This is a genomic window from Vibrio sp. RC2502 (assembly GCF_054850435.1).
Genome location: NZ_CM141453.1, coordinates 1095759 through 1211101, shown reverse-complemented (window position 1 = coordinate 1211101; position 115343 = coordinate 1095759). Strand labels below are relative to the sequence as shown.

At 45.3% G+C, this 115343-nt stretch carries 99 protein-coding genes (2 of these 99 cut by a window edge); 35 read left to right on the top strand and 64 right to left on the bottom strand.

Features of this window, described 5'->3' with window-relative positions:
• Positions 1-1685 carry the 5' portion of an EAL domain-containing protein gene (locus tag ACYJZR_RS05655; RefSeq protein WP_021453774.1) on the bottom strand. 772 nt of this gene lie to the left of the window's left edge, so the window shows 1685 of its 2457 coding nt (coding positions 1-1685); its start codon is at positions 1683-1685; its stop codon lies beyond the left edge, outside the window.
• 432 nt (positions 1686-2117) lie between these two features.
• Between ACYJZR_RS05655 and ACYJZR_RS05650 the strand changes: the two genes are divergently transcribed.
• The gene (locus ACYJZR_RS05650) at positions 2118-4451 is read left to right on the top strand and encodes a YgiQ family radical SAM protein (RefSeq protein WP_020840987.1); all 2334 of its coding nucleotides are present in this window, start codon (positions 2118-2120) and stop codon (positions 4449-4451) included.
• Between the two features lie 134 nt (positions 4452-4585).
• On the opposite strand, the gene ACYJZR_RS05645 is transcribed toward ACYJZR_RS05650, so the two are convergent.
• Entirely contained in the window at positions 4586-6682 is a 2097-nt protein-coding gene (locus tag ACYJZR_RS05645; RefSeq protein ID WP_140055078.1) for a methyl-accepting chemotaxis protein, read from the bottom strand.
• A 561-nt stretch (positions 6683-7243) separates the two neighbouring features.
• Between ACYJZR_RS05645 and ACYJZR_RS05640 the strand changes: the two genes are divergently transcribed.
• A complete protein-coding gene (locus ACYJZR_RS05640) occupies positions 7244-7921 on the top strand; it encodes a response regulator transcription factor (protein WP_005457963.1) in 678 nt (225 codons plus the stop codon).
• Positions 7918-9222 carry a sensor histidine kinase gene (locus ACYJZR_RS05635; protein ID WP_406965903.1) on the top strand — a complete coding sequence of 435 codons (1305 nt, stop codon included), beginning with the start codon at positions 7918-7920 and terminating at the stop codon, positions 9220-9222. Before ACYJZR_RS05640 ends, ACYJZR_RS05635 begins: the two co-directional genes overlap by 4 nt.
• Positions 9223-9302: 80 nt before the next feature.
• On the opposite strand, the gene ACYJZR_RS05630 is transcribed toward ACYJZR_RS05635, so the two are convergent.
• Positions 9303-10541: a leucine-rich repeat-containing protein kinase family protein gene (locus tag ACYJZR_RS05630; protein ID WP_030000577.1), complete on the bottom strand. Its 1239-nt coding sequence runs from the start codon at positions 10539-10541 to the stop codon at positions 9303-9305.
• A 280-nt stretch (positions 10542-10821) separates the two neighbouring features.
• Here ACYJZR_RS05630 and ACYJZR_RS05625 point away from each other — a divergent pair, with 280 nt between their 5' ends.
• A complete protein-coding gene (locus ACYJZR_RS05625; protein WP_323282303.1) occupies positions 10822-11718 on the top strand; it encodes a 1-aminocyclopropane-1-carboxylate deaminase/D-cysteine desulfhydrase in 897 nt (298 codons plus the stop codon).
• A gap of 39 nt (positions 11719-11757) precedes the next feature.
• Here the strand turns inward: ACYJZR_RS05625 and ACYJZR_RS05620 are convergent, their stop codons facing one another.
• Both ACYJZR_RS05620 and ACYJZR_RS05615 read right to left on the bottom strand, forming a co-directional pair.
• Complete coding sequence (locus ACYJZR_RS05620) at positions 11758-12300, bottom strand: hydrolase (protein ID WP_005457944.1); 543 nt, start codon at positions 12298-12300, stop codon at positions 11758-11760.
• A 150-nt stretch (positions 12301-12450) separates the two neighbouring features.
• A complete protein-coding gene (locus tag ACYJZR_RS05615) occupies positions 12451-13311 on the bottom strand; it encodes a LysR family transcriptional regulator (protein ID WP_005376746.1) in 861 nt (286 codons plus the stop codon).
• 99 nt (positions 13312-13410) lie between these two features.
• Between ACYJZR_RS05615 and ACYJZR_RS05610 the strand changes: the two genes are divergently transcribed.
• Together ACYJZR_RS05610 and ACYJZR_RS05605 are read left to right on the top strand one after the other, a co-directional pair.
• Entirely contained in the window at positions 13411-14475 is a 1065-nt protein-coding gene (locus tag ACYJZR_RS05610; RefSeq protein WP_054574775.1) for an HlyD family secretion protein, read from the top strand.
• Between the two features lie 9 nt (positions 14476-14484).
• On the top strand, positions 14485-15504 hold the full coding sequence (locus ACYJZR_RS05605; RefSeq protein WP_005457934.1) for a DUF2955 domain-containing protein: 1020 nt from the start codon (positions 14485-14487) through the stop codon (positions 15502-15504).
• 92 nt (positions 15505-15596) lie between these two features.
• Here the strand turns inward: ACYJZR_RS05605 and ACYJZR_RS05600 are convergent, their stop codons facing one another.
• From ACYJZR_RS05600 to ACYJZR_RS05590, 3 genes are all read right to left on the bottom strand, one after another.
• Positions 15597-16625, bottom strand: coding sequence for a methionine synthase (locus tag ACYJZR_RS05600; RefSeq protein WP_406965907.1), 1029 nt, complete (start codon positions 16623-16625; stop codon positions 15597-15599).
• Positions 16626-16655: 30 nt separating this feature from the next.
• On the bottom strand, positions 16656-17630 hold the full coding sequence (locus tag ACYJZR_RS05595) for a DUF1852 domain-containing protein (protein ID WP_005457949.1): 975 nt from the start codon (positions 17628-17630) through the stop codon (positions 16656-16658).
• A gap of 329 nt (positions 17631-17959) precedes the next feature.
• Positions 17960-18874 (bottom strand): GlxA family transcriptional regulator, encoded by a 915-nt coding sequence (locus tag ACYJZR_RS05590; protein WP_031429815.1) that lies wholly within the window; start codon positions 18872-18874, stop codon positions 17960-17962.
• A gap of 110 nt (positions 18875-18984) precedes the next feature.
• On the opposite strand from ACYJZR_RS05590, the gene ACYJZR_RS05585 reads away from it, so the two are divergent.
• Entirely contained in the window at positions 18985-19509 is a 525-nt protein-coding gene (locus tag ACYJZR_RS05585; protein ID WP_031429814.1) for a cysteine hydrolase family protein, read from the top strand.
• 120 nt (positions 19510-19629) lie between these two features.
• Here the strand turns inward: ACYJZR_RS05585 and ACYJZR_RS05580 are convergent, their stop codons facing one another.
• The 9 genes from ACYJZR_RS05580 to ACYJZR_RS05540 all read right to left on the bottom strand — a co-directional run bounded on the left by ACYJZR_RS05580 (position 19630) and on the right by ACYJZR_RS05540 (position 27916).
• On the bottom strand, positions 19630-20349 hold the full coding sequence (locus ACYJZR_RS05580; RefSeq protein WP_031429811.1) for an ABC transporter ATP-binding protein: 720 nt from the start codon (positions 20347-20349) through the stop codon (positions 19630-19632).
• Positions 20350-20371: 22 nt separating this feature from the next.
• The gene (locus ACYJZR_RS05575) at positions 20372-21655 is read right to left on the bottom strand and encodes an ABC transporter permease (RefSeq protein WP_025534763.1); all 1284 of its coding nucleotides are present in this window, start codon (positions 21653-21655) and stop codon (positions 20372-20374) included.
• Positions 21656-21657: 2 nt separating this feature from the next.
• Positions 21658-22872: an ABC transporter permease gene (locus ACYJZR_RS05570; RefSeq protein WP_461715845.1), complete on the bottom strand. Its 1215-nt coding sequence runs from the start codon at positions 22870-22872 to the stop codon at positions 21658-21660.
• On the bottom strand, positions 22869-24140 hold the full coding sequence (locus ACYJZR_RS05565; RefSeq protein WP_140338598.1) for a TolC family protein: 1272 nt from the start codon (positions 24138-24140) through the stop codon (positions 22869-22871). The genes ACYJZR_RS05570 and ACYJZR_RS05565 overlap by 4 nt, the downstream gene beginning before the upstream one ends.
• Positions 24133-25266, bottom strand: coding sequence for an efflux RND transporter periplasmic adaptor subunit (locus tag ACYJZR_RS05560; protein ID WP_406965912.1), 1134 nt, complete (start codon positions 25264-25266; stop codon positions 24133-24135). Before ACYJZR_RS05560 ends, ACYJZR_RS05565 begins: the two co-directional genes overlap by 8 nt.
• Before the next feature lie 227 nt (positions 25267-25493).
• Complete coding sequence (locus tag ACYJZR_RS05555) at positions 25494-26054, bottom strand: GNAT family N-acetyltransferase (RefSeq protein WP_140098179.1); 561 nt, start codon at positions 26052-26054, stop codon at positions 25494-25496.
• A 3-nt stretch (positions 26055-26057) separates the two neighbouring features.
• Positions 26058-26483, bottom strand: a complete 426-nt coding sequence (locus ACYJZR_RS05550; protein ID WP_406965915.1) for a GNAT family N-acetyltransferase — start codon at positions 26481-26483, stop codon at positions 26058-26060.
• Between the two features lie 19 nt (positions 26484-26502).
• Positions 26503-27258, bottom strand: a complete 756-nt coding sequence (locus ACYJZR_RS05545) for a class I SAM-dependent methyltransferase (RefSeq protein WP_017448386.1) — start codon at positions 27256-27258, stop codon at positions 26503-26505.
• 25 nt (positions 27259-27283) lie between these two features.
• Positions 27284-27916 carry a class I SAM-dependent DNA methyltransferase gene (locus tag ACYJZR_RS05540; protein ID WP_406965919.1) on the bottom strand — a complete coding sequence of 211 codons (633 nt, stop codon included), beginning with the start codon at positions 27914-27916 and terminating at the stop codon, positions 27284-27286.
• Positions 27917-28308: 392 nt separating this feature from the next.
• On the opposite strand from ACYJZR_RS05540, the gene ACYJZR_RS05535 reads away from it, so the two are divergent.
• A complete protein-coding gene (locus tag ACYJZR_RS05535; protein WP_015297004.1) occupies positions 28309-28842 on the top strand; it encodes a hypothetical protein in 534 nt (177 codons plus the stop codon).
• A gap of 49 nt (positions 28843-28891) precedes the next feature.
• Here the strand turns inward: ACYJZR_RS05535 and ACYJZR_RS05530 are convergent, their stop codons facing one another.
• The 3 genes from ACYJZR_RS05530 to ACYJZR_RS05520 form a co-directional block, all read right to left on the bottom strand.
• Positions 28892-29407 (bottom strand): protein disulfide oxidoreductase, encoded by a 516-nt coding sequence (locus ACYJZR_RS05530; protein ID WP_005486384.1) that lies wholly within the window; start codon positions 29405-29407, stop codon positions 28892-28894.
• Positions 29404-31515, bottom strand: coding sequence for a protein-disulfide reductase DsbD family protein (locus ACYJZR_RS05525; RefSeq protein WP_406965922.1), 2112 nt, complete (start codon positions 31513-31515; stop codon positions 29404-29406). The genes ACYJZR_RS05530 and ACYJZR_RS05525 overlap by 4 nt, the downstream gene beginning before the upstream one ends.
• Positions 31516-31576: 61 nt before the next feature.
• Positions 31577-31975: a hypothetical protein gene (locus tag ACYJZR_RS05520; protein ID WP_005494637.1), complete on the bottom strand. Its 399-nt coding sequence runs from the start codon at positions 31973-31975 to the stop codon at positions 31577-31579.
• 140 nt (positions 31976-32115) lie between these two features.
• Between ACYJZR_RS05520 and ACYJZR_RS05515 the strand changes: the two genes are divergently transcribed.
• Positions 32116-33012, top strand: coding sequence for a LysR family transcriptional regulator (locus ACYJZR_RS05515; protein WP_406965924.1), 897 nt, complete (start codon positions 32116-32118; stop codon positions 33010-33012).
• Positions 33013-33031: 19 nt separating this feature from the next.
• On the opposite strand, the gene ACYJZR_RS05510 is transcribed toward ACYJZR_RS05515, so the two are convergent.
• Both ACYJZR_RS05510 and ACYJZR_RS05505 read right to left on the bottom strand, forming a co-directional pair.
• Positions 33032-33643 (bottom strand): response regulator transcription factor, encoded by a 612-nt coding sequence (locus tag ACYJZR_RS05510; protein WP_005457930.1) that lies wholly within the window; start codon positions 33641-33643, stop codon positions 33032-33034.
• 20 nt (positions 33644-33663) lie between these two features.
• Complete coding sequence (locus ACYJZR_RS05505) at positions 33664-35499, bottom strand: sensor histidine kinase (protein WP_406965927.1); 1836 nt, start codon at positions 35497-35499, stop codon at positions 33664-33666.
• A gap of 178 nt (positions 35500-35677) precedes the next feature.
• Here ACYJZR_RS05505 and dsrO point away from each other — a divergent pair, with 178 nt between their 5' ends.
• From dsrO to ACYJZR_RS05465, 8 genes are all read left to right on the top strand, one after another.
• Positions 35678-36445, top strand: coding sequence for a sulfate reduction electron transfer complex DsrMKJOP subunit DsrO (dsrO, locus tag ACYJZR_RS05500; RefSeq protein WP_129147420.1), 768 nt, complete (start codon positions 35678-35680; stop codon positions 36443-36445).
• Positions 36442-37572, top strand: a complete 1131-nt coding sequence (gene nrfD, locus ACYJZR_RS05495; RefSeq protein WP_193247718.1) for an NrfD/PsrC family molybdoenzyme membrane anchor subunit — start codon at positions 36442-36444, stop codon at positions 37570-37572. The genes dsrO and nrfD overlap by 4 nt, the downstream gene beginning before the upstream one ends.
• A gap of 16 nt (positions 37573-37588) precedes the next feature.
• A complete protein-coding gene (locus ACYJZR_RS05490) occupies positions 37589-40681 on the top strand; it encodes a tetrathionate reductase subunit A (protein ID WP_406965930.1) in 3093 nt (1030 codons plus the stop codon).
• 212 nt (positions 40682-40893) lie between these two features.
• Positions 40894-41457 carry a c-type cytochrome gene (locus ACYJZR_RS05485; protein ID WP_406966088.1) on the top strand — a complete coding sequence of 188 codons (564 nt, stop codon included), beginning with the start codon at positions 40894-40896 and terminating at the stop codon, positions 41455-41457.
• An 8-nt stretch (positions 41458-41465) separates the two neighbouring features.
• On the top strand, positions 41466-42518 hold the full coding sequence (locus tag ACYJZR_RS05480; protein ID WP_406965932.1) for a c-type cytochrome: 1053 nt from the start codon (positions 41466-41468) through the stop codon (positions 42516-42518).
• A gap of 313 nt (positions 42519-42831) precedes the next feature.
• Positions 42832-44163, top strand: a complete 1332-nt coding sequence (locus ACYJZR_RS05475; RefSeq protein WP_017448374.1) for a paraquat-inducible protein A — start codon at positions 42832-42834, stop codon at positions 44161-44163.
• Complete coding sequence (gene pqiB, locus ACYJZR_RS05470) at positions 44156-45802, top strand: intermembrane transport protein PqiB (RefSeq protein ID WP_406965935.1); 1647 nt, start codon at positions 44156-44158, stop codon at positions 45800-45802. Before ACYJZR_RS05475 ends, pqiB begins: the two co-directional genes overlap by 8 nt.
• Complete coding sequence (locus ACYJZR_RS05465; RefSeq protein ID WP_140111553.1) at positions 45802-46380, top strand: PqiC family protein; 579 nt, start codon at positions 45802-45804, stop codon at positions 46378-46380. The genes pqiB and ACYJZR_RS05465 overlap by 1 nt, the downstream gene beginning before the upstream one ends.
• Before the next feature lie 91 nt (positions 46381-46471).
• On the opposite strand, the gene ACYJZR_RS05460 is transcribed toward ACYJZR_RS05465, so the two are convergent.
• From ACYJZR_RS05460 to ACYJZR_RS05445, 4 genes are read right to left on the bottom strand one after another with little or no spacing between them, the layout of a single operon-like run.
• Positions 46472-48196 carry an ArnT family glycosyltransferase gene (locus tag ACYJZR_RS05460; protein WP_406965937.1) on the bottom strand — a complete coding sequence of 575 codons (1725 nt, stop codon included), beginning with the start codon at positions 48194-48196 and terminating at the stop codon, positions 46472-46474.
• Positions 48193-48861 (bottom strand): TVP38/TMEM64 family protein, encoded by a 669-nt coding sequence (locus ACYJZR_RS05455; protein WP_005494615.1) that lies wholly within the window; start codon positions 48859-48861, stop codon positions 48193-48195. Before ACYJZR_RS05455 ends, ACYJZR_RS05460 begins: the two co-directional genes overlap by 4 nt.
• A complete protein-coding gene (locus ACYJZR_RS05450; RefSeq protein ID WP_015297018.1) occupies positions 48858-49607 on the bottom strand; it encodes a glycosyltransferase family 2 protein in 750 nt (249 codons plus the stop codon). Before ACYJZR_RS05450 ends, ACYJZR_RS05455 begins: the two co-directional genes overlap by 4 nt.
• A gap of 53 nt (positions 49608-49660) precedes the next feature.
• Entirely contained in the window at positions 49661-50665 is a 1005-nt protein-coding gene (locus ACYJZR_RS05445) for an NAD-dependent epimerase (protein ID WP_025526218.1), read from the bottom strand.
• A gap of 489 nt (positions 50666-51154) precedes the next feature.
• Between ACYJZR_RS05445 and ACYJZR_RS05440 the strand changes: the two genes are divergently transcribed.
• Entirely contained in the window at positions 51155-51394 is a 240-nt protein-coding gene (locus tag ACYJZR_RS05440) for a hypothetical protein (protein WP_005481665.1), read from the top strand.
• 71 nt (positions 51395-51465) lie between these two features.
• Here the strand turns inward: ACYJZR_RS05440 and ACYJZR_RS05435 are convergent, their stop codons facing one another.
• From ACYJZR_RS05435 to sohB, 8 genes are all read right to left on the bottom strand, one after another.
• Positions 51466-53304: an extracellular solute-binding protein gene (locus ACYJZR_RS05435; RefSeq protein ID WP_062866352.1), complete on the bottom strand. Its 1839-nt coding sequence runs from the start codon at positions 53302-53304 to the stop codon at positions 51466-51468.
• 434 nt (positions 53305-53738) lie between these two features.
• Positions 53739-54440: an orotidine-5'-phosphate decarboxylase gene (pyrF, locus tag ACYJZR_RS05430; protein WP_025502055.1), complete on the bottom strand. Its 702-nt coding sequence runs from the start codon at positions 54438-54440 to the stop codon at positions 53739-53741.
• 90 nt (positions 54441-54530) lie between these two features.
• Positions 54531-55706: a lipopolysaccharide assembly protein LapB gene (gene lapB, locus ACYJZR_RS05425; protein ID WP_005457985.1), complete on the bottom strand. Its 1176-nt coding sequence runs from the start codon at positions 55704-55706 to the stop codon at positions 54531-54533.
• An 18-nt stretch (positions 55707-55724) separates the two neighbouring features.
• A complete protein-coding gene (locus ACYJZR_RS05420; RefSeq protein WP_025794917.1) occupies positions 55725-56018 on the bottom strand; it encodes a lipopolysaccharide assembly protein LapA domain-containing protein in 294 nt (97 codons plus the stop codon).
• A 250-nt stretch (positions 56019-56268) separates the two neighbouring features.
• A complete protein-coding gene (ihfB, locus tag ACYJZR_RS05415; protein WP_005491075.1) occupies positions 56269-56550 on the bottom strand; it encodes an integration host factor subunit beta in 282 nt (93 codons plus the stop codon).
• Positions 56551-56754: 204 nt separating this feature from the next.
• Positions 56755-58425 (bottom strand): 30S ribosomal protein S1, encoded by a 1671-nt coding sequence (gene rpsA, locus ACYJZR_RS05410; RefSeq protein WP_005494602.1) that lies wholly within the window; start codon positions 58423-58425, stop codon positions 56755-56757.
• A gap of 110 nt (positions 58426-58535) precedes the next feature.
• Positions 58536-59216: a (d)CMP kinase gene (gene cmk / locus ACYJZR_RS05405; protein WP_011106010.1), complete on the bottom strand. Its 681-nt coding sequence runs from the start codon at positions 59214-59216 to the stop codon at positions 58536-58538.
• 247 nt (positions 59217-59463) lie between these two features.
• Entirely contained in the window at positions 59464-60525 is a 1062-nt protein-coding gene (sohB, locus tag ACYJZR_RS05400) for a protease SohB (protein WP_005494599.1), read from the bottom strand.
• Positions 60526-60780: 255 nt separating this feature from the next.
• Here sohB and ACYJZR_RS05395 point away from each other — a divergent pair, with 255 nt between their 5' ends.
• The 4 genes from ACYJZR_RS05395 (at position 60781) to ACYJZR_RS05380 (ending at position 66840) form a co-directional block, all read left to right on the top strand.
• Positions 60781-61527, top strand: coding sequence for a YciK family oxidoreductase (locus tag ACYJZR_RS05395; RefSeq protein WP_015297024.1), 747 nt, complete (start codon positions 60781-60783; stop codon positions 61525-61527).
• 131 nt (positions 61528-61658) lie between these two features.
• Positions 61659-62351, top strand: coding sequence for a translesion DNA synthesis-associated protein ImuA (gene imuA / locus ACYJZR_RS05390; RefSeq protein WP_021448897.1), 693 nt, complete (start codon positions 61659-61661; stop codon positions 62349-62351).
• Between the two features lie 4 nt (positions 62352-62355).
• Entirely contained in the window at positions 62356-63759 is a 1404-nt protein-coding gene (locus ACYJZR_RS05385; RefSeq protein ID WP_140082043.1) for a Y-family DNA polymerase, read from the top strand.
• A gap of 6 nt (positions 63760-63765) precedes the next feature.
• Complete coding sequence (locus tag ACYJZR_RS05380; protein WP_406965946.1) at positions 63766-66840, top strand: error-prone DNA polymerase; 3075 nt, start codon at positions 63766-63768, stop codon at positions 66838-66840.
• 58 nt (positions 66841-66898) lie between these two features.
• Here ACYJZR_RS05380 and ACYJZR_RS05375 read toward each other — a convergent pair whose 3' ends face one another.
• Both ACYJZR_RS05375 and mlc read right to left on the bottom strand, forming a co-directional pair.
• Positions 66899-67852, bottom strand: a complete 954-nt coding sequence (locus ACYJZR_RS05375; protein WP_005494587.1) for a chemotaxis protein CheV — start codon at positions 67850-67852, stop codon at positions 66899-66901.
• Between the two features lie 288 nt (positions 67853-68140).
• Complete coding sequence (gene mlc / locus ACYJZR_RS05370; RefSeq protein ID WP_025525283.1) at positions 68141-69358, bottom strand: sugar metabolism global transcriptional regulator Mlc; 1218 nt, start codon at positions 69356-69358, stop codon at positions 68141-68143.
• Between the two features lie 421 nt (positions 69359-69779).
• Between mlc and pyk the strand changes: the two genes are divergently transcribed.
• Entirely contained in the window at positions 69780-71222 is a 1443-nt protein-coding gene (gene pyk, locus ACYJZR_RS05365) for a pyruvate kinase (protein WP_005453949.1), read from the top strand.
• A gap of 68 nt (positions 71223-71290) precedes the next feature.
• Here pyk and ACYJZR_RS05360 read toward each other — a convergent pair whose 3' ends face one another.
• Together ACYJZR_RS05360 and cydH are read right to left on the bottom strand one after the other, a co-directional pair.
• Positions 71291-72442: a patatin-like phospholipase family protein gene (locus ACYJZR_RS05360; RefSeq protein WP_005453952.1), complete on the bottom strand. Its 1152-nt coding sequence runs from the start codon at positions 72440-72442 to the stop codon at positions 71291-71293.
• A 30-nt stretch (positions 72443-72472) separates the two neighbouring features.
• Positions 72473-72565: a cytochrome bd-I oxidase subunit CydH gene (gene cydH, locus ACYJZR_RS05355; RefSeq protein ID WP_005494575.1), complete on the bottom strand. Its 93-nt coding sequence runs from the start codon at positions 72563-72565 to the stop codon at positions 72473-72475.
• 127 nt (positions 72566-72692) lie between these two features.
• Here cydH and ACYJZR_RS05350 point away from each other — a divergent pair, with 127 nt between their 5' ends.
• The 3 genes from ACYJZR_RS05350 to ACYJZR_RS05340 all read left to right on the top strand — a co-directional run bounded on the left by ACYJZR_RS05350 (position 72693) and on the right by ACYJZR_RS05340 (position 75319).
• Entirely contained in the window at positions 72693-73283 is a 591-nt protein-coding gene (locus ACYJZR_RS05350; protein WP_005494573.1) for an outer membrane beta-barrel protein, read from the top strand.
• A 477-nt stretch (positions 73284-73760) separates the two neighbouring features.
• Positions 73761-75227: a sodium-dependent transporter gene (locus tag ACYJZR_RS05345; RefSeq protein ID WP_005453956.1), complete on the top strand. Its 1467-nt coding sequence runs from the start codon at positions 73761-73763 to the stop codon at positions 75225-75227.
• The gene (locus tag ACYJZR_RS05340) at positions 75224-75319 is read left to right on the top strand and encodes a MetS family NSS transporter small subunit (RefSeq protein ID WP_005494570.1); all 96 of its coding nucleotides are present in this window, start codon (positions 75224-75226) and stop codon (positions 75317-75319) included. Before ACYJZR_RS05345 ends, ACYJZR_RS05340 begins: the two co-directional genes overlap by 4 nt.
• Before the next feature lie 66 nt (positions 75320-75385).
• Here the strand turns inward: ACYJZR_RS05340 and ACYJZR_RS05335 are convergent, their stop codons facing one another.
• From ACYJZR_RS05335 to yceD, 15 genes are all read right to left on the bottom strand, one after another.
• Positions 75386-75787 (bottom strand): hypothetical protein, encoded by a 402-nt coding sequence (locus tag ACYJZR_RS05335; protein WP_005453959.1) that lies wholly within the window; start codon positions 75785-75787, stop codon positions 75386-75388.
• Between the two features lie 281 nt (positions 75788-76068).
• A complete protein-coding gene (gene ptsG / locus ACYJZR_RS05330) occupies positions 76069-77499 on the bottom strand; it encodes a PTS glucose transporter subunit IIBC (protein ID WP_005453963.1) in 1431 nt (476 codons plus the stop codon).
• Between the two features lie 445 nt (positions 77500-77944).
• Positions 77945-78712: a TatD family hydrolase gene (locus ACYJZR_RS05325; RefSeq protein WP_005483719.1), complete on the bottom strand. Its 768-nt coding sequence runs from the start codon at positions 78710-78712 to the stop codon at positions 77945-77947.
• On the bottom strand, positions 78703-79665 hold the full coding sequence (locus ACYJZR_RS05320) for a DNA polymerase III subunit delta' (RefSeq protein ID WP_140144143.1): 963 nt from the start codon (positions 79663-79665) through the stop codon (positions 78703-78705). The genes ACYJZR_RS05325 and ACYJZR_RS05320 overlap by 10 nt, the downstream gene beginning before the upstream one ends.
• A gap of 24 nt (positions 79666-79689) precedes the next feature.
• Positions 79690-80322 carry a dTMP kinase gene (gene tmk, locus ACYJZR_RS05315; RefSeq protein WP_005490472.1) on the bottom strand — a complete coding sequence of 211 codons (633 nt, stop codon included), beginning with the start codon at positions 80320-80322 and terminating at the stop codon, positions 79690-79692.
• Complete coding sequence (gene mltG, locus ACYJZR_RS05310; protein WP_406965955.1) at positions 80319-81335, bottom strand: endolytic transglycosylase MltG; 1017 nt, start codon at positions 81333-81335, stop codon at positions 80319-80321. The genes tmk and mltG overlap by 4 nt, the downstream gene beginning before the upstream one ends.
• Positions 81332-82150, bottom strand: coding sequence for an aminodeoxychorismate lyase (pabC, locus tag ACYJZR_RS05305; RefSeq protein ID WP_047733301.1), 819 nt, complete (start codon positions 82148-82150; stop codon positions 81332-81334). Before pabC ends, mltG begins: the two co-directional genes overlap by 4 nt.
• Positions 82151-82257: 107 nt before the next feature.
• Entirely contained in the window at positions 82258-83508 is a 1251-nt protein-coding gene (gene fabF / locus ACYJZR_RS05300; RefSeq protein ID WP_406965957.1) for a beta-ketoacyl-ACP synthase II, read from the bottom strand.
• Positions 83509-83601: 93 nt separating this feature from the next.
• Positions 83602-83835 (bottom strand): acyl carrier protein, encoded by a 234-nt coding sequence (acpP, locus tag ACYJZR_RS05295; RefSeq protein ID WP_004406112.1) that lies wholly within the window; start codon positions 83833-83835, stop codon positions 83602-83604.
• 245 nt (positions 83836-84080) lie between these two features.
• The gene (fabG, locus tag ACYJZR_RS05290; RefSeq protein ID WP_021449845.1) at positions 84081-84815 is read right to left on the bottom strand and encodes a 3-oxoacyl-ACP reductase FabG; all 735 of its coding nucleotides are present in this window, start codon (positions 84813-84815) and stop codon (positions 84081-84083) included.
• A 34-nt stretch (positions 84816-84849) separates the two neighbouring features.
• Positions 84850-85773 (bottom strand): ACP S-malonyltransferase, encoded by a 924-nt coding sequence (gene fabD / locus ACYJZR_RS05285; RefSeq protein ID WP_015297035.1) that lies wholly within the window; start codon positions 85771-85773, stop codon positions 84850-84852.
• Positions 85774-85849: 76 nt separating this feature from the next.
• Positions 85850-86800: a beta-ketoacyl-ACP synthase III gene (locus ACYJZR_RS05280; protein WP_005490641.1), complete on the bottom strand. Its 951-nt coding sequence runs from the start codon at positions 86798-86800 to the stop codon at positions 85850-85852.
• Between the two features lie 5 nt (positions 86801-86805).
• Complete coding sequence (gene plsX, locus ACYJZR_RS05275) at positions 86806-87831, bottom strand: phosphate acyltransferase PlsX (RefSeq protein WP_025500397.1); 1026 nt, start codon at positions 87829-87831, stop codon at positions 86806-86808.
• Between the two features lie 10 nt (positions 87832-87841).
• Positions 87842-88012, bottom strand: coding sequence for a 50S ribosomal protein L32 (gene rpmF, locus ACYJZR_RS05270; protein ID WP_005396978.1), 171 nt, complete (start codon positions 88010-88012; stop codon positions 87842-87844).
• 59 nt (positions 88013-88071) lie between these two features.
• Positions 88072-88596: a 23S rRNA accumulation protein YceD gene (gene yceD, locus ACYJZR_RS05265; RefSeq protein ID WP_005461584.1), complete on the bottom strand. Its 525-nt coding sequence runs from the start codon at positions 88594-88596 to the stop codon at positions 88072-88074.
• A gap of 149 nt (positions 88597-88745) precedes the next feature.
• On the opposite strand from yceD, the gene ACYJZR_RS05260 reads away from it, so the two are divergent.
• Positions 88746-89327, top strand: coding sequence for a Maf family protein (locus tag ACYJZR_RS05260; RefSeq protein ID WP_023623831.1), 582 nt, complete (start codon positions 88746-88748; stop codon positions 89325-89327).
• A gap of 96 nt (positions 89328-89423) precedes the next feature.
• Here ACYJZR_RS05260 and rluC read toward each other — a convergent pair whose 3' ends face one another.
• Positions 89424-90371 (bottom strand): 23S rRNA pseudouridine(955/2504/2580) synthase RluC, encoded by a 948-nt coding sequence (gene rluC, locus ACYJZR_RS05255; RefSeq protein ID WP_005461586.1) that lies wholly within the window; start codon positions 90369-90371, stop codon positions 89424-89426.
• Between the two features lie 639 nt (positions 90372-91010).
• Between rluC and rne the strand changes: the two genes are divergently transcribed.
• Positions 91011-94082 (top strand): ribonuclease E, encoded by a 3072-nt coding sequence (gene rne / locus ACYJZR_RS05250; protein WP_406965963.1) that lies wholly within the window; start codon positions 91011-91013, stop codon positions 94080-94082.
• Between the two features lie 327 nt (positions 94083-94409).
• The gene (locus tag ACYJZR_RS05245) at positions 94410-95969 is read left to right on the top strand and encodes a SulP family inorganic anion transporter (RefSeq protein WP_017448358.1); all 1560 of its coding nucleotides are present in this window, start codon (positions 94410-94412) and stop codon (positions 95967-95969) included.
• Between the two features lie 61 nt (positions 95970-96030).
• Here ACYJZR_RS05245 and ACYJZR_RS05240 read toward each other — a convergent pair whose 3' ends face one another.
• On the bottom strand, positions 96031-96480 hold the full coding sequence (locus ACYJZR_RS05240) for a low molecular weight protein-tyrosine-phosphatase (RefSeq protein ID WP_005462468.1): 450 nt from the start codon (positions 96478-96480) through the stop codon (positions 96031-96033).
• A gap of 117 nt (positions 96481-96597) precedes the next feature.
• Between ACYJZR_RS05240 and cobO the strand changes: the two genes are divergently transcribed.
• Positions 96598-97203 (top strand): cob(I)yrinic acid a,c-diamide adenosyltransferase, encoded by a 606-nt coding sequence (cobO, locus tag ACYJZR_RS05235; RefSeq protein WP_140170149.1) that lies wholly within the window; start codon positions 96598-96600, stop codon positions 97201-97203.
• A 62-nt stretch (positions 97204-97265) separates the two neighbouring features.
• On the opposite strand, the gene ACYJZR_RS05230 is transcribed toward cobO, so the two are convergent.
• The 3 genes from ACYJZR_RS05230 to apbC all read right to left on the bottom strand — a co-directional run bounded on the left by ACYJZR_RS05230 (position 97266) and on the right by apbC (position 101431).
• A complete protein-coding gene (locus ACYJZR_RS05230) occupies positions 97266-99353 on the bottom strand; it encodes an AsmA family protein (protein ID WP_406965966.1) in 2088 nt (695 codons plus the stop codon).
• Between the two features lie 188 nt (positions 99354-99541).
• Positions 99542-100183, bottom strand: coding sequence for a uridine kinase (gene udk, locus ACYJZR_RS05225; protein WP_005461598.1), 642 nt, complete (start codon positions 100181-100183; stop codon positions 99542-99544).
• 171 nt (positions 100184-100354) lie between these two features.
• Entirely contained in the window at positions 100355-101431 is a 1077-nt protein-coding gene (gene apbC, locus ACYJZR_RS05220; protein ID WP_406965969.1) for an iron-sulfur cluster carrier protein ApbC, read from the bottom strand.
• A gap of 162 nt (positions 101432-101593) precedes the next feature.
• Between apbC and metG the strand changes: the two genes are divergently transcribed.
• Positions 101594-103660: a methionine--tRNA ligase gene (metG, locus tag ACYJZR_RS05215; protein ID WP_031821214.1), complete on the top strand. Its 2067-nt coding sequence runs from the start codon at positions 101594-101596 to the stop codon at positions 103658-103660.
• A gap of 213 nt (positions 103661-103873) precedes the next feature.
• A complete protein-coding gene (locus tag ACYJZR_RS05210) occupies positions 103874-104680 on the top strand; it encodes a hypothetical protein (protein ID WP_005494538.1) in 807 nt (268 codons plus the stop codon).
• Between the two features lie 115 nt (positions 104681-104795).
• On the opposite strand, the gene fadR is transcribed toward ACYJZR_RS05210, so the two are convergent.
• Positions 104796-105635 (bottom strand): fatty acid metabolism transcriptional regulator FadR, encoded by an 840-nt coding sequence (fadR, locus tag ACYJZR_RS05205; RefSeq protein WP_005461531.1) that lies wholly within the window; start codon positions 105633-105635, stop codon positions 104796-104798.
• A 641-nt stretch (positions 105636-106276) separates the two neighbouring features.
• On the opposite strand from fadR, the gene nhaB reads away from it, so the two are divergent.
• Positions 106277-107863: a Na(+)/H(+) antiporter NhaB gene (gene nhaB, locus ACYJZR_RS05200; protein WP_005461506.1), complete on the top strand. Its 1587-nt coding sequence runs from the start codon at positions 106277-106279 to the stop codon at positions 107861-107863.
• 84 nt (positions 107864-107947) lie between these two features.
• Positions 107948-108484 (top strand): disulfide bond formation protein DsbB, encoded by a 537-nt coding sequence (dsbB, locus tag ACYJZR_RS05195; RefSeq protein WP_017448352.1) that lies wholly within the window; start codon positions 107948-107950, stop codon positions 108482-108484.
• A gap of 71 nt (positions 108485-108555) precedes the next feature.
• On the opposite strand, the gene ACYJZR_RS05190 is transcribed toward dsbB, so the two are convergent.
• The gene (locus ACYJZR_RS05190; protein ID WP_406965973.1) at positions 108556-109164 is read right to left on the bottom strand and encodes an SEC-C metal-binding domain-containing protein; all 609 of its coding nucleotides are present in this window, start codon (positions 109162-109164) and stop codon (positions 108556-108558) included.
• A 149-nt stretch (positions 109165-109313) separates the two neighbouring features.
• Here ACYJZR_RS05190 and dusC point away from each other — a divergent pair, with 149 nt between their 5' ends.
• Complete coding sequence (dusC, locus tag ACYJZR_RS05185) at positions 109314-110282, top strand: tRNA dihydrouridine(16) synthase DusC (protein ID WP_406965975.1); 969 nt, start codon at positions 109314-109316, stop codon at positions 110280-110282.
• A gap of 113 nt (positions 110283-110395) precedes the next feature.
• On the opposite strand, the gene ACYJZR_RS05180 is transcribed toward dusC, so the two are convergent.
• From ACYJZR_RS05180 to ACYJZR_RS05165, 4 genes are all read right to left on the bottom strand, one after another.
• Positions 110396-111856 (bottom strand): sensor domain-containing diguanylate cyclase, encoded by a 1461-nt coding sequence (locus tag ACYJZR_RS05180; protein ID WP_406965977.1) that lies wholly within the window; start codon positions 111854-111856, stop codon positions 110396-110398.
• Positions 111857-111964: 108 nt separating this feature from the next.
• Positions 111965-113791: a maltodextrin glucosidase gene (gene malZ / locus ACYJZR_RS05175; protein ID WP_461715844.1), complete on the bottom strand. Its 1827-nt coding sequence runs from the start codon at positions 113789-113791 to the stop codon at positions 111965-111967.
• Between the two features lie 174 nt (positions 113792-113965).
• Complete coding sequence (locus ACYJZR_RS05170; RefSeq protein ID WP_005482418.1) at positions 113966-114760, bottom strand: ABC transporter ATP-binding protein; 795 nt, start codon at positions 114758-114760, stop codon at positions 113966-113968.
• Positions 114757-115343, bottom strand: partial view of an ABC transporter permease gene (locus ACYJZR_RS05165; RefSeq protein ID WP_005461508.1) — the 3' portion only. The gene runs 349 nt beyond the window's last position; 587 of the gene's 936 nt are visible here — the last part of the coding sequence; the start codon falls outside the window, past its right edge — the gene reads right to left on this strand; the stop codon is at positions 114757-114759. The genes ACYJZR_RS05170 and ACYJZR_RS05165 overlap by 4 nt, the downstream gene beginning before the upstream one ends.

Sequence of the window (115343 nt, the reverse complement as noted above, 5' to 3'; positions counted from 1 at the left end):
TCTAACGCAAACGCGTGTTCTTCATCTTGCTCGAAATACGCGGTTTCTGTTAACTCAATAGTCACCAGTTTTGGGTTTACATCGCTGGCTTTAATCAAATCGAGCGATCGCTGGAGAACTTGCAATGAATCCAGCTTGGTATTCAACGAGCGATTAATGGAAAGTCCGATATTTTCGCCATAGATTTTTTGCAAATGTGGCCACTGCTTCAGCGCGGTTTGGCAAACAACGTCATCCAGCGCAGCGATCAACTCCAGGTCTTCAATGATGGAAATCATCTCTTGCGTGCTGTACTCGCTGTTTTCGTGATAGAAGCGCGCTAATGCCTCGAACTTCACCACATTGCCGGTTCGCGTTTCAATAATTGGCTGAAAATACACATCCACCAGCTCACTTTCAATTTGGGTTTTCAGGAACGTTTCCAAATGCTGACGTTTCACCAACTCGGCGTGAAGTTCACTGTTGTAAAAGTTGAAGTAGCCGTTTTCTCCGGCTTTCGAAGACACCATCGCTTGCGCCGCATGAGCAAGTGCCTGTTTGGGATTGTTGGTGTCATACCCAAGAACAGAAACCCCGGTTTGCCCTTCCACAATCGTAGCGTGCATTTTGTTCCCCATTTCACTTCTCAGCTCAGAAAAGAAGCCTTTCATGGCTATTTGAATCAAGCGCAAGGGGCTCAACCACTGACAATGTGGCGTTTGTAAACAGACCACAAAGACGTCTCGCGATAACTGCCCCGCAATGCTGGTGTAGCGACTGCGCATGATAAAGTCCGCAAAACCTAGCTGTTGTTCCAACATGCATTTCTGGGCAAAGTTCGGTCTTAGCGTCATCACGATATTGAGATCTTTGTGACCACTTTCGTTTGCGAGGTTATCCAATTGAAGTTCGAATTCATCTCTGGTTGGCAAAAATGCCGACCAGTCTTGCACTTGCTCACAACGATTTTTCATCCACAAAAGGGAAGCCGAGATATCCGTTGAAAAACCGAGAAAAAGCACACGCCCTGAATTGAATGTGAGGCGATAGATACACAAATGATGCGCTTGGTTGCTGCCATTGGCTGTGCGGCTAAGAAGATTGCCGCTCCAATACCCTTCTTCATCAATGTGTTTCCAAAGCTGATCGTAGAACGCTTGGCTATGGTGAGAAGTGCTGAAGATGTAGGTTTTTAACCCAACGAGATCGCGATTTTGATACCCCATCTGAAGCTCAAAGGCGCGATTGCAACCAAGAATACGCGTGTCTTCATCGGCAACGAGTACGCCGACGTTTGGCAAATCGAAGATGGTTTCAAGAATCTTCGCCAGCTCTTCACACCCAGTGATGGTCAGCTGAGGAATGATTGTGCCTTGAACAATCCGCTCGTTGAGCTTTTCAAAACTCATGGTGACATGAATGAGCTTGGCGTCATTAGGCATTAAGCAGCAAGAAAAATGCCCTTGCCCACCCATAAATTCGACGTCCGCAATGCGTTGACGACAAGCCTCTTGCTGCCCCATCAACATATATTGAAGCAGCTCATCTAAACTGTTAATCGGACGTTTAAAGCCAAAAGCATTGGCCATGCTTGGTTGGTCGCATTCAAACTCACGAGTATAGATGTCATAAGACCATTCCACGACCTGAGTATGATTGGCTGCGTGTTGCACTTGTCCTTGTGCAATCGTTAGTGATTCGCTCATTTCCTAGCCCCCTTATTTTGGTCGGCCTTTTTGCTCTCCATTCAAAACCCAATGTCACAGTCGATGTTTGAGGAACCTTTAGGTTCTCTGTTATGACTCGAAAGTTAACAGGTTAAGCCTTGCGGTTTTGAATGTTGCTTCGAGCATGCTCGGCACATGCACTTTTAACTATGCACTAATTTGATTATAGGCGAGTTTCAAATAAGCATTCCATTGCTTATCAAATGTATTAAAATTGCGACAAACAAATCTAAGCAGGCTAATAACCATAAGGCTTCAAAGGGGATATCAGATAAAAAATCGTCGATATAACAATGATATTTCTGCAAACCAAATAAAACTCGCTGAACTGAGCTTGAATAGATGAGTTTGTTATAGATACCTGATCATCAAATCGCTATAATTCGCGCTCCCTGGAACAGAGAGCAAAATATGACCAATAACATCACTCCTATTCATGAGTACAAAAAATACTGGGCAGAGTGTTTTGGTACGGCACCTTTCTTGCCGACCAGTCGCAAAGAAATGGATGCCCTAGGATGGGATAGCTGTGACATTATCATCGTAACCGGTGACGCTTACGTAGATCACCCAAGCTTTGGTATGGCTATCATTGGCCGCCTGCTAGAAGCGCAGGGTTTCCGTGTCGGTATCATTGCTCAACCAGAATGGCAAAACAAAGATGCGTTCATGCAGCTTGGTAAGCCAAATCTGTTCTTCGGGATCACTGCGGGTAACATGGACTCCATGATCAACCGTTACACCGCGGATAAAAAACTTCGTCACGATGACGCGTACACACCAAATAACGAAGGTGGCAAACGCCCAGACCGCGCGACTTTGGTTTACTCTCAGCGTTGTCGTGAAGCTTACAAAGAAGTACCTATTGTTTTAGGTGGTATCGAAGCCAGCCTACGCCGTGTTGCGCACTACGATTACTGGTCAGATAAAGTTCGCCGTTCGGTACTATTTGATGCAAAAGCAGACATCCTACTTTTCGGTAACGCAGAACGTGCACTTGTAGAAGTAGCGCATCGCATTGCAAATGGCGAAGACATCAGCACCATGACCAATATTCGTGGTACCGCCGTGAACTTGCCAGCCGCGCCAGAAGGCTACACGGTTATCGATTCTTCTCGCATTGAAAAACCTCGTAAGGAAGCGTTCGTACCAAAGAACCCATACGAAGTAGAAACTCAGTGTGAAACTAAAAAAGATGAGCCAGTTGCACAACCAATCACGATTCGCCCATCACGCCACGATGCTGCGACAACTGCGGTTCGCCTGCCTTCGTTTGAAAAGCTAAGAAACGATCGCATTCTTTATGCTCATGCAAGTCGTGTATTGCATTTAGAAACGAACCCGTACTCAGGTCGAGCGTTACTTCAAAGCCATGGTGATCGTGAACTTTGGGTAAACCAAGCCCCAATCCCATTGACGACCGAAGAGATGGACTTTGTGTTTGGCCTGCCTTACGCGCGTGTTCCTCATCCTATGTACGGCAAAGCAAAAATTCCAGCGTATGACATGATCAAAACGTCTGTGAACATCATGCGTGGTTGTTTTGGTGGCTGTTCTTTCTGTTCAATTACCGAGCATGAAGGTCGAATCATTCAAAACCGCTCGAAAGAATCGATCATCAACGAGATTGAAGAAATTCGCGACAAAGTTCCGGGCTTTACCGGCACAATTTCCGATCTTGGTGGCCCGACTGCAAACATGTACCGCCTAGGTTGTAAAGATCCAAAAGCAGAAGCGAACTGTCGTCGTCCTTCTTGTGTATTCCCGGGCATCTGTAACAAGCTAAATACAGACCACAAACACACCATCGATCTATACCGCGAAGCGCGTAAAGTTGAAGGCGTGAAGAAAGTGATGGTCGCATCTGGCGTACGTTACGACCTTGCGATTGAATCACCAGAATACGTAAAAGAGCTCGTAACTCACCACGTAGGTGGTTACTTGAAGATTGCACCGGAACATACAGAGAAAGGCCCTCTTGATCTGATGATGAAACCGGGCATGGGCACGTACGATCGCTTTAAAGAAATGTTCGAGAAGTACAGTGCTGAAGCAGGCAAAAAGCAGTACTTAATCCCTTACTTTATCTCTGCGCACCCAGGCACAGAAGATGAAGACATGCTGAACCTTGCTTTGTGGCTGAAGAAAAACAACTTCGAGTGTGACCAAGTACAAAACTTCTACCCATCACCGATGTGTAACGCAACGTCAATGTACTACTCAGAGACTAACCCTCTGAAACGCGTGAAGTACAAACAGCGCGAAGACATTCCAGTCGCGAAAGGTGAACGTCAACGTCGTTTGCATAAAGCACTACTGCGTTACCACGATCCTGCTAACTGGCCATTAATTCGTGAAGCACTGATCAACATGGGTAAGAAGCATTTGATTGGTGACAAACCAACGTGTTTGGTTCCTGCAGAAGATATTGATGCTCAAACTCCAGCGCAACGTCGTAAGTCTGGCCGTCACGGTGCAAACCGTTTTGCAACCAAGCACACCAAAAACCAACCGGGTTTCGGTGGCCACTTGAACAAACGCGCCGAAGGCGGTTCAAAAGATGGTAAACCATCTGGCAACCGTAACGGTTCTGGTAAAGTACAAGGTGGTCAACGCCCTGCTAGCAACGGCCAGCGCCCTAGCGGCAACGGTGCAAACCGCCCAGCAGGTAGCAAGCCGCAAGGCCAAGGTCGTCCACAAGGCCAAGGCAAACCAGCCGGTCAACGTAAGCCAAAACGTCGTTAGTTCATTAGAACTTGAATACTAAAAAGGGCTCCAGAGGTAACTCTGGAGCCCTTTTGTTTTGTTCGATATTTCTCGCCAATTGTTTTGCCGGAAATGAACCGAGTGAGTCGGCTTGAACCTTCTCACTCGCTTGATTAAGACAACTTGAACTTACTCAACTCACCGTGAAGATCACTGGCTTTTGCCGTCAGTTCATTGCTGATCGCTACCGAAGATGACATGGTATCCATCACTTCCATCGCCGTATCATTAATCACAACCACATTACGGTTGATCTCTTCTGATACCGAGCTTTGCTCTTCTGCCGCTGAAGCGATCTGATTATTCATATCATTAATCACTTCAATAGCTTGGTTGATTTCGGCCAACGCCAACTGCGCTGCTTGTGTTTCTTCTTTGGTATCCACCGCTTGCTTCTGGCTTTGCTCCATCAACACGACGATTGATTGCGTTTCTTGCTCCAAACGAGCCAACATTGCACGAATTTCTTCTGTCGAGCCTTGTGTGCGCGTTGCAAGGTTGCGGACTTCATCGGCTACCACAGCAAAACCACGACCCGCTTCACCAGCACGCGCAGCCTCAATCGCAGCGTTTAGAGCCAACAAGTTGGTTTGATCCGCAATGCCACCAATCTCACTCAGAATACCCTGAATAGCCGTGCTTGAAGCCACCAAATTCTGCGTCTGGTGCTGTGCATCATTCACTTGCGAAGCGAGGTTATCCACCGCGCTTGCAGCATTGTCCATACGCGACATGCCATTCGCACTATTGCTTTGAACTTGGCTTGCCGCCGCTGCTGCTTGTACCGCAGAATTTGCCACTTCTTGTGCGGTTGCGCTCATCTCATTAATCGCCGTTGCTAGCGAGTTGACTTCGTTCACTTGAACGTTCAGTTGATCTCTCGAAGCCGCCGCGCGAGCTTGGCCTTCACTTGCGTTTTTATCAACTTGGTCTGCCGTCGCCATTACGGTTAAAAGCATTTCCTGAATACGAGCGAGGAAGGTATTAAACCAGTGCGCCAGTTGGGCGGTTTCGTCCTTACCTTTCACCTCAATGCGGTAAGTTAGGTCGCCCTCGCCTTGTGCTGCGTCTTTAAAACGCTCCACTAAGTTAGTTAACACTTTGCCCAACGAGGTCGCGATCATCGTCATCGCAACAATACCAATCAGAGCCGCAATAATCCCTGCCCACACTCCCTTTTCAAGAGCTTCTGCACTTTGTTCTTCACTCCATCGCTCGTAGTCATCCACGTTCTTTTTAAGGAAGCTACTGGGAACCGACACCATAACGATCCAAGGCGCATCGCTGGTTTCAATTGCAGTAATCGCATACTCATCCCCGCCAAACGTCACAAGGCCTGCGCCTTTTTGTTTCGCAATGGATTGAATACGAGCCCATTGAGACGCCAACTCATGAGAAACTTTCTTGCCCACTTGATCCGCTTGGCTGCTGTTCGCCAGTGTGATGCCTTTCCACGAAGAAATCAGAATACGGCCTTGTCCATCAAACAAGTCGCTCGCGTAATCTTCACTTTGGCTTTGTAACTCGTTCAATGACAAATCAAAACCGAGAGAGCCGATGATCTCGCCACGTAACTTGATTGGTTGGCTGATGGTCGTGATCAGTTCTTGTTTGCCGCGAACCGGATACATGTACGGTTCCATCACGAACGTTTTGCCCGTTTCGAAAGGCATCAAGTGCCAATCGTCTTTACGCTCACCGTTGTTGTTTAATTCAGTATTGCTAAAGCTATCCATCGCCACGACATCAAAACTGTTGTGCGAATTTGGCGAAAAGAATGGCGCTAAGTAGCCTTCGCTATTAAAGCCAAGGCTTTTGTCTTGAATAGTTGGCTCAACCCACGATGGCTTTTCCCACACCATGTAACCAGCAAACACAGCTTTGTTCTGAGCTTCTAGCGACGCAATAAACTGTTTAACAATAATGTCTGGCGTTGCGGTCGTCTCTGCGCTTAATTCGATAATTGAACGCGCTTGCTTTAGGTTCGCCAACACTGGCTCTAACTGGTTGGAAATATTCAGCCCTTGCTGAATCGCCGTATTGCTCAGGTCGGTCGTGGTGGCTTCGTTCAGTTGAGATTTTACTTTTGTAGTGATTTGTTCATTCACTTGCGTGAACGCATTGGTTGTCATACCCATTGCAATCAATAGAGTGAAGGCCATTGCCCCACCCGCACTGACAGCAATTCGAGTGCGTATACTGTTAAACATGATAGCCTCACAAATTGATTTTTATCTGGCATTAAGCATTGGAAGGATCATGGATTTTAAACAAGTAAAGTTAATAGGAGACTTTCGCTTATGAACAGATCAAGAACAGAAAATGTAGTTTTATTAATAAAAATAAAATAATGCAGCGTTTCGCTTATGCATGAAACCATTGATTTGATTGAATTATCTCAAAAAAGAGAATCTAAGCGTTTGTATTTAAACGCAATAACCATATCTAAAAAATGGTTTTATAAAAAGTAAGAACCTTTCCTATCGAGTGCACTTGTGAAGATTGGCAATTATTAATAATGTGCTCAGTGTCACATAAATAATTTAGTATCTTCATGTTTTATATGGAGTTAACAGAACCAACCAATCTATACCATTTATATTTCAATCAGTATTGATAGATATAAATAAACAGGTACCACTGTATTTAAGGTTAGACATTGAAAACCGACACAAAGGTGAGAAAATCATTGTCGACAACTTTTTCACACCTATAGTGAATAATGTTCGTTAAGATCAACATTCGAATTTATCGAGATTGGATAAGAATAAATGAAACGTGTACTTTTGGTAGAAGATAATCGTGAAATAGCGGGAATGTTGTTCGATTATTTTGAGTGTGCTGGCATGCAGCTGGATTACGCCGACAACGGTGAGCTAGGCTTAAAGCTGGCGATGGATAATGCGTTTGACATCATTTTGCTCGACCTCATGCTGCCGCGCATGGATGGCCTAACACTGTGCAACAAGCTGCGCGATGCGGGTAATAACACTCCGGTGTTGATGTTGACAGCACTTGATAGCCGAGACGACATGCTCAAAGGCTTCCAACACGGCGCCGACGACTACCTCACCAAACCGTTTGATCTCGATATTCTTGAAGCACGCATGACTGCATTGATTAAACGCTACCGCGGTACGGTTGCATCAACCAAACTCCAGTATGGCGAAGTGTCTATCGATCAAAAAACGCATCAAGCCTACCGTCAAGATAAGCTGTTGGCGTTGAATCCAACCACGTACACGATTTTAGAAATGCTGGTCAAAAATGCCCCCGAAGTTGTGACGCGTGAAGAAATCGCATTCCGCCTATGGCAAGAAAATGAGCCAAACAATGACGTTTTGCGCAGCCACATTTATCAACTGCGCGGTCAACTCGATAAACCCTTTGAAGAACATTTATTGAAAACCATCCCTAAAGTCGGCTTCCGCTTGGAGCCGGGTGCATGATTCGCCGCTTATTTAACAACACACAAAGCTTAACTGGACGCCTCGAACTCTTCTTCCTATTGGTGTCGATTGTGATTGGTCTGCTGTGCTTCGCACTTGTTAGTGGCGCGTTGTTGTGGTCGGAAGATCGCGTCGGTGAACGACGTATTATGATCGACAAGAAAGAAGCGATTGAGTACTTTAGGCGTCATCCTGGCGACGGAATGATCAAGCTTGATTTGCTGACAACGGCGTACAACGACATCAATCTGATCCCGCCTATCTACAAGCCTTTTTTGCAAGACAAGCAGTACTTTCTCGGTGAAGTCGGTCAAGAGCCGAACACCAGAATGATTTACATGAGCACTTTTAACCAAAATGGCGAAGAGCACCCTATCATTCTGATTTCACTCATTGATGAAATCGAAATCACCTCAACCGAGTTTGTTTATGTCATCGTAATGGTACTGGCGGTGGTAACGGCGCTTATCCTAATTTTTGGCAGCCTTTTACTGCGCCTATCGCAACGTTTGATTGAGCCAGTCAGCGCACTCAAGGTGCAACTAGACCAACACCAAGGCGATACATCCCAAAAATTCATCGTGCCTGAAGGTTCGGCTAAAGAGTTCCAAACGTTAGCCTCTCAGCTCAATGAATATCGCAGCCAAATCAATCAGGTGATCAAACGTGAGCAAGCTTTTGCGCGATATGCCAGTCATGAACTGAGAACGCCACTAACGGTAATGAAAGGCTCGAGCAGCCTGCTAGCCAGAAGCCCAAGCACGCCGTTTCAAGAGCGCCAGATTGGCCGTATTCAAGATGCTACTCAGCAGATGTCGACCATGGTTGATGCTTTGTTGGGTTTGGTGCGATATGAACGCAACACAGACGACAGCCCCGTTCGAACCATCTCAGAGCAAGAGCTTCACAACATCGTTGCTCTTAGCCAAGCACAAGCCGATGAAAAGTCGTTGGAATTTAATGTACAGATATTGGGCCATCCGCAAACCAAAGCGACCACTGCAGTGCTTAACATTACGTTGAGTAACTTAATTCGCAACGGTATTGCAGCCACGTCAGCGGGAACGATTCATATCACCATGACCGATACCACACTGTCGGTGAGAGATGAAGGCGAAGGCTTCTCTTCCGTGCCAGATGCCGAAGGCCATGGTTTGGGACTCATGATTGTGGACGACTTATGCCGACGCTATGGCTGGCAATTCACTATTGATACACATTCTGAGGGTGGATGTGAGGCAGTGATTGACCTCTCGTCAGAGCATCATGAGGCTTGCTCAGAGCAACTTCCTCAGCACTAGATTCAATCAAGAGGTATCTCATTTGCTCAGTATCAAAACGGGCAGTTCGATACCTCTTTCTGATTCGATTGAATGAAATCTTATGCCGCAAGCGCAACTAGTCGTTCGAATGCTTGCGATGCCGATTCCGACGCTTCGCACACAGAAAACACATCTTCGATAAAGTACTTCAACGCTCTGGATTCAATGGCTCTGATTGCAGCTTGCTGCTCGTCCGATAAATAGCCGTAAATGCTCGCCGCGCCAAAGTCACCAAAGATCATCTCGCCTTGTTCGTTCACCAACGTATTGTGCGCATACAAATCACCATGACACACCTTGTTGTCGTGTAGGTGATTAAATACGTCCACCATCTGCTCAACAATAGAATTCACTTGCTCGACTGTCAGCGTAAACCCTTGTGGGAACGTATCTCGGGTGCAGGTTTCCAACGTTGGTGGCAAACCTAAGTTGTAGTAACTGTTTGGAATCAGCTCCATCACCAAAGCAAGCTCTTTACCGTCATTCACTTGCGCGATGGATTTCACTAGGTTGTTGTGATGCCCAGCTTGCAAACACGCTTCAAGTTCATCATGAGGATAGCCGTCACTGGTGACCTCGCCCTTGAACACTTTTACCGCAACTTCACTCGGGAAGTCGTATTGAGCATCAGTCCAGTTAGCATGAGAAATCACGCCACTTGCCCCTTGGCCGAGAACATGGTTAAGCGAGTAACTGTTTGTGGTCACTTTCGGCACACTGTCTAGCGAAGATGGGTGTTTGCAGAATGGATTACCTGCAAAAGCAAACCATGCCAATTTAGGTAGCTTCATCAGCACATCCGGAAAGTGCTCTAGCTGGTTCGCAGAGAGACGAACCAATTCCAAATTAACTAAGTTTTCCATGCTACTTGGCAGTCGTTTGATGCGATTCCCCGCCAGTGCAAGCTTTCTTAAGCGCGGTCTTTCACCCAGACTGTTTGGCAGCGTTTCAATCTCGTTGTCGGTCAGGATCAGCCAACGCAACTGACTTGGTAGTGAGGCTTCACTCACCACTTTGATCTTGTTGGTTTTAAATCCAACCATCTCAAGGTTTGGCAGCTTGCCCAATACCTCTGGTAAATGGGTGAACTGATTATTGGAAGCAAAAATGATTTTTAGTTTGATCAGCTGTTCCAGTTCTTGTGGCAAATCTGACAATGCGTTGCCGGATAAATCTAACACTTCAAGCGAGTCTGCAAGCTCTAAAATTTCCATAGGGAACTCAGTTAGCCCTTCCGCCAACTTCAGTTGTTTTATTCCTACTAATTGTCCTGTTTTTAATTGTTCTAGAGTCTGCAAAACCAAGCCTTCTGATTGAATGGAAATAAGCGGCGTAGTGTACGTGGCTTGAGGCAGAAAGGCGAGTCATGGGATGGAATACCATGGAATCAAAGCAACCAAAGGATAGAAGTGAAACCATTGCAATGGTATTACAGCACCGGTGAGTGCGAGTCAAAACATCAGGAATAACAGAAATGGTTGTACTGAAACACAGACTTTTTATCTGGGTTTAATGGCGTTACACTACGCGCCCTTTTTAAATGGCAAAGGTGACACGGTTTATTCCGTCAGCATCGACATGAAACTCTCAGAAAGTCCTATCACCCAACATAGCTTTAATGGGCGCAAATTTTTCCTTAAACGTGACGACATGCTCCACTCCCACTTTTCTGGGAACAAAGCACGTAAGTTTATGGCGTTAATGGAAGAGCAAAATCCCGACATCACCACGTTAATAAGCTTTGGCTCCGCTCAATCTAATGCCATGTACTCGCTAGCGGCTCTCGCCCAGATTAAAGGTTGGGCATTTGAGTTTTATGTTCATCACATTCCATCTTGGCTAAAAAACTCCCCCATCGGAAACTATCGCGGCGCTCTCGATTTGGGTATGAAAATCACCGCCATGCAAGACATCGGTAGCGAACTCCACCCTAATGAATACATCCACCAGGTACGAAGATTAGATGAGTCGACATTGCTTATTCCTGAGGGTGGACGTTCCCACCTCGCTGAAGCTGGCATCAAACAGTTAGCACGAGAAATTCTTGATTGGACGCGATTGAGAGGTAAAGAACAGTTTACCGCCGCCCTGCCATCAGGCACTGGCACGACCGCTTTATATCTTCATAAACATTTAAGCCCACACGGCATAGAAGTGCTAACTTGCCCTTGCGTAGGCAATGCAGATTACTTAACTGAGCAGTTCAACCAGCTCGGTGAAAACAGCCACCCAACCATTTTAACCGTGCGCAACAAACACCATTTTGGTCGCTTGTACGAAGAAGATTACATCACATGGAAAGCGCTCTTTGAGCAAACCGACCTCGAATTTGACCTGTTATACGACCCGTATATGTGGCAATGCCTCATCCCTTGGTTGGAAGAGAACACAGATAAAACGGTGATTTACATTCACCAAGGCGGTTTACTTGGCAACGAGTCGATGTTGCCAAGATATCAACGAGAATTTGAATAGCGTGTTCAGATAAAGTTGTTGTTGATTCCAGTGATTGCACTATTTGATGAGCGCCAGAATTTCTTTGAATTCAGGTGCTCGGCAATCTTCGACCATTTCATACAAACACATTTCTAGCCCAGTGAGCACCACACCGTTAGCGGTTAACTTCGCAAGAGCGAGCGCTTTATTGGCAGCGGTTCGGGAAGATACACAATCCGTGACTAATTCAACGCGATAACCGGACTGGCGCAGAGAAACCGCGGTTTGATAGACGCAAATGTGGGATTCAATACCGCAAACCAACCAGGTATCAACTTTCGCGTTCTCCACCGCGACCTTAAACGTCGCCTCTTTGCAACCATCAAACGTGTACTTGGTAATAGGTAAATGCGTGCTTTCAAGCACTTCACGAATCGGCTCCGCGGTTGGGCCCAACCTTTCTGGATTCTGTTCTAGCCACAGAATAGGCAAATCTAGTGCTTTGGCACCCTTTACCAGTTTCGTGATATTTTCAATCAGTGCGTCGCTTTCATGCATTAATGTAGCGAGTTTGCCCTGAACATCCACCACAATCAGGCCCGTGTTTCCTTTCGATAACATTTCCATCTCCTATCTTGTGCGACCACAAACCATACTCAACAAGTTGAGCAACAGTTAATGTATCAGAACCCTTTCATGTTAGAGCAATAAAACCTAGAAAGATGACCTTCGCTCACACATTTGCCCTTAGGTAAGGGTGGTTTGAACTGACTATTTAAATTTCTCTCGAATTAGTTCAATCAAGGCTTTGACTTTATTGGGCAGAAATAAGGCCGAGGGATAAATCAGAGTAAGATGCTGCTTCGGATGCGCGAATTGAGGCAGCACCTCGACCAACAAACCGTCTCTCAGTGCAGGCTTGGAATGAATTTGAGGAATAAACGCGATGCCGTTTCCTGCTATCGCCATCGAGCGCAGCAAGTTGAGGTCGTCCGAGCGCAACGCCACATGCAGATCTGAATCGAGCAAATCGGCATTGTAACGATTAGTTAAAAGGCGATGCTGCTTAAGATCTTCCACCGTTTTTACTGGCGGATGCGATTCTAGATAGGCTTTTGACGCAACAAAGTGACTACGATAAGGCAAAAGACTGAACTGCACATAGCTGTCATCGGTGACTTTGACCACGCTCGGAAGAAGCTGTAAATCAAACGATTGACGCTTAAGATCAACACTCTCTTGATGGTTTTCAATCTCGACCGAAATCTCCGGATACCGCGTTGTGTACTCGGTGATGATCGCGTTAAACGCGGCAGAGCTCATCAATGCGGAAGGAATGGCTAAACGCACCTTGCCCGTCAGCTCTTGTTGATATTCGTGCATGGCATTTAAACCTTGCTGAATATGGTCAATAGGCTGCCCCACCAACTCAAACAAGCGTTTCCCGTGCTCCGTCAACTCAATGCTGCGTGTTGTGCGGATCAAAAGCTGTACCCCGAGCGATTTCTCTAATTCTTGCAGGCGACGACTCACTTTTGAGCGTTGTAGTTGATTCGCCTCTGCCGCTGCACTTATACCGCCGTGAACCACCGTCTGAGTGAATAGGTAAATATCATCAAAACTAACGTTCATTGTCCTATTTTTAGGTCATTTATGTTCGTATTATCATTCTACTGAATTGTGAGTGACTTCTCTATAATCCGCTATCCAATATGTTTAACGGAACTTGTAATGACGGCTGACCAAAAATTCAAACACTGGATGCGAACTTTGATTGTCCTGTTCATCGTACTATTTTTGTACATTATCATTGCTGACCGCCACGCCCCCTTAACGACCGAAGGACGAGTGCAAGGATACGTTGTCCAAGTCGCACCCGAGGTATCTGGCAAAGTGAACGACGTTCTCATCGAAAATAACCAGTCCGTTCAAAAAGGCGATGTGTTGTTTACGATTGATGATCGTAAATACAAGATAGCGCTTGACCAGGCGGAGCTGTCTCTGCAATCCGCTTATGAAAAAGAAGCAACGCTGTATTCTCAACGCGAAGCCGCTCTTGCCAATATTGCCCGCGCACAAGCAACATTTGATAATGCACACCGCGAATACAACCGCTTACTGACGTTATCGAAGCAGAAAGTCATCTCTCAATCGACACTCGATAATGCCTTTGCCCAAAATCAGGTATCACGCGCAGCGCTTAAAGCGGAACGACAAAACTTAAAAGTCATTGAGGCGCAATTAGGCGATCAAAAAGGTCAAAGCACCGCCGTTCGAATTGCCAAAAACGGGATCGAAAAGGCGCAACTTGATTTGGCAAATACCGCAGTACTCGCTCCCAGTGATGGTGTCGTGACCAACCTGCAACTAGAAGTTGGCACGATGGCAAACACCAACATGCCATTGCTGACATTTGTACCAACAGGATCACTCTGGGTAGCCGCTGATTTTCGTGAAAAGTCCGTCGCGAACGTAGACAAGACTTTCCACGCCTTGGTCACATTTGATGCCAACCCAGGTTCGGTGTACGACTTTGATTTAGCTAGCCGCGATTACGGTGTAGCAGCCGCACAACAAACGCCTAATGGCGCACTAACCAAAGTGGAAGTGAACAACCGCTGGGTACGTGATGCGCAGCGTACACGAGTGAACCTAACCAGCAGCGAAGAGTTACCACCAGCACTGTTTGTCGGCTCTCGCGCTACCATTGTTTTGTACCCAGACAACAGCATTTTCTGGCAGTTGATGGCGCAAGCACAGATTCACCTCGCAAGCTGGTTCCACTTCATTTACTAGGCGGCGACAATGAAAACCTTACGAATTTGGTTCGGCTGCTCTTTAGGGCTCGCGCTAAGCATGATCTTCGGTTGGTCTTACGGATTTTTTGCCATCATGATGCCGCTGTTTATATTGGGCAGAATGGACCACTTTAACCTAGCGGCTTTATTGATCGTGTTTTTCTCTGCGGTGTGGACAACCATACAAGCCACATTTTTACTGGAATACTTGCAGTTTCATCCAACATTAATGACCGTAGCCGTTGGAATTATGATGCTGTTTAAGTGCATTGCAATGATGAACCAGAAAACCTATTTGTTTGGTTACATGGGGTTGTTGGTGGGTTCAATTGTGTTGAACTTTGCCAGCTATAACTTCATGGATATTGAAGAGTTCAACGTCAACATGTGGGTGATGGCGTTCAGCAATATTTTTGTTTGCGCATTCGCGTATTGGTTGTTCCCGGAGCCAAAATCCCCCGCCGAGCACATTAAGATGTCGACCCCAGTAAAAAGCGATATTGACTACATCAGCCAAGTTGCTATGGGTTGGGTAGTGGCGATGGCGGCGTTTATCGTATTCCAAGTAGCGGACTTATATGACTCGCTATCCGCACAAGCTTCCATTTTGATCATCCTAACCCCAATGACTTTAGCGGGCTCGCTCGCCATGGCAAAAATTCGCATCATCGGCACCGCACTAGGCTGCATCGCAGGGATGGCTGTTCAGCTCATATTGGGCAGTTGGTATGGGCATGGGCTACTCTTTTGGCTCGCCTTTACCATTGCGATGGGGCCATTCTGCTTGTGGCTCACCAAGGGGCAAATTAAAGCGGCTATCGCGTTTTCTGCCATGTCTGCCCTATCGGTTCCGCTGACGACCTCGTTGGTGCCAGAACAAAAAGACGCGTTCTTTTCGATCTTGTACCGTTTCAGCTCGATTTTCGTTGCGGTTCTGCTCACCGCGATGGTGATGTGGGTGGTGCATCACTGGATTCGTGTGATGTTGCTAAAGCATCCTGAAGTTCGACAGCTAGAAATGAACTAGCGCGAAGTTACAACCTCTGTTTTAAGAAAAAAACCAAGAACCGAGCTCTTGGTTTTTTTTTGTTTATCTGAGGGGAAAATATTTTGAATAACTTAAGCAGACAGCTCTCTACGAACAATCTCCGCTCCCGCACTTAGCGCATTAAGCTTAGCGGTTGATACTTCACGAGACAAAGGCGCCATACCACAGTTGGTACATGGGTAAAGCTTGTCGGCATCAACGTATTTCAATGCCTCTCGCAGTGTATTCGCCACTTCTTCTGGCGTTTCAATTTCGTTGGTTGCAACGTCAATCGCACCAACCATCACTTTCTTACCGCGAATCAACTCAAGTAACTCAATAGGCACTCGTGAGTTATGACATTCGAGCGAGATAATATCGATATTCGACTGCTGCAATTTAGGAAATACTTCTTCGTATTGTCGCCATTCAGTGCCTAACGTTTGCTTCCAATCCGTGTTCGCTTTGATGCCGTAGCCATAGCAGATATGCACCGCCGTTTCACATTTCAGCCCTTCAATCGCACGCTCTAAACATGCAATGCCCCACTCGTTCACATCATCTAAGAACACATTGAATGCAGGCTCATCAAACTGAATGATGTCGACACCTGCCGCTTCAAGCTCTTTCGCTTCTTGATTGAGGATCTTTGCAAATTCCCAAGCCAGCTTTTCACGGCTACCGTAATGATCATCATAAAGCGTATCGATCATCGTCATAGGGCCTGGCAGCGCCCACTTGATAGGTTGCTTAGTTTGCTGACGCAAGAACTTGGCATCTTCAACAAACACGGGCTTTGTGCGGCTTACTGGGCCAACCACTGTCGGAACACTTGCTTCATAACGGTTGCGAATGGTCACCGTTTTACGGTTTTCAAAATCTACGCCGCTTAAATGCTCAATAAAGGTCGTCACAAAATGTTGCCGAGTTTGCTCGCCATCACTGACGATATCAACGCCTGCCAGTTCTTGTTCTTGCAAAGCGACACGTAGCGCATCGCGTTTGCCATCAATCAGTTCTTCACCTTGCAGTTTCCACGGTGACCAAAGTTTTTCTGGTTCCGCTAGCCAAGAAGGTTTCGGCAAGCTGCCAGCCGTTGAAGTCGGTAATAGTGTTTTCATCGTCATTCCTTTCTAGGTTCTCGTTGTCGATTACGCGTAGTTTGCAGACCATTGTTCAAGCACAGATTGATAAGGTTTGATGAAATGCTCCTCGGCAAATTTCCCTTGTTCAATCGCCAGTTGGCTGCGCTCTTCTCGGTCGTAAACGATTTGAGTTAGCGAGTGGTCTAGGTTTTTTAGGTTTGGCTGGTAGCAATTACCGGCAACCGCGTTGGCATTGTAAATCTCAGGTCGGTAAATCTTCTGGAATGTCTCCATCGTGCTTATCGTGCTGATAAGCTCTAGGTTTGAATAATCGTTCAGCAAGTCACCGAAGAAGTAGAATGCCAATGGTGCGACACTGTTTGGTGGCATAAAGTAGCGCACCTGTAAGCCCATCTTTTTGAAGTACTGCTCCGTCAACGAAGATTCGTTCGGCTGATATTCAAAGCCCAAAACAGGATGTTGGTTTTCGGTGCGTCGGTATACCTTGTTGTCCGATACGCTCAGACAAATCACCGGCAGCTTTTTGAAATGCTGTTTGTAAGACTCAGAATTAACGAAAGCTTTGAACAGTTTGCCATGCAAATCACCGAAGTTAGCTGGGATGCTGAAACGGGGCTGGTTTTTGTTGTGGTCCAACAGCAAAACGCTAAAGTCGTAATCACGAACGTATGAAGAGAAGTTGTTGCCCACAATGCCTTCGATGCGCTCGTTAGTGTTGTGGTCAACAATGTTGGTTTTGAGCACTTCAATTGATGGGAAGGCTTCGCCACTGCCTTGGATATCCATATCAACAGAGATGATTTCAAGCTCTACTGAGTAGCGGTCACCTTGCGCATTATCCCAATGTGCCAACGCATTAAAACGATTGTCGATCATTCGGAGTGCATTGCGCAGATTCTCTCGGCGGTAGTTTCCACGAGCCAGATTAGCAAAGTTGGTAGTGATTCGCGTGTTGTCTGATGGTTGGTAATTCTCATCAAAACGAATGCTTTTGATAGCAAATGTGAAATCGTTATTCATCGTGAGTTGGTATCCTATTTCCTTAGATAAAGCAGACTTTTCCTAACTCTGTGCATGGGGATATTTTTGTTTTTTGGTTTTCCCAATCGTTAGGTTGCGCAGCGTTCACGACGAACAGTTCGTACTAAAAACGGTGGTCGCAGTGCCTAAAACCAGAGCAGTCCGTTTTTTTATACTTGCTTCACGAGTTGAATAATATTGGTATTGTTTCACATTGAACATGAAAGAAATTCATGACTGGAGAAATGGACCTACGCAGACTTCCATTCTTTGTGGTTTCACTTGAAACTCGCGGCTTCACCGAGTTGCTCTAAATATGCAAACAAAACTCAAGCAAATCGTTTTCTAAACTCTCGCGGAGTTAAACCAATGACGTTTATGAAAACCTTCCTACAGGCGCTCGTATCCTCGTAACCGACTTGATGGCTTATAGAATCAAATGAATGTTGTGTGCTTTCTAACAAATCACATGCGCTCTGAATTCTAAGACGCTGCAAGTATTGATTAGGGTTGTATCCTGTCGCTTTCAAAAATCGTCGTTGCATCGTGCGTTCGGTAAGGTTGGCTTGCTTTGCTAACTGCTTTATGGACAAAGGCTCTGCATAGCGCTGATGCATGATTTGTTGAATGGAAACAATCGCATAATCACCGTGAGAAAACGATGGATGAAACTGTTGGTAGTAGCTCTGCGCTCGCTGAGCGGTATCAATAACCAGCGTTTTTCCAAGCTGACGAACAACACTTGGCGAAGCGTATTTCGCGATCAGCTCAAAGCCAAGATCTAACCATGACATCATCCCACCCGCCGTTACTATGTCACCGTGATTGATCAATATCTTATTGCTATCTAGCGCAATGCTAGGAAAGGCTTGGGAGAATGTTTCCGCCAATGCCCAATGGGTCGTGACCTCTCTCGAATCGATCAAGTTGGTTGCGGCAAGAATGAATACTCCGGCACATGCAGAAGATAACACCGCCCCTTGTGAGTAGTGCGCTTTAAGCCATCGAATCAACACATCATCAGGAGCTAAGTAGTAATTATCAAGTGACGCAGGTGGCAACAAAACAACCGTTAGTCTTTCTGTGGTTAGGTCTGTATGTGGAATTAAAATCGGCTCAAACACAACCTCAATGTTCTGCTCCTTACATATTCTGTTGGCCAGCAAAAACATCTCTTCAAAGCCATAAACTGCCGACTTCAATACTGAGGGATACTCGCAGATTCCAATCGTTATTTTGATCATCTTTAATTTGTCGTTTTTGACTTCTTTTATGTCATTTTAGACTCTAAAAATAATGCAGCAAGTTACTCATAATTTGACAAGACGAGAACCCAAATCAGCAGGAATTGAACATGAGCAACAGCGCATTACTTGTAATCGATATACAAAACGACTATTTCCCGAATGGCCGATTTCCTTTGTGGAATACCGATACCACTTTGGACAACATTAAGCAGTTGATGGCGAAAGCCAAAGCACAAGATATCCCGATATTCCTTGTTCAACATGTATCTTCGGCCCCTAAAGGGGAAGCCCCTTTCTTTGAGGAAGGCAGTGTTGGTGTGGAGATTCATCCCGACGTCATCTCAATATGTCCTGACGCCGAGATCATTCAGAAACAGCACGCTGACAGTTTTTATCAAACGGACCTCGAACAAGCGCTAGAAAGGAACGGCGTAGATGAATTGTTGATCTGTGGAATGATGACGCAAAATTGCGTGACACATACGGCAATTTCAAAAGCAGCGGAAAAATACAACGTTTCCATCATTGAAGATTGTTGTACGACTACCGATCAAATGATTCATAACATTGCTTTAAGTGCGGTATCTATTCGAGTGCCTCTATTGGCTTCTTCCGACGTGCTTTCAAAATAAACGCCCAACAAAAAATTAACCGGTATCATTCGCCCGTTAGCTCTCATACCAATCGAACTTGGGCAGTTATGGCATCAGCATCCATAGCTGCCCAAATTCAAATCATCGATCTTATTTAGCTTAGCAGTGAGAAATTGCGTTCTCCTTCCCTATCGGCGCTCTATCCGAAATCACCTTACCATCTTTGATCGTGATGATGCGTTTAGTGCGCTCTGCCAGAGCGTTATCGTGAGTCACGATGATCAATGTTCTGCCTTCGGCGTGGAGTTGGTTGAACAGAGCTTCGATCTCAGCACCAGATTTTGAATCGAGCGCGCCGGTTGGCTCGTCAGCTAGGATGATTTGCGGATCGTTGACCAAGGCTCTTGCAATCGCAACTCTCTGCTTTTGACCACCAGAAAGCTGGTTTGGTTTATGGTCTAAACGATCCCCTAGCCCGACTTGCTCTAGCAATTTAGCTGCGCGCTGGCGACGTTCTTTGGCTTTGATACCAGAGTAAACCAACGGCAGTGCCACGTTATCAAGCGCCGTCGCGTATTCCAATAAGTTAAAGCTTTGGAAGACAAATCCGATCTTTTGGTTACGAATGCCAGCCAGCTCATTCGCACTTAAACTTGCGACGCTTTGGCCGCCAAGTTGGTACTCGCCATCGGTGGGCTTATCTAAACAGCCGAGCATGTTCATCAACGTTGATTTGCCTGAACCGGACGGGCCAAGAATCGAAAGAAACTCGCCTTGATTAATGGTTAAGTCAACGCCGTCTAGCGCGCGAACTTCCGCCTCCCCGCTTGAGTAGTATTTGCAGATGTTGGTCAGCTCAACAAGCGGCTTGTTCGACATGTTCTCTCCAGAGTTATTGTTGTTATTCACTTTGTAGCGCCTCCAACGGGCTGACTTTTGCGGCTCGGTTTGCAGGTAACCATGCAGATGCCACACCAATGATCACTAAGGTGAGGATGACAATCGCGACAACGACCCACGACAACTCAGGGACAGGTTTACCCAGTTGTTCATAAAAAGCATTGCCCTCTAAAGGAATGGAACTGATGGCAGACACCAGCGCGTACGTCACGCCTAAGCCAAGCGCGCCCCCCATCATCATTGTCAATAAAGACTGCACTAAATAGTGCATGCGAATAGCCGTTGGGGTTGCACCGACTGCCATGCGCACACCGATATCACGCGTAGATCGCTTTACGGTGGCATACATCACATTGGCAATGCCGACGCCAGCAACAGCTAACGTCACGAAGCCGATAATGCCAAGAAAACTCTGCAAACCTATCAGAAACTGCTGCATACTCTTTTGCTTAAGGAACATATCATCGACTTGGACGACCTGTTCATCACTGACACTTGCCCCGTGCTTACGGGCAATCACTTGCCTGATCGTCTTTGCTAAGGCTTCTCGGTCTACATCGGCTTGTGGTTGCACATTGATGCCACCAATTTCACCGTTGACATGAAATCGCTTCCACGTTGCTAACGGCACAAAGCTGGAATAGTTGATAAGATCTCCCTGTTCTATTTGAGCGCTGTTTTTCTCCAATACGCCCACAACGGTGAACTCCTCATTGCCGATTTTTACCTTTTGTCCCACAGGGTTGACTTGCAATGTGACTGTCGCAAACCAACTAAAGTCCTCATTCGGGTTGAATAAGTCGGCTGCCAGTTCATAACCCAGTACAACGACTTTGCGCGTCTCTTTTTGATCGAGTGGATTTAACCATCGCCCCCCCGCCATCGGCACCAAATTGGTCATGGATTGAAACTCGCTCGTGACCGCTAACGGCTCTTGCCACGAGCTTCTGTCACCAACGGTGATGCGCTCTTTCCACTTCGCAGTTGGCGCAACACTTTTTACATCGGGTAACGCTCGAACGACCTCTGAATCGTCCATTTTTAATGTCAGAAACTTGCCTTGGTGAAAAGCACCGTGGTCGACGGTGGCCATCCCTCCGGTCAAATAGATCAAGTTGCCGTTACCATTTTGTGCGGTTTTCAATACGCCCTGACGAATGCCCTCACCTACCGCCAACATAGCAGCGATACAGAGGGTCGCCCACGCTACAGCCAGAATGGTCAAACCCAATCTCAACTTTTCTGCGGCCATTTCTTGGAAAATTTGTCTCATCGGTAACAACATGACTAAGCCCTCGCACTCAAAGCAATGACTGGCGTGAGACGCGATGCTCGCCTTGCTGGGAAATACGATGCCATCAATGCCAAGATAAGCGTCACAAGTAAAGACCAAGCAATGGAATCTGGCGTGATCACAGGTAAACCAATCCATTCCGGTAATGCCATGCTGCTTAGGACAGACACCACTGCATACGAAAACATCAGACCTAATGCCGTGCCCACAGCTACCAAAATAAGCCCTTCAAGAATAAACTGACTGAGTATGGATTTTTGAGTCGCCCCGATCGCCAAACGCACACCGATTTCACGCGTGCGCTCCGTGACAGATAAAAACATGATGTTGGCAACGCCAAGCGCACCGACCGCCATGGTCATCGCACCGCTCGCTCCGAGAAAAATCTGAATGCCACGCAAAATTCCACTGATGACCGCCGCACCTTCACTAAAATCGGGTAATTCGACCGCATCTTTATCACTTGGGTCAAAATGAAGCTGCTTGGCGAAAAAGTTCACGATATTTTGTCGAAACGACGGTGCATCCATCCCATCTCTTGGCTTCATCAATACCATCCAAGGTTTCGCATCCCACAAATCGCGGTACGTTGTTTGAGGAATGAAAACCGTGCGGCTATCGCCGAATGAAATGCCAGTGTCCTCACCGACGGTTATCCCAATAACCAAAAACGGAATGCCGTTGACTTTGAGCCTATCCCCGATTTGGATTCCGCCCATTTGCGCAATTTGATCGCCTAACACTGCCACGCGAGTGTGGTTGTTCATATCACTTGGTGACAGGTTTCTCGAACCGGATTGCAGCTTGCGTTGCATTAAAGGAAAGTAAGACGTATCAATACCGCTGACCGTACTCGATAAGTTCTGTCCTTTGAGATTGGTGATATTCGCATCCCATTTAGCGTAAACGCTCGACGCCTGTGGCACGAAGCCCGACTGTTTGATCATGTCGACTTTTTCTTGTGGAATATCAATTTGTCGTCTTGAAGGTAACCCTTGCCACGGTTTACTGGTACTCGACGGAAACACCACTTGCACATTGTTGATCATAAATGAAAACGACTGGGTCTGATGGCGATAAAAGCCTTCGCCAAGTGCGATTAACACCACCACAGAGATCACGCCCCAAGCAATCGCGATAATGGCCAGCACGCTCTTCATGCGGTGCGCCATCAACGTTTGCCAAGTTTGTTGCAATAGACTGCTCATGAATGAAAAGCTCGAGAGATCAACGCCATGGTATCGTCATCGAGTTTCCCTGCGGTTTGCAGTAAGCCGATTCTCTTACGCCAGTAGCTGTACAAGTTGGTTTGCAGACTGTTTTTCGCCTCAAACAAGCTGTTGTGTGCGCTGATAACTTCCGACACTTCAAGCAGGCCAGCGTCGTAAAGTTTCTCTTTGCTTTGCAACACTCTGGCGCGCGACTCAACCAGCTCGTTCGCTATCAAAACTTGATTCCAGTTGATATCGACCTGCGTAAACTGCTGAATAACTCGTTTCTGAATATCAATTTCCACTCTACGCATATCTTGCTTGGCGCTTAAAATGTTCAACGATGCTTCGTCCACTTTCGCTCGCACTGCACCATTGAGATCAATCGGCAAACTCAAACTAATCCCAGCGTTAAACTCGCCGTTTGAACGATTGTCACCATCGCTGTAGCCCACACTGCCTTTGACGGTTGGGTAGTATCCACCTTTAGCTGAATCTTTCGCGAACTCGCTCGCTTTCACCATCTGCGCCGCTACCAACAGCTCTGGACTACTGTCTTTCGCCAGCTTTAGCCATTGCTCCTGAGAGTCCACAAGCATCGGCGGCTGAATCAAAGAATCCGTTCGTATTTGGTCGACACTCTCCGGCATTTGATTGATTAACGCCGCAAGCTCTGCTTTTTTCACTTCGAGATCGGCTTTTGCATTGAGGATACTTGCTTGCTCAGAGACTTGATTCGCTCGCATCTCTTCAACATCAACCGACTTCACTTTGCCTGCTCGATAGCGTTTCTCGATGATGTTGAGAAGTTCTTTCCCCTCCTCCAGCTTGGACTGCGCCAATTTGAGGTCGCCCTGTGCGCTTGCCACATCTAGGTAAGCGGTGAGCAACTTCTGCGCAAGCTCGTTATGCGATTGAGATAGCTCTAACTGTGCTTTGAGATAATTGGCATTCGCTTGATCCAGTTCCGACCACAAACTGCTATCCCAAATAGTTTGAGTTAAGGTAGCGCCGTAACTGTTGGAATGGCTTGAGGACTCATTCCAATCCGCTGACGCACTGGCACTTAAGCCCGGCAATAACGCACTGCGGTTACTCTGTACGCCAACCTCGCCAAGCTGGACGCCGATTTTCGCTTTTTCGTAATTTGGATCGTTCTGCTTTGCTTGTTGCCAAGCTTGTTCAATAGAAATTGCGTAGGTCGGCAAACTGAGCGTTGCAGCCAACAATGCAAAGGCGATTGTTGATCGTTGCAGCTTAACCATGCGCCGCTCCCATCATGCTGTTGTCGATAACCTCTTCATCAAGCTCCACGCCGTCAAGCACTTCGACATTGATGCCATCTGACAGACCGAGTTTCACAGGTTGTTTATGAAACCCTTGTTCTGAGCTGTCGGGGATCAGAACATTCGGTGCGTCACCATCAAATTGCAGTGCGCGCTCCGGTAGAGTGAGCACGTTTTCAGACTTCTTCAGAATGATTTGAGCCGTCGATGAAAAACCAGAACGAAGCAACACATCTTGTGGGATCTTGAGTTCTCCCACTTCAACCTCAAAACCGTTATCAAAACTTTTTGCCGAAGCGTTGCCTTCTGGTGAGTTAAGGTTCTCAGATTGAATCGCCACTTTGGTTAGCACACCAGAAATCGCCATATCAGGATAAGGCGCAACCGTCAACATAACGGGCATTCCCGGAGACAACTGCGCAGCATCATACTCACTGACGCTACCTTTAAAAATCAGACTGTTCATGTCGGCCAATGACATCATTTCAGTCGCGGCTTGGCTTGATTGAGTCGAGATGATCGGCTCTCCGACCTCTACTTTCTGGTTGAGTACTGTGCCATCAATTGGCGCGTAGATCGTCGACGTTAAACGCGCATCGCCGATAGACGCCTCACCACTGCGGATGAGTTCGAGATTCTGGCGCTTTTGCAATACGTCCGCTTGCGCAGATTTGACTGCCGAGCGCGCACTTACGTACTCGTCGTAGTTACTTGGAATAATGTCCTGCTTGACCAAGCTTTCTAAGTTGGACAGTTTTTGTTTGGCGGATTCCAGATCGGCTTCGCTACGCATGAGTTCTGCCGATGCATCCGTTAATGCTTGGGGAGTTGGGTTTGGACGCACTTTGATCAGTGGCTGGCCTTGCTTCACCTTTTCACCAACTTTCGCGTACACTTCACCGACGATACCGTCGATTTGTGACTTGATAGACACAGAGTGTGCAGGGACAATTTTACCAACAGCCACCGCTTGTTTTTCAATCGTGCCTTTTTCCACAATCAATGTAGGCAGCAATTCTGGTTGAGCAGCAGATTGGAGATAGAAATACGTACCACCGCCGAGCAGCGCGATGCTCACAGCGGAGACGAGCCAACGTTTCGTCATTATTTATTCCAACAATTATTGGGTAGTCTAATGACTACTCCTAAAACACAAAGTTGAAGGAATAATATCCTGCTTTAATAGCGGTTTGGTTGTCACAGTTGGTAAGGCTTTGTCAGTCGCCTCTGACAATCAAAGACTAAAAAATCTCGACGAATCATTCAGCAAAGACGCTGTCTACGATGGCGACTAACAAGCTCTGTAACCGCTCGTTTCAACCGCCCCCCTTTTCATTCTGAACAACGTGCAAAATGGCGCAGTTCTGTATCCTCCAATCGCATATCCATACAGTCTTGCACCTCACGTCCTAAAGCAGGAAAAACCGCATGCGCTTTTAAAATGTCTCGGCTGATAAAGCCACATTTCTCCAACACACGAATACTTGCGTGGTTGCCAATATGCGGGGCAGTGCGAATGCGCGTTATACCTAAGCTTTGCAAGTAAACAACGCCAAGTTTGCAGGCTTGGGTTGCATAGCCTTTTCCCTGATAGCGAGCAGAAATACCAAAATGGATTTCACTGCTGTCTTGCTCAGGTATCAGCACCAGACAGCCTATAGGAGTTTGAGAAGTAAGTTCTTCAATGGTGAAGACTAATAGATTGGGAGACTTTTGATCATATTGAGCACGCCATCTTTCGATAGCTTCAAGGGTTTGATTAACATTTTGGTGGGCTTGGCGATTGAGGAAGCGGCATGCTTGCTCATCGCCTAAATAGTTTTCAAACAGAGGAGCAGCGTCTGTTGTTTTGAGGTGTCTGATTGCCACTTGTTGAGATTCAACTCTCATCATGATTTAGCTCTGATAAACATTCGGTTTCCAGATTTGCATGAAGTTTTCTACTGGAGCAATAGGAGTGAACCCAAACTGTTCGTACAACCCATGAGCATCACGAGTTGCAAGCATCATACGGCGTAAGCCTTGTAGTTCTGGATGAGCAACAATTTCTGAGATCAACCACTTACTGATGCCTTTACCACGGTGTACCTCCGCAACAAACACATCGGCAAGGTACGCAAACGTGGTGCGATCGGTAATTAACCGAGCAAAAGCAACGAGTTGATTTTCGTCATCCAAAACCGCGAAACAGAACGAATGGCGCAAAGACTTCTCAAGGCGTTCTCTTGGAATGCCCTTTCCCCAATAACTGTTTGAAATGAACTCGTAGATAACGCCTAAATCCATGTCATCTAACAATGTAGTAATTCGAAACCCTTGCATTGTATCCCTCAACATTGGTTTATATTTTCTCAGCCACACAGACAAGCGAGTTGGCATTCGCCTCAAATACTTGCGCTGACCAAGATTGGTACTTCTCTATAATTCTGAATCCCGCTTGTTCAAGGAAAACCTCTATGTCTTCCAGCGGGCGATATTTTAAATCAATGCTGGAATGCTCAATCGTTCCACTTTCAAAATGGCGCTCTTTGTTCAAATACATGATGGACGTTTGCAAGTCATACTCGGCCTTCATACCGAAATAATTCACTTCACCATAGGTTGGAGAAACATAGGTTTGCCACAGCGCCATCTCATGATCCAATTCTAGATTCTCTGGCGTTGGTAACCGCGTATCGAAGACAAATCGCCCACCTTTTTCTAGGTGCTTTGATATTGAGCTCAGTGCGCCTGCCAGCATGTCGTCACTTAAAAAGGCTTGGAATGCATTCCCTGTCATTATGGCTAGGTCAAACTTCTTACCTAACGAAAACTGGGTTGCGTCGAGATGAAGAAAACGTAAGTTACTCCTACTCTTGGCTTTGTCCTTTGCGTGTTTGAGCATCCCTTCAGAAATATCAATGCCAATGGCTTCGTTGAGTTGCTCAGAGACTGGAATCGTGACAATGCCGGAACCACAACAGACATCCAGTACACTTCGAGCATTGGTTTCTTCGATTAACCTTGTGATGAAAGCAATGTCGTAATGGTAATGCTGCTCGTATTGGGCATCGTATTCAATGCCCGACCCGAACTCGGTTAAATCTTGTGTTTTCAAAAACAGTCCTTGTTTGTTACTTATTTCAGCGGTGTGACTTTTTCAGCTCTAGCATCAAGTATCGACACACATAACCAACACCAGATACGTAACCAATCACATTTTCTAGGGAAACCACTTCCAACCCCGCCTGCTGACAGAGTTGTTCAACTTCACTTTCGGTATATGCCGTATGCACGACCAATCCACTATAAGTATTTCGAGGCAAATCTTGTCCATCCGGATCGTGGTATTGAAAGCTGATAAAACATCGTCCATTCGCAGTTAGCTTACGCGAAATGCACTCCAGCAGTTGTTGAGGCTCTGCTAGAAACTCAGTAAAACCAAGTGCGGTGATAAGGTCGAAGGTTTGCTCAAACAAAGGGGAAAATGGCTCATCAAGGTTATGAACCGAGACGCTTTGATAGAGGTTAGTTTGGCGCGCTTTATCAACCATTTTGGACGAGATGTCTAAGCCATGGATGGTGAGATCTGGATAGTGATTTTTTACGACATGACCGATACTGCCTGTCGCACAGGCTAGGTCGAGAGCCGAGCCTTGCTCGATAGGAAGGGTTTTTAACTTCCCAGAAATCCAACGTGGGCCGACGTAATGGCTGTCATCCACCAACTTTTGATAGCGCTCCGACACATCATCATACATTTTTGCTACGTTCATCGTTTCCTCCTTGATAACCAGAACGATGCTCGAATGTAACACGCAATACGCACCTAAGCACTTATTAAATGGCTAATTTTTTATGAAACGTAACCGGCTGGTTATTCAGCGCTAACCAGTAGAAGTAGATGAAATTTTGAAAAGTATTAGCCCGTGATTCCGATGGGATTTTTAAGTGCATAAAGAGAAAATATGTCCTGATAATCTGTCTTAGATTATTCAGCTAATCTTATTTCCATCATTCTATTCGCTGTATATAAAAACAATATTTAAATTAACATAACAAACCTATTGCTTATTATTTTTCATTTAAATAATGATTCTTATTTTTAATATCACTCTATAATTAAAGTGCTCAAATTCTCATGTTGTATTAACTTGAGGTTTAATTTATGAAACTAACTCCTTATTTAACTGCTGTTGTTTCGGTCAGCTGCGCTTTTGGCGCATTCGCAGCCGATGATTCAAAAGCACTTTTAGAAGATGCACTGAGTGCAGCGCCACCGACTATTCGCGATAAAGTAACGGTGATGGACTGGAACAATAACGTTCTTCAAGAAGGTTCTAGCCAATACACTTGCTTCCCAACGCCACCTCAATTGGAAGGCATTGCTCCAATGTGTATGGATGGTCCTTGGATGGAATGGGCAGACGCTTGGATGAACAAAAAACCTTTCCAAGCCAAAGCATTAGGCATTTCTTACATGTTAGCGGGTGATGGCGGTGCCAGTAACACTGACCCATTTGCAGAAGGGATGACGGACGATAATCAATGGATTGTGGAAGGACCACACTTGATGATTATTACCCCAGACCAAGCGTTGCTGGACTCTCTACCAACCGACCCAAGTTATGGTGGCCCATACGTGATGTGGAAAGGCACGCCATACGCACACATTATGATTCCCGTTGGAGCGAGAAAATAAAAAGAAAAAATCCGATATTCAGTATTTTGAATATCGGATTTTTATTTCGTTATCGAGCCAACCAAATTCTCGCCAATATTCCTATCGGCGTTGTGATGCCTGTCGTAATAGAGGTCACTTCACCATTTCTTAAAATATAAATGGTTGGAGTCACGCTAATTTTCCATTCACGCATAATATCGCTTGAAGGATCGTTTATGTTTTCAAAACGATATTCTTTTGCCTGCATAAACTGCGCCACGCGCTCATTCGGTCCCGATGAGCCAGAAACGCCAACTACGGCATAGTCATCACTCAGCCAGCTCACGCTTGGGCTTACAAATTTACAAGCGGGACACCAAGTCGCCCAAAAGTAAACAACGACAGGTTGTTCATGACTTTGCGCGATTGCATCGAAGTATTCACCATCGCTCAATACGGAGCTCAATGGTGGAGCCTCCTGTTTAGGAATATCTTTGGTGCGATACCAATCCATCGCGATAGAAATAGCGGTGACAATGAGCACCATCTGTACGATTTGAATGAGCCAATATCGGAATGTTCTACGCTGCTTTGTCGAACTCATTGAATGGCTCCCCCACTCGCTTGTTTCACCGCGCTTAAAACAACATCATCAGTCAGAATCACAGGTAACGGGATACCTTGTGGCGCCGCCGGGCCATAGACAATGTTAAACGGCACACCGTAACGCCCATGAGCTCGTAAAAAGTCCGTTACCGAGCCGTCCGGATGTGTCCAATCCCCTTTTAACGTCGCCACATTAGGGCTTTGCAGCAATGAGTAGACAGGATCTTGCCAGATCACGCCGATCTTGTTCGCTTTACACGTGACACACCAATCCGCAGTCACATCCACAAACACCACTCGCCCATTATTGACGTGCTGTTCGATCGCCGAGTTAGAAAGCTTCTGCCATGATAAGTCCTCAGGAAGCGGTGTCGCCCATTGATTTGCGGTGACACTGCCAAGTAACAGCCCGCCAGCGATTAAGATAAGCGATGCAGAGCCGGATACCACGAGTGCTTTATCGCCATGAATGCGTTTAACGCGAATCATCAGAACAATAAACGCGACTAAACCGGCGAGAATGACCCAAAACACTGGTAGGTGATTGGCCATCAAAGACAGTAGCCAAACGCTGGTGGCCAACATCATCACACCAAATACGTTTTTGACCACGTTCATCCACTGACCCGGCTTCGGCAATTTAAGCGCAATGCTTGGGAAAATTGCCACCATAATCCAAGGCAACGCCATCCCCAACGCTAAGGCGGTGAAAATTGCAAACAGCGTAACTACATCGGCACCCAAAGCAAACGCCACGGCCGTTCCTAGGAAAGGCGCAGAACACGGCGTAGCAAGCAAGGTTGCAAACATCCCTTGCACATAGTGTCCAGCTAACGAGTTGTCGCCTTTCGACGCGAGCCATGTACTGGAGCCAGACGAAAGACGGATTTGAAACAGTCCTAGCATGTTGGCGCCAAACAAACCTGTGACCAGAACCATCAATCCTAAAAACCAAGGACTTTGGAACTGAACGCCCCAACCAATGGCATTACCTGTTAGCTTGAGCACCAAAATAAAACCAGCGAGAATCCAAAACGACGTTAAGATGCCAAGTGAGGAAGCAACAAACTGAGCGCGGATTTGACGACGCTCGATACCTTGAGCGGCAACAATACTACTGAGCTTCATCCCCAAAACCGGAAGAACGCAAGGCATGATGTTGAGAATCAAACCACCGAGCAAAGCGAACAGAAAAATACTCACTACAGACGTGCTCGGCAGTGGGTCTACTATCGCCTCAGCTATTGCTTGAGTGGTTTCTTCTGCCAACAAGTTGGCGTCTTTGATGGTCACAAACAGCGACTGATCACTTAACTCCACATCGCCTAACCAAGTATCCACCAAATAGCTCGCGGTAACGGTATTTCCCTCTTGATGTATACCTTCAAGCTTGAAGCTATAGTCTCGCGTTGCCTCATCGACACCGTCCACCAACACTTGTGGTTGGTTCCAACCTTGAGTGTTCGTGAGCTTGATTTGCAACTTCGATTGGTTTGCATCCCAACTTGCTTGAGTGACATCAATAAACGGCGATGGCTGGGGCACATTGCTCACCGCTTGGGCGTAACTGAACATCACCTGCTCGTCGATTTGCAGCTCAGAAGGCAGGAAGGTCAGTTGAATTTGATAGTCCGTCAACACACAGATGGTGGTGCAGGAAGAGAGCGTGAGTACTGCATCAATCGTGACGGGTTTCGACATATCGTCGATATGCAGCGTCATTGGGAACAAAGTGTCGCCTTTGTAACCGAGAGTCTCAATGCCCAATAACTCGAACTTTTGCGGATATGGCCATTGCCAATCAACCTTGCTTAGGTTTTGCGAGTTTTGCCAATCTATCGATGGCGCGACACCACCCTCGCCCGGCGATCGCCAATAAGTTTTCCAGTCTCCGCTCAGCTTAACATCCAAATAACCAGTGAGCGTTTTTGCTTGCGGATCTTGCTGACCAGTCAAAACAAAACGCGTTTGCACAGGCGGATGCTGTGGATTGGTCACCCATCCCGTGTCAGTAGTTTGCGCCGAGAGATTAAGAGAGAACAAACCCAACACCAACGCCATAAAGAATATGGACGCGAGTTGAGTCGCTTTAGTAATGTGATTCATAGTGATTCCTAATTAATAACAAGTGTAGAAAATGGCTGGCGTTTTCGGCCAGAATCACTTGTCATTCTCGGAACACACAAAAGGTAAGATGAATTCGATGCTTGTCGTAGATGGGCTCAGTCCATTGCCTCGCGTTAACAAAGGCACTGCATCGCCAAACTGCGGCTAAAACAATGCCAATGAACAAAACGACAATGAAGGCTTCGAGCTGATGCTGGGTAAACTGAATCAACTTTTCAGACAGTTCACACTTACTCGGCTCTTTGACTTTATCAGCTTTCACAACATGAGCATCATCGCTAGATAAAGCAGAAACCAAGGTTTGGTCATCACTCATCGAGCATGCTGAAACCAAACCAGAATTTTGCATCAGACACACGACGATGACCCAGCCAATCATTGCTAGCAGCCATTTCGCGCGCTTTTGAGGCGTGCCTTGTCGTGATATCAATAAGCTCATAAAAAGTCAGATAAAGATGGAAACGCAGAAAATAATACGCAAGTTGTCGTAAAGCTCAAGTCGTTCGACCTTGCTTGCCGATATGATTGGTAAATAATTGTGATAACCTTAAACCCATCGCTTATTGCAACACGCTCATTATGCTCAATAAAGTTAATCTCGCCGACATTCGCTCGTTTGTTTTGATCGCCCAACTTGGCAACTTCACCAAAGCGGCGGAAGCTCTGTCCGTTTCTCGATCTCACGTTTCTCGCCAGATCAGCGGACTTGAAGCGCAAATGGGCGTAACACTACTCAACCGAACCACACGCACGCTGCGTTTGACTCATGCCGGCGAGCGCTTTTATCACGACTGTGAAAAAGCTTTGCGAGACATCGACCAAGCGTTAATTGCCGCCGTCGATGATACTCAAGAGATTCGCGGCGTGATTCGAGTGAACTGTGTAGGTGGCTACATCGGCGAAGACATCATCGCCAAATACGTGTGTGAGTTTATGCAACAGTACCCGAACGTCAGCATTGACTTGGACTTTTCTTCGCCTCGTATTGATTTGATTGAAGATCAGTTTGATGTCGCATTTCGTATGGGGGAATTGGATGATGCAGGGTTTGTAGCGCGCAAGCTGATGACCGTTGACATGGTCACCCTCGCAAGCCCTAGCTATGTGCAGCAATATGGCATGCCAATACACCCAAAAGAGCTGGCCGAACATCGAACTCTGACTGGTTCAGTTACGCGTTGGAGCTATCGTAAAGCAGAGAACCCAAATGACCACACCGATGTGGTCGTAAAAGGCAACTTGCGCTGTAAAAATGGACGAGCGTTAGTAATGGGCGCGCTGCACGGCAACGGCATTATTCGTGTTCCACTGAGTTACTGTGCAGAAGAAGTGGAGCTAGGCCAACTGATAAAAGTGATGCCAAATTGGGAAATTCCGTCGGTGCCCTTTTCCGCCATATTCCATCGAGATCGCTATCAACCGAAACGACTGCGAACTTTTATCGATTTCATCAAACAGAAGTTTGAAGATTCCTAATCTTACAGCTCAGCTCTCGCTAGATGGGATTCTCCAACTTGCCATAAATGTAGGCCAATTCTGCGACGGTTTTGGCTGAGAACTTTTTCAGTAAGCTGGCTCGATGAACTTCCACCGTTCTCATTGCAATGCACAGCTCATCCGCAATTCGAATATTGCGCTTACCAGCAATGATCAAACGTAAGATATCTTTTTCGCGCGGCGTTAGTGATTCATACGCCGCTCTTGCCGCCACCATATCGAGGCTCGCCGCGGACTGCATCTGACCATGTAATATTGCTTGAGCCAGTTCATCGCCTTTGACTGGTTTTTGGAAAAAGTTGACCGCCCCAGCTTGCAACGCATCGACCGCCATCGGTACATCACCATGACCGGTCAGATAAATCACCGCTAATGGGCTGTGCGCCTCATTCAAAAATTGATGAACTTGCTGACCACGAAGGTTAGGCATTCGGCTATCAAGGATCACGCATCCGGCCTGATGAATGTTAACTTCGTCGAGAAAAGATTGCCCATCAGCAAAAGTCGTCACGTTAAAGTCATGCTCCTCCAGCATAAAAGCCAGCGAATCACGTACCGATTCGTCATCGTCAACCACATAAACAGGCAGCTGCTTTTCACTGCTGATCATTAACTGCTCCTAAATACCGATTAGTTTTGATAAGGAAACACAAGCTCAACCAAACAGCCGTGCGGCGTGGTCGAAGCAATGAGAAACTCGCCGCCGTGCATTTCCATTACGTCGCGACAAATCGCAAGCCCCAGCCCAAGCCCTTCTGCTTTAGAGCTCACAAAAGCTTGGGTCGGATTATCTTGCTGTAACCCAGTGCCGTTATCCAATATGCGAATAGAAAGCTGGTTAGCTTGGTAGTCACAATGCAGGGCAATTTTACCTTGGTAGCCCGACGAGTGGTATTTCTCCTGAAACAAAGAACACGCATCAATGGCGTTGTTGATCACATTAACCAAAACCTGCTGAACGCCCACGGAGTCTGCCAACAGTGGACGCATATCTCCTTCAACGCTGGTCACAATGGCGACGTTCTGCTTTTGCATTCGAAAATGAAGCAGCTCAATGGTGTCTGTAATCAAGGCTTGAACATCGCATGGTGTCTTATCAACACTGCGTTTGCGTATCAACGTTCTTAAACGCTGAATGATGGCATCGGCTCGTTCCACTTGCCCTTGTATTTTCTCTAGCACAGGCACAATATCTTCATGCGGACGCTTCTTCGCAAGACGCAGTAACCCACCTTCACTGTAATTACGAATGGCTGCCAGCGGTTGATTTAATTCATGAGCCAGACTGCTGCCAATTTCCCCGACAATCGCCACTCTTTGTGAATGTTCTAACTGCTCGCTTTTCTCTTTCAGCCTTAGCGATGTCAGCTCTAATGCTTGTTTGCTTTTGCTAAAACGATACTCAAGCCAAAAGTGGTACGCGTTCAATACAATCACAAACATGAACAGTGCCCATGCCCATTCTTGATGACTGCGCAACCAGCGCAGCGCCTCACTCCACCAAGGTTGCTGCAATGGATGTAAATCCAACGCCTGATAGAGTTTATCGATGCTCAACAAGCTAACGGGCGATGTCCAGCCTGACGCGCCAGCGGCAATAATGGCGGGGTGCTCTGGCGGCATAGCAAGCAAGACTTGCGCGATTTTTTTCGCCAGAAGAGACGAGCCGCGTTCTGTTTTGGCAAACGACCAGTTTGGATATAACGGCGTAGAAACAGCGCACGAAGAATGTTCATTTGGCTGTTGGTTTAAGACTCGAAAATCACCGTGCTGTAACAGACCTTCATTTTGCATCTGTTCCAGTAGACAAGCAGGCACGACAGCGGCTTCAACATTGCCGTCACGTAATTGGTAGAGATTGGCATCAATTGGGAAACCGAGATAGCGAACATCCGCAAAAAAGTCATTCGGATCGAGTCCCATTTCCACGATTTGATAACGCAGGGTCAGATAACCACCAAACGCTTTTTCGGACACTGCCGCGACAGGAAATCCAGAAACATCTTTTAATGTTTGGTATGGCGAATTTGCCCGAACCACCAGCGCAGAACCAATGCTATAGTTCGAGTTTTGCGGTGCGCGCCCCGTCAATGTTGCCATCCATGACAACGCATATTGTCTGCCCAAGCGCACAGCCTGACCTGGGTTGGTTAAGATGAAGTCCATGGTCTGAAACTTCACCGCCTCCCCCATTTCGTCCAAATTGAGCGGGTGCAGTTCAAAGTGCACATCCGAGATTTGCTGGTTGAGCCAATCGATGGTCGGTTGCCATCTTTGCTCGGCATAAAGGTGACCACGTATCGCTAACACGCCCACTTCGACTTTCTGCTTGGCCTCTGGCTGCACTGCCTTTTGCTGCTGCATTCCTTGCAGATATTCTTGTTCAGAAACAGCGCCCTGAGCTAAAGATGCAAAGACAACCAAGCACAGAATCCAAAACTGAAGCAACCGTGGCGTTTTGTTCATGATGAGTCGAATCGTTCCTTCGAAAATAATGAAGCAAGAATAACAGCTACCTTCCGTAAACCACATTTGTTTTAGATCAACTTTGATCTGGGTATGTGGAAATCCACTATATCGACGTCGCAGCGCATTTCTCACAATGGAATCAGTCAGTTCAAATTCAACTAACAGCAGGTGAGTTATGGATTCCACCAAACGTCGCTTTCTTAGCGCCATTACAGCTGGTGCCGCGTTGATCCCCATTGCAGGGATTGGCACCGCAACCGCGGGCAATGTTATTCGCAACAACCAATCCGCCGACCGAAAAGGACAAGTCGGAAAACGTTACGCCATGGTGATCGATTTACGTAAATGCGTCGGCTGCCAAGCGTGCACCGTAGGTTGCAGCATTGAAAACCAAGCGCCAATCGGTCAGTTTCGAACCACAGTGAAACAATACGAAGTCACGCTCGATGACGGTTCCACAACCACACAAGAAGCGAAGGCTTTTATGCTGCCTCGACTTTGTAATCATTGCGATAACCCGCCGTGCGTAGCCGTTTGTCCCGTTCAAGCAACCTTTCAGCGAGAAGATGGCATCGTCATGGTGGATAACAGTCGCTGCGTAGCGTGTGCGTATTGTGTACAAGCCTGCCCTTACGATGCGCGTTTTATCAATGAAGGCACGCTCACCGCAGACAAATGTACCTTCTGTGCACACCGCTTAGAACAAGGTTTGTTACCCGCTTGTGTGGAAACCTGCGTGGGCGGCGCTCGCGTGATTGGTGATTTGAATGATCCATCAAGTGAAGTCCGTCGCTTAATGACGAAGCACCAAGACGACATCAAAGTGCTAAAGCCCAATGAAGAGACCAAGCCGCATGTGTTTTACATCGGCATGGATGAACGCTTTACCAGCCACATCGACGGGCAGCCAGCTATTTACGACCCACAAGGAGAGCGAGCATGAACATCACCGAAGTGTTAGTCCAACCTCAAGCGATGGCTTGGCTCCCGTGGGCGGTGCAGTACTTCTTTTACATCGGTTCTGCTTACGCTGCCGCTATTTTGTTCCTAATCGCACTGTTATTTGAGCAACACACCAGTCATCGGTTACGCGCCGCGCTGGTGCTAACGATGGCTATCGGCGCTATCGTCGGCCCGTTGGCGTTAACTGGCGACCTTCACCAGCCGGGGCGAGCTTGGCATTTTTACGCGCACATCACGCCGTGGTCATGGATGTCTTTAGGCTCGCTGTTCCTGCCTGTTTTTTCTGCGCTGGCGGTTGCGACAGCATGGCTGTATCTGCATCAGGATCTTATCGCACTGCGAAATCAACCGGGAAAAGTACTACCTCTGTTATCTAAGTTGTCGCTTGGTGAGTGGGCTATTTCTCGCAAAGTGATGCTCACAATATCTGCAATCACCGTGTTATCAGGCTTAACCATCGCCCTTTATACTGGAGCTGAAATTGCAGTCGTTAAATCGCGCTCTTTATGGCACCAACCCGCGTCACCAATTCTTTGGTTTGTCACTGCATTTATGGGCGCTGTCGGATTTTCTCTGCTGATTTGGTTACTGCTGCCTAGCCAATCGAAAGCTCTCACTTCTGGTGATAACAATTTACTCAAAAAGTCACTGGTAACGAGCGGCGTTCTGACGCTGATTCTCCTACCCATTTGGGCATCCAACAATTCCGCATTTTCGCTCTATTCTAGCGAACAATGGATGCACAACATTGCCTTGCTCACTTTTGTCGTTTTAGGTTGTGTTTTGCTCGCCTTCATCTTCTTGCGCGATACCCAAAAGTCCACATCAGCCAGATTTCGTCACGTCATAGGGCTCGGCTTTGTGTCTGCTGCCGCATTGGCAAGCGCGTGGCTGATTCGCTGGTTCACCATCATGGAAGTACAAACCATCGCCAAGTTCGATGCAGGGCTGTATCCATACCAACTCACTATGGATGGAAATGGCTGGATAGGCATTATCGGCATGCTCGGATTATGGCTTGCTCTGGCACTGCTCGGCTCAGAGCTGGTTCAGCCAAAACAAGATATCGAAGCAAACGCATCATCACTCACCTTAACTGAACGCTAATCAAGAGGATTTCATTATGGATAACAAACGCCGTCAGTTTTTGAAATCAGGCCTTGCAGTCGGTGGGCTTGGTGCATTTGCTGCAGGCTACGCCACCACAACCAAACACATGGTAGAAGGTGCGCTGGAAGGCACTGCTGGGCAAAAGACCCGCGATATTCACCACGGCAATTCCCTCGAACCAGAATACGCCGTCAATGACCAAGGTAATCTGATCCCAAATCCAAACCAGCGTGTTGCACCATCGATGTGTTTTGGTTGTTGGTCACTGTGCGGATTGCGTGTACGCATTGATAACCGCAACGACGAGATCTTGCGCATCACTGGCAACCCATATCACCCACTCTCTCATCAACAACATATTCCTTTCGAAACGCCAGTCAAAGATGCTTATTTAAGTTTGACAGGAGAAGCGGGCCTTTATGGCCGTTCGACCGCCTGTGCGAGAGGAAACGGGATGCTAGAAATTCGCAACAGCCCGTACCGCATTACTCAGCCGCTAAAACGAGTTGGCAAACGCGGCGAAGGAAAATGGGTTCCAATCAGCTACGAGCAATTGATAGAAGAAGTCGTTGAAGGTGGTGATTTATTTGGTGAAGGCCATGTTGATGGCTTACGCGATATTCGCGATTTAACAACGCCCGTTGATCCTGAAAACCCAGAATATGGACCGAAAGCCAACCAATTGTTAATGACCAACGCTGGTAACGAAGGCCGAGACGACATATTCAAACGCTTCGCGTTCAACAGCTATGGTACGCGTAACTTTGGGCATCATGGCTCTTACTGCGGCTATGCATTTCGTGCTGGCAGCGGCGCATTTATGAACGATTTAGATAAGAACGCACACTTAAAGCCAGACTTTGATAATGCGGAATACATCATCTTCATCGGTATGTCGCCAGCTCAAGCGGGTAACCCTTTTAAGCGTCAGGCGCGCCAACTCGCCAATGCGCGAACAGAAGGCAGCTTGGAATACACCATCATCACACCAAGTTTGCCGGCGGGTTCATCGAGCTTGGCGGCAGGTGACAATAACCGCTGGATACCAATCAAACCGGGCACCGACTCTGCCCTCGTGCTTGGCATGATCCAATGGATCATCGAAAAACAACGCTACAACAAAACCTTCTTGGCGCAGCCGGGGGCAAACGCGATGAAACGAGCAGGCACCGCGCACTGGTGTAATGCTACACATCTCGTGATAAGCGATGAGCAGCACCCGAGAAACGGCACGTTTTTACGCGCATCGGATCTGACTCTGCCATTCGAGGGCGAAGCGTTGTCTGATTCCGACCCGTACGTCATCGTGGATGATCAAAGCGGCGAATTTGGTGTGCATACCCAGACAGAAGAAGCGGCACTGTTTGTCGATAAAACGGTTTCGCTTGCATCAGGCGAAGTACGAGTAAAATCGTCTCTACAAAGGCTCAAAGAAGAGGCGTTCAAATACCGTCTTGAGTTCTACAGCCAACAATGTGAGATCCCTGTTGAGCAAATCGCAGAACTAGCGAAACGCTTCACCAGCTACGGCACAAAAGCGGTGGTCGATACCCACGGTGGCAACATGCACACCAATGGGTTCTATAACTCGTTTACCATCATGATGCTCAATGCGTTGATTGGTAATATCAACATGAAAGGCGGCGCGATGGCCAAAGCGGGTGGCTACCCAACTTCCGCTGCGGGTCCTCGTTACGACTTCACCAAATTTGCTGGCAAAGTCGGCCCGAAAGGCGTCTTTTTATCGCGCAGTAAATTCCCATACCACAAAACCAGCGAATACAAACGTCGCGTTGAGGCAGGAAAATCCCCTTACCCAACTCGCGCACCTTGGTATCCGTTTGCAGCGCCACTGCTGACAGAACACCTATCTGCGGCTATTGATGGTTATCCATATCGCGTTAAAGCGTGGATCAACCACATGGCGAACCCGATGTATGGTGTACCCGGTTTGAAAACACTGCTGGAAGACAAGCTTAAAGATCCAAAACAACTCGGTTTGATTGTGTCTGTTGATGCGTTCATTAACGAAACCACCGCGTTGTCGGATTACATTGTGCCGGACACCGTGACTTACGAAAGCTGGGGCATGGCAACGCCTTGGCACGATGTTCCGGTGAAAACCGTCACCGCTCGTTGGCCGATAGTGGAAGCGCGAACAGAGAAAACCGCCGACGGTCGCTCGATTTGTTTAGAAAACTTCCTGATTGATGTTGCTAAGAAAATGCAGCTGGGCGGTTTTGGTGACAATGCAATTCAAGATGCACAAGGCAACTGGCACGCTCTCCATCGCGCCGAAGATTTCTATTTGCGAGCTGCGGCAAACTTGGCTTATGTGAAAGGCGGCGTGCCTGAAGTTTCGGCAGAAGACATTGCATGGTCAGGCTTAGAGCGTTTAATGCCAGCGATGCAAAGAACGCTAACAGCGGATGAGATGAAACGAGTGGCGTTTATTTTTGCTCGCGGCGGACGCTTTGAAAATGCAACCGAAGCGTATCAAGGTGATCAAATGAAGCACAAATGGACACGACCTGTTGCGATATGGAATGAACGTGTCGGCAGCGCAAGAAACACCATGACGGGAGATTTCTACACGGGTTGCCCAACATGGCATCCACAAAAACTGGCCGACGGCACACCAATGGAAGACCAGTTCCCAAGCTCAGAATGGCCTTTCAGCCTGACTAACTTTAAATCCAACATTCACAGTGCGGTATCCAACCTATCGCCAAGGTTGAACTCGATTAAAGGCGTAAACCCTGTGTACATCCATCCAATCGATGCCGAGCGCTCAGGCATTAAAACGGGTGATGAGTTTGTTATCGAGACACCATCTGCAAGCACCAAAGCACTTGCGATGATAGTCAGCGGGATTCGCCCTGGCACACTAGGATTTGAACATGGGTTTGGTCATACCGAGCTAGGACAACGCTCGCACTGGATCGGCGATAAACAGCAACCTATAAAAACTCGCAGCCAAGATGGTGTCAACATTAACGACATCGGATTAATTGACCCAACCCGAGAAGGGAAAGGCGTGTTGTTGGATTGGGTGGTAGGAGCCGCGGCTCGCCAATCATTACCAGCCAAAATCCGCAAAGCTTAGTAGACAACCAAACCTGAAGAGCTGCCATTTAGCGGCTCTTCACATCCTCTAAATATGTGGAAATCCACAATACCTTTAGTTATTGACAAAGCCGACAATACAGCATCCAAGTCACTATCACAGTAGACACTTGGAGATATTAATAACAATTAAAGTGAGTCAGCATGTCAAAAATACTACCTGTGGTGACGGCCTGTTTGCTGGCAACCACAATGGGCGCAAGCGCCTCGTCTATTCCTGAAAAAGCCAGCGTGTGCAGCGGTTGTCACGGCCAAGATGGCATGGGTCAACCAAACATTGCGCCTATGATTGCTGGTCTGAACGCGAATTATCTCAACACCCAAATAGAACTCTTCCTTAGTGGCGAACGACAAAACGTAGTCATGCAAGGCATGGCGAAAGAGCTTAGCGATCCTGCCGTTCGTAAAGAAGTCATGGATTACTTTGCTAACCTTCCAAGCTACGAGTTCACTAACCCAGAGCAACGCGGCGACCAAGCCGACATTCGTAACTCGTATCGTAAATTGATCTTTCAAGGCGATTGGGATAGAAACATTCCAGCTTGCGCGACTTGTCATGGAGCCAGCGGAATGGGCGTCGACAAATTCCCTCGCCTCGCAAGCCAACATGCTGATTACTTAAATACGCAATTGATGGCATGGAAAAACGGCACTCGCAGTGGTGACCCGCTCAATATGATGGGTACTATCGCGAAAAATCTCACTGACGAAGAGATTGAAAACCTTTCCTACTACTTTGCCTCATTACGTTACTAGGAGCAGACATGAAACGTTTCTATTCTTTGTTCGCATTGCCTCTCATCTCTGCTGCTACTTGGGCCAACGAGCCACTGCCGGATCGTCAAACTGAACTGCCCGCGGTAAAAAAAGAGAATCACGGTGAATATTTGCAGCCTCGCGATCTGAGTAAAATTCCAAACACCGCATTTGGTGAGCAAGTAAAACGTGGTTACTCGCTCTTTGTTAACTCGCAACAGATGCGCGGCAAATACGTTGGCAATGAGCAAAACTGTGTGAACTGCCATATGGAAGCAGGACGAAAAGCCAATGCAGCACCGCTGTGGGCGGCGTACATGGCCTATCCGGCTTATCGCAAGAAAAACGATCGCGTAAACAGCTACGCAGACCGTATTCAAGGTTGCTTCGAATACTCCATGAACGGCAAAGCCCCCGCTTACGACTCACCCGAAATTGTTGCCCTCAGCGCTTACGCTTATTGGTTGGCAATGGGTGGATTACTCGATAGTTATGGTATGAACGATGAAGCGGTGCCAGAGCTAGACATTAAAGCTCTCCAAGTGGGTGGTAAAACGCAAGACTTCCCTTTGCCAGATGCTATCGCTCAAGCATTACCGGTTAAAGAGCGCGGCAACCTCGCAGGACGTGGCTACCCAAAAATCGCCGCACCGAAGCAAGAACCATCACCAGAGCGAGGGGCTTTAGTCTATGAAAAGAACTGCGAGACTTGTCATCGCGCCGACGGCTCGGGTATCAAAGGCACCGACGGCCATTCATACATTCCTCCGCTTTGGGGCGAATTTGCGTATAACTGGGGCGCGGGTATGCACCGCATTAACACTGCGGCCTATTTTATTTATGAGAACATGCCACTTGGAAAAAGTGTGCAGCTGACTGAGCAAGAAGCTTGGGACGTTGCTGCGTACATCAATAGTCACGAACGCCCACAAGATCCTCGATTTAAAGGCAGCGTCACCGCAAATGCTGAAAAATACCACCAGCACCAAGGTTACTACGGCAAAACACTAAACGGTAAGCAAATAGGTGAAAACGCATTTGCAAGCGGAACGGTTGAGTAGCAACGTTAGAGCTTGCCGTATAGCTACATCCTTATGTACATTCCTGCCCTATGCTTGGGCAGGTTCTTTCCCTCCCTCATCCCAAAAATCACCATTTCATTTGCTTCACTCAAACCACTTCTATGCGGTAACGACTTCCCAATTTCAAACCCTAGCAGTAAAATGTTGCATACTTTTCAGCATCGCTTGGCATGTTTTAGCAACACGAGTACGGCGATTGCAAAAGTAAGAAACTCGTAAACTCCTGAATCAACACAAGCGTGTCTAGTGAAAACAGAGTATTCTTAGGACAAATGAATTCAAAACCTACCCAATGAGTATTCAACCTAATTCACGTCAGTTAATTTCTTGCGAAGAATGTGGCCTTGTCGTCCGCATTCCGGAGATCGAGCAAGGGCAAAAAGCTCAATGCCCTCGATGTTCGCATTCACTTACAAAAATTAACGCCAAGCCTTATCAAAGCGTGATTGCGGTATCGTCTGCGTGTTTGATCATGCTGGTGCTCAGTATCTCTTTCCCATTCATGTCATTCAGCGTGCAAGGGTTGTCGCAAGAGATCACTCTGCTTCACGCAGCCAAAATGCTGGCTGAATTTCAAAACGCCCTTCTTGGTGCGCTTCTGCTCGCGACGGTCGTCGTTTTGCCAGCCATCTATGTGGGTTTGATCCTTTTTCTGCACCTTGAGGCGTTAAAAGTTCGCAACCATCCGCCGTCTAAAAAGCAGCAGCGTATGGCCAAAGTACTTTGCCGAATTCTGTTTCGAGTTGAACCGTGGTTAATGGTCGATGTGTTTTTAATTGGCGTATTGGTGAGCTTAATTAAAATTGCGTCTCTGGCCGACATCGGTATGGGCAGCTCGTTTTGGGCGTTTTGCGTATACACAATATTGGTGGTGAAATGCATTTCGATGGTCGATAAAAGCTGGCTGTGGGGGCACTTTATTCCGGCAATCGAGTTACCAAGCGTCAAAGAAGGTGACACTCACCACAACCACAATCACATCGGTTGCCACACTTGCCACCAACTCAATCCCATCGAGGATAAAAAACATCAGCGCTGTATTCGCTGTTACAGTCGACTTCACGAATACAACCCGAGCGAGAACCTACAAAAAGCGTGGGCATTGTTGTTTGCCTCGGTGATTTTTTATATCCCAGCAAACCTCTACCCTATGATGTACACCGTCAGTCTTGGGCACTCAGAAGGTTCAACCATAATGGAAGGCGTCATCTTGCTGTGGCATTTAGGCTCCTACCCTATCGCCATGGTGATTTTCTTCGCGAGTGTGTTTATCCCGATGGCGAAAATGTTGGCGTTGGCGTGGTTGTATTACAATGCGCAAAAGGCTCAATACCTTCCACCTGAAGAGAGCATTTCGCGCTTAAAGATATACCGATTAACCGAATTCATTGGCCGTTGGTCAATGATCGATATTTTTGTTGTCGCCATTTTGGTTGCACTGGTTCAGTTGCAAAACTTAATGGCCATTTACCCCGGCCCTGCTGCATTATCTTTTGCCGCAGTGGTCATTTTCACCATGCTCTCTGCGATGATTTTTGACTCCCGTTTGTTGTGGCAACTACCACAGAGCGAAGTGCAAGAGCCGATGACTAATAACCTAACTGAGAAAGCCAAATATGAGTGATGAGAACAACGCAACCGCTCAAATAAAACCGCAAAAGCAGATTTCTGCTATTTGGATTGTTCCGATCCTTGCGCTAGCCATGGGAGCGTGGATGCTGTTCCAATACATCAACAGTACTGGCCCACAAATTACTTTACAGCTGCCAACTGCGGATGGGATTGAAGTCGGCAAGACAGAAATCCGCGCACTGAATGTAAAAGTGGGACTGATCACTGAAGTCACACTCAGTGAGAACTACGATCACATCATCGCCAAAGCACAGATGAATAAAGACGCAGAGCGCATGCTGCGAGATGACACCATGTTTTGGGTGGTGAAGCCGCGCATTGGCCGTGATGGCGTCTCTGGTTTGGAAACCCTTCTCTCCGGTGCTTACATTCAATTGCAACCGGGCAGTTCTGAGGTCGAAAAAGATCATTTCGCAGTTCTGGATGTTCCACCTGTCGCTTCGCCTGACGCAGAAGGTCTGCGCATTGTCTTGACTCACCGTGAAGCAGGTAAGCTTGGTGTGGGTGACCCGGTTATTTATAAAGGCTTTACGGTTGGGCGAGTAGAGAAAACCAGCTTTGACGTAGATACGCGCCGTGCTCTTTACCAACTTTTCATCTTTAAGCCTTACGACAGTTTAGTGCGCACTCGCACCAAATTCTGGCTCAATTCAGGCCTCGATTTACAGTTGAATGCGGAAGGATTTGAAGTGAAATTTGGCTCGCTTGAAAGCCTTCTTACTGGTGGCGTCACCTTTGATAGCATCCCTGGAATGGAGTCAGGCGAAGCTCTTACCAAAGACATGACGAACTTCCGTTTGTACGATGATGTTAAACAAGTACGCGAAGGCATGTACGACGAATACATCGAATTCGTAATGCTATTCGAAGAGTCCGTTCGTGGCCTAAAACGCAAAGCTCCGGTTGAATACCGAGGCCTGCGCATTGGTACAGTAATGAGAGTGCCTATGCGTCTTCCAACTCCAGAAGAGCATTTCTCAGCGAAGAGAATTCCGGTGTTAGTCCGTATTGAGCTTGGTCGTGTATATGGTGATGTTGAGTCCCACTCGATGGAAATGTTCAAAGAGAAACTAAAAGACGAGTTTGCAAAAGGGCTTCGCGGCACACTAAAAACCGGGAATTTGTTGACTGGCGCACTGTACATTGACGCGGATTTTTATCCAGACGATACGCCATATGAAGCAAACACGTATGAAGGGCTAGACGTATTCCCTACAATGCGAGGTGGCTTTGCACAGGTTCAGCGCCAAGTAAATGACTTCTTAAACAAGCTTAATAACTTGCCAATGGAAGATACATTAACGTCTCTGAACGCAACGTTGAAAACGTCTGAGCGCACCTTGGCGTCCGCAGAAAAAGTGGCGAATAGCATTGATAAGCTCTTAAGCCAAAAAGACACACAAGAGATCCCTGCAGATATTCGCCAAAGCTTGCAGCAACTGCAAAAAACGCTGGATGGATACGGCCCTAACTCGACAATGTACAGTGAGATGGAATCGACATTGAAAGAGCTAGAGAAGGTGATGACGGAATTCAAACCTGTTTTAAAACAGCTAAATGAAAAACCAAACTCATTAGTATTTGGAAAAGATGAAGTGAAGGATCCAATTCCTGTTAGAGGGCAACAATAATGAAACGTGTATTTTTATTAGCGACAGCACTTATAACCGGATTGACAGGATGCAGCAGCGCACCAGAAGCAACGGGGGCGCTGTATCTCTTACCTAAAGCTGAGACAAAAACGTCTAACCAGATGAGCGTTGCAGAACGCCCTTTACTGGTGGTTCGTCCGGCTCAACTCGCTAGTTACCTGAATGACAATAGTATTGTGTATCGCACATCAGATACTCAGATTGTTCAAGCCAAACGCCACCAGTGGGCTCAAAGTATTTCTGAGCAAATTACCCAACGTGTTGTGGCTGAGCTGCGCCAAAAACAAAGCGACTATTGGCCAGTTGAAATGAATAATCTTCTGGATCAAAGTGGAGAATCCAAGCTTCAACTTACTTTGAACAAGTTTAATGGTAGCTACCAAGGTAACGCGGAGATTGAAGGTGAATGGTTACTCATCGATGCAAGCGGCAACATCGTTCGCAGCTCGCAAATAAAGATATTGATGCCATTGCAAGATGAAGGCTACGACGCTCTGGTTGATGCACTGTCGGCAGGTTTGAACCAACTAACAGACGATATAGCTGCGCAGCTATAGTAAATAGACATCAGAGACGAAAGTCATCAGATCAGGGAGGGGAGCATCACGCTCCCCTTTCTTGTTTATGTATGTTTAGCGGCTCAAGAGATTAAGAATATGGCTTGTCGATATGTAGCTCATATCGTTTGATGCTTCTTGGCGGCTGACAGGATTCAAGCACACTTTCGGCATCAAATAAAATCCAATCCCGACGGTGGGCTTCCCCTAGTTTTTTCGCTTTGTTGGCATCGAAACATTCCATCTCATTCCCACCTTGGGTCAAGATATACCGATTCGGCTTTTCTTGTAGCCACAACCAAGCATTGCGCTCTTGCTCTTTGTGATCTGACAAATAGCTAAAATGTGTTACCGACACAGGTGAAAACAGCAAAAATTGCTCTTTAAATAGCGTCAGTCCTAACTCACCATCTTTACCGATTGCTTTTTGTGCTTCTGACATGATCTCTTTAGCCGGCGTGCGAACTGGGTTAAGCAATGTATATCCCGCAACGCTATACCAGACCCAAGTCAGCGCAAGAGCCACCCAAAAGGTATATCGAGCCTGTACCGTGCGCGTTTTAAAAAATGCGCCAACCCAAATCGCTGCGGCAACAAGAAAGAATACGACGTAAGGGAATATAGAATCGTACTCGCCTAAATGCTTCGTGACGGATTTAACCTCTAGACCTGCAACAACAGCGGCAGAAAACAAAACTACGCCTAAAATCAACACGATAGCTTTAAGTAATTTGTCGGTCCATTTAGGCCAAGCTTGGTTCGTTAACGCATAACCCGCAATAACAGCAAACATTGGAAGCGCTGGCAATATGTAAACACCTCGCTTACCCGGGCTCAGACTAAAGAAAGCGATAACAAGCACAACCCAAGCGAACAAACTTAATAACGCAGGTGATAATCGTAGTTGCTGCCAACACTTCTTATTGAAAAACACCAAGTACAGCGGGAACCACATAACGGGAATCACACTGACAATAAAGTAATACCATGGCTGAATGTGTCCCCAAGAGTTCGCATAACGCTCACCCGTTTGTTTAAACAAGATGTTGTCTCTGTAAGCAGCAAAATCAGGGTTATGACTGATCTCTACGATCGAAACCATAGGCACAAACCAACATGCAATGGTCAAAAGCATGAACACTGGGCCCAGTAATAGCTTCCATGAAACCGCATCTTCAAAATGGTGTCTGCCAGAAAAATGCAAAAACAAAACGGGTATCAAAAACAACGCGGGAAGAAATCCAACACCTTTTGTAATAATGCCAAGCCCCATAAACACCCAAGCCAAGCAATACCAAACCCAGTTGGTCTTAATATAGAAGTGTCGCAACAGCCCATACATGGAGATGGTGATCCACGCGGCTACCATCGCATCAATTTGCGCCGCTTTTGCTTGAATAATAAATTGTGGAGCAAGCAATAGTAGAAAGCCCACATTTCGAGCAGTTTTGACATTCCACAGCTTTGCGGAAATATCGTAACAGCACACCAAAGCAATTAGGCTGACAATCGCATTAGGTAACATGAACGTTGCTTTTAGGCTGCCGGTCAACCAATAAAAAGCCGCCATTGACCACATAAATACTGGCGGTTTATCGGGATAGAGCTCTCCCCCTCTGGTAGGAAAAAACCAGTTTCCCGATTGCACCATCTCTCGAGCAACTTCGACAAAGCGTGGTTCATCGGCAGGCCACGGGTCGCGTAACCCTATCCCCGAAAAAATAATGATGACGGCGAGGAACAACAAAAACCATAGGGTTTGATAATAGTTATCACTTTGCCAAACTTGTCGACACTTGGACGTCACTAAGCTCATACTTCCTCTTCCATATTCAATAATTCAACACGACTTTTAATATGATCTCGATAGAGAAACCCTGTGAGTACCGCGCTAACGATACCAAAGAAAATACTGAGATATATCATTGTATTACTCGATGAATGAATACCAGCGCCCATCAATGCGAAGATGATAATTTGAGGCAAGTATCCCAGCAGACTGGCGGAGATAAAGGCAAAGAACGGCACTCGGACACTACCCGATAAAACGTTGGTCACGACGTTATTCCCAATCGGAAACAAACGTAGCAAAAGGATTTTGTAAAACGGCTTACGACTCGCAAATGAATTAAAACGCGTCATTTTTTTCGGGAACCGTCGATATAGCCAATTTCCGATGAGAAAGCGCGCGCAGGCGTAGTTAAATGTCGCCCCAAAAACACAAGCAAATAAGGTGATAAGCACGCCTAATTGGACGTGGTATAAATAGCCGAATACCAATGCGATGGCTTGCTTTGGCCCACTCAACGACAAAAACACCACACTGAATGTGAAGATGACCACATGCCCTAAAGCCCCGTTTTTTTGAATGTAGCCAACCAGCCAGTTCTTATCTGTGAGGTGAGATAAAACGGGATTATCGAGCTGATTTGCTAACAAAACCCCAGCAAGTATAAGAAGTGCAAGCTTTAACCATTTCATTGTTTTGCATTTTCATTGGCAATGCTGACAGCTTTGATCATCGGATTTTTCGTGCGCTTTTGTAACCAGATCACACCAAACATATCAACAATCCCTACCCAAGCACGGTTCCATGCATTGTAATTGGAAGTGCCTGCTTCTCTGTCTCGGTGCGCGACTGGGTGAACGACGATTTCCCCGCCCATCGCTTTGATGAGTGCAGGCAAAAACCGATGCATATGATCAAAATACGGCAAGCGCAGATAAGTCGATTTAGGGATGACTTTAAGTCCACAACCAGAATCTGGAACACCATCACCTAGTAATGCATGGCGCACTTTGTTCGCCACCTTCGATTGAAACCTAACCCAAGCTGTATCCAACCTTTTCGCTCGATAACCCGCGATGCAAAAGTTCGGATTGCTGACTTTAGCAGCAAGCTCAAGCATCTTAGGCATATCCGACGGATCGTTCTGCCCATCAGCATCGGAGGTAACAATCCACTCGCCTTTTGCATGTTTGACGGCAGTTAACACTGCTGTGCTTTGACCGCAACTCTGTTCGTGGCTAACCACTTGCAGGTCACACCCACATTCTTTAGCAGCTTCAAGTGCCTCTTGCACCGTATCATCGGTACTACCGTCGTCCGTAATGACAATTTCGACGTTAGGGTATGCTTCTAAACTGGCATGAATTTCTTTCACTAACTTCCCAATATTTCCTTGTTCATTTTTTGCAGGAATAACGACTGATATACTCGGTAACATAGCTCTAACCTTATATGAACTCTCGACCTTGAAAGTTCTGAATGACAAATCTTTTACTTGTTATAAAAATTCCGGTACCAAGCGACAAACTCGGCAATACCTTCTTCTACGGAAACTGACGGCCGATAACCAGTGGCTTGATAGAAAGCTGTTGTATCAGCATAGGTTTGGTATACATCTCCTGGCTGCATCTCTCGATAATTCTTCTTTGCTTCTATTCCGAGTTCATTTTCTATTGCTTTGATAAAATCCATCAAACAAATCGGTGAACCATAACCAATATTGTAAATAGAATAAGGAGCAGAACTATCCACTGGAGTACTATTTTCAAACTGCCATCGCTGATTAATTCTTGGTATGACATCAGAAATTCTGACTATCCCTTCGACAATGTCATTAATATGGGTAAAGTCCCTCCACATATCACCATTATTATTAATATCAATAGACTGACCGTTAATTATTTTTTCAGTAAAGATAAAAGGCGCCATATCTGGACGTCCCCAAGAACCATACACAGTAAAAAAACGTAAGCCTGTTGTAGGAAGTTGATAGAGATGAGAATAACTATGCGCCATCAATTCATTAGATTTTTTAGTCGCTGCATATAACGAAACGGGGTGATCAACATTATCCGATGTAGAGAAAGGCACTTTCTTGTTTAATCCGTAAACGGAGCTGGAAGATGCATATATGAAATGCTTGATATGGCTTTTACGACAAGCTTCTAAGACGTTTAAAAATCCACTTAGATTCGATTCAGCGTAACAATGTGGGTTTACAAGTGAATATCTAACACCAGCCTGTGCGGCAAGATGGATAACTCTGTCAAACTTTTCTTTCTCAAATAAACGTTCTATTTCATTTTTATTTGATATATCCATATTAAAGAATCGAAATAATGGATTTTTTATAAAATTTAATCTTGCATACTTTAACTCAACATCATAATAGTCATTGATATTATCAATACCTATAACCTCATACCCTAATGAGTTTAGTTTTCTAATAGTTGCACTACCAATAAAACCTGCCGCACCTGTAACTAAGTACTTCATAAATTAACACCATAAGACGCATACAACAAAAATAGTAGTAATTTATTGATATGTAAAGCTAATTAACTAGCGCTACTTCTTGGTTATATTGAATTTAATGATGCTGTGATTTTGATCTAGATTATTATGAAAAACGAAGAAAAACATCCATCTTAATAGTGAAGTTAATTAGAAAGAGTATTTTATTACGTTATTTATATTTCATATTTATTTAATGAAAACTCAATTATTTCCATTCATAATCTACATTTGATAAAGAATAAAAATACTTACTTCGGTTTTACATTAAGCATAATATCGCCATCCAAGCATTAGATGCTTATACTTTCTGCTAGCTCACCTCTATCTCAAAGCGTTTGACACTGGTACGAACTACACAAATTGATCTCCATCAGTCTGTGCTCCACAGGTTAGTGATACTCTACCGCCAAATATAAAGCCCACGTCCTATGGCTCAGCAAAGCCTGTAGATAAGGTCATTAAGTAGCAATGTCGATTAATATTTCAGATCTAACAAATGCACTAACTAAAGTCGAACACGTTCATAAAGTTCAGTTGGAAAATGTCCATCAATTTTTCAAAACAAATGAAGCTTTATCAATCGAAACATTCAGTCAAATCATCGCCTGTGATTCTATTGATGAACGATTTAAAACGATCGACAAAGCGTTTTCGCCCCTAGGTGATGTAAAAACTTACCTATTAGAGGCGTCTTACTTAGTTAGCTAACGCAGCATAATCCACAAACAAAAAGCCCCACTCATATTGTGGGGCTTTCTTTCTATCTTAGTCAGTAACGATTACAGCTTGTAGCGATCATCAATCACGGTGACTTCTGGGAAGGATTTACCACTCTTCATGGCTTTTTCTGTCTCTTTCTTAACGGATTCGTCAATCCAGAAATTACCGATATCCATTGGGTGCAGAACCCATTCCGTTGCTTTAGTCATGCCATCTTTTGGAATTTTAACCCAACGCCAATGTGCTACACGTGAGTAAGGCACCATGTACCCAGGAACAATAATATTTGCTTCTTTTACGTATTCTTGAATCTGGTGCGACAGCTCATAACGTTTATTCTGATCAAACTCAGCATCATACGCTTCGATCAACTTATCGAGTTCTGGGCTACTGTAGTTGGTGTGAGCATTGGTTTGCGGCTTGTTCGCATTGTCAGAATGCAAGTACTCCCAGTAAGCTGGAATCTCACCAGATCCCATGTTCAGGAATGCCAGCTGGTGCTTCTTCTCTAAAATGTACTTAAACGCAGATGAACCATCGACCAAGTTCAATGTAAACTCTAGACCTGCCAGTTTCGCTTGCTCTTTCAAGTATGCAATACGAGGTGTCCATGAGTTGTAACCATACGTAATCGCAAAGCTTAAACGTTGGCCTTTGTCGTTTACGCGAATACCATCTGAACCTAGAGTATCAAAACCTGCTTTTTCGAAATGCTTAACCGCAGCATCGACATCAAACTTTGGCGGTGTGTTGTTTGGGTCGTCATACTCACCATGACCAAAGCCCAAACCATGCGGCTTACGTGAGTAGTCACCACGCATGATGTTCTCTATCATGCCATCAAAATCTGTTGCAGCCATGATGCCTTTGCGCACTTCAAGATTATCCAACAAAGGCGTTGCCGTATTCATCCATACGCCACCAGCGCCTTGTGGTGATTGGTTGAATCCCCAATACTTTTGGATATAACCTTTTTTGTAAACATCAGTGTTCGTTTTATCGTGCCAAAAGCTTGGTAGCACCATTTCAAAGTAATCGAGATTACCTTTTTCGAAGTGCTTCATCGCAATGTCAGGATCGCGAATAACTGTGATACGGACTTTCTCTACGTTATAACGGTTCTTGTAGTAACGATTGTTGTAGCCCCACCAATCTTCACCAACATGCTTAAAGGTAACACTTTTCCCTTTTTTAACCTTATCTAGGTAGTATGGTGCTGCCGTTGGTTCAGCTTTGAAGTTGAATTTACGTACAAAGTTATCCGGCATGCCATCGTTGTTTTCATCCTTCTCACCTTTGAAAAAGTGTTTTGGACGAGGTTGGAAGCCATTGCTTGGCATATTAATCATGACCATCAGAGAGTCATGACTCTGTGCAACCGCTAAATTAACGCGGATGGTGTAATCATCAATTTTTTCCACGCTAACAATGCTGTTGGTAAAAAAGTCATTGTACCAAGGGTCAATAATGTCTTTTGAGGTGTAGTACTGCATCATGAAGACATAATCATCGGCCGTGATCTTCTCACCATCAGACCATTTCGCGGTGTCATCAAGCTTAAAATAAACCGTTTTATTATCTTCACCAAATGCCCATGACTTAGCCAATTGAGGAATCCACTTACCCGTATTTGGGTGACGTTGAGCCATTTTTGGTGTGCCATCCATCAAATATTGACGCAATCCAGAGTTAGCATCCGGGCCAACACTGCGTAATGTCTGTGGGAAACTTTCGATGTAAGTGCGGTAAGTTCCACCATAAACGGCTTCTTCCGAAGCAAATAACGGCTCATTATTGTTTGAAACCCACTCGATATCAGCAGGCAACTCAGCTGCATGCAGTTGGAAACTGACAGCAGTCAGTGCAGCCAAAACTGAAAATGGCATTTTTTTGGTCATATTTCTTCCTTGTTGTGTTTGCGCACTAAGGTCAGTACAAGGAAGACGAGTGTGAAGCTCACGATAGGCTGCGGACACGACAGTACGCAGTTAGGAAATAGTAGGAGCATAATATGAAAGCGACATCCTGCCGACTTCTATATTGATTTCAAAGAGTTTCACCAGGTCATCCTAGACCTTACAACGCAGTGAATGCATCTTCGACATAGTATTCGTTACCTATTTGTAACGCAAGCCATCTACAGCACATGGTTGCATTTTCGGCTTATCATTATCAATTATGTTATTAAAGTGTGATCGATATAGTGCATTCCCCTGTAGGACTAAGAATAATCCGTAGAACCTTTGTTCTCATCGGGTAATTCGTTGTTCTGAGAAAGAAAAAAGGTGAGGCATCCTAGCCTCACCTTTATCCATTTAATGCTCGAGAGTTATTACTTGCTAGCTAAGCTGTCGTTGATAGATTTCAATACGGCAGCAGGGTCCGTCGCCTGAGTGATCGGACGGCCAATAACAAGGTAGTCAGAACCCGCTTGAATAGCATCAACTGGCGTCATAATACGACGTTGGTCGCCTTGCTCAGAACCAGCAGGACGAATTCCTGGAGTGATCAGTTTAAACTCTTTACCTAGCTCATTTTTAAGTAGTGAAGATTCTTGCGCAGAGCACACTACACCATCGAGACCTGAGTTCTTAGTCAATGTCGCTAGACGAATCACTTGCTCTTGCGGTTCGACATTCAGACCAATACCTGCCAAGTCACTTTGTTCCATGCTAGTCAGTACCGTTACACCAATCAGAAGTGGACGGTCTTTACCATATGGCTCAAGAATCTCACGTGATGCTGTCATCATACGCTCACCACCGCTTGCATGAACGTTCACCATCCATACACCTAACTCAGCAGCAGCGCGTACCGCTTTTGAACAGGTGTTCGGGATATCATGAAATTTCAAATCCAGGAATACGGAAAAACCACGTTTGTGGAGTTCACGTACGAAATCAGGACCAAATAGCGTAAACATTTCCTTGCCGACTTTTAGGCGACATGACGCAGGATCAATTCTATCTACAAACGCTAGCGCATCAGCTTGGTTATCATAATCCAGTGCGACAATAACTTTTTGGTCGATCATTTCATCTCCTAATTATTTTTGGTTCTTTTACTTGTTAGACATAAGGTTAAAAAAATGCAGCGGACAGAAACTCTGCCAGCTGCATTAAAACTATTCACCATCCAATCCGCGGATTGGCTTGATCGTCCCCCACCCTTTACAGGAAGGACAATGCCAATAAAGGGAATGAGTAGAGAAGCCACACTTCCTGCATCGGTAGTGCGGTTTTACTTTTAATTGTTCTCCAACCATCGCTTGTAATGTAGATAAACTGTCTTTTGCGCGACCGTCTTCAGCCTCTGCAATGTGGTAGTCAATCAGGCGATAAAAGCCCTTCATGGTTGGATTTTTCAGTAGCTGTTTCGTCAGCAATTCTTGGGCAGCGCCGACGCTTTCATGGTGAGCGACTAACTGAGCCAGCATCAACTCCGCGGACACCCCTGCCTTTTTATCAATACAGGCGCGTAAAAACTCGACCAGTTCATCCTCTTGCCCGAGATGGTGATAGCACTCAGCAATTGTCGGCAAAACATCGCTCACAAAGTCTTTGTCTTGCTCCAATACACCCGTTAGATACTTAATGGTTTGTTTGTAGTCTTCTGACTCCAAGTAAATCCGGCCGAGCGAAATACTTGCTCGAACACATTTTGGATCTTCGGAAAGTGCTTTTTTGAAATGCTGGATAGCTTTATTCGTATTGCCATCAGCTTGGTCTAGCATGGCAATTTCACACCAAAAATGCGCAATATTTGTACGCATACGACTACGCTGATTACCCATTTTAGCTAGCTGATTGGCGTAATGAATCGCTTTTTCCCATTCACGCGTTTGCTGGTAAATAGTGACTAACTGTTGGAGCGCCGCCTCTTTGTAATCGGGCTCTTCAACTAATTGTTCGAAGATTTTTTCAGCTCGGTCTAAAAACCCCGACACCATATAGTCTTTCGCTAACTGCTGCAGGGCTAAGTTTTTCTGATCTAGAGTCAAACCAGAACGAGAAATGAGATTTTGGTGGATACGAATAGCACGGTCGACTTCACCACGAGAACGGAAAAGATTACCCAGCGCTAAGTGAGTATCAATCGTTTCGTTGTCAACTTGGAGCAATTCAATAAAGTGGTCTACGGCTTTATCTGATTGATCAGAGAGCAGTAAGTTCAGACCCGCCATATACTGACGGGAAATTTGATGAGATTGCTTCTGCTTGTCTTGCTGAGCGCTGCGATGCCCCATGTACCAGCCATACGCAGCCGCTATCGGCAACAACAAGAAGAGTAGTTCAAGCATTAAAGTTAAGCCTTATCCTTATGCCTGTTTTTCAATGGCTGGCTTTGCAGTTTTTTCTGCTTCAGCCGGCTCGTACTTTTTCAGTTTCTTTTTAAGACGTCGAACTTGAAGCTGAGTTTTTAGTTGAATGCTAGCGAAGATAACCCAAGCTACAGCAAAACCAACCACAAATACCATGCCCAATAGCGTTGATAAATGGAATTCTCCTTTCGCTAAAAGGTAATTAAAGGTCACAAGTTCTTGGTTTTGTGAGCCTAAAGCCAGTGCAACTAAAAAGAGAACTAAAACAGCAACGATTTTTATAATTTTCATTTTACATCACCCTTCGAGGAGTAAGTAGGTAAGATTATGCAGGAAAATGCTTCTTCAGACTACGTATATTAGCAATAATCTATACCCAAGTAACCTCAAGATGCTGGGTTTGTAGACACACCCTAGAAGTTAAAGTTATTTGGGTATCACAACTTGCGTATGAAATGACCTAATTGAATTTTCGTAAGCGATATTACAAAAAAGCGGCATACACAAAAGTATGCCGCTTTTTTAATCCAATAAGAGTGCGTTAGCCTAGATTCACACGCTCACGAAGCTCTTTACCAGGTTTGAAATGTGGAACGTATTTACCTTCCAATTCCACTTTGTCGCCCGTTTTAGGGTTACGACCGACGCGAGGCTCACGGTAATGAAGAGAAAAACTACCAAAGCCACGGATCTCGATACGATCACCGCTCTCTAGTGTAGAGGCCATGTGCTCTAAAATATCTTTTACAGCATCCTCTACCTCTTTCGCTGATAAATGTGTTTGCTCAGCGCAGAGTCTTTCAATCAGTTCAGACTTAGTCATAGTTGCCCTCTTTGAGTATCTTTATCACTCATTATAGTAAGTAATACTAATTCCAACAAACACTTGCTAACAATTCTAGACAAAATTTACGCAAATTGCGTAATGATGAAATGCCTTTTATTAAGATAGTTTACCAGCATTAGTATTACTACTTTGAACATAAAAAAGGAGCCTTGCGGCTCCTTTTTAGCTTAAGCGAGTATATTATTCGCCTTTAGCAGCTTTGAAAGCGTCAGCCATTGCATTACCAAAAGCAGCTTCGTCTTGCTTGTTGATAGATGCCATTGCTTCTTGCTCTTCAGCTTCGTCTTTAGCTTTGATAGATAGGTTGATTACGCGGTTCTTACGGTCTACACCTGTGAACTTAGCTTCAACAACATCACCAGCGCTTAGGATTAGAGAAGCATCTTCTACGCGATCGCGAGATACTTCAGAAGCACGGATGTAACCTTCAACGCCTTCTGCGATTTCAACAGTAGCACCTTTAGCGTCAACTGCAGTTACAGTAGCGTTAACTAGAGTACCTTTCTTGTTGTCAGCAACGTAAGCATTGAATGGGTCGTTTTCCATTTGCTTGATGCCTAGAGAGATACGCTCACGCTCAGCGTCTACTGCTAGAACAACTGCAGAGATCTCGTCGCCTTTCTTGTACTCACGTACAGCTTCTTCGCCAGCAACATTCCAAGAAATGTCAGATAGGTGAACTAGACCGTCGATGCCGCCTTCTAGACCGATGAAGATACCGAAGTCAGTGATTGACTTGATCTTACCAGTAACTTTGTCGCCTTTAGCTTGTGCTTCAGCGAATGACTGCCATGGGTTAGCTTTACACTGTTTCAGACCTAGAGAGATACGACGACGTTCTTCGTCGATTTCAAGAACCATAACCTCAACTTCGTCGCCAACATTAACAACTTTAGAAGGGTGGATGTTCTTGTTAGTCCAATCCATTTCAGAAACGTGTACTAGACCTTCAACGCCTTCTTCGATTTCAACGAAGCAGCCGTAGTCAGTTAGGTTAGTTACGCGACCAGTTAGTTTGTGACCTTCTGGGTAACGCTTAGCGATTGCTACCCATGGATCTTCGCCTAGTTGCTTAAGACCTAGTGATACGCGAGTACGCTCACGATCGAACTTAAGAACTTTAACTTGGATCTCGTCACCAACGTTAACGATTTCAGATGGGTGCTTAACGCGCTTCCAAGCCATATCTGTGATATGTAGAAGACCGTCAACGCCACCTAGGTCAACGAACGCACCGTAGTCAGTAAGGTTCTTAACGATACCTTTAACTTCAGAACCTTCTTGTAGAGTTTCTAGAAGCTCGTCACGCTCAACGCTGTTTTCAGATTCGATAACAGCACGACGTGAAACAACTACGTTGTTACGTTTTTGGTCAAGTTTGATAACTTTGAACTCTAGCTCTTTGTTTTCTAGGTGAGCAGTGTCGCGGATTGGACGTACGTCTACTAGAGAGCCAGGAAGGAAAGCACGGATACCGTTTAGTTCAACAGTGAAACCGCCTTTAACTTTACCGTTGATGATACCAACAACAGTTTCAGCTTCTTCGTAAGCTTTCTCAAGAACGATCCAAGCTTCGTGACGCTTAGCTTTCTCACGAGAAAGTTGAGTTTCACCGAAACCATCTTCAACAGCGTCTAGAGCTACGTCTACTTCAGCGCCAACTTCAACTTCAAGTTCGCCAGCAGCGTTCTTGAACTGTTCAGCAGGGATAGCAGATTCAGACTTAAGACCAGCGTCAACAAGAACGAAACCGTTCTCGATAGCTACTACAGTACCTTTAACGATGCTGCCTTGTTGGAATTCTGTTTCGTTTAGAAACTCTTCAAAGAGTTGAGCAAAAGATTCAGTCATTTATTTAATCTTCAATAAATTAAACGTCCACGGGTATCCTACCTCATGGGGTTATTAAATTCGCCGGTCATCATCCTTGCGACCAACGCTCTTAGCTTAGCCGAGTATCATTACTCAGCTAGCTTCGATTCGATATATTGTAGTGCCTTTTCTACTACTTCGTCGATAGTCATCGACGTAGAATCTAGCACAAGCGCATCCTCTGCAGGGCGTAGTGGCGCCACTGGGCGGTTACGATCTCGGTCGTCACGCTCTTGGATCTCGCTTAAAAGGTCAGCAAATCTAACATCTAACCCTTTATCTTGCAACTGTTTAAGGCGTCGATTTGCACGCTCTTCCGCGCTTGCATCAAGGAAAATTTTTGCTTGAGCACTTGGGAATACAACCGTACCCATATCACGACCATCAGCAACAAGGCCAGGAGCGGCTTCAAATGCACGCTGACGGCGCAATAATGCTTCGCGAACGCGTGGTAATGCAGCCACTTTAGACGCTGCCATACCCGTTTCTTCTTTACGAAGCTCACCTGAGACATCTTCACCTTCTAAGATAACCTTCACTAGGTCACCTTCGGCGATAAATTGGACGTCTAGGTGTGTCGCTAGCGGGACAAGAGCATCTTCAGACTCAGTATCAACACCGTGGTGAATCGCAGCGAGTGCAAGTACACGATAAATTGCGCCAGAGTCTAAGAGTTGGAAACCCAACTTTTTCGCCAGCAACATACATAAAGTGCCTTTACCTGCACCACTAGGTCCATCTACGGTTACAACCGGAGTTTGAGAGGACATGTTCTTCTCCACCTATAGTTTCTTTTTAGCAATTTGCTCGGTTTTCGAGGCGCGTATTATACGGGTAATCGCCTTCTGGAGCGAGGAAAAATGTCGTGTAAAGCATTACACCCAATGCTCACTTGGGTTCATCAGGACACATAAAAATAAGTACTGGATATTGAGTCGTTTGTAGACAAATTAGTTCCAATAAAAATGGCGAGAGTTTTCACTCTCGCCATGTTGAATGACCGAATTATCTCATTGATTAGACAATTGGTTTTTGACCACGCTCTGCAAGTTTAAGCACAACACTGTCAGCGACTTTACTTGCTACACCAGCAAGCTTGTCTGCCAATTTTTTCTTCTGCACGTAATGAACGGCTAACACTGTTTTTTCTTTGCACGCAGCAACAACAAGATCATCAGAGGTGCTGATTTCATCCACTAGTCCCAACTCTTTAGCTTGAGTACCAAACCAGTGCTCACCCGTCGCCACTTTTTCCAATTCTAAACTTGGACGACGCTCACGGATGAAGTCTTTGAACAATACGTGCGTTTCTTCTAGCTCTTGCTTGAATTTATCACGTGCTTTGTCGGTGTTTTCACCAAACATGGTTAGCGTGCGTTTGTATTCACCAGCCGTTAACTGCTCGTACTCGATGTCGTGCTTTTTCAGCAGCTTATTGAAGTTTGGAATTTGTGCGATGACACCAATCGAACCCACAATCGCAAATGGTGCAGAAACAATTTTGTCTGCTACACAAGCCATCATGTAACCGCCACTTGCTGCTACTTTATCAACCGAGATGGTCAGAGGAAGTCCGGCAGCTTTGATGCGATCAAGTTGAGAGGAGGCTAAGCCGTAACCATGAACCATACCACCACCAGACTCTAGACGAAGCAATACTTCATCGCCTTCACGAGCAACAGCCAAAATGGCAGTGATTTCTTCACGTAGAGACGCGACTTCTTTTGCATCGATGCTACCGTTGAAATCAAGAACAAACAGGTGTGGTTCGCGTTTGCTGTCTAGCGCCCCCTCTTTGCTCGCTTGTTTGATTTCTTTCTCGCGAGATTTGTTCTTCTCTTTTTCTTCTTTCTTCACCGCTTTGTCACGAGCTTTGATAAAAGCATCGTCATGCAAATAGTGCTCAAGTTGCTCGATAGATTGCTTGTGCTGTTCAGAAAGATTCGTTACTTCGAGTTCGCCTTTTGCAGCGCCCGATTTACTACCAACCGATTTAACAAGGATGAGAATGACAATGATCGCAGCAACAACTGTCACAATCTTGGCCAAGAATAAGCCGTAATCTAATAAAAATTCCAATGAGAGCTCCTTTATCTCATTCCAGCGAATACGTCGCTATGCTACACCGATAAATCAGAGAGAAGGCAACGTGGTTTGTAACCACTTGTTCTGATTGATAGCATACCTAACGAAAGTTCTGGAATTGGTATAACACATGAATTGGTGTATTGTAACCAACTTGTCACGATTACCAAGATTTTCCATTGAGAAACAGGCGTATTTTAGCGCTAACCCACTACATGGACCCTCTTACAATAATAAGGATTAAATACCGTGAACTACTCCGTTTCAAAAGATGCCCTAAAAGGTAAAGTCATTCTTGTTACTGGTGCCGGTAATGGCATTGGCCGCCAAGCGGCGCTTTCTTACGCCAAGCACGGTGCGACTGTGATTCTATTGGGCCGAAACGTTAAGAATCTTGAATCCATCTACGACGAAATTGAAGCCGCAGGTTACCCACAAGCCGCGATCATCCCTCTCGATTTAAAAGGCGCGACCAAGCAAAACTACATTGATATGGCGGAAACCATTGAAGGTCAATTTGGTCAACTAGATGGTTTATTACACAATGCTGGTGTTCTTAGCGCATTATGTCCGTTCGAGCAGATCAATGAAGAGGACTTCGATGACATCATGCAGATTAACGTAAAAGCCGAGGTGCTGATGACTCAAGCGCTACTGCCTGTCATGCGTAAATCTGAAGCAGGTCGCATTATCTTTACCTCTTCTACCGTTGGCCATTCTGGCCGTGCTTTTTGGGGTCCATATGCGATATCTAAGTTCGCAGTAGAAGGTATGATGCAAGTATTGGCGGACGAGTTGAGTGACACGCCAATGCGCGTTAACGCAATTAACCCTGGTGCGACTCGAACTCGCATGCGTGAGAAAGCGTACCCAGGTGAAGACGCGAACACGCTGAAAACACCGCTAGACATTATGCCGCTGTATCTGCATTTGATGGATCCTGCGATGACAGACATACACGGCCAGTGTATTGACGCCCAACCTAAGCGTAAGTAATACATTATCACAATCTCACATAATCGATTAAAAAGGCAGCAAACGCTGCCTTTTTTCATTTTCTCACTGACAAAAATCTTGCGTGTTTTCATCATAGAAATATACTGTATATATATACAGGTATTTTATTTATGCAAGACATCATACAACACTTAAAAAGCCAGCATCTTGTTTGGCAGGCCAATTTAACAAAAGCGGACGACCATCAATTCCTAAGCAGCTCCGGTTTTGCTGAGCTAGATGAATTGCTTGGTGGCGGCTTTCCTTCTCACGGTGTGGTAGAGATGGAATCCGTAGGCAGTATTGGTGAACTGCGTTTACTCGCTCCATATCTAAAAGCGTCTCTTTCGAGAGGGGTAACCGCATTCATTCAACCTCCAGCGTTAATGAATTCGCTTTTTCTACACAATATTGGCTTAGATATAAACCAAGTTTGGGTCGTAAATCCTACACATCATCGAGATGCTTTGTGGGCCGCAGAACAGTGTCTGAAAAGTGGTGTTTGTGCCAACGTATTGCTATGGCAAGACGAACTAGAAATCCACCAAGTAAAACGCTTACAGGTTGCCAGTGAACAAGGCGCTTGTCCGCTTTTTATGCTCAAACCGAGCATGGCAAATCGCTTGTCCCTACCTGTGTCATTGAGCTTAAAGCTGCAAGGTCATGAACAGGGCGTAAATGTGGAAGTATTGAAACGCAAAGGGGGCTGGAACAAAGGCAGTATCAATATCGACTTTCAACATGATTACCCGCAGTTGGTGATGCCAGTGATGACTCATATCCCATCGACTGTGGTGAACTTCCCATTGGCGAATCAAGGATAATCATATGGTTTTGTGGATCTACTTGCACTTCCCTCGCCTACAGTTGGATGCGCTGTTTGGCAACAACCAAGAGCACCCGGTCGTCATTGTCGAAAGTCAACGCTGCCGGATTATTCAATACAACGAGACGGCCGAGCAGCAAGGCATTAAGCCAAATATGGGCTTAGGCAGTGCTGCGTCTTTGTGCCATGACTTGCAAGTGCATCCTTACCACCCACAAACGGAGTGGAATAAGTTGCAAGAGGTGGCTCAATGGATGTATTTGGTCACTTCTGATGTCGTATTGATGCCAAACCAAGGTATTTTGCTGCGTGCGACGCCAATGCTTAATCTCTATGAAGGATTACAAAACTATTGGAATAAAATCCGAACTCATTTAGATGAACTAAAATTGAGCTTTCAGTTTGGTTGTGGCTTCTCACCTTTTTCCGCTAAATTGATGGCGTTATCTGGTGCGAATGTGCTTAGCGAAGATAAAACTTCTATCCAAAAAGCTTTATTTCCGTTGCCATTAACCCTAACCGATTTATCGCCCTCCAATGTTGAAAAACTCCAACGAGTGGGCGTAACAACGCTGCAAGAGTTACTGGAATTGCCATTGCAAGACATCGCTCGCCGTTTTGATATTGATTTAGTCAACTACGTCGGACGACTTACTGGTCAGTTCAAACACCCTGTCGACTTTTACCATCCAAGCGAGTCGTTCCAAGTGTATTTGGAGTTACTGTTTGAGATCGAAAACGTTCAATGGATTGAAAAACCGTTAGCAAAGCTCCTTCGCCAACTCGAAACCTTTCTAAAATTGCGAGACAAAGTCGCCTTTGAACTTCGCTTAACGCTCCATCAACGCGATAAACACGAGCAGCATCTTCAACTCACCTCAGCTCAAGGCGATTATCTATGTCATCGCTGGCAACAACTGGTGAGTTTGAGCTTAGAGTCGCTCACGCTTAATGGAGCGGTGGTAGGTTTGACACTCAAAGTTGTTCGTCAGGGTGAGCCTTTAAGTGCTGCGCGAGATCTTTTTTCTGGGCCAAAAGGACAGATGAATGCGTTAGAACTGCTCTCTTTACTCCAAGCTAAACTTGGGAAAAGTGCAGTGCTCAAGCCAGATATTGCCTGCGACCCAAGACCGGAGAAAGCCAGCCAATACCGACTAGCCGATGAGCCAGACGTACCCACTCATAGCATCCCAGGTTTGCTACGCCCAGCAATGCAACTGTCTGCCCCAATTGCTCTGCAAGAACAAGTATCGCTGGTGCATGGACCAGAACGAATCGTATCCGGATGGTGGGATGGCGACGAAATTATGCGCGATTACTACATTGCTCATACCAAGCAAGGTCGCTGGTTATGGGTATTTCGCGATCAACATAAACATTGGTTTCTTCATGGCTATTTTTGTTGAGTCGTTATGAGTTACGCAGAATTATTTTGTCAGTCTAATTTCTCTTTCCTCACTGGCGCTTCTCATGCAGAAGAGCTTGTGTTGCAAGCGGCTTTTTATCGCTACCATGCCATCGCGATTACTGACGAGTGCTCGGTCGCTGGCGTGGTCAAAGCCCATGCAACGATTGAGCAGCATAAACTTGATATCAAACAGATCGTCGGCAGTATGTTCTGGCTCAACGAAGAGTGCCAAATAGTCCTACTTTGCCCCTGCCGTAAAGCTTATGCTGAGATGTGCCGTATCATCACTAACGCGAGACGACGCAGCGAAAAAGGCAGTTATCAGCTTTCTGAGTGGGATCTGATGTCGATTCGTCACTGCTTAGTATTGTGGCTTCCTACCCACCAAGCGAGTGACCATTACTGGGGGCGCTGGCTCAATCAACACCATAACAATCGACTATGGGTTGCGATTCAACGTCACCTTGGTGGCGACGATGATGCCTACACAAATCACTGCGAGAAGCTAGCTCACGAATTGCAACTGCCTATTACAGCTTGTGGCGGCGTACTCATGCACACGGCTGAGCGCCTGCCTTTACAACATATACTCACCGCCATTAAGCATGGTTGCAGTGTTGATAAGCTGGGCTTTGAACGTCTTTCTAATGCTGAACGCGCATTACGACCACTGAATAAGTTGATTCGTATCTACAAACCAGAGTGGCTAGAGGAAAGTAAGTACATCGCGGATTTGTGCGAATTCAAATTGTCTGATCTGAAATACGAATACCCTACAGAACTGATTCCTAATGGCTATACACCAAATTCTTACTTACGAATGTTGGTGGAACAAGGTAAAGAGCGTCGCTTTCCTGAAGGCGTGCCGGAGGACATCAACCAAACCATCGAAAACGAACTGAGGTTGATAGAAGACCTCAAGTACCATTATTACTTTTTAACCATTCATGACATCGTCATGTTTGCTAAACAGCAAGGCATTCTTTATCAAGGCCGAGGATCAGCGGCGAATTCCGTCGTGTGTTACTGCTTAGAAATCACCGCCGTCGATCCAAGACAAATCTCCGTCTTGTTCGAACGATTTATCAGTAAGGAACGCAAAGAGCCACCAGATATCGACGTTGACTTCGAACACGAGCGCCGTGAAGAAGTCATTCAATACATTTATAAAAAATACGGGCGTGAGCGTGCCGCTCTTGCCGCAACAGTGATCAGTTATCGCTTCAAAAGTGCGGTACGTGAGGTCGGAAAAGCGTTAGGTATTGAAGAGACCCAATTGGATTTTTTCATCAAAAATGTTAACCGCCGAGATCGTAGCCAAGGTTGGCAAGCACAAATTATTGAGCTTGGTTTGCAACCGGAATCGCTCAAAGGTCAGCAGTTTATCCAACTGGTGAACGAGATTATTGGTTTTCCTCGTCATCTTTCTCAGCATGTCGGCGGCTTCGTGATTTCATCGGGTCCATTATATGAATTGGTGCCCGTTGAAAATGCAGCAATGGAAGATCGAACTATCATTCAATGGGATAAGGACGATCTCGAAAGCTTAGAGCTTCTGAAAGTCGATGTATTGGCGCTCGGGATGCTCAATGCTATCCGTAAATGCTTTCAATTAATTGAGAAACACCACCAGCGATCACTTTCAATTGCTGAGATCACTAGCCGACAAGATGATCCTCATGTATATCGCATGCTCCAAAAAGCAGACACCGTTGGCGTTTTTCAAATAGAATCTCGCGCGCAAATGAGCATGCTGCCTCGCTTAAAACCAGCTTGTTATTACGACTTAGTTATTCAAATCGCGATCGTACGTCCAGGGCCGATTCAAGGCGACATGGTTCACCCGTTTTTGAAAAGGCGCAACGGCGAAGAGCCTGTCAGCTATCCATCAGAAGCAGTGAAAAGCGTTTTAGAAAGAACCATGGGCGTGCCTATCTTCCAAGAACAAGTCATCAAACTTGCCATGGTCGCTGCGGGGTTTAGTGGTGGCGAGGCCGATCAACTTCGTCGAGCCATGGCGTCATGGAAAAAGAATGGTGATTTAGCCAAGTTTAAGCCTAAGCTGCTCAATGGCATGCAAGAGCGAGGTTACGACTTAGCATTTGCGGAGCGCATTTTTGAACAAATTTGTGGCTTTGGTGAATACGGATTTCCAGAAAGTCATTCAGCGTCTTTCGCCGTTTTGGCGTATTGCTCGGCATGGCTAAAATACTACTATCCCGCAGAGTTTTATACGGCACTGTTAAACAGCCAGCCAATGGGGTTTTACAGCCCTTCTCAATTGGTGCAAGACGCTCGTCGTCACGGCGTCGAAGTTCTGCCTATCTGTGTCAATCATTCCTATTACCAACATCATTTGATTCAACGCCCCAATGGCCGACTTGGTGTGCAACTGGGCTTTCGATTGGTTAAAGGCTTTAATGAGGAAAGCGCGACTCGCTTAGTCGAACGACGACCAAAAACGGGCTATCACTCAATACAGGAGGTCAAACAAATCTTGAGAAGTCGTCGTGATATCGAATTATTAGCTTCTGCAAATGCCTTTCAGATCTTATCGGGTAACCGTTATAACGCACGTTGGGCAGCGATGGATTCACTGTCCGATTTGCCTTTGTTTCATCATATCGAAGAGCCAAGCGTTGGCTATCAAGCACAGCCATCTGAATATGAAAGCCTTATTGAAGACTATGCCAGTACCGGTCTTTCGCTGAACCGACATCCAATTACCCTGCTAGAAGAAGCGGGGATACTTCCTCGCTTTACGCGTATGAAGCAATTGGTTGATAAAGAGCATAAATCGCTTGTGACTGTGGCAGGTGTCGTCACCGGAAGGCAGTCCCCAGGCACTGCAGCAGGCGTTACATTTTTCACCTTAGAAGATGACACTGGCAACATTAACGTTGTGGTATGGAGTGCGACGGCAAGAGCGCAAAAGCAAGCTTACCTCACCTCAAAAATATTGATGGTAAAAGGTATTTTGGAACGAGAGGGAGAAGTCATCCACGTCATTGCGGGTAAATTGATTGACTGTACTCATTACTTATCCAACTTGCAGAGTAAGTCTCGTGACTTCCATTAAGAATGAGTAGATACAACAAAGGGAGGTTACCCTCCCTTTGTTTACATTCATTGATGAGTTAGGCGTTTGTAGAAAGCACCTGACGCAAACGATCTTGTGCTACTTCAACTAACAAATCTGGCTGGAATTTTGAGATAAAACGATCACAGCCTACCTTTTGCACCATCGCCTCGTTAAAGCTACCGCTGAGTGACGTGTTCAATGTGATGAACAACTTCGACATACGAGGATCGCTACGGACTTCGTGAGTCAATTTGTAACCATCCATCTCTGGCATTTCAGCGTCCGTGATCATCATTAACAGCTCTTTTTCAACATCACGACCTTCATCACACCAACGTTTGAGCACCGTTAATGCCTCTAAACCATCTCGGCACTCGATGATGTTCATACCCAATTGAGAAAGGGTGTCACGTACTTGGTTTCTTGCTGTCGAAGAGTCGTCTACGATAAGAACGTTACGTCCAACCATCGACTGCGATAAGTCGTGATCTAAGATATCTTCTGAGATAGTGACATCATAATGAACGATTTCCGCCAACACTTTCTCAACGTCAATAATCTCAACGATTTGAGAAGTATCACCATCTTTCACTTGGGTGATAGCTGTGAGGTAGTTGGAACGTCCAGAAGTCGATGGCGGCGGCTGAATTTCAGTCCATGCGGTATTGATGATGTTACGTACCGGACCAACAAGGAAACCCTGCACCGAACGGTTATATTCCGTCACGATCAAGTTTTCTTCTTCCGCTTCTCCACGCAGAGGAGGAAAACCAATCGAACAACGCAAATCAATCACAGGTACAGCTTCACCTCGAAGAGAAGCAACACCACGGATGTTGTAGTGTGAACCAGGCAGCTTAGTCAACGGCGGAAGCTTTATCACCTCTTTCACTTTGAACACATTAATCGCAAATAACTGACGACTGTTTAACGTGAACAGCAAAAGTTCTAGTCGGTTTTCACCCACTAAGTTCGTACGCTGATCAACCGTATTTAAAACTCCGGACATACTACTACCTAAATTCTGAACGATTATTTTTCACTCTTTATTGGAAACCTTGCTGAGAATACAAGGCGACGTTTTTTAATGAGTGTATAGATATCTAAGTAAACTCAATACGTTAGCTTGATACGTTTAACATCATGAGACAAATTAGATATAAGTGCAAATTACATCAATGACGTGCACATAGCAATGCACTGCTGCTCAGATTCGTCATTTGATGGCTTTTTAAGATCAAAAAAGGGTGCGCTCTTGAGCCACACCCTAAATCAAATTAAAGATAGAAAGAAGTGATTAACCTTCCACCACCTTCATTAACAACTGCCCATCATACAGAGCTTGTTTTATCAGCGCAGCGCCCGGCATCGTCGCTTGTTTATAAAAGCGAGATTCCACCAGCTCAAGATCTTGGTGATAAACAGGCAAGCTTTGTTCTTCAATACAACGGCGAACGGCCGGATAAAGCACCTCTTTCGCTTGGTTAATTACCCCACCAATCAAAATCTTTTCTGGGTTAAACAAGTTGATCACGATAGCAATTGCAGAACCTAAATAGCGTCCCAATTTTTCAATCACATCAACCGCGAGAGGATCGCCATTTGCCGCGGCTTCACAGATACTTTCGATGCTCATCTCTTCTTGCTCCGCGAGAATAGAGGCTTCACCTTCAGAGATGCGTCTCACCACTTCTTCACGAATCGCTTGCGAGCTGGCAACCGTCTCTAAGCAACCAATGTTGCCACAGTGACATCGCTTCCCGTTGGGATCAATTTGAATATGCCCTAGTTCACCGATATTACCGTGGCGGCCTTGAAGAACTCGCCCATCAAGAATGATACCGGCGCCTAAACCATGGTGAATCGAAATAAGAACAGAGTTGTCATTTTCTTGGGAATGACCAAAGAGCTTTTCAGCTAAAGCCCAAGCACGCGTATCGTTGGCAATAAAGACCGGCAAACCCGTCGCTTTGTAAATCTCTGGCCCTAAAGCAAGGTTTTCGACGTTATAGTGAGGCATTTGTAGCACCACGCCCTGCTCAGAGTTTACAAGGCCTGGAAGCGTAATCGCGATGCTAGTAACGCGATCTAGTTGATCGGCATACGTCTGAAAAAAGTCGTCAATTTCGTAGAGCAGACGCTCAAGAACATCGTCTTGGTCACGTTCATGAATTTCGATTTTGGTATCGATCAAGACATCGCCACCCAACTCATGCAGAGCAATAGTCAGATAGCCACGACCTAAACGCATCGACAGAAACTGCCAACCTTCGTTGTTTACTTGTAGGCCTACGGCAGGACGACCACGACTTGTCGCCTCTTGTACGGTAGTTTCATGAATCAAGTGTGCTTCGATTAATTCTCGGGTGATTTTGGTGATACTCGCAGGCGCAAGCTCACTTTGCTTCGACAAATCAATTCGAGAAATTGGACCTTTTAGGTCAATAAGTTTATATACACGACCAGCATTGACCTGTTTGATATGATCAATATGGCCCGGTTGAGCCATGTACATCTTGCACTCCGAAATTCTATAACGAGACAATTTTTTTACTTTGCGAAGTAATTGTGAAGTGAATTAATAAATCCCCGTGACAAGCATCACGTATAAACATGTTTGTTTGTGTATTCAATCAAATAACGGGAAATCTACTCCTGTTAAATTGTTTGAAAAATAACTTATTTTATTCTTCAAATTAGGAGAGCAACATAAGCGACCACAGAGCATCCCTACAAAGAGGTTTTCGCTAACTCGTTAGTCCTCTATGTATTATCCGTCTGTTTTAGCCAGTGTCACTCTTCATGCAAACAATCTGTGCATATACTTATACCTAACTGGCATCGAGCTTAGAAAATACAGACCTCGACAGTGGTTAGATTAAGTAAGAATAAAATTTGAGTTACCTTGTCCTACACCTGCATTCTTCGGAGAATTTATGACTTCCAAATTAAGAAGAACGAAAATTGTCACCACTCTTGGCCCTTCAACTGATAAAGACAATGTGCTGGAGGAGATCATTAAAGCTGGTGCGAACGTCGTTCGTATGAACTTTTCTCACGGTACAAGTGAAGACCACATTCAACGCGCTAAAAAAGTACGCGCGATTGCCGCAAGATTAGGGCGTCAGGTTGCCATTCTTGGCGATTTACAGGGACCTAAAATTCGTGTTTCGACCTTTAAAGACGGTAAAATCACACTCAAAGTCGGCGATAAATTCACACTAGATAGCGACTTACCAAAAGGCGAAGGGAACCAAGAATCCGTTGGTTTGGATTACAAAGAACTGCCTCAAGATGTTTCACCGAACGACATTCTACTGCTTGATGATGGCAGAGTTCAATTGCAAGTCACCAGCGTAGAAGGAAATAAAGTCCATACCCGTGTGACCGTTGGTGGTCCATTATCCAACAACAAGGGCATCAACAAAAAAGGCGGTGGCTTATCAGCCGATGCACTCACGGAAAAAGACAAAGCTGACATCATCACAGCCGCAGAAATTAAGGTCGACTATTTGGCCATTTCTTTCCCACGCAATGGCGAGGACATGCACTATGCCAGACGCTTGGCCCGGGATGCCGGCTTAGAAGCAAAACTCGTCGCAAAAGTAGAACGTGCAGAAACCGTCGCCACGAGCGAGTCGATTGACGATATCATCCTAGCTTCTGACGTCGTGATGGTCGCTCGCGGCGATTTAGGGGTTGAGATTGGCGATCCTGAGCTGATCGGTGTTCAGAAAAAACTCATTCGTCGAGCTCGCAGTTTGAACCGCGTCGTCATTACTGCAACTCAAATGATGGAATCGATGATCAATAGCCCAATGCCAACGCGTGCAGAAGTCATGGACGTAGCAAACGCCGTTTTGGATGGCACCGATGCCGTGATGCTGTCTGGAGAGACCGCTGCCGGTCAATATCCGGTAGAGACCGTGAAATCAATGGCGGATGTCTGTATTGGCGCAGAAAAGATGTCTGAAGCAAGTCTATCGACCTACCGTCTCGACCGCACCTTTGAAACAGCAGAAGAGACCATTGCAATGGCAACCATGTACTCAGCGAACCACATGGAAGGCATCAAAGCGATGATTGCATTAACAGAATCAGGAAGAACTGCTTTGATGATGTCACGCCTAAGCTCGGGTTTGCCAATTTTTGCTTTATCGCGTAACGAATCGACGCTCAACCGCGCAGCGTTATATCGTGGCGTGACGCCAGTGTACTTTGATGCGAAATGCGATGCGGGCTTACCAACCGCTCAAGCCGCAATTTCCAGCCTCAAAGATCAAGGTTACCTACATGAAGGTGACTTAGTGATCATCACTCAAGGTGACGTGATGGACGTCGTTGGTTCAACCAACTGTATGCGTATTCTGCCAGTCTAACGTAATAGAAATGCTAAGGGCTCCAGTGGAGCCCTTTTTTGTTTATCGCTTAGGTGACTTACGCTAGCTTAAGCGCTTTCTCGACCTTCAAGATCCATATTCAGTTGATCGTACAACTGAACCAGATTAAACCCGGCTTGCAAGCCCAATTGATAATCATGCTCTAACGCTTCTGGTTCACTCAGGAGTGAAGAAGATTTCAAGCCCTCTTTGGGCGCAATTTGCAAAATAAACGTGTCGTCCGGTGGGTTTGATAAAAACGCCTGCGTTAGCTCAAAGGTCTGATAGTGAATCATCAGCATATCGGCCAAGCCAGAATCAAAATTCTCACCAATCAAATGGCTTAATCGATACAAATTATCAGCCCCAAATAACCAACGACCACCGTTGAGAAGCATTTTCCCAGTTAACTTAGACTGGTGCGCAGTATTAATTTTTTGTTGGAAGAAAGACGTCCAGTCAGACTTCCACTGGCTGACTTTTTGTTGCCAAGATTGCTGCACCGAGTTTATGGATTCGCGATACCATTCTACTGGCACGTCTCCGATTTCACTTTGCGCCCTCGCCTCTATCTCAGAGAAGGGTTCTGTGCGAATCACAATAATGTTGCGCGCATTTTGTCGCCACGCTTCTTGAACCGGAATCGAGGCGGAAACACCACCATCCACAAACTTTTGCCCATTTACATCGACAGGGCCATGGTACAACTTAGGAATCGCACAAGTGGCTAGCATGGTGTGGAACCAATCGTCCCCAAGAATCGGCAAATACTGATCGGATAAATTTTCCACGTTCGTAACGGCTGCAAACGCCCCTCTTCCAGCCAAGGTCTTACGCCCTAAATCGAGATCCAGTTTGTAAGGAAAATCTTGGATTCTTTCTAGCGCCCACTCAAGACTCAAGTATTGTTGCTTACGAATGTAGCGGAAAAGATTAAAAAACTCAGGAGAAGTAGTAAGTTCGGTAATGAACGCTTTACCCATGCCATGTTGACGACATAAATACGAGCAAAGGTTTAGAGCACCGGCAGAAGTGCCGTAAAACTCATCGAAAGGATCGAAATTAGAAAGGAGTAGTGCGTCCAACACTCCAGCGGTAAAAATCCCTCGCTGCCCTCCTCCTTGTGTGACTAGAGCAGTTTTGCCATGTCTAAAGTGCTCATAAACTTCTATATCGAGCTCTGTATGGCTTTCGGTGATTATACCGCTGTTACGTATCATCGGCTCACGCCAGTTTTCTGATGCTTATTGTTAGGCCGTCGTAATCGCAATAATTCCGAACGACAAAAGCACTGCGAAAACACTGACGACAATGATTAGTGCGGATTTTAGATCGTGTTCCATAAACGCCTCCTTGACCTGTAACAAATTAATAACACCAGTGTGAAACATGTTCAAGATTTGGTTAATTTAGTCGCGCGATTTTGACTAAGCCATCACAATTAGCTTAGTCATAATAAGGAGATAGGACATGAAGAATAAACTCAGTTGGCTAGTTGGGGGCATGTTAATGAGCTGCGCATTGAGCGCACAAGCAAATGTTATCGTAACCCCATTTATTGGCTTTACTGGCGGCGGGCAAGTCGAAGATGAAAACAAAAACACCTATGACATAGACCCTGCCCTCAGTTACGCCTTATCAATAGAAACACCTTTTGAAATGGGAAAAATCGGCCTTTTCTATTCTGCACAACCGACAGAACTCAAAGAGTTGTCGAACTCCGCCGATATCCATTATTTACAATTCCAAAGCAGTATTTACTATCCCCTCGCTGAAGGTTGGCAAAGCTATGTAGGGTTGGGGGTTGGCGGGTCTTACACCGACGTCGACTGGGCTGATAAAAAATACGGTTTTTCTGCCAGTGCTTTTGCCGGGTTAGAGTACGCATTTTCAAAAAACTTTGCTCTAACGGCACAAGTACGCTGGTTAGGTACGGTCGTAGATAATGACACATCTGGCGCATGTACATTGCCATCTGATGGTTCAAGCTGCATCATCAAATTCGATACTGATTGGATGAACCAATTTCAGTCAAACGTAGGCTTTAGTTTTCGCTTTTAACTGAGGCAAATTAACCGGAACATTATCTATAGGGTGTGCAAAAGATAGTCGTACGCCCTAAATGATAAAAATAGTCCATAAGACCATTCAAATAGCAATATAGCAGTCATTTATTTCACTAAACCGCCTAACCAACCTTTCAGATCACCTATTTTCTCACTATTTAACAACATTAAAACCACACAAAACACTACTGTTAACATTTAGAATCTATTGCGCTCTGTATTATTAGAAGTTAGTCTGAATAACGAAAACAGATAAATATTTCAGTTTTATCAAACACACATCAACATAATAAGAGTTAATCTCTAACTTCTCTTACGTTAGGCAAAACATAACTCTGCAAATTAATGACAAGTTAGAATTTAGGATCATAAAACTGACGGATAACAGTTGTCCTTTCTTTTAACAATTTAGCAGGGATTGCAGATCAACTGAGAGAGCTTCATTCCTTAGGGAGTCGTATAGGAGTCAGATATGAAGCGAGAACAATGGGGATCCCGTGCAGGATTCATCTTAGCAGCAGTCGGGTCAGCCATCGGATTGGGTAACATTTGGCGTTTCCCATACATGGCTTACGAAAACGGTGGCGGCGCATTTTTTATTCCTTACCTTTTTGCCATGATCACTGCCGGTATCCCATTCATGATCCTTGAGTTCAGTATGGGACAAAAATACCGTGGTTCAGCACCGAAAACACTAGCAAAAATCCATTCGAAGTTTGAATGGCTTGGCTGGTTCCAAGTTGGCGTTGCTGCTGTTATTGCCGTTTACTATGTTGCGGTAATTGGTTGGTCTATCTCTTACTTTGGTATGTCGTTTACTCAAAGTTGGGGAACCGACACTAACGCGTTTTTCTTTAGCGAATACCTAAAGTTAGGTGATAACTCACCAACAAACTTAGGCGGTATTCAATGGAAAATTGCTATAGCGATGACCATTGCTTGGGCTGTCACTTACATTGCCATTGCAAGTGGCGTTAAGTCCGGCATCGAACGCGCATCAAAAATCATGATGCCAATCCTATTCTTGATGGTTCTATTTCTGATCGGTCGCATGGTATTCCTACCAGGTGCACTCGATGGTGTGAACTATATGTTCGAACCCGATTTCAGCAAGATTTGGGACGTAAAAGTATGGGCTGCCGCGTATGGTCAAATCTTCTTTACCCTAAGTATCGGCTTTGCAATTATGTTGGCCTACTCAAGCTACTTGCCTGAGAAGTCTGACATCACAAACAACGCCTTTATGACCGTACTGATCAACTGTGGTTTCTCTATCCTTGCAGGTATCATGATCTTCTCGGTATTGGGTTACATGGCTCAAGAGCAAGGTAAACCACTAACAGAAGTTGTATCTGCCGGCGTAGGCCTTGCCTTTGTGACGTTACCTGCGGCAATTAACCTATTGCCAGCGCCTTACATTCTTGGCCCGCTGTTCTTCTTTGCGCTTGTTGTGGCCGGTCTAAGTTCACACATTTCGATTATGGAAGCAGTGACGTCAGCCATTATCGATAAGTTAAAGTGGAGCCGTAAGAAAGCAGCAAATGTGGTAATCGGCACGGGCTTTGTTGTGTCGATGGCATTTGCGACCAACGGTGGCCTACTGCTACTAGACTTAGTCGATCACTTTGCAAACAACGTTGGTATTATGGTTGGTGGCTTGATTGAAATCGTATTGATGGCTTGGTTGCTAAATCGTGTACCAGAAGTACGCGGCTACGTGAATGAGCGTTCTGACTTCTCTATCGGTCAATGGTTTGAGATTTGTTTACGCTTTGTCACACCAATCATGCTAGCAATCATCTTGGCAACAAAGCTTTATGCGCTATTTACAGAAGGCTATGGTGGCTACGATCTAACTCTAGGTTGGGCAATCATTGCCGCACTCTTTATCTTTGGCTTACTTATCAACGCAGCAAACCGCAAGGAGGCAGTAAAATGACCGTTAGCGCAATCATTATGATGGTTCTTGGTTTGGGCATCACTTGGGGCGGTGCAGCTATCTGCATCAAACGTGCGATGAACAAACAGTAAGATTGAAATTCCGTCTTAATCAGACACAAAATGCCGGCATCTATGCCGGCATTTTTTATTTGAGAGCTAGAAGCTGTATTTCACACCAACAGCCCCACCCAACTGTAAGTCAGGGCCTTTATAGAGATCGAGCTCAGGATGGATCTGCGCATAAACGTCCCACCCTTTCGATAGGTCCCAGTTCACGCCAAGTGGAACACGAATACCAAATTCGTCATCCCACTCATACCAGCCACCAACCCCGACATACCAAGTGATTGGCATATTCTGGTCAAACGCACCACGCTTCGCAATATAGTCGAACGCCATGCCATCGTTGCCAATGATACCTCGATACTTGTTGTCAACTTCCACAACCACGCTCAATTGCTGGTCTACTGCCATACCGACAGACAGATTAGCAGGCTCGTTAGCCGCCATTGCCGAGCTAGAAATAAGACCCACTGCTAAGATAATTTTATTCTTCATACACGTTATCAATTCTTAAAAAAACATCGTGCATAATTCAAACATGTTCAATATTTGTTATGTCATCAGCGAGTAAACGGTTTGTACGAAAAAGCCGACAAAAGTAAAGATGAGTTTGAGATCACAAGGTTCAATAAGGTGAGCCTAGGTCGTACTTATGAAACCAATAGGCAAAAAATATAGGCAAGAAAGTCAGGTAGGCAGGCAATAGATAATAAGTTATTCAGCAATATACAAAAAAGGAGGCCTTAGCCTCCTTTCAAAACAATGAATGTTGGGGATTAACCGTGGTTACGGATCCACTCATCCATTTCAGTTTTTAGGTTGTCAGACTTAGTACCGAAGATAGCCTGAACACCACCTGCAACAACTACAACACCAGCAGCGCCAAGTTGTTTTAGTTTGTCTTGGTCAACCGCAGCAGTATCTGCAACAGCAACACGTAGACGAGTGATACATGCGTCTAGACCAGTGATGTTTGCTTTGCCGCCGAATGCTGCAACAAGCTCACCTGCCATGTCTGAACTAGAAGTCGCCGCAGCTTCTTCAGTTTCATCTTCACGACCAGGAGTTTTTAGGTCAAGAGCTGTGATTACTGCACGGAACACTACGTAGTAGATTACTGCGTAAACTAGACCAACAGCGATCATCAGACCCATCTTCTGAGCGTTACCAGATAGAACTAGGAAGTCGATCAGACCATGAGAGAAAGATGTACCGTGTACAAAGCCTAGAGTGTTAGCAACGATGTATGCAGAACCAGCTAGTAGAGCGTGGATACCGTATAGAACAGGAGCAACGAATAGGAATGAGAATTCGATTGGCTCAGTAATACCTGTTAGGAATGAAGTCAGAGCAGCTGACGCCATGATACCCATTACTTTCGCGCGGTTTTCAGGTTTAGCACAGTGAGCAATTGCGATTGCTGCAGCTGGTAGACCGAACATCTTGAACATGTAACCACCCGCTAACTGACCGAAGCCATTACCAGCAGCACGAGATGCTTCATCAGCAACTAGGTAACAAGTTAGAACGCCGTGTTGAGTTTCGCCTGCTGCGTTAACACAAGTACCAGCTTCGAAGAAGAAAGGTACGTTCCAAACGTGGTGTAGACCGAATGGGATTAGTGAACGCTCAACAACACCGTAGATACCGAATGCTAGTTGTGGGTTTTGGTGCGCAGCCCAGTCAGAGAATGCAGAGATTGCACCGCCGATTGGTGGCCAAATTACAGAAAGAATTACACCAAGGATGATCGCTGCAAAACCAGTGATGATTGGCACTGCACGCTTACCTGCAAAGAAGCCAAGGTATTCTGGAAGTTGAATTTTGAAGAAACGGTTGAATGCCCAAGCAGCAACACCACCGACAAGGATACCACCTAGTACACCTGTATCGATTTTTTCAACGCCCATTACGCCAGCCATAACACCTAGTGTTGCTGTCATGATGCCGTAACCAACAATAGCAGCTAGACCAGCTACACCATCGTTGTTTGTGAAGCCTAGTGCAACACCTACAGCGAATAGAAGTGCCATTTGGCCGAATACTGAACCACCAGCTTGTTCCATAAGGTTAGAAACGATCTCTGGAATAAAGCTTAGGTGGGCAGCACCAACACCTAGTAAAATACCTGCAACTGGTAAAACTGATACTGGAAGCATCAGCGCCTTACCAACTTTTTGCAGGTTAGCAAAAAGGTTCTTAAACATGTTTATGCTCCTGATAAATTTATAAGTATTATTTGGGCACTAACGGCACACCCCCGTAGCCTAAAGGTTAGCACCCAATGAAAATGTAACCACAACTGCATTATATTTTCCGGCTCTAAATATATATTGATGACCCTCAAACTTTCCACACAGTTACGAAATTTAGTTTCAAAACAAGTCTTAGATCACACCCCAAAACGGTCAATGAAAAGGTTTGCATTTAACTTATATTACTGTTTTATAAAGATTTTATTATTTATATTATTAATTTTAAGGCGTAAATAAAATACAGAACAATGTTATTTTTAGTAACAAAATTACATTTGTGAAATTTGAATGTTATTGAATCAACATTTTTCGTAAACATTAAAATGAAGAGTACATCTGACGTATTTGTAAACAAAAAAAGGAGCTTTCGCTCCTTTTTAATACCGGATGTCATTTTTTATCGCAAAAAAAGATTTCGGAAGTTTTCGGTGGTTTTATGCGCAACTTCAGACAGTGCACATGACTTAAGTTGCGCAATATAAGCGGCAACCTCGACAACATAAGCCGGTTGGTTCTCTTTTCCTCGATGAGGAATTGGAGCCAAGTATGGTGAGTCGGTCTCAATCAACAGTCGCTCTAATGGCAACGCTTTCACCACTTCTTTCAACTCGGTTGCTTGACGAAAAGTTACGATGCCTGAAATCGAGATATAAAAACCCAAATCCATAGCAGCTTCGGCAAAGGGAAGATCTTCAGTAAAGCAATGAATGACACCACCACATTTCTCCGCACCACCATTACGTAGAATGTCCAATGTATCTTCACGCGCATTGCGGGTGTGAATAATAAGCGGCTTGTTCAGTTCAACCGCCAACTCAACCTGCTGTTCAAAACGCTCTTTTTGAAGCGCCGCTGTTTCTGGTTTGTAATGGTAGTCCAATCCGGTTTCGCCAATAGCAACGACTCTTTCGTGGCTAGCATGGCGACGCAAAGTCTCCATGGAAAACGCACTCTCAACATCCAATGGGTGAACACCACAAGAAGCGTACACATTCTCGTAAGGTTCGATCATCTCCAACATATTAGGAAATGAGTCTAACGTAACACCTACAGATAGCAGCTCTTTTACGTTAGCTTGCTTTGCTTTGTTAATAACGTCTTCAATATTGATATGAAGATCATCGTAATTCAATTTGTCTAAATGACAGTGCGAATCTACGAACATAATGCCTCTCGTGATTCAATTAACCAGTTCATTGATAGTAGCTCAAGGTTCAAACCCGGAAAGGCTTGCATTTGCGCTTTGAGCTCCATGAGTTTCTTTGTTGATGCATACAACCCATCGTAATGATGGGGCTTAAATTTCTCGGCACCAGGCAGTATGCCTTCGTCTACAACACCAAACTGCGACTTCTGAGCATCCGTCAATAACAACCATGCCCAATCCAGCACTTGGTCTGGATTTTTTGCCATTAACGATGCACATTTGGATACATCAGACGTCGGAGATAACAGTGTTTCAACCAAACAACGTTCGAAAGCCGAATACTCCTCTAGCTCACCATTTTTCAACGATTCAAGCGTTTTTAATGGAGAACCCATATTCAGTTTCAGTGCGAAAGCCGGTACTTGAGACAAGCCTTGCTCCCCAATCCACTGCATAGCTTGAACGGTTGAAGGCGGCGTCACAACCCAATGCTGGCATCGGCTACGAATCGTCGGTAGCAATCTTTCTTGATTATGAGTGACCAGCAAAAACAAACATTTTTCGCCCGGTTCTTCCAGCGTTTTTAATAGCGCATTAGAAGCGGATTCATTCATCGCATCGGCTGGCTCAATCACAAACAAACGGTAACCATTCAGCTGAGAAGATTCATGAGCTAGACGATTGCAAGCGCGAATTTGGTCAACCGTAATCGCCTTGCCTTCTTTCTCTGGCCTAATCCAGTGCAAATCTGGATGGCTTTGAGATTTCGTCAGTTGACAGCTATGGCAGAAACCACAAGCTTCGCTGCTGTAGTTTTGACAAAGAAGTGCATGACTAAAAAACTCAACAAGCTTTTCTACTGCCAAGCCTTTATTACTTTGCAGCAATAAAGCTCCAGGAATTCGATCTGAATCCAACCCAGATTTGAGGTTCTCCCATGCTGGCTTTAGCCAAGGAAAATCATTAAACATGCGTAACCTATATTCGCTTTTTACTTACTGGCGAGACAACCATTCATTCAAGGCGTCTTGAATATCACGAGACACTTCTTCAATCGATTGTTCTGCATTGATCACAACAATTGACGGATCAGCATTGGCGATTTCCAAATAACGCTCACGAGTGCGCTCGAAGAAGCTGATATCCATCTTTTCAATACGGTCTAGCTCGCCACGACCACGAGCGCGCTCAAGACCGATACGAGGATCGATATCCATATAAAGTGTAAATGCGGGCTTAAAGTCACCCAACGTGGTGTCACGAAGGTTTTTCATGAGTGACGCATCAATTTGACGGCCACCACCTTGGTAAGCTTGTGATGACAAGTCATGGCGATCGCCAACAACCCATTGTCCGTTTGCAAGCGCTGGCTTAATCACATTTTCAACCAGTTGAACACGCGCGGCGTACAACAGAAGCAACTCTGTCATGTCTTTCAACTCTTCGCCTTCATGCTCTTCCTTGACTAAAGCGCGCATTTTCTCGGCAAGAGGTGTCCCACCAGGTTCACGCGTGTTAACGATGTTTTCGATTCCCGCTTGTTTGAGCGTGTCCAAAACCGTTTTAATCGCAGTGCTTTTCCCTGCGCCTTCAAGGCCCTCTACGACAATAAAGTTTGCTTTCATCATTTGTTCTTTCTTAGTTCTCTTAAATAGGCTCGAACAGCACGATTGTGCTCAGCAAGTGATTTCGAGAAAACGTGTCCGCCCGTCCCACTTGCTACAAAATATAAGTAATCACTGCTTTCTGGGTTTAGTGCAGCTTCGATAGAGGCTTCTCCGGCCATTGCAATAGGTGTCGGCGGCAAACCATTAATAACGTAGGTATTGTATGGTGTTGGGGTGCGTAGGTCTTTCTTACGGATGTTACCATCGTAAGCATCCCCCATTCCGTAGATAACGGTCGGATCCGTTTGAAGTCGCATACGTTTATTCAAACGGTTTACAAACACAGAAGCAACACGTTCGCGTTCTGAATCAATCGCCGTTTCTTTTTCGATAATCGAGGCAAGGATCAGCGCTTCATACTTGTCTTTGAGAGGCAGCTTCTCCTGACGAGCGTTCCAGTTCGCATCCAGTATTTTATTTAACTTGGAATGTGCACGCTTTAGCAACTGACTTTCGCTCGCACCAGCGGTGTAGTGGTACGTTTCAGCCAAAAACAAGCCTTCAAGCTTATCACGTTCAATACCAAGCTTCTGTGCCATCTCTTTTTCTGACAGCCCTGAAAGGTCGTGTTGAACATACGGTGCGCTTTGAAGTTGCTCTAACCACTCAGAAAAACGACTACCTTCAACAAACGTGATGGCAAATTGATGTTCTTTGCCTGTATTGAGTAGCTCTAACGCCTCGTAAAGCGATACATTTGGCTCGAGTTGGTAAGTGCCGGCTCGTACTTGAAGAAGCTCTGGGTAAATATGGGGCATTATGCGAGTGTAATCAGACGCTTTTATGATGTTCTCTTTCACCAAATCGCGCATTACACGATGAAAGCTTGTGCCGTTTTCGACAGTGAACAGTTGAGGTTGCTCAATTAAAATTGGCGAGTTAACGTATTGCTTTGTTTGTGAAACAACGTAAAAAAACCCTGCTGCGCTTATCACAGCGATCAGCACAACAAAAGCCAACAGTTTTTTAATCACGTATTTAAATTCCCTTGCAGTCGTTGAGTCAGTTTTCCTATCGGAAAGACAGTTTTGTGGTTATTAGAGGCTGTAATGCTCGTGACAGGTGCAACACCTAGTAGTGAGTTGCACATCCATACTTCATCCGAAGAAAGCAGTTCCACCAGAGAAAAGTCCCCTACTTCAACTTCGGTATTATTGGCCTCAAAAAATTCAAGCACCTTACGACGCATCACGCCTGCGACGCCAGACAAATTTAAGCTAGGCGTATAAACCTTGTTATCTTTAACCCAAAAAAGGTTTGCCATTGTAGTTTCAATGACATGATTTTGCACATTTAACGTCACTGCATCGGCAAAGTTAGAGTGCTCAATTTCAGCTTTCGCAAGCACTTGTTCTAAGCGATTGTTGTGTTTATGCCCTGCCAGCAAAGGCTGAATTCCGAGACGGGTTTCGCATACCCCCAGATTCACCCCATTTTGTTGCCAGTCGACATAATGGACAGGAAATGCAAAGTTCGAGATGGTCACCATTGGGCACTCAATGCCCTTAGTGCCATACCCTCTTCCACCGATTCCACGGCTAATGTGAATTTTGATTCCAGCGTGTTCATCTTTCAGGGTAGCCAAGTGAGCCCACTCGGAAACTATACTCCAGTCAGGTAAAGGAATATGAAGTGTTTTGAGACATGCTTCCAAACGTTCAACATGCGCTTGCCAGTACTCTAGCTCGCCGTTTTTAGTCAGGATAGTAGTAAAGCAACCGTCCCCATATTGAAAAGAACGATCACCTAATGAAACCTGTGTTTGTGGAACTCCATTTACCCAAAACATTAGAACACCCTTAGGTTACAGACGACAAATAAAAGAAAACGGCTCAATGCTAAGCATCGAGCCGTTAGAATACAAGTTTCGCGGTCTTAAAACCTTATTAGAGATTTTTACTCAGCGAACTTTTTGAAGATCAAAGAACCGTTTGTACCACCAAAGCCAAACGAGTTACAGATTGCGTATTCCATACCTTCAACTTTGCGCGCAGTGTGTGGCACAAGGTCAATGTCTAGACCTTCTTCTGGATCATCAAGGTTAATCGTTGGTGGAACGATTTGGTCAACCAAAGACATAATCGTGATGATAGCTTCAACTGAGCCAGCAGCACCCAATAGGTGACCAGTCATTGACTTAGTTGAAGAAACAAGAACTTGTTTTGCGCCTTCTTCACCAAGAGCACGTTTCACACCCTTGATTTCAGCAACGTCGCCAGCAGGAGTAGATGTACCGTGAGCATTCACGTAACCTACTTGAGTACCCGTGATGTTCGCATCACGCATTGCTGCTTCCATTGCTAACGCACCACCTGAACCATCTTCACTTGGTGAAGTCATGTGGTAAGCATCGCCAGACATACCAAAGCCAACTAGCTCAGCGTAAATCTTAGCGCCACGTGCTTTCGCATGTTCGTATTCTTCAAGAACCATCACGCCAGCACCATCACCTAGAACGAAGCCGTCACGGCCTTTATCCCATGGGCGAGATGCCTTTTGAGGTTCGTCATTGCGAGTAGAAAGTGCTTTAGCAGCACCGAAGCCTGCCATACCAAGAGGCGTAGAAGCTTTCTCTGCACCACCAGCAACCATCGCGTCTGCATCACCATATGCAATCATACGAGCAGCGTGGCCAATGTTATGTAGACCTGTAGTACATGCAGTAGAGATCGCGATGTTTGGACCACGAAGACCACGCATGATAGACAGGTTACCCGCAACCATGTTTACGATGGTCGAAGGAACAAAAAATGGGCTAACTTTGCGAGGACCTTTCTCAACCAGTGCTGAGTGACCAGTTTCAATAAGGTCTAGGCCGCCAATACCTGAGCCGATTGCAACACCAACTCGAGGCGCGTTTTCTTCGGTAATTTGTAAGCCAGAGTCATCTAGCGCTTGGATACCCGCTGCAATGCCGTACTGGATGAATAGATCCATTTTACGAGCATCTTTTTTAGACATGTACTCTGTGCAATCGAAATCTTTAACAAGACCTGCAAAACGAGTTGAGAAGTTCGTAGTATCGAAGTGCTCGATATCTACGATACCGCTTTTACCTTCAAGCAGGGCTTTCCAAGATGATTCTACTGTGTTGCCTACCGGTGACAACATACCCATGCCAGTGACAACTACACGACGCTTGGACACGATATAATTCTCCGGGAATTGAATATTTCTATGAGAGGATAGAAGAAGTTAGAAAGAACACAGGCGGTCTAGGAGACCGCCTGGGAGAGATAATTACTGAGCGCTGTTTACGTAGTCGATTGCAGCTTGAACAGTAGTGATCTTCTCAGCTTCTTCATCAGGAATCTCAGTGTCGAATTCCTCTTCTAGAGCCATAACTAGTTCTACAGTGTCTAGAGAATCAGCACCTAGATCATCAACGAAAGAAGCTTCGTTTTTAACTTCTGCTTCGTCTACACCTAGCTGTTCAACAATGATTTTCTTTACGCGTTCTTCGATGTTGCTCATTTTTCTTTTCCTTTACAGATTTCGCCTAATGCGATGATTCCGTAGTTTATTCGAACTATTGAAAGTTGCAAGGGGGTCCTTGCTGGTCAAACCACAAAATTAGCGAATTTAACCGAATTTCAATACATTTTTGACTTAAATCATGCACAAATCTTGCGCATAAGCATGACAAGTTCATGACAGTTAATTGCAACTATAGGCTATTTTTCACAATGTAAAATAGCTAAATTTGCACGAACTGTGCATTAAACCATGTACATGCCACCATTTACATGCAAAGTTTCACCAGTAATGTAAGCGGCTTCAGGTGAAGCTAGGAAAACTACTGCTGATGCAATTTCACGAGGATCACCCAAGCGACCAGCTGGCACGTTCGCCAACGTTGCTGCACGTTGGTCGTCATTTAGCGCCTTAGTCATGTCAGTTTCGATGAAACCAGGTGCAACTGTGTTAACAGTTACGCCACGAGAAGCCACTTCACGAGCCATTGATTTGGTAAAACCAATCACGCCCGCTTTTGCTGCTGCGTAGTTAGTTTGACCCGCATTACCCATAGTGCCTACAACAGAACCTACGTTGATGATACGACCCGCGCGTTTTTTCATCATTCCACGCAGAACCGCTTTAGACATACGGTAAATAGGCGTTAGGTTTGTGTTGATGATGTCGTTCCACTCATCGTCTTTCATGCGCATTAGTAGGTTATCGCGAGTGATACCTGCGTTATTCACTAGAATATCGATCGCACCAAACTCATCGTTAATGGTTTTTAGTGTTGCTTCAATAGACTCAACGTCAGTGACGTTAAGCGCTAAACCTTTACCATTTTCGCCTAGGTATTCGCTGATCGCAGCCGCGCCGCTTTCAGACGTTGCGGTACCAATAACGGTGGCACCGCGTTCAACAAGAAGCTCAGCAATCGCACGACCAATGCCACGGCTTGCGCCAGTCACTAGAGCGATTTTACCTTCTAGATTCATCATGTTGTGTTTTCCTTTTCTTATCGTGAAAGAATTATTTAGCGGCTTCTAACGACGCCACATCGTTAACTGCTGCTGCACTTAGTGTTTTCACGATACGTTTTGTTAGACCTGTCAGAACTTTGCCCGGGCCAAGTTCAAGAAGGTTTTCTACACCTTGTTCACTCATTAGCTGTACGCTTTCAGTCCAACGAACTGGGCTGTATAGCTGACGAACAAGCGCGTCTTTGATTTTTGCAGGATCAGTTTCAGCTGCCACATCAACGTTATTGATAACTGGAAGTTGTGGTGTGTTGAATTCGATAGACTCTAGCGCTACTGCTAGTTTATCAGCTGCTGGTTTCATTAACGCGCAGTGTGAAGGCACTGACACAGGAAGAGGAAGAGCACGTTTCGCGCCAGCTTCTTTACACAGTGCACCAGCGCGCTCTACTGCATCTTTACTACCTGCGATAACAACTTGACCAGGAGAATTGAAGTTTACTGGAGAAACGACATCGCCTTGCGCTGCTTCTTCACACGCCTTTGCAATCGCATCATCATCTAGACCGATGATTGCATACATTGCGCCAGTACCCGCAGGAACCGCTTCTTGCATTAGCTTGCCACGTAGTTCAACCAATTTGATTGCTTCTTTAAAGTCAATCACGCCAGCGCACACAAGCGCTGAGTATTCACCGAGACTGTGACCCGCTAGGTTTGCTGGTTGTTCTAGACCAAGCTCTTGCCATACGCGCCAAATAGCGACAGAAGAAGCAAGCAATGCAGGCTGAGTACGGAAAGTTTGGTTTAGATCTTCAGCAGGGCCATTTTGAACAAGCGCCCATAGATCGTAACCTAGTGCGTCAGATGCTTCTGCAAATGTTTGTTTTACTACGTCATATTGTTCGCCTAGATCAGCAAGCATACCTACAGCTTGAGAACCTTGACCTGGAAATACGATAGCAAACTTGCTCATGTTGTTTTCCTTTAAGCAATGTAAAAAGAAATAAGATGCACGTGAGTGCACCTTAAATTTTGAATTCTCGCGAAACTTAGAATTTCACCAGAGCAGAGCCCCATGTGAAACCGCCACCGAATGCTTCAAGTAGCAACGTTTGTCCACGCTTAATACGGCCATCACGAACCGCTTCATCAAGCGCTGTCGGAACTGTTGCTGCCGACGTGTTACCGTGTCTGTCTAATGTGACAACAACTTGGTCTAGTGACATTGACAGTTTTTTCGCCGTCGCTGAAATAATACGGTAGTTCGCTTGGTGCGGCACTAGCCAGTCTAGCTCAGACTTGTGCATATCGTTTGCTTCAAGCGTATCTTTAACGAGTTTAGACAGTTGAGTTACCGCAACTTTGAATACTTCGTTACCAGCCATATGAAGCCATTTATCAACATCTTTACCACGCTCTGGTACAGGTAGACTTAATAAATCACCAAATTGGCCATCCGCGTAGATATGCGTAGAGATAATGCCAGGCTCTTGGCTTGCACCAACAACAACTGCACCCGCACCGTCACCAAACAAAATGATCGTTGAACGGTCAGTTGGATCACACGTTTTAGACAGTGCATCTGCACCAATCACCAATACGTTTTTACACATACCTGATTTGATATGTTGATCCGCAACAGACAATGCGTAAACAAAACCAGAACAAGCAGCGGCTAAGTCGAAAGCCGGACAACCTTTAATGCCAAGCTTTGCCTGCACCTGACACGCAGATGAAGGGAAAGTATGGCTACTGCTCGTGGTAGCAACGATAATTAGGTCGATATCATTTTTATCAATGCCGGCCATATCGATAGCGTTTTCAGCTGCGTAGAATGCCATGTCCGCAACAGTTTCGTCTTCTGCTGCAATTCGACGCTCTTTAATACCAGTACGAGCTACGATCCACTCATCACTTGTATCTACCATTTTCTCTAGGTCTGCGTTAGTACGCACTTGAGATGGCAGGTAGCTGCCAGTACCTAAAATTTTGCTATACATGAAGACTAATAATGCCTCTCGAGTAAAACCACTTCCAAACGATCGCTAATACGGCTTGGTACTTGTCGTTTGACCTCGTGTACTGCCTCGCCAAGTGCATTGACAATCGCAGATACATCCGCACTTCCATGGCTTTTTATGACAATGCCGCGCAATCCTAGCAAACTTGCACCGTTATACTGGTCGGGGTTCAGTGTTTTTAGTTCATTAAATAGCCGAGAAAACAACTTTCTAGCAATCCAACCCTTTATCGTCGATGCCATCATGCTGGTTTTTAGTTTTTCGATAAAAAGTTGTGCTGTTCCCTCGCTGGCTTTTAAGCATACGTTGCCAACAAATCCATCACAAACGATGACATCGGCTACGTCATGCAAAATTTGATTACCTTCAATATAACCAACAAAATTGATAGCGTCGGTTTGAGAAAGCATTTCTGCACAGCGTTTAACTAAATCGTTCCCTTTGATTTCTTCTGCACCAATATTAAGTACAGCAACGCGAGGAGGACGACATAGGTGTTCTTCTGCTAATGCACTGCCCATCACGGCAAACTGAAACAGACTGTCTGCGTCACAAGACACATTCGCACCAAGATCTAACATCCAAGTACGTTTGCCACTGATGGTGGGTAAAGCTGAAACTAAAGCAGGCCGCTCTATACCGGGAAGCAACTTGAGGATAAATCGCGACAGCGCCATTAATGCGCCAGTGTTGCCGCCACTTACACAAGCATCCGCTTCTTGGTCAGAAACCAGATCAATTGCCATACGCATAGAACTGTTTTGACTATTGCGTAATGCTAAAGACGGTTTTTCTGAGTTCGAGATAACTTTCTCGCTATGAAGAATAGTCAAGCGGGAACTGGTAGAGGTACCGAGTTGAGATAATTGAGATGTGATCAGGCTTTGATCACCTATAAGAATCACTTTTAGCTCTGGGAAATGAGACAGTGCCTGCACGGCGGCAGGCACTGTTACGCGTGGACCGAAATCCCCGCCCATTGCATCAAGTGCAACGGTAATACTTTGCAAAGGTTCAACCTTACTTGTTGATAACCTTTTGACCACGGTAGTAACCTTCAGCAGTTACGTTGTGGCGTAGGTGAGTTTCACCAGAAGTCGCGTCTACAGATAGTGCAGCTGTAGTTAGCGCATCGTGTGAACGACGCATACCGCGCTTAGAACGAGTTTTACGGTTTTTCTGTACGGCCATTGACCCTACTCCTATACTATTGGGTTAAAAACCTAAAGAAGAAGCGGCTACCACACCAGTTACTTTTTCAGATTTTTCAAAACGTCGAATGGATTCGGTTTCTTTTCCTCAATTTCTTCAGGAAGCTCACCAAAAACCATGTTATTTGAATCAACGCTACAATCCGCTTCATCGTGCATCGCAATTTGAGGTAATGCTAAGATGAACTCATCTTCAACCAGTTGTATAAGGTCTAATTCACCGTACTCATTTAGATCTACCAAATCATAAATTTCTGGTGCTTCCTCTTCCGTCTTCTCACCGTAGTAAGGAGTGTAAAGGAATTCAACTTCACACGCGTGTGTGAATACCTCATTACAACGCTGACACTCTAATTCGACTTCGATGTTAGCTTTACCAGAGATAACAACAAGTCGCTGTTCATCTATCTCAAATGACAATGAGACTTCTGCGTCGCGTTTTACGCCTTCAGTTGCTTCCGCTAAGCGCTTGAAAAGACTAGCTTGGATGATGCCATCGTAATCTAATCGTTTCTGTGCGGACTTTGCTGGATCAACCGTTCGCGGTATTTTTACCTTTTGCATAGGGCGCGAATATTATCTTCCAAATCAAAATTAGTCAAAGAAAAAGGCAAAAAAGTTGTACTTTTTTACGCTTAACATACAGAGCATTAGCCATAATCAATTTTGATCGATTATCCTATTGGAAATGCTTGCGTGAATTGTAATTCAAAATGAAAAATTACCAACTGGTTTTAGCCTCAACCTCCCCTTTTCGTCAACAACTGCTTGAAAAGCTTTCAGTCCCGTTCATTTGTTTATCTCCTGACTGCGATGAAACGCCGTATGAGAGTGAAACTCCTCTGGATCTAGTGCAGCGCTTAGCCGTAAACAAAGCAACCTCTTGCTCTATTAATAAACCAAGTTTGGTCATCGGCAGCGATCAAGTTTGCGTAATTGATGGAAAAATCGTTGGCAAACCTCTAAATCGTGAAAATGCTATCGATCAATTACTTGCTCAAAGTGGTAAAGCCATCACTTTCTATACCGGACTGGCGGTTTATAACTCGGTGACGAATCTGACTGAAGTTGGCTACGACACTTTTGAAGTGCATTTTAGGAACTTAAACCGTGAACAAATTGAACGTTACGTCGACAGAGAAGAACCGTTTTACTGTGCTGGCAGCTTCAAAAGCGAAGGGATGGGAATTTGTTTGTTCGAAAAGTTAGTTGGCAAAGATCCAAACACTCTCGTTGGCCTGCCTCTGATTGATTTGATTGATATGCTGCAAAAGCAAGGTTTCGAGATCTTGTAAGTTTAATCAACGCCTCTACTCATCATTTGAAACCTAATAGATATAAGTCAAATGTAAAAAGGGAGCTAAAGCTCCCTTTGTTTATAGTAAATGCGTTCAGTTTGCCTTTCTTAATCCAACAAGCACTTTCTCTAGTTTGGATTCCATCGGAGCATTAATTTCCATCCATTCATCATTAGACGGATGTTGAAACTTAATGTTCGCGGCATGCAAAAACAAACGGTCCAATCCAAGTTGACCAGTGTAGGCATCAAAACGTCTATCTCCGTAACGATCATCCCATGCGATAGGATGTCCGGTGTACTGAGTATGCACACGAATTTGGTGAGTACGCCCCGTAATCGGGCTGGCTTGAATCAACGTCGCTTGCTCAAATTTCTCAAGAATTTTGAAACGCGTTTCTGATGGCTTACCGTTTGGGTTCACTCGTACAATACTGTTCACTTCATTCTTAAGTAGGGGGGCGTTCACAACTTTACAGCTGCTTTTCCATTGTCCCATCACTAAGGCGAAGTAAAACTTCTTCACCGTTTTTTCACGGAACTGCGCTTGCAAATGGCGAAGCGCCGAGCGCTTTTTAGCAACCAGTAAAATACCCGAGGTATCTCTGTCAATACGGTGAACCAATTCGAGGAAGCGTGCCTGTGGACGCAATGCCCTTAATGCTTCAATTGCACCAAACTTCAAGCCACTACCACCATGCACTGCTGTACCAGACGGTTTGTTCAGAATCAGCATATGATCATCTTCATAAATGATCATATGTTCTAGTTCAGCAACCTTATTAAGTTTCGTGCTTGGTGCGACATCCTCTTCCTTTTTCTCAACCGTTACAGGTGGAATTCGGACTAGGTCGCCAGCTTTTAGTTTATATTCGGCTTTGATGCGCTTTTTGTTCACGCGCACTTCACCCTTACGCACGATTCGATAAATCATGCTCTTTGGAATGTCTTTTAATTGGTTACGCAAGAAGTTATCAATGCGTTGACCCGCCATGTCTTCGTCGATATCAACGAACTGGACTTGTGTTCTTATCTCGCTCATGCGCGCTATTGTAAACGTAAATCCGCGTGACTTCACATTATTCTTGCTGCAAAAGAAACACTTGTTGCGAGAATCTGCTCCGAAATACGCCAACCTTTTGTTTAGATTATTAAAACCCTTTCCCTTGTTCGGGTTTTGTTTTCTGTCTTTGGAAGTTTACGTGATTCAATCGCTTATTTAACAGCCAGTTATAAATTGGAAAGTTTGAGTTTAGCGGCAAATTTTCCATCGTTTGCGCTAAAGCAGATTGCTGATATCCACGCGCACTGCTATAGTTCACAGCTGCTAAGGAAGGTTTGGTTATATTTTATTCACTACCAATCATTTGTCCTCAAGCAATGTGAGTAGAAGGTTGAAGCTCAGGTGCTGCATTGGCGTAAGACACATTGAATTCAACACTCTTGCCACCCTACTCCTCGCATATTCACGTTGAGTACCTACCGCCCAAATAGCGGGTTACAAGTCTACGTTTCTAACAGAAACCAAAATAGATTTGTGATGACTGAAGTGCCCCAGAGCATCCCCTTCCAGCCGGGAGGCTGCAAAATATTAGCCATGGGATCAGGCACCGTGAAACAGCGAAAAAAACGTGGCAAGTCGACAAGAAAGATATAAAAGAAAAGACAACGAGAATTTTCAATGAAAAGAATGTTAATTAACGCAACTCAAAAAGAAGAGTTGCGTGTCGCTCTGGTTGATGGCCAGCGACTTTTCGATCTTGATATCGAGAGTCCAGGACATGAATCTAAAAAAGCGAATATCTACAAAGGACGTATCACACGTATCGAACCAAGCTTAGAAGCCGCATTTGTTGATTACGGTGCTGAGCGTCACGGTTTCCTCCCTCTAAAAGAAATTGCCCGCGAATACTTCCCTGAAGGTTATACCTACCAAGGCCGTCCAAGCATTAAAGAAGTGCTGACTGAGGGCCAAGAAGTAATCGTACAAGTAGAAAAAGAAGAACGTGGTAGCAAGGGCGCAGCTCTAACCACGTTTATTTCTCTTGCGGGTAGCTACCTTGTTCTTATGCCAAACAACCCTCGTGCAGGCGGTATTTCTCGCCGTATCGAAGGTGATGAGCGTACTCAACTAAAAGCAGCATTAAGCACTCTAGAACTGCCTCAAGGCATGGGTCTGATTGTTCGTACTGCTGGCGTTGGTAAGAGCGCAGAAGAACTTGAGTGGGACTTGAACGTACTGCTGAACCATTGGAGCGCGATTAAGGGCGCGGCAGACTCTAACCCTGCCCCATTCTTAATCCACCAAGAAAGTAACGTTATCGTTCGTGCAATTCGTGACTATTTGCGTCGTGATATTGGTGAAATTCTTATCGACAGCAACACCATTTATGAACGTGCGAAAGAGCACATTCAATTGGTTCGCCCAGATTTCATCAACCGCGTTAAGAAGTACGAAGGCGAAGTGCCGCTGTTTAGCCACTACCAAATCGAGAGCCAAATTGAATCGGCTTTCCAACGTGAAGTGCGCCTACCATCTGGTGGTTCTATCGTAATCGACCCAACGGAAGCTCTGACGTCTATCGATATCAACTCTGCTCGTGCAACTAAGGGCGGTGATATCGAGGAAACAGCACTTAATACCAACCTAGAAGCAGCAGACGAGATCGCTCGTCAATTGCGTCTACGCGACTTAGGTGGTCTAGTGGTTATCGACTTTATCGATATGACACCAGTGCGCCACCAACGTGAAGTAGAAAACCGCCTACGTGAAGCAGTTCGATTAGACCGTGCTCGCGTACAAATCGGTCGTATCTCACGCTTTGGTCTTCTAGAGATGTCTCGTCAACGATTGAGCCCTTCTCTTGCAGAAGCAAGCCACCACATTTGTCCTCGCTGTAGCGGCACAGGTGTTGTTCGTGACAACGAATCTCTAGCACTTTCTGTTCTTCGTTTGATTGAAGAAGAAGCACTAAAAGACAACACAGCTCAAGTATTGGCTGTAGTACCAGTGCCAATCGCATCTTACCTATTGAACGAAAAACGTCGCTCGGTTAACCATATCGAACGAATTCAAGAAGTGAAAATTACGGTTGTTCCTAACTCAGACATGGAAACACCGCACTTTGAAGTAATTCGCGTACGCGAAGGTGAAGAGTTTGATTTAATTTCTTACCTACTTCCTAAGAAGTTGGAAGCAATGAAAGAAGCAGAAGGTAAAGAACCTTCTGAAACAGACATCAAACCTAAGCGAATCGAAGAGCCTGTTCTTAAGGGCTTTGCAGCGCCAGTTCAAACCGCTCCAGCTCCTGTTTCTAAACCTGCGCCGGTAGCGAAGAAGAAAGAAGTAGAGCAAGAAGCAAAACCTGGCCTATTCAGCCGTTTGTTTAAAGCACTAGGTAGCTTTCTATTTGGTGGTTCTGAAGAAGTAAAAGAAGAACCAAAACAAGAAGAGAAGAAATCAAACCGCGACAACAAGCGCAACAAACGCGATCGCAACGACCGTCGTCGTAGCAACCAACGCGATAACCGCGAAGGTCGTGAAAACCGTGATAACCGTCGTCGCCGTAAGCCTCGTGAAGAGCAAGCAAATGAGCAAAACGAAGCTCAACAACCTGCAAACAAACAACAACCAAACCGTAGCCAGAAGCGTAAGCCAAAACCTCAACAAGCTGAAAAAGCTCAAGAGCCGAAAGCAAACGCGAAAGTAGCGGAAAAAGGCTTGCAACTTGCGGCTGAAGCTCGCTCAGAAGTGAAGCCTGAAGAGAATAAAGCGAAAGCAAACGCGAAAACAGAGAAAGTCAAAGAGCGCCGTCAACGTCGCAAACTGAACAAATCTGTTCGTGTTAAAGATCAACTTGCCGATGAGCAAGTAGAAGAAACAGCAGTGAAAGCAATTGAACCTGTTGAGTCTCAAGTAGCTCAAGCCGTTGATACAGCAGCAGACGCACAGCAAGACAACAAGCAAGGTGAATCGAAACAACGTCGTAACCGTCGTTCTCCTCGTCACCTACGAGCAAGTGGTCAACGTCGTCGTCGTGGTCGTGATCGTCGTCCTAACCCATTCCGTCTGCGCAAAGGCGGTGTAGCATCTCCTGAGATGGCAATGGGTAAAGTGATGCCACGTTACATTCCAAAACCAGCGCCTAAGAAGGAAGAGCGAGTTCAGGAAGAAGCGGTTGTGGCAATTGCAGCTGTACCTGCTATGCAAGGTGGTTTTGCTTGCCCTGAAATGGCAATGGGTAAAGTCATCATCCGTCGTGAGCAACCAGCGGTAGCTGAAGCACCTGTTGTTGAACCTAAAGTTCAAGAAACAGTAGAAGCTAAAGCTGAATCACCGATTGTTGAAGCTGTAGCGCCTGAAAAGGCAGAGCCAGTAGCGGTTGATCAAGCTCCTGTAGAGCCGAACGTTGAAGTGGCTGAAGCACCTGTTGCGGAAGCAACAACAGAAACAGTTGTTGAAGAAGCTCCGGTTCAAGAGCCAGTCGTTGCAGAAACTGTGGAAGAAGCAGCAACAGAAGTTGCCGTTGAAACTCCAGTAGCAGCGCCAGAGATGAAAGCTGAAGTTATCAACGTTGTTGCTAAGCCACGAGCTAGCGCACCAATGACAAAAGCACCTGGTCCTCAAGAACTACGTGAAATCGAAGTAGCCGCAGCGCCGTTTAAAGCTGAACGCTACCAAGCTAAAGGTGCTGGTAGCCAAGTGGCAACAAACCGCGCCTCTGCAGCAATGACAAAGCCAAACTTCAACTAAGTTTGAATACATTGCGATAGCTTGAAAGCTAGAATCAAAAGGCCACCGAAAGGTGGCCTTTTTTGTTTGTTCTCGGTCTAGCGTAATTGGTCATATTAATATCAACGACGGATCACATTTGTGGTTCATTATCCGTATCATTCTTGAACTTAATCACACTTTTCGGTAGCATTCGCCAACTCAAGTTTTCGACACCATTCTACTGCTGCTCTTTTATTACTACGGTTTACACTAAGTACCTTGAATGTATTTTCATCACTTAGTGGTTAATGCAAATACGAATATGTGTCGGGATAAACTCATCTCAACGAGAACTTAAAGACAAACATGTTCGAATTCCCGCAATTTTCTAAGCACTCTATTAAAAATGACGTGCTATCAGGTTTGACGGTTGCCCTGGCACTTGTCCCTGAAGCCGTAGCATTTGCATTCGTTGCTGGTGTAGACCCCATGGTTGGTCTGTACGCAGCATTCATCGTTGGCCTTATCACCTCAATCTTTGGTGGTCGCCCAGGCATGATCTCTGGTGCTACAGGCGCAATGGCTGTAGTAATGGTCTCTCTTGTTGCAAGCCACGGTGTTCAGTACTTATTTGCTGCCATTATGTTGGCCGGTATTCTGCAAATTGCTGCCGGTTTATTTAAATTGGGCAAATTCATTCGAATCGTTCCACACCCTGTAATGATTGGTTTTGTTAACGGCCTAGCGATTGTTATCTTCCTCGCGCAATTAGGACAATTCAAGGCTCCAGACATGAATGGCGTGCTGACTTGGCTTCCACAAGATCAAATGATGTTAATGCTAGGTTTGGTTGCGCTGACCATGGCGATCATCTACTTCTTGCCGAAAATTACAACAGCAGTGCCATCTTCACTTGTTGCTATCGTAACCGTTACTGCACTAGTTGTTGGGTTAGATCTAGAGACACGTACAGTTGTCGACTTCCTACGTTCTATGTCAGGTAATGAAGCTGCTACACTAGCAGGCTCTTTGCCAACCTTCTCTATTCCATCAGTGCCATTTACGCTAGAGACTCTGCAAATCATCTTGCCTTATGCAGTGATCCTTGCGGCCATCGGCCTAATTGAATCTTTGCTAACACTGACCGTTTTAGACGAAATGACGAATACTCGTGGCCAATCTAACCGCGAATGTATCGGTCAGGGCATGGCAAACATGACATGTTCTGTATTCGGCGCGATGGGTGGTTGTGCAATGATTGGGCAGTCAATGATCAACGTAAACTCCGGTGGCCGTGGCCGTCTGTCTGGCATCGTAGCGGCTGTAGCTCTGCTGATGTTCATTTTGTTTGCGTCATCGTTGATTGAAATGATTCCACTAGCAGCCCTAGTTGGTGTGATGTTCATGGTTGTGATTGGCACATTCGAATGGGCAACATTTAAGTTGGCTCGCCGTGTACCAAAGCAAGATTTCTTCGTTATCGTACTAGTAACCGTTGTTACAGTACTGACTGACCTTGCTGTTGCGGTCGCGGTTGGTGTAATCGCTTCAGCGCTGATGTTTGCATGGCAACATGCGAAGCACATTTACGCAGATACTTGCTTGAACGCAGAAGGCTCAAAAGAGTACAAAATTCACGGTCCAATCTTCTTTGGTTCAGCAGCAAACTTCCTCGAGCTGTTTAATGCGCCAGAAGATCCTAAAGATGTGATTGTCGATTTCGCAGACTCTCGCGTAACAGACCACTCGGCAATTGAGGCAATTGAAACGCTAGCAGAGCGCTACGCTTCCATCGGCAAAACGCTTCACCTTCGTCACCTAAGTCCGGATTGTCGCAAACTACTCGACAAAGCTGGCAGTCTAGTCGAAATCAACGTGAAAGAAGACCCTAGCTACAAAGTCGCAACCGACATTTTAGCTGGCTAATCTATGCGTAAAGGGATGAGCAATGCTCATCCCTTTTATTATTTATCTGATATCGAAATAATTACAGCTTCTGCAAAACCGCTACCGACGCCTCTTCGATTAAGTCCAATACCAACTCAAATCCATCATCTCCACCATAGTAAGGATCTGGGATCTCGTCATAACTCGAATTAGAGTGGCTTAAAAATAGCGAGACTTTATGACGATGTTCTGCAGGACAAATATCGAGTAAGTCAGCCAAGTTTGCTTTATCCGCAGCCAGTACCAAATCGAAGTCTTCGAAATCTTGCACTGACACTTGGCGCGCTCGCATTCCTTTAAACGAATAGCCACGTTGTTTCCCTGCCGCCATAGCTCTTGAGTCTGGCGTGTTTCCAGTGTGATAGCCAATTGTCCCAGCCGAATCAATGTCGACATCGACACCTAACTCTTCCGCTTTAGCTCTCAGAACGGCCTCACCGGTTGGTGAACGGCAAATATTTCCCATACAAACAACGAGTATTCTCTTCATTTTATTCCCTGAATTATCGATGGTTTTTCTTCACGATATGTTGGTCTATCATAGCGAGATAATTCAATGAACCCAAGCTACCGCGGGCAAAGCACGAAACGGATTTAAGGAAGTATTATGTCTATCGAAGAAAATAAAGAAGCACGCCATAAGGCACGCCAACAAAAAGTAAAAGAACAGGTAGACGCAAAAATTGCGGCCGCTCAAGAAGAGAAAGGTCTACTGCTGGTCATTACTGGTAATGGTAAAGGTAAATCGACATCGGGCTTTGGCACGATTGCTCGCGCCGTCGGTCACGGCCTTACGTGTTCAGTGGCTCAATTTATCAAAGGCACTTGGGACAACGGCGAGCGCAACTTGTTAGAAAAATTGGGAGTAGAATTCCAAGTTATGGCGACTGGTTTTACTTGGGAGACGCAGAACAAAACCGCCGATACCGAAGCAGCGCAACTGGTCTGGAAAGAATGTAAGCGTATGCTGCAAGACGACTCTATTGATGTCATCTTATTCGATGAGCTAACTTACATGGTGAGTTACGGTTACATCGATTTGGACGAAGTGGTCGAAGCGTTAAACAATCGCCCCAAAATGCAGTCGGTTGTGATTACTGGTCGTGGCGCACATCGCACTCTAATTGAAATGGCCGATACCGTTTCTGAAGTGAAGAATGTAAAGCACGCATTTGAATCTGGCGTAAAAGCGCTGAAAGGCGTCGACTGGTAAAGCTTGCAGCACAATGAAAAAAGGGTTGGCACAATGCCAACCCTTTCACTTTCAACACGTGGTTAGTTGAAAAGATTCTTCAACAGACCATCGACCGCTTCTTTGGTTTTCTCATCTTTAATTTTGTCCGTTAGCTTCTCTACGCCACGGTCAATTTCTTTCTGAGCTTTCTGTTTAAGAACATCATCGAATACGAGTTTGAATTTAGGGTCCGCCCACTTACCAGACACATTGATTGGAATCGTGATGTCCTTCAGCTCATCGATGTTTTTACCACCTTGGCCTTCTAGCGTACCCACAATTGAAGTACTGATAGTAAAGTCGACCGTCTCATTGATGTAGTTTGCACTGCCCTTACCACGCACACGTAGTAACGGTGATTGAGCATGCAAGTTGTCCGTTGATACCACACCTTTGTTTAGTTTCAACGTCGCGGTCATCGCACTGAAGTCTGTTTTCTTCACTTCGTTGGTACTTTCAACTTTTTGCCCTTTGAATCGCGCGTAGTTTTCACGAATCAATTGAGCAACGTTGATGCCATTTACCGCACCATCAGCAAAGTTAATCACTACCGTACCAGCAAGGTTCTGTTTGATACCTGTCGGCGTCAAACTGCTACCTTGGACATTCACGTCGATGTTACCCGTACCTTCTAGCTTGTCGTTGTTAGCAACATCAATCAGTAGCGGTTGAACTTTCACACCTTTGATTGATTTTTTCACGCTGTAAGTCGCTGGCGTCTTACGTGCATCTAGTCTTGCTGTTGCTGAAATTGTGCCTTGGTACAACTTCGAGCTAAATGATGTGAGGTCAAACACACCACGATTGACAGTGAAGCTCGCTTTTACCGCTTCCATTTTTGCGTTAGCCGCTTTGAACTTATCGATGGTGATATCACCTTTGACATCCAGCGTTTTCAGTGCTGAAAGATCCGGCTCAACTTCAGGCCCCGCGGATGCACTCTTACCACCAGATGCTGGCTTTTCGCTTGCTGGTGCTTGTTTATCCAAGCCTAAGAATTCATCTAAATCGATATTAGGGCTATGAAGGGCAAAACGTATTTTTGGAATGTCTCCCAATGTCACATCGGCTTTACCATCCAATGCAATCGCGTTTGCGGTTAACTTCTCTAGAATAAAGCTAAGGTGGCTTTTGTTTAGGTCAAATGAAAGGTCAGAGACCATATCAACTTTCATTGGTGATTGTGGCAAAGCATCACCTTCAAAGCTTGATTTCAGCGTAAGCTTATTCAACAACACTTTGCTAATCGCTTGGTCAACCGTAAGCTGCCCACCGCCTTGCATGTCCAGCTTCATACCAGCCGCACTGCCTTTAAGCGCGTAGTTAAGATTGTTTACTTTATCGAACTCAAATGTATCTAAGCCAATTTTTGCCGATTCAATAGTGTTGTTTGGATCAGTGTACGTCGCATCAACATTGATGTTCTTCAACGCATAACTGGCAAGACCTTTCGCCAGTTTAAAGTCTGCCTTACCTTCTGCTGTAAACTTCTGGTCATTCATTTCGCCTTTCACACCAAAGTCAGCTGTCGTCCAGCTGTCAAAAGCAAATTCAGAAAGGTTCAACGATACATCATACAGCTTGGTGTAATTGCCGGCTTGCTTGTCTTGAATTTCTAGTGAGCCATTAGAAACCGTAACACCAGCCAGGTTGATACTCCAATCTGAGCCTTCAGACTGCGATTCACCACTTTGATCTGGTGCAGTATCATTCGGTTGCTCTGCTTGTTGAGTTTGCGCTTTCGTTAGAGCATCAATGTTCTTGCTGCCGTCTTTCTTCGTTTCAACGTAGAACTCCGCACCATCTAAAGTAATGTTACCGATTTCAAGTTGTTTGCTAAAAAGTGGTGTGACAGAAACATCAACACCGACAGTGTCGACTTTAAAAAGATTTGGCTGACTAAAACCTTGCGGGTTACGCAGTTCGGTTCCTCCCAATTCAAAACCAATTGATGGGAAGAATTGCCAACTGATATCCCCTTCAATCACTAATTCTAACCCTGTTTGTTTCTGAGCTTGCTCAACAATCAGTGGCTTAAATTGGTTTGGATTGACAAAAATAGTTAACGCTAAAATTGCAGCAACAAATACCACAACAGGTATCGCGAGAACTAAGAGCAGTTTCTTCATTTGTTTTTCCTTGCTCGTGTGTTTTTAAAATTATAAGCGCAGACTAGATTTACCGCCGAGAGTTCCACAAAAGCGTGAAAATCATCCGGTTTTGACATGCAACTGACTAATTTAAAAACAAAAAAAGAAGTGGCACCTAAAGTGCCACTTCTTATCATAAAAATAAAGCGATATAGCCGTCTAAAGACTTAAGCTTTCAAAAGTTTTGCAATGTGAGCTTTTAGTACATCGATCGCGATACGGTTTTTACCGCCACGAGGTACGATGATGTCCGCATATTGCTTAGAAGGTTCGATAAACTGCATGAACATCGGACGAACAGTTTGCTGATATTGCTTAAGAACGGATTCCATTGTACGGCCACGCTCTTCAACGTCACGCTTAACGCGGCGAAGTAGACAGATATCCAGAGGCGTATCCATAAATACAGTCGCGTGCATCAGATCACGAAGACGAGGGTCAGTAAGAAGAAGGATACCTTCTAAAATGATTACCTTTTTAGGGGTCATTGTGGTGGTGTTACTTGTTCTTGTGTGCTCTGTGTAGCTGTACTCAGGCACTTCCACGGCCTCACCACGTACAAGCTTCTCTAGGTGCTCGCACAATAGGTCGTGGTCCAACGCACTCGGGTGATCGTAGTTCGTCTTTACTCGCTCTTCCATGCTTAGGTGGCTTTGGTCGTTGTAGTAGCAATCTTCCGTGATGACACCGATTTGATGATCGCCTACTTTCGCGCGAAGCTCATTGTAAATTGTGCTCGCGATCAGACTTTTTCCAGAAGCAGAAGCGCCAGCAATACCTACGATGACGCATTGATTATTATCAGACATTAGTTTGCACCCGATGATGATTTCTAGTCACATAAAAAGATAAACTGCCTGATTATAGGGAGTTCACCCCGTAGTTACTAGCTGGAATTAGAGTTTAGTCATAAGTTTCTGCCTGCCCAGAGGATTAACCTCCGGGCAAACGTTAAAATGTGCAACTTTCAACCACCAGCCTCAGTTTACCATTGTAAAACTGATTGCATCTGGTTTCGCTTTGCCTTGCCAAAACATTGTGCTACACACTCGATCTGCAAGCTGTTTGTAGTAGCCTGAATGCTCACTGTCAGGTCGTCTCGCAACGGTTGGCACACCAGCATCAATGTCTTCTCGCATAGAAATATGCAACGGAATTTGGCCCAATAGCGCTAAGCCAAACTCTTGAGACATTTTCTCCGCGCCACCCATACCAAAGATGTGTTCAGTCGCGCCACATTGGTTACAAATGTGGTAACTCATATTTTCGACCACACCTACCACTGGCACATTGACTTTGTTAAACATTGCTGCGCCTTTGCGCGCGTCTGCCAAAGCTAAATCTTGTGGCGTCGTCACCAAAACCGTGCCGGTAACAGGAATTTGTTGTGACAACGTCAACTGGATATCACCCGTGCCTGGTGGCATGTCTATCACTAAGTAATCCAGATCTGGCCAATCGGTTTCATTCAATAGCTGAGCTAACGCTTTCGATGCCATAGGGCCACGCCAGATCGCTGCTTCAGATTTATTAACTAAATAGCCAATAGAATGAGTATAGATGCCGTGAGCAAAAATAGGCTCCATCCATTTGCCATCACGAACTTCTGGTTTCGCATCTTCCTGGCCGAGCATCATCGGAACCGATGGACCGTATATATCGGCATCCAATAGGCCAACCTTCGCTCCCGACTGCGCGATAGCCAAGGCTAAGTTAACGGCTGTTGTGGATTTGCCCACCCCACCCTTTGCAGAGCTCACCGCAATGATATTCTTCACATCTTTCACCGCATTAGAAACCTGCGTTTCTAGTGCTTTTACGCCGAGTTCAATGTGAAACGGAAACGCGGCTACAGCTTTGGATGCTTGCTGTTGTTGAATCCATTCTTGCAATGTGCGCTGAAGCTCATTACTAGCAAATGGCAATGTAATCTTCACCTCACCTTGAGCGGTGATGGTGACAACGCCGTGAATATCGGCCCAGTTTTCCACTAACTGTGGATGTTGAAATTGATTAAACCAATGACAAAAATCTTGTTTTGAAGTGAACTGATGCATAAGTCCTCCTTTTGAGTACCATGCTACCACCGACCCGACATAACCAGAACCCTAAAAAAACTAAGGCATTCCGCGGTTTGACACCTTGGAGTTAGTGAGTTCATGGGGTAGTATTATCCATCAAAATTTTTTTATACCTATCAAGAAAAGCGAATATTAAGTATGGCAAACGATCCAAGACACCTTCCTTCAAGGAAACTGCTGGTAACTTGTGCCCTTCCGTACGCTAACGGTTCGATCCACCTTGGCCATATGCTTGAGCATATCCAAGCGGACATTTGGGTTCGTTACCAACGCCTACGCGGCAACACTGTAAACTTCATCTGTGCTGACGATGCTCACGGCACGCCAATCATGCTTAAAGCGCAACAGATGGGTATTACTCCAGAAGAGATGATTGCCGCTGTTAGCGAAGAGCACCAAAAAGACTTCGCTGGCTTTGATATCAGCTTTGATAACTACCACAGCACGCACTCAGAAGAGAACCGCGAACTGGCATCTCACATTTACCTAGAGCTAAAGAAAAATGGCTTTATCTCTAGCCGTACTATTTCTCAGCTTTTCGACCCTGAAAAAGAGATGTTCCTACCGGATCGTTTCGTAAAAGGTACATGTCCTAAGTGTAAGTCTGAAGATCAGTACGGTGATAACTGTGACAACTGCGGCGAGACTTACAGCCCGACAGAACTGATCAATCCTAAATCTGCAGTTTCTGGTGCGACGCCAGTAATGAAAGATTCTGAGCACTTCTTCTTTGACCTGCCTCAGTTTGAAAGCATGCTAAAAGAGTGGACTCGCTCTGGTTCTCTGCAAACAGAAACCGCGAACAAGATGCAAGAGTGGTTCGAGTCTGGTCTGCAACAATGGGATATCTCGCGTGACGCACCTTACTTTGGCTTCGAAATCCCAGGCGAAAAAGACAAGTTCTTCTACGTATGGCTAGATGCACCTATTGGCTACATGGGCTCATTCAAAAACCTATGTAACAAACGTGACGATCTAGACTTCGATGAATACTGGAACAAAGACAGTAAAACTGAACTTTACCACTTCATCGGTAAAGACATCGTGTACTTCCACAGCCTATTCTGGCCTGCAATGCTTGAAGGTTCTGGCTTCCGTAAACCAAACAACGTATTCGTACACGGCTACGTAACGGTAAACGGCGCGAAAATGTCTAAGTCGAAAGGTACATTCGTGAAAGCAAGCACGTACCTCGATCACCTAGACCCAGAATGTCTACGTTACTATTACGCAGCGAAACTAAACAGCCGTATTGACGACCTAGATCTTAACCTTGAAGACTTCACTCAGCGCGTTAACGCTGACGTAGTCAACAAGATCGTTAACCTAGCATCTCGTAACGCAGGCTTCATCGCTAAACGTTTCGAAGGCAAACTGTCTGACAACTTCGCTGAACCAGAGCTTTACAACGAATTCGTGGCAGCGGCTGACCGTATCGCAGAGCTTTTTGAAGCTCGCGAATTTGGCCGTGCTATCCGTGAAATCACGGCACTAGCAGACAAAGCAAACCAATACGTTGACGAGAAAGCCCCTTGGGTTGTAGCGAAAGAAGAAGGCAAAGATCAGGAACTACAAGAAATCTGTTCTGTAGGTATCAACCTGTTCCGCGTACTAATGACTTACTTGAAACCAGTAATGCCAGCTCTTGCTGCACGTACTGAAGCATTCCTAAACCAAGAGCTAACTTGGGAAGGCATTGCTCAGCCACTCACAGGCCACGAAATCACTAAGTTCAAAGCGCTATTCAACCGTATCGATCCAAAGAACATCGAAGCGATGATCGAAGCATCGAAAGAAGACGCTGCAGCAGAAATGGCAGCGAAAGAGAAAGCTGAAGCGGCTAAAACAGAAACTGAGCTAAGCAAAGACCCAATCGCGGACGAGATTGAGTTTGATACTTTTGCTCAAGTGGATTTGCGCATCGCTCGCATCATCTCTTGTGAAGAAGTGCCTAAAGCAAACAAATTGCTTAAGTTCCAACTGGACATCGGTGGTGAAACTCGTCAAGTTTTCTCTGGCATTAAATCAGCCTACAAACCTGAAGAGCTAGAAGGCAAGCTAACCGTAATGGTAGCGAACCTAAAACCTCGTAAGATGAAATTCGGTATGTCTGAAGGCATGATCCTAGCGGCAGGCCCTGGTGGTAGCGACCTATGGATTCTTGAGCCACACGAAGGCGCTCAGCCTGGCATGCGTGTAATGTAATTCCCTTACGTTACGCTTGAAATGAGTTCAATCCCCGCCTCTCTCGGCGGGGATTTTTTTTGATCAAATTCACATTATTGGGGAGATTCTGCACCAATAACGCGCAAAACATTTAGGTTTAAATTTTAAACAATTGTTTTTAAAGTAATTTTAATTGGCATCAAAACTGCAAATTCCTTCTTGCTAGGTCCAAACACTAACAAGGAGTTGGTTATGTTTGTTTTGATTTCAACGTTATTATCCGTCGCCATATTAGCCGGCATTTACCACCTTTCCACAAAACGCGAACAGCAACATGCACGAAAGTATCAGTTGCTTACCCTACTTCGCGATGTCGTTAACTTGCTTAGACGTCATCGAGCAATCACACATTACTCCCTTCAATCCCAACAAAACTATGAGCGAGAAATAGAAGAGATCCATCATGCTCTCAACAACAAGCTGCACCTTTTGTTGGAAACATCGCGCTTTGAAAATAAACCCATGTATCGTGTGTTACAGATAAAAGTCAGTAAGTTGCTCGAACAATGGCAGGAAAACAGCATCGCGAGAAATCAAATGGAGCACGGAAAGCTGATTCGACATTGTTTGTTTTTAATGGATGAAGTCACTATTGCGTGGCTAGCAGTTGAGCAACGAGATGAGTTGCATGATGAGTACCACATGAATTGGCAAACCATTATCGATAGCCTCGAAACCTTGACTCAACTTCGTATTAGCATTCAAGACTTAAACGAACAAGGAGGAAGCGTTCGAGTAAAGAACTACGCATCTGTAATGACACGTAAACTGAATCAGTTAGCTGTAATAGCACCATTGACTATCGCAGCGCCGATCTCCGTACGTTCGACACAAGCGTTAAACGACTATGTCGAAGGAAAACACACCGGACTAACAGAAGAAGAACTTTATGGCATCACCTCAGATCTGTCACTGACGATTTTCAATACCTATGATCACGTGCTATCAGATATTGTCGAAACACTGTATTTGCCTTTGCCCAGACTCTCATTAGCCTGAAAGACTCATTTTTCGACATAATTGCATGAGGAACTAGATCAAAAGCCGTAAGTAACGAGCAATAAAAAACCGCAGGCATTGCCTGCGGTTTTTTCTAACTTTGCTCACTCAATGCTTAGCTATCATCTTCAGTGAAGTTGGTTGGTAGTTGCTTTTTCATCTCGTTCCAGATTTGAGCACTTTCCATGCCGTAGTGGCGAATTACAACTGGCAATTGTTCACGCTGGCCCGTTTCACAAGTTTCTAGCAGTTGACGGTAGAATCTTAGCGCCAAATCACGTGAGGCCGGGTTAGAGAAGTAGTAACTGCCAACTCGGTCATACAGCTTCTTCAAGCCATTGAAAATCAAACCGTAGATTTGGTTACCAGAGTGGAATGCCAAGCGTTGGAACAACATGTAATCGTAAAAGTTAAATGTTTTCGCGATCAAAATTTCCTGACGCTTTGCTTCATCTTTTTCGTTGTCTTCTTTAACGCTTTGAAGCACCTTATCCGCATACGGAGAAGAGGCAATGAAATCATCCCAAGACGATGCATTCACAAGCGCTTCACAAGACTCAATTACGTTCTTGATTGTACGCTCAGAGTTTTCTTTGTTCGCCTTGAATGCATAACGCATAAAGATAGGGCTGATGTTGGTACGTGCCGCAAGCAAATCTTCTACAATATTTGTTGCATTATCGACGTCTAGCGTCATCAACGTATCCAAGATATGCAGACCAGATGTCTCCATAAATTGGTTAACTTTTGTTGGTTTACCGTGTTGGATAGTCAACCATCCATCACGTGCTAGTCGTTGAAGAACCTCTCGTAAAGTCGTTCGAGTAACACCAATCAGTTCGGACAGCTCGCGCTCAGCAGGTAAAATTGAGCCTGGAGGAAAACGGCCGTTCCAAATGCTCTCGATAATATATTTTTCTGCGAATCCCGCAGGGCTTTTCGCCTTAATGACCATTCTACTTTTTATCCAATATTGATTTCTGAGGGTCGATACTACTCATCATACCACTACTTAACGATTTGAGAAAATTTACGATCAATTATTGAAACGATCCCTCAATATAGAGTTAATACTCTACACGTTCGCTGAATTTAGGATACTTAGTGAAGCAGTTCAAAGCCGTAAAATTTGTATTTTATAAAAAAGAAACCGAACACAAATAGAGAAAAAATAACGACAAGTACGTCACATTTTTATGTTCATAATATGCAAAATAAATTTGTATTCTCTGGTTAATATTCCTTTTTAATTGATCTTTTCTCGTCACTTGGCGTCATTTAAAATCCAAGGGGATTTTTTCAAGCTTTCCATGATATAGTAACGCCGTTTTGATCGCGTTATTACACTTAAAAAGTAGTTTTAGTCGGAAGCATTACGTTTTGTTATTGACTAATAAAAGCCGGAGTGTAGAGTTTGCGATCGAAAGTGAGCGGTGCTTGAGTTCAGGGGAAGTAACTTGGCAAAACTACAATAAAACAAAGGATTGTTGTTTTACTAAGTTATTGTTTTAAAAGACTAGTTAATAAGTCTAACAAACAGATACTTGAGCGCTAATTGTAGTGTCTATTCATAATATTGTTATAAAGAGAATTATCATGCCGATATCGCTCGGAAACGCTTTTATCAAGAATTTCCTTGGTAAAGCGCCTGATTGGTACAAAGTTGCCATTATAGCCTTCCTTATTATTAACCCGATTGTTTTCTTCCTAATAAATCCATTTGTTGCTGGGTGGTTGCTTGTCGCGGAATTTATTTTCACGCTTGCAATGGCTTTAAAATGCTACCCATTACAACCTGGTGGTTTACTTGCAATTGAAGCTATTGCTATTGGCATGACCAGCCCAGCGCAAGTAAAACATGAGTTGGTTGCGAATATAGAAGTATTACTACTTTTAGTATTCATGGTTGCGGGTATCTACTTCATGAAACAGCTTCTGCTGTTCATCTTCACCAAAATCCTGCTTGGTATTCGTTCAAAAACTCTGCTTTCGCTTGCATTCTGTTTCGCAGCCGCGTTTTTGTCAGCATTCCTAGATGCGTTGACAGTAATCGCTGTTGTCATCAGCGTAGCAGTTGGTTTCTACTCGATTTACCACAAAGTTGCTTCAGGTAACCCAATTGGCGATCACGACCATACTCAAGACGACACCATCACAGAACTGACTCGTGATGACCTTGAAAACTATCGTGCATTCCTACGTTCGCTGCTTATGCACGCTGGTGTGGGTACCGCGCTGGGCGGCGTAACAACGATGGTTGGTGAACCTCAAAACCTTATCATTGCAGACCAAGCGGGTTGGTTATTTGGTGAATTCCTAATCCGTATGTCTCCTGTGACGTTACCAGTATTTATCTGTGGTCTTATTACCTGTGCATTGGTTGAGAAGCTAAAAGTATTTGGTTACGGCGCACAACTGCCTGATAACGTACGTCAAATCCTTGTGGACTTTGACCGCGAAGAACGTAAGACACGTACAAACCAAGACGTCGCAAAACTGTGGGTACAAGGTATTATCGCCGTTTGGCTGATTGTCGCGTTAGCGCTTCACTTAGCAGCCGTTGGCCTGATTGGTCTGTCTGTCATTATACTAGCAACGTCATTTACTGGCGTCATTGAAGAGCACTCAATGGGCAAAGCATTTGAAGAGGCCCTGCCTTTCACAGCCCTACTCGCGGTTTTCTTCTCGATCGTTGCAGTAATCATTGACCAAGAGCTATTTAAACCTGTTATTGACGCCGTGTTAGCCGTTGAAGACAAAGGCACACAGCTTGCCCTCTTCTACGTTGCGAACGGTTTGTTATCGATGGTTTCGGACAACGTATTCGTAGGTACGGTATACATCAACGAAGTGAAATCAGCCCTTATGGAAGGCTTGATCACGCGTGAACAGTTCGACCTGTTAGCAGTTGCAATCAACACCGGTACAAACTTACCTTCTGTTGCAACGCCAAACGGTCAAGCCGCTTTCCTATTCCTACTAACGTCTGCGCTAGCACCGTTAATTCGTCTGTCTTACGGTCGAATGGTAGTGATGGCATTGCCATACACTGTCGTTTTGGCGATTGTAGGTCTGATGGGCATCATGTTCTTCCTAGAGCCAGCAACAGCGTCTTTCTACGATGCGGGCTGGATTGCACCTCATACCGGTGATCTGACTCCAGTTGTGTCTGGCGGACACTAAAATTTGAGTTGATTAGGAAACTTATACACGATAAAAAGCTCTGAGTATTCAGAGCTTTTTTCTATTTCAGACAGGATTGAAACCGTGACTATTTTTTCATCACTTAACCAGTTTTCGAAGGGACGCTTATCGTGGTTGCTTCTTCTTTTGTTCATCATATTTTTTGAAGCCTGCGCACTCTACTTCCAACACGTAATGATGCTTGCCCCGTGCGTAATGTGTATTTATGAGCGTGTGGCAATGATGGGTATTGGCGGTGCAGCTATCATCGGACTTATCGCACCGAACAACGCACTATTCCGCTGGTTAGGGCTTATTGGTTGGGGATTAAGCTCGTACAAAGGATTGATGCTTGCAATGCAGCATGTTGATTACCAGTTCAATCCATCACCATTTGCAACTTGTGATCTTTTTGTCACCTTCCCAAGTTGGGCTCCGTTAAACCAATGGGTTCCTTGGATGTTTGAAGCGTATGGCGATTGTTCAAAAATTGTTTGGCAGTTCTTCGACTTATCGATGCCACAATGGTTGGTGGTTATCTTCGCTGGTAACTTGGTCGCTTTGGCGTTGATCGTGATTGCACAGTTCTTTCCGGTGAAACGTAAGAATCCAATTCGTTAAGGCGTATAAAAATATAGATAATAAAAAGCCGACCTTAGGGTCGGCTTTTTATTATCTATATTTTTATAGTGTTACTTACCACAACATTGCTTGAACTTTTTACCGCTCTCACAAGGGCATGGATCGTTACGACCTACATCTTTAAATGGGTTTAGGCTTTGAGATTTATTGCCGACCATTAGTTCATCTGCACCCAATGCGACTTCAACTAACATCAAATCAAGTTGATCAACAAGGTCTGTTAACGCTGGCGGCGTTTCAATGCCCGCGTCACGCATATGTTGCTGAGTAGACTCTTCATCAATGGCTAGCATCATTGTGGTAAGCAGCGCTTGCAGCATACGCTGTAAACCATCATTTAACTCAACCTCTTGCCACTGCTCTTCAATCATAGGCCAAACCGACATGAAACCTTCAGCAAAATCAGCTAACTGCTCAGGATCTTTTCCAGTTAGCTCTAGAGCTGAATACTCATTACGTAAAATACGGTTATGTTGCTTGTGAATTTGCTCTTCGACCGCTGGCTGAATCGATTTAAAACCTTCACCAAATAGCGGCTCAAGCCAGGCCTCTGGCGCCAAAGGTTTTGTGGTTAGGTTTGCGGCAAGTACCGCACCTTCAATAAATAGCGAAGATTCATCAAGTTGAACTTCACCTTTTTCAATCAAAGTGTATTGCATGACATCTGGTTTCCCATGAATTTGGCGGCATTATACTCCAATACAAGTGAGATGCCAGTTGGCACCAGCGCCGAGTCTTTTAATGACAAACTTAGCCGACATCGCTACAATCGCCCTCCTTTTTATCACCAAACTGTATTAGGCAAACTATGCGAGTTGTATTAGGCCCAATGGAAGGCGTTTTAGACCATTTGATGCGCCAAATCCTGACCGAAATAAACGACTATGATCTGTGTGTGACGGAGTTCGTTCGAGTGATCGATCAAGTCCTGCCAGACCATGTCTTTCATCGCTTATGTCCGGAGCTTATGCAAGGCTCTCAGACCACTTCTGGTGTGCCTGTACATGTTCAACTACTAGGCCAAGAGCCTCACTGGATGGCGGAAAACGCAATCCGAGCAGCAGAGCTTGGCGCGCGCGGCATCGACCTAAATTTTGGTTGCCCAGCAAAAATGGTTAACAAAAGCAAAGGAGGAGCGGCGCTATTGCAGCATCCTGAGTTGATTCATAGCGTGGTAAAAGCATGCCGTGACGCAGTGCCTGCGAATATCCCTGTCTCCGCAAAAATTCGTCTGGGCTGGGAAAACCCTGAAGACTGTTTTGAAATCGTGGATGCGATTCAATCTGCGGGAGCGAATGAACTGACCGTTCACGCACGTACTAAGCAAGGCGGTTATATAGCATCTGAAATCAAGTGGGAATACATCAATAAAATTCGCGAGCGATTCTCCATCCCTTTGATTGCCAATGGTGAAATCTGGAATTTCGAAGATGGTCAACGCTGCATCGAAACCACTGGTGTCGACTCTCTGATGGTGTGCCGTGGCGCGTTCAACATTCCGAACCTAGGTAACATGGTAAAACACAACCACACACCAATGATTTGGTCTGATGTGGTTGACCTGCTGATCTACTACTCAAAGTTTGAAATGAAGGGTGATAAAGGTTTGTACTATCCAAACCGCGTGAAGCAATGGTTCGCTTACCTGCGCCAATCTTACCCAGAAGCTAACGAATTATTCCGCGAAATCCGAACATTTAATAAAGCAGCACCGATTGTTGAGCACATCCAGCGCTACCGCGATGAACTCCAATCGCGTCAAAGCCAAGTGGCTTAAGCACTCAACATGCACGAATTGTGTGCAATGGTTGAACGACAAGTACAAAAAAGGGCGATATTATCGCCCTTTTAGCTATTTGTCAGATGGCCTTTTAGCAAGCGCGCCACGAACTAATAACAAATCTTGTTCTTTCCGGTACTTTTCGCTTCATAGAGCTTCTCATCAGCCGCCTTGAACAGTTCATCAAAGCTTTCCGCTTTGCTTGCAGAGCTAAAGACCACACCACCCGACACGGTAAATCCATTCTTCGTAACTCGTCGTGATCGTTCATCAATCGCTTTTTTGACTCGTTCGAGAATGTGCTTCATCCCTTCAATATCTTCATCGTATATCGCGAGAATAAACTCTTCGCCACCAAAGCGAGATGCGACGTCACTGTGACGAATGTTGTCTCGGATGCACTTCGCGACCAGTTGAATCGCAGAGTCACCTACATCATGGCCGTAAGTATCATTGATAGTCTTAAAGTTATCGATATCGAACACAGCCAATGCCACGTTCTTCTTCGTCATTTTATTACGCCAAACGGCCTGCATTCCTCTGCGGTTGAGCAGCCCTGTCATTGGGTCTCTTGCAGCAAGATCTTTAAAGTAGCGACGTTCGGTGTGCATGTTGACATAAAACAGTACTACGGTACTCAATACGTAAATAAAGACCGCGACCATGATGCTGTACTTTTCAAAGAACGTTAAATTCTTAATCTCGCTCCATAAGTTATATTCGTAATAAATACTGTGATTGGCACTCAAGCGCTCTTTTTCAATGGGCTTGATCCGCACGGCATCTTCAGGAATCGTTTGGAAATTGGAAACTAAGTGCAGCTTCCCGACAAGGTTTTCAGAAGTCGTGAGCAGCGCATCGACATCAAAATCAATCGAGAGCACCCCTTGGTGGACGCCTTTTTCGTAAATTGGCACTGTTAAACTGATGATTTGTCCTTCCATGGAATCAAGCATCGGCCCAGGCCCAGCCAATGTAATGTTGACCTTATCTTGCGCGGTTTTTTGCCAGAATGGCCTCGCCTTTAACGTTGACCAAAGCTCTTTAGTAAAATTCTTCGCATACTTATCGGGCGACGAAATCACATAACCACGTTTATCGATGTAATGGATACCAACAATGTGGGATTCAATATCATGAAGGAAGGACAAAGAAGGGGCAAAGCCTGCTTTTTGTTCTGCAAGTTTGTTGATTTTCGTCCCTGCCTGACACAAGCTTTCTTCGCCGACGATCATGTAGTCAACATCAACCGCTGGCAGTCCATCGCTGTAAACGTTCTCCAATAGCAAAACATCAATCGGCCATATATAGCAGATATCGCCTTTCACAATAGAGTTATGCTCTTCAGAAAGAGGGTTCGCGAAGTTTGAATAGTTGGTAAAGCTGTAGTCCAGTGCAGTTAAGACTTTGATACCACGAGTTAACGCTCTATCGATACGCGAATATTCAGTATCAATATAGCGATTGACTGCATCGTAGTAGTTTTTTGTAGTAACGAGCATTACCACAATGAATAGAACTAAAGGAAAGAAAACAACAAATGAGAGGCTAAATCGCCTTTGGTTAACCATTGAGTACCATTGTTTAAGTGTTCGCCTCTCATATGCATCGGCTTAAAGAGGCTGTTTATAGTTATTAATGAACATATTCACAAATTTTAATAAATATAGAATGCGGTGTCACTTCACTTGCCACAAATTGATACTTAATGCTGCCATATTGACAGAAACATGACCTTCATAATCAATTATTTCACACTTATCTAATAATTGATGCAAGTGTTTCGCATTCAAGCCTAACTGCCACAATGGTAGGTCAATCGTGCTTTCTTGTAGACCAATATTGACTGCAACAATGATCGTCTCTTCACCAAGCTGTCTTGCATAAGCAAATGCCCTTTCGTCACAATAAAGCCATTGCATGCTGCCAGATTGTAGAGCTTTGAACTGTTTGCGAATTTCAATCCACTGTTGGTACAGTTGGAGCCAAGGTGAACCCTGAACTAGATGCCAAGGGAAACAACGTCTGTTATCTGGATCAAAGCTTCCCTCAAGACCGACTTCACTACCATAATAAATGCATGGTGCGCCGACATAAGTCATGAGTAAGGCCAACGCGATTTGCATTTTTTTCTCATCCCCATTCACCAAGGTGAGAAAACGCGCGGTGTCATGGCTATCAAGTTGATTGAGTTGTGAGAGCTGATTGGCAAAAGGAACTTTTGCTCTGGCTTCATCCAACCACGCTTTGAACTCAAAACCATCTATATCGATTGGGTCGTACGTGATGTCCTGATGCGCGATAAACGCTCGAACAGGGTGGGCAAAACCGTAGTAGTTCATCGCACCGTCTTCTTGCTCCCCTTGCAGCCATTGAGTCGCTTCAAAAAAATGCTCACCTAACACATAAGCATTCGGATTAACGGATTTGGTCGCTTGGCGAAATGCTTTCACGTAGTGAGCGTTGTTTTTCGCCCCCTCCCCTTCACCTAGCATATGAATGACATCAAAACGCCAGCCATCCACGGAATATGGCGGCTTCAGCCAATGTTTGATAACCGATGCCTCACCTTGGTAGATATATTCTCTGACTTCGTAATTCTCAAAATTCAATACCGGCAGATTGTCGATACCTTTCCAGCCAATATAGTGATTACTCTCCCCATCAAAGAAGTAATAGTCGCGAAAATCGGATTTAGGATTCCCGTACGCGCCTTTCCCTTTCTGCTGAATATCAAACCAAGGGTGATGCACAGAAGTATGGTTAAAGACCGCATCCAATACAATCTTCATGTTTTTGCTGCGGATTTTTTCGCACAATGACGCAAAATGCTCGTTAGTGCCGAACATAGGATCAATCGTGAAATAATCCGTGGTGTCGTACTTATGGTTACTTGGCGAGGAGAAAATCGGATTGAAGTACAGTGCGGTCACACCCAATTGTTCAAGGTATCCAAGCTTTTGCTCAACGCCTTTTAGATCACCACCGAAGAACTCACGTACCCCAGAGTTTTGGTGATTCCCTACTGGTTCTCCCCACGTTTTAATCACAGCATCAGGATCGTACTCGCAGTACGCTTCACGAATCGCAGACTCACTTTGACTCGCGGCAAAACGATCAGGAAAAATCTGATAGAAAACTTGTTCTTGAACCCACTTTGGCGGTTGATGGTTTACATTCAATTTGAAATGAAATTCTTTGGGCGGAATACGTTTTTGCACGCCACGTGCGTCTAGCCAATATTGCTGACCGTTTCTAACGACTTTAAATACATAGTGGGTGATGTCTCGATCTCTATTCGGCTCGAATGATACTTCCCACAGCAGTAACTCTCCAGCTCTGCCGCATTGCACCATGGCGACAAGGTATTCTTCGTTGTCTGGCTCAATACGCACATAAACAGCATCAAATGTTAACGCTTCTGTTTTTAGACAGACCTTCACACGTTTACCATCGAAGGCTAAACCATCAACCGTCTGGCTATGAAAGAGAAATGGCAAAGACATAATAAGCACTCTTTAATAAGTGGATATGCCACTATTTTATTAAAGAATGAGAGATAAAAAATCCTCCTTGGAAATTCGGTGCTTTACCTATTTTCTCAAGGAGGATCACACTTGGTAGGCGTAGGCGCGGCTCTGACTATGTCGAAGAAACGCGTAACGAATCAGACATGCTATTTAATTGAGCAATAAACTGTCATCCGAAAGTTCTTCGCCTCGAACTTTAGAGAACATGTCTAGTAAATCAGGCACTTGCATATTGGCGCGCTGTTCTCCAGCGACATCCAGAACGATTTCTCCTTGGTGGAGCATGACGGTTCTGTCACCACAAGCGAGCGCGTCTTTCATCGAGTGCGTTACCATCATCACCGTCAAATCAAACTCATTGACGATACGCTTGGTTAAATCGATGACAAAAGCCGCCATACGTGGGTCAAGCGCGGCCGTATGTTCATCAAGCAGCAATAACTTACTCTCCGATAACGTCGCCATCACCAGGCTCACAGCTTGTCGTTGTCCACCAGACAGCAAACCAATACTGTCACCTAATCGGTCTTCCAAACCTAACCCCAAAATACTGATGCGTTCTTGGAACAACTTGCGACGTTTGGCAGACAGCGCCAGCCCCCAGCCACGTTTTTTACCTCGCATGTACGCTAGAGCCATGTTTTCTTCAATGGTTAGCTCACCACACGTTCCTGCTAACGGGTCCTGAAACACTCGTGCACATTGAGTAGCGCGCTGGGCAACCGTCTGCTTGGTGACGTCTTTGCCATCAATGATCACTTGACCACCAATCATTGGTGTCTCACCCGTCACCGCTCCGAGCAATGTCGATTTACCCGCACCGTTAGACCCGATTACGGTTAGAAATTGGTGCTCTGGTACTTCTAACGATACCCCTTTCAACGCGCGATTTTCCAAAATCGTACCAGGGTTGAACGTCACTTGGATATTGTTGAGTTCAATCATAACGCCTCCCCAGAACCATTTTTAGATGCCGCTTGTTTCGCAGTCGTTACGCGTTGTTTGGCTTTCATGCTTTGCTTGAGCTTAGGCGCAATGAGCGCTACCGCAACCAACACTGCGGTCACGAGGTTGAGATCCGAGGCCTGAAGGCCAAACATACCAGAACTCAACGCAAAAGCGACGGCTAGTCGATACAACACCGAGCCCAAAATAACGGCGCAAACGGCAACCCAAATTTTGCGGCCTGGAATGAGCGTTTGACCCAAAATAACCGCCGCTAAGCCGACCACGATGGTACCAACGCCTGATGTTACGTCAGCAAAGCTGTTGGTTTGCGCAAATAGCGCACCAGCGAAGCCAACAAACCCATTCGACAGCGCCAAACAAAAGTAGGTGTAGAACCCTGTGCTTGCGCCTTGCGCAGACACCATTCGGCCATTCACACCCGTCGCTCGAAGGCCCAAGCCGAAATCGCTATTTAGCAATCGCACCACCAAAAAGGCAGAGATGAGAACCAGTACGCCTACGACTAACGGACGAATAAACATCGCATCGCCCATCGATTCAAAAGGAGTGAGAATGGTGT

Bases quoted from the DNA above. Each gene is read 5' to 3' on its own strand.
- ACYJZR_RS05650 (WP_020840987.1), top strand. From the start codon at position 2,118: ATGACCAATAACATCACTCCTATTCATGAGTACAAAAAATACTGGGCA.
- ACYJZR_RS05645 (WP_140055078.1), bottom strand. From the start codon at position 6,682: ATGTTTAACAGTATACGCACTCGAATTGCTGTCAGTGCGGGTGGGGCA.
- ACYJZR_RS05640 (WP_005457963.1), top strand. From the start codon at position 7,244: ATGAAACGTGTACTTTTGGTAGAAGATAATCGTGAAATAGCGGGAATG.
- ACYJZR_RS05635 (WP_406965903.1), top strand. From the start codon at position 7,918: ATGATTCGCCGCTTATTTAACAACACACAAAGCTTAACTGGACGCCTC.
- ACYJZR_RS05625 (WP_323282303.1), top strand. From the start codon at position 10,822: ATGAAACTCTCAGAAAGTCCTATCACCCAACATAGCTTTAATGGGCGC.
- ACYJZR_RS05620 (WP_005457944.1), bottom strand. From the start codon at position 12,300: ATGTTATCGAAAGGAAACACGGGCCTGATTGTGGTGGATGTTCAGGGC.
- ACYJZR_RS05615 (WP_005376746.1), bottom strand. From the start codon at position 13,311: ATGAACGTTAGTTTTGATGATATTTACCTATTCACTCAGACGGTGGTT.
- ACYJZR_RS05610 (WP_054574775.1), top strand. From the start codon at position 13,411: ATGACGGCTGACCAAAAATTCAAACACTGGATGCGAACTTTGATTGTC.
- ACYJZR_RS05605 (WP_005457934.1), top strand. From the start codon at position 14,485: ATGAAAACCTTACGAATTTGGTTCGGCTGCTCTTTAGGGCTCGCGCTA.
- ACYJZR_RS05600 (WP_406965907.1), bottom strand. From the start codon at position 16,625: ATGAAAACACTATTACCGACTTCAACGGCTGGCAGCTTGCCGAAACCT.
- ACYJZR_RS05595 (WP_005457949.1), bottom strand. From the start codon at position 17,630: ATGAATAACGATTTCACATTTGCTATCAAAAGCATTCGTTTTGATGAG.
- ACYJZR_RS05590 (WP_031429815.1), bottom strand. From the start codon at position 18,874: ATGATCAAAATAACGATTGGAATCTGCGAGTATCCCTCAGTATTGAAG.
- ACYJZR_RS05585 (WP_031429814.1), top strand. From the start codon at position 18,985: ATGAGCAACAGCGCATTACTTGTAATCGATATACAAAACGACTATTTC.
- ACYJZR_RS05580 (WP_031429811.1), bottom strand. From the start codon at position 20,349: ATGTCGAACAAGCCGCTTGTTGAGCTGACCAACATCTGCAAATACTAC.
- ACYJZR_RS05575 (WP_025534763.1), bottom strand. From the start codon at position 21,655: ATGTTGTTACCGATGAGACAAATTTTCCAAGAAATGGCCGCAGAAAAG.
- ACYJZR_RS05570 (WP_461715845.1), bottom strand. From the start codon at position 22,872: ATGAGCAGTCTATTGCAACAAACTTGGCAAACGTTGATGGCGCACCGC.
- ACYJZR_RS05565 (WP_140338598.1), bottom strand. From the start codon at position 24,140: ATGGTTAAGCTGCAACGATCAACAATCGCCTTTGCATTGTTGGCTGCA.
- ACYJZR_RS05560 (WP_406965912.1), bottom strand. From the start codon at position 25,266: ATGACGAAACGTTGGCTCGTCTCCGCTGTGAGCATCGCGCTGCTCGGC.
- ACYJZR_RS05555 (WP_140098179.1), bottom strand. From the start codon at position 26,054: ATGATGAGAGTTGAATCTCAACAAGTGGCAATCAGACACCTCAAAACA.
- ACYJZR_RS05550 (WP_406965915.1), bottom strand. From the start codon at position 26,483: ATGCAAGGGTTTCGAATTACTACATTGTTAGATGACATGGATTTAGGC.
- ACYJZR_RS05540 (WP_406965919.1), bottom strand. From the start codon at position 27,916: ATGAACGTAGCAAAAATGTATGATGATGTGTCGGAGCGCTATCAAAAG.
- ACYJZR_RS05535 (WP_015297004.1), top strand. From the start codon at position 28,309: ATGAAACTAACTCCTTATTTAACTGCTGTTGTTTCGGTCAGCTGCGCT.
- ACYJZR_RS05530 (WP_005486384.1), bottom strand. From the start codon at position 29,407: ATGAGTTCGACAAAGCAGCGTAGAACATTCCGATATTGGCTCATTCAA.
- ACYJZR_RS05525 (WP_406965922.1), bottom strand. From the start codon at position 31,515: ATGAATCACATTACTAAAGCGACTCAACTCGCGTCCATATTCTTTATG.
- ACYJZR_RS05520 (WP_005494637.1), bottom strand. From the start codon at position 31,975: ATGAGCTTATTGATATCACGACAAGGCACGCCTCAAAAGCGCGCGAAA.
- ACYJZR_RS05515 (WP_406965924.1), top strand. From the start codon at position 32,116: ATGCTCAATAAAGTTAATCTCGCCGACATTCGCTCGTTTGTTTTGATC.
- ACYJZR_RS05510 (WP_005457930.1), bottom strand. From the start codon at position 33,643: ATGATCAGCAGTGAAAAGCAGCTGCCTGTTTATGTGGTTGACGATGAC.
- ACYJZR_RS05505 (WP_406965927.1), bottom strand. From the start codon at position 35,499: ATGAACAAAACGCCACGGTTGCTTCAGTTTTGGATTCTGTGCTTGGTT.
- dsrO (WP_129147420.1), top strand. From the start codon at position 35,678: ATGGATTCCACCAAACGTCGCTTTCTTAGCGCCATTACAGCTGGTGCC.
- nrfD (WP_193247718.1), top strand. From the start codon at position 36,442: ATGAACATCACCGAAGTGTTAGTCCAACCTCAAGCGATGGCTTGGCTC.
- ACYJZR_RS05490 (WP_406965930.1), top strand. From the start codon at position 37,589: ATGGATAACAAACGCCGTCAGTTTTTGAAATCAGGCCTTGCAGTCGGT.
- ACYJZR_RS05485 (WP_406966088.1), top strand. From the start codon at position 40,894: ATGGGCGCAAGCGCCTCGTCTATTCCTGAAAAAGCCAGCGTGTGCAGC.
- ACYJZR_RS05480 (WP_406965932.1), top strand. From the start codon at position 41,466: ATGAAACGTTTCTATTCTTTGTTCGCATTGCCTCTCATCTCTGCTGCT.
- ACYJZR_RS05475 (WP_017448374.1), top strand. From the start codon at position 42,832: ATGAGTATTCAACCTAATTCACGTCAGTTAATTTCTTGCGAAGAATGT.
- pqiB (WP_406965935.1), top strand. From the start codon at position 44,156: ATGAGTGATGAGAACAACGCAACCGCTCAAATAAAACCGCAAAAGCAG.
- ACYJZR_RS05465 (WP_140111553.1), top strand. From the start codon at position 45,802: ATGAAACGTGTATTTTTATTAGCGACAGCACTTATAACCGGATTGACA.
- ACYJZR_RS05460 (WP_406965937.1), bottom strand. From the start codon at position 48,196: ATGAGCTTAGTGACGTCCAAGTGTCGACAAGTTTGGCAAAGTGATAAC.
- ACYJZR_RS05455 (WP_005494615.1), bottom strand. From the start codon at position 48,861: ATGAAATGGTTAAAGCTTGCACTTCTTATACTTGCTGGGGTTTTGTTA.
- ACYJZR_RS05450 (WP_015297018.1), bottom strand. From the start codon at position 49,607: ATGTTACCGAGTATATCAGTCGTTATTCCTGCAAAAAATGAACAAGGA.
- ACYJZR_RS05445 (WP_025526218.1), bottom strand. From the start codon at position 50,665: ATGAAGTACTTAGTTACAGGTGCGGCAGGTTTTATTGGTAGTGCAACT.
- ACYJZR_RS05440 (WP_005481665.1), top strand. From the start codon at position 51,155: ATGTCGATTAATATTTCAGATCTAACAAATGCACTAACTAAAGTCGAA.
- ACYJZR_RS05435 (WP_062866352.1), bottom strand. From the start codon at position 53,304: ATGACCAAAAAAATGCCATTTTCAGTTTTGGCTGCACTGACTGCTGTC.
- pyrF (WP_025502055.1), bottom strand. From the start codon at position 54,440: ATGATCGACCAAAAAGTTATTGTCGCACTGGATTATGATAACCAAGCT.
- lapB (WP_005457985.1), bottom strand. From the start codon at position 55,706: ATGCTTGAACTACTCTTCTTGTTGTTGCCGATAGCGGCTGCGTATGGC.
- ACYJZR_RS05420 (WP_025794917.1), bottom strand. From the start codon at position 56,018: ATGAAAATTATAAAAATCGTTGCTGTTTTAGTTCTCTTTTTAGTTGCA.
- ihfB (WP_005491075.1), bottom strand. From the start codon at position 56,550: ATGACTAAGTCTGAACTGATTGAAAGACTCTGCGCTGAGCAAACACAT.
- rpsA (WP_005494602.1), bottom strand. From the start codon at position 58,425: ATGACTGAATCTTTTGCTCAACTCTTTGAAGAGTTTCTAAACGAAACA.
- cmk (WP_011106010.1), bottom strand. From the start codon at position 59,216: ATGTCCTCTCAAACTCCGGTTGTAACCGTAGATGGACCTAGTGGTGCA.
- imuA (WP_021448897.1), top strand. From the start codon at position 61,659: ATGCAAGACATCATACAACACTTAAAAAGCCAGCATCTTGTTTGGCAG.
- ACYJZR_RS05385 (WP_140082043.1), top strand. From the start codon at position 62,356: ATGGTTTTGTGGATCTACTTGCACTTCCCTCGCCTACAGTTGGATGCG.
- ACYJZR_RS05380 (WP_406965946.1), top strand. From the start codon at position 63,766: ATGAGTTACGCAGAATTATTTTGTCAGTCTAATTTCTCTTTCCTCACT.
- ACYJZR_RS05375 (WP_005494587.1), bottom strand. From the start codon at position 67,852: ATGTCCGGAGTTTTAAATACGGTTGATCAGCGTACGAACTTAGTGGGT.
- mlc (WP_025525283.1), bottom strand. From the start codon at position 69,358: ATGTACATGGCTCAACCGGGCCATATTGATCATATCAAACAGGTCAAT.
- pyk (WP_005453949.1), top strand. From the start codon at position 69,780: ATGACTTCCAAATTAAGAAGAACGAAAATTGTCACCACTCTTGGCCCT.
- ACYJZR_RS05360 (WP_005453952.1), bottom strand. From the start codon at position 72,442: ATGATACGTAACAGCGGTATAATCACCGAAAGCCATACAGAGCTCGAT.
- cydH (WP_005494575.1), bottom strand. From the start codon at position 72,565: ATGGAACACGATCTAAAATCCGCACTAATCATTGTCGTCAGTGTTTTC.
- ACYJZR_RS05350 (WP_005494573.1), top strand. From the start codon at position 72,693: ATGAAGAATAAACTCAGTTGGCTAGTTGGGGGCATGTTAATGAGCTGC.
- ACYJZR_RS05345 (WP_005453956.1), top strand. From the start codon at position 73,761: ATGAAGCGAGAACAATGGGGATCCCGTGCAGGATTCATCTTAGCAGCA.
- ACYJZR_RS05340 (WP_005494570.1), top strand. From the start codon at position 75,224: ATGACCGTTAGCGCAATCATTATGATGGTTCTTGGTTTGGGCATCACT.
- ACYJZR_RS05335 (WP_005453959.1), bottom strand. From the start codon at position 75,787: ATGAAGAATAAAATTATCTTAGCAGTGGGTCTTATTTCTAGCTCGGCA.
- ptsG (WP_005453963.1), bottom strand. From the start codon at position 77,499: ATGTTTAAGAACCTTTTTGCTAACCTGCAAAAAGTTGGTAAGGCGCTG.
- ACYJZR_RS05325 (WP_005483719.1), bottom strand. From the start codon at position 78,712: ATGTTCGTAGATTCGCACTGTCATTTAGACAAATTGAATTACGATGAT.
- ACYJZR_RS05320 (WP_140144143.1), bottom strand. From the start codon at position 79,665: ATGTTTAATGATTTTCCTTGGCTAAAGCCAGCATGGGAGAACCTCAAA.
- tmk (WP_005490472.1), bottom strand. From the start codon at position 80,322: ATGATGAAAGCAAACTTTATTGTCGTAGAGGGCCTTGAAGGCGCAGGG.
- pabC (WP_047733301.1), bottom strand. From the start codon at position 82,150: ATGTTTTGGGTAAATGGAGTTCCACAAACACAGGTTTCATTAGGTGAT.
- acpP (WP_004406112.1), bottom strand. From the start codon at position 83,835: ATGAGCAACATCGAAGAACGCGTAAAGAAAATCATTGTTGAACAGCTA.
- fabG (WP_021449845.1), bottom strand. From the start codon at position 84,815: ATGAATCTAGAAGGTAAAATCGCTCTAGTGACTGGCGCAAGCCGTGGC.
- fabD (WP_015297035.1), bottom strand. From the start codon at position 85,773: ATGAGCAAGTTTGCTATCGTATTTCCAGGTCAAGGTTCTCAAGCTGTA.
- ACYJZR_RS05280 (WP_005490641.1), bottom strand. From the start codon at position 86,800: ATGTATAGCAAAATTTTAGGTACTGGCAGCTACCTGCCATCTCAAGTG.
- rpmF (WP_005396978.1), bottom strand. From the start codon at position 88,012: ATGGCCGTACAGAAAAACCGTAAAACTCGTTCTAAGCGCGGTATGCGT.
- yceD (WP_005461584.1), bottom strand. From the start codon at position 88,596: ATGCAAAAGGTAAAAATACCGCGAACGGTTGATCCAGCAAAGTCCGCA.
- ACYJZR_RS05260 (WP_023623831.1), top strand. From the start codon at position 88,746: ATGAAAAATTACCAACTGGTTTTAGCCTCAACCTCCCCTTTTCGTCAA.
- rluC (WP_005461586.1), bottom strand. From the start codon at position 90,371: ATGAGCGAGATAAGAACACAAGTCCAGTTCGTTGATATCGACGAAGAC.
- rne (WP_406965963.1), top strand. From the start codon at position 91,011: ATGAAAAGAATGTTAATTAACGCAACTCAAAAAGAAGAGTTGCGTGTC.
- ACYJZR_RS05245 (WP_017448358.1), top strand. From the start codon at position 94,410: ATGTTCGAATTCCCGCAATTTTCTAAGCACTCTATTAAAAATGACGTG.
- ACYJZR_RS05240 (WP_005462468.1), bottom strand. From the start codon at position 96,480: ATGAAGAGAATACTCGTTGTTTGTATGGGAAATATTTGCCGTTCACCA.
- cobO (WP_140170149.1), top strand. From the start codon at position 96,598: ATGTCTATCGAAGAAAATAAAGAAGCACGCCATAAGGCACGCCAACAA.
- ACYJZR_RS05230 (WP_406965966.1), bottom strand. From the start codon at position 99,353: ATGAAGAAACTGCTCTTAGTTCTCGCGATACCTGTTGTGGTATTTGTT.
- udk (WP_005461598.1), bottom strand. From the start codon at position 100,183: ATGTCTGATAATAATCAATGCGTCATCGTAGGTATTGCTGGCGCTTCT.
- apbC (WP_406965969.1), bottom strand. From the start codon at position 101,431: ATGCATCAGTTCACTTCAAAACAAGATTTTTGTCATTGGTTTAATCAA.
- metG (WP_031821214.1), top strand. From the start codon at position 101,594: ATGGCAAACGATCCAAGACACCTTCCTTCAAGGAAACTGCTGGTAACT.
- ACYJZR_RS05210 (WP_005494538.1), top strand. From the start codon at position 103,874: ATGTTTGTTTTGATTTCAACGTTATTATCCGTCGCCATATTAGCCGGC.
- fadR (WP_005461531.1), bottom strand. From the start codon at position 105,635: ATGGTCATTAAGGCGAAAAGCCCTGCGGGATTCGCAGAAAAATATATT.
- nhaB (WP_005461506.1), top strand. From the start codon at position 106,277: ATGCCGATATCGCTCGGAAACGCTTTTATCAAGAATTTCCTTGGTAAA.
- ACYJZR_RS05190 (WP_406965973.1), bottom strand. From the start codon at position 109,164: ATGCAATACACTTTGATTGAAAAAGGTGAAGTTCAACTTGATGAATCT.
- dusC (WP_406965975.1), top strand. From the start codon at position 109,314: ATGCGAGTTGTATTAGGCCCAATGGAAGGCGTTTTAGACCATTTGATG.
- ACYJZR_RS05180 (WP_406965977.1), bottom strand. From the start codon at position 111,856: ATGGTTAACCAAAGGCGATTTAGCCTCTCATTTGTTGTTTTCTTTCCT.
- malZ (WP_461715844.1), bottom strand. From the start codon at position 113,791: ATGTCTTTGCCATTTCTCTTTCATAGCCAGACGGTTGATGGTTTAGCC.
- ACYJZR_RS05170 (WP_005482418.1), bottom strand. From the start codon at position 114,760: ATGATTGAACTCAACAATATCCAAGTGACGTTCAACCCTGGTACGATT.